This window comes from Streptomyces tyrfis, from assembly GCF_037034285.1.
Taxonomy (GTDB): Bacteria; Actinomycetota; Actinomycetes; order Streptomycetales; family Streptomycetaceae; genus Streptomyces.
Window position 1 is genome coordinate 1 of the sequence record NZ_JBAGJZ010000012.1, and the last position, 115071, is coordinate 115071.

A 115071-nucleotide genomic window follows, 5' to 3' on the forward strand; every position below is an offset into this window, starting at 1 on the left:
CCGGCCCCGGTCCGTGGACGGGGGCCGGCGCGTGGTTGCGTGCACAAAAACGCGGACAGCACCGCGGGTACGTACCCCTTGGAGCGCATTCGGCAGGGCACCATCGGCGTACCCAGCGACTTGACGATCTATAGGGGTTCCGGAGCCAAGCCGAGCCGGAACGGCTGAACTCGTCCGTGCGCAACCAGGGTGCATGCCGATGTCGGCGGGCATGTGCTCTGGCCGGCCGGGCATTGGCCGGGGGCGTGATGGCTGTTCGGGTGGTATCCGGCCGGGCGGGCGTCGGTGACCAGGTGTTCTGTCACCGTGTCATGCGGCTGGAGCGTGCCGCGCCCGGTGGGTTCCATGGACGTTCTACCGTGGCGGCACAGTGCCGTGTGCCGAGCCGGCGATCACTCTGCTCGCCTGAAGCGTTCGGCGCGACTCAGCAGTCGGCTCCGTGGGCGGCCCGCCCAAGACGTCGGTCGTTCGTCCGCGACGGCCAAGGTTCCGCGCGCCACGACACAGTGGTGCCTCATGGCAGCCACGACAGCCGGATCCGAACCGCTCTCCCCGCCACTCGTCGGTGCAGCAGTCTGACCGGAAGGCAGCAGTCCACCGTCGTCACGGCGCCGATTCCTGCCTGCGGCCCCGGGCAGGTGCTGGTCCGTATCCGTCGCGTCGGCGTGTGCGCCACCGAGTTGCCCATGTGGTGGGGAGGCCCCGCCGTTCGGCCCGTGGTCCTGGGGCGTGAGCCGGTGGGGGAAGTCGTGACGGTAGGAGCGGGAGTGACGGTCTGCGGAGTCGGAGGCACGGTTACCGGCCGGATCGCGCGCTCCTTCGCCCAATACGCCGTGGCGGACGCACTCGACACCGTCGTCGTACCGCCGGGTGTGTCCACCGACAGCGCGTTGGGCGAGCCTCCGGGCTGCGTTGTAGAGGCCCCACGGCGGACCCCTGTTGCCATCGGGGGAGTGGTTCATGTCTGCCGGCGCAGGTGGTGGATGCGGGTGAGTACGTCGTTCACGTGCGGGCGTACCTGGGTCTTCAACTCCTCGCTCCAGGCCTCGTTCTGATAGTGGCAGGTGAGGTACAAGTTCCTGGCATGCTCCAGGACGGGGCGGTGTTCCGGCGGAAGGCGGACCATGGCCCAGTCGGCGGCGGCGTCCTTGGTTTTGATCTCGCCCGTGGCGAGGGTGGTCCAGACGCGGGCGAGGGTCAGCAGGACGTTGCGGGTGTCGTCGTTCAGGTCGGCCATGAGCTCGGGGATTGCCTCGACGCTCGCCCGGACGAGGTCGGTGTGCGGCACCGGGGCCAGGAGTTCGGCGGGAGGCGGCCCGGTCAGGGGGTGGTCGCCCGCCAGGGTCACTGTGAGCGCCAGGGCCAGGTCCGGCATCGGGCCGGGCTGCGGAAGCCCGCCCGCCTGGAATTCGTCGCGCAGCCACTCACCGTAGAGGAAGTCTCCGATCGGCGGGAACCGCCAGGGACGGACCTCGGACTGGACGACTACAGTGAGTTCAACCGGCCGGACAGTGGGTGTGAGGCCGGAAATCTCCAGCAAGCCCTCGACGAGCGTCCGCCGCTCCCGCTCGTCGAGACTCCGCCGTGTGACGGCGAGGACGTCCAAGTCGCTGGCCGGGGCGAGACCCCCGAGCACGGCGGAGCCGTGGAGATACGTCCCCAGGAGGCCCGGCCCCATGACGCCGCGCACGAGGTCGACGGTCCGTTCGAGCTGATCCATCACACCAGTGTCGGACACGCCCGCCCACCGGCCCCCACAGGCCCCGCCCGCTCGACGACGCTCTCCCCGCCGAGGCCGGGCACGGCGGTGTGGTGCGCAAGGACTCTGTTCTCGCGCACCACCCGCGCCTTGCGTCACCTCATGGTGGTCAGGTCACGGCGTCCAGCCGGGACTCGGTGACCGCGAGGCCGGCGACGGCCGCGAGCAGGACCACGGTGCCCGTGACGGTGGCCGCGGTGAGCCGTTCGTCCAGGAACACAACGGCCAGAACGGCCGCGCTGACCGGTTCGAGGAGCATCACCACCGAAGCGGTGGCCGCTCGCAGGGCGGCGACCCCCGCGAAGTACAGCGGATAGGCGAGCGCCGTGGTGACCGCAGCGATGTACAGCATCAGCAGCGCCACCTCGGCCGGGCGAGCACTGTGCGGCACCAGGCCCTCGGCACGGGCGAGCGGCACCATCACGGCCGCACCGATCAGGAACGACCACACGGTGAGGGTGAAGGGATCCTCGCCGGCGCCGTGCCGCCCGGTCCACCGCCCCAGCACGTTGGAGACGGCGTAGCCACCGGCGGACAGCAGCGCCATCCCCACTCCCAAGGGGCGGACGACCCCCGGCTGGTTGCCCAGCACCAGAACGGTGAGTCCCACCAGCGCGCCCGCGACCGCCAGCAGCCCGCCGCGGCCGATGTGCTCGCCCAGGAACACGCGTCCCCCGGCGGCGGTGAACACCGGGGCGGCACCAAGTGTGACGATGGTGCCCACGGCCAGCCCCGTGTCCTGGACGGCAGCGAAATAGGCGGTCTGGAAGACCGCCAGCCCGACGCCGGTACCGGCAAGCAGCAGCACACGCCGACCGACCGGCCGTGGCGTCCGGCGAGTCCCGCGGGAGCGGCGCAGCGCCCAGACCGGCATCAGCAGCGCCGCGCCGGCCAGGAAGCGCCAGAACGAGATGGCCATGGGCCCCAGGTCACTGGATTGGTAGATGACATCGACGGCGGCCCCGGTCGTCCCCCAGGCGATTCCGGCGAAGCTCAGGAAGGCGAAACCGCGCCGTACTGAGCGTGGGGCGGTCAGGGCGGCAGAGGTCGTTGAAACAGCAGTTCTCGACACAGAAGATTCTCCAGACGGAGCGGATGATCGTGGTCTTCCGTGCGGGCACAACCCATCAGCGCGTCGCTGCCTGTGGCTGACGCGCTGATGTCGATGGCGACCCGCTCAGCGGGCCGGAGGCGCGAGAACTGCGATGCACATGCACCACACGCTACGCGACCCTCAGGCGGTCCCGGTGCCCTTCGCCGGAGGCCGTCCGTCACCGTGCGGACGGAGTGCGGCACGGTCGGCGCGGAGCTGGCACGGATGGCGGCTCGATCACGGCCGCCGGTGCTCACGGGCCGGACCGTGCAGCGCGGGCGGCCACTGGCGGACGAGACGGGCGCGGAGCTGCGCGCCTGGGACCTGGCGGACCCGGCGCCGTTCCGTTCGGGGGTCGGCGCGGTCGTCAGCGTGGTCAACGACCCGGACGACCGGGTCCTGCGCGCCGCGATTTACGGCGGGGTGCCGTTCGTGGACGTCACCCGCTGGACCACGCCCACGCAACGCGCCGCCACCATCGCGGCGCTGGCGCGCCCGACCGCACCGGTACTGCCGTCCTCCGCATGGATGGGCGGTTCGTGACCAGCCTCGTCGCAGCCTCTCCAGGTGACCGGCTCGGCGGCGCGGACACGGTCGACGTGGCCATCCGCTGGGACCTTGCCGACCGGGCGGTCGCGGACTCGGTGGAGTTCATGGACCGCCTCGGACTGGTCACCGTTGGGCGTCCGGGCGTGGCGGTCCCGGGAAGCGGACGTCAGGGGCCGTGGCGCCGACGGCGCAGGAGGACGAGGTTCTCGGCGGCTTCCGCATCGCCTGCCGCGGCGGCCCGGCCGTACCAGTGTTCCGCGCCGTCGAGGTCTCCCCGCTCGCGCAGAAGGTTCCCGAGGTTGAACATGGCATCCGAGTACTCTGCCCCGGCTGCCTTCCGGTACCAGGTCTCCGCTTCCTCCAGGTCACCGCGCCCGTAGGCGAGGAGGCCCAGGGAGAACGCTCCGCCGGGGTGTCCGGCCTCGGCGCTGGCCCGACTCCATCGTTCGTTCTCGGTCAGGTCGCCGCGTTCAGCCGCGAGGTGGGCGAGGTTGTACATGGCCGACGCGTCGCCTTCCTCGGCGGCGCGCAGCAGTTGCCGATGGCCGGCGTCGTCGCCTTGACCGATCAGGAACAGGGCGTAGTCGTTGGCAGCTCCGGGCACTCCGGCCTCGACGGCGCGCCGGAAATGGAGCGAGGCCTTCTCTGTGTCACCGAGTGCCTGGTGGAGATCGGCAAGGCGGTAGGCCGCCAGATCGTCGCCCGCCTCCAATGCCTTCGTCCACCATGACAGCGCCTGGGGCACGTCTCGCTCGAGCAGGCCCAGGTCGCCGAGTTCGAGCATGGCCCGTGCCTCCCCCCGTGCCGCTGCGGCGCGCAGCACCGGCTCCGGCCGCTCGGGTATGGGAACGGGCGGCTCAGCGGTCGCCACTCCCGTGAGCTGACGCACCTGTCGCCGCGTCAACCACTGGCGGCCTGCCCACAGGGCGATGACCAGAAGCAGCCCCAGGTACACCGGCCATCCCTGCATGTCGCGGCCCTTCCCCTCAGCAGTGGCTCCCGTGAGGCCACCCGTCGTCGCCCTCATGCTTCCCTGGTCCCGTGGACCGCATGTACCGGCGCGGCCGGTGACGTCGTCCGGGGGCGCCAGGACGACGTCATCGAGGGCGGGGGGTGTGAGGGGTTCGTGGCCGGCGACCCGCTTGACGCGGCTCGCGACCAGGTGAGTCCAGTCGGCACAGGTCGCCCCGAGGCGGGCGCTGGGTCGGCTGTCCGACGAGAGCCATCGGCTGCTTGGCGGTCGGGACCAGCGGCTCACCGTCGCCATCGGGCCGATCAGCAGAGGTGGAGCTGCCATGGGGGAAGCCGGAGGGTCCGTCGTGACCCCGGCCCGGTGGCTCGGACACTCCTCACCGACGATCACCCTCGGTTACTATGCTCACTTCATGCCGGAAGCCGGCAGCAAGGGGCGCGGCACCATCGACGGTCTGCTCCGGGAGCGGGGAGAACGGCTCGCCGGCCGAAGCTCCCCGGAATTCTCCCCGATACCGTCGACCGGTGATTCCTGCCGCTGCGCCCCGGAGAAGTCGTCCGTGGATTGCAAGGCTGAAGAGATGGGTGGCCTGGGAAAGTGTTGGAAGAGGTCGTAGCGACCCGCTATGTCACGCCTTTGCGTGAGGGCGGCTCGCTCCCCGGGATCGTCGAGGCCGATGACCTCGGCACGTATGTCATGAAATTCACCGGTGCCGGACAGGGCCGCAAGACACTTGTCGCCGAGGTCGTCTGCGGGCAGCTCGCCCGCAGGCTCGGGCTGCGCGTTCCCGAACTCGTGCGGATCCAGCTCGACCCCGTCATCGGACTCGCCGAGCCCGACCAGGAGGTGCAGGAACTCCTCAAGGCCAGCGGCGGACTGAACCTCGGGATGGACTTCCTGCCCGGGGCTATAGGCTTCGACGCCCTCGCCTACGAGGTGGACCCCGGGGAAGCCGGACGGGTCGTCTGGTTCGACGCGCTGATCAACAACGTCGACCGGTCCTGGCGGAACCCGAACATGCTGGTCTGGCACGGCGACCTGTGGCTCATCGATCACGGCGCCACCATGATCTGGCATCACAACTGGCCCGGCGCCCAGGCGTCCGCCGCCAAGCCGTACAACGCCTCGGACCACGCGCTGGCCCCGTTCGCCCCCGACATCGCGGCGGCCGCCGCCGAACTCGCGCCGCTGGTCACCGAGGAACTGCTCACCGAGGTCACGGCCGACGTCCCCGACGAGTGGCTGGTGGACGAACCGGGCTTCGGCTCCACGGACGAACTGCGCCGCGCCTATGTGGAGGCGCTCCTCCCGCGCGCCGCCACCATCCACGAGCGGATCACGATGGACGCGCCCGCACCGGTCAGGCCCTCCCAGGCGCCCGGCTGGCTGACCGGGGGCAACCCCTGGCCGCACCCCACCCAGAAGAACGACGAGGACGGCCACCGGTGAGCGAGCGCGATGTCTTCGAGTACGCCCTGCTGCGGGTGGTGCCACGGGTGCAGCGCGGCGAGTGCTTCAACGCCGGGGTGGTCGTCTACTGCCGGGCGCGGAGCTTCGTCGCCGCCCGTACGCACCTCGACGAGGCCAAGCTGAGGGCGCTGGACCCGGACGCCGACGTGGTCGGGGTGCGCGCCGCCCTGCACGCCGTCGAGGGCGTCTGCCTGGGCGGCGCGGACGCCGGGCAGGCGGCCGGCGACGACGCGGGCCGCCGCTTCCGCTGGCTGATCGCGCCGCGCTCCACCGTGATCCAGCCGGGGCCCGTGCACAGCGGTCTCACGGCCGACCCGGAGGCCGAGGTCGAGCGGCTGCTCGATCTGCTGGTGCGCTGAGCCTCCCGGGGGCCCGGCCGCGCGCCCCCTGCGCCCGGTGGATTCGGAGCCCCGGGGCGTGTGTCGTGTCCGCCGGGCCCGGGGGCCCCGGGGCCCGCCCGTCTCGTTCGCGCGGGGTCTCCGGATGTGACATGCGCTCCCGTGGCCGTGGGCCGTTGACACCGGGTGCCAGGGCTTCTAGCGTCTCGTCTGCTGAAGGTACTAAGCGGTCGCTCAGTCTGCGGGGTGTCCGGTGCGGCGCGAGGGTTCCGGGCCGGGCCGCCCCGACGTCCGCTGAGCGGCGATCCGAGGGCGAGGAGAACCAAGCATGTCCACCACCGAGCAGCGTGTCGCCATCGTGACCGGAGCGGCGCGGGGCATCGGCGCCGCCACCGCGGTCCGGCTGGCGGCCGAGGGCCGGGCCGTCGCCGTACTCGACCTGGACGAGGCCGCCTGCGGGGACACCGTCGAGAAGATCACCGCCGCCGGGGGCACCGCGCTCGCGGTCGGCTGCGACGTGTCGGACGGCGCCCAGGTGGAGGCCGCGGTCGCGCGGGTCGCCGCCGAACTCGGGGCTCCGACGATCCTCGTCAACAACGCGGGCGTGCTCCGCGACAACCTGCTCTTCAAGATGTCCGAATCCGACTGGGACACCGTGATGAACGTGCACCTCAAGGGCGCGTTCCTGATGGCCAAGGCCGTTCAGAAGCACATGGTGGACGCCGGGTTCGGCCGGATCGTCTCGCTGTCCTCCTCCTCGGCGCTCGGCAACCGGGGCCAGGCCAACTACGCAGCCGTCAAGGCCGGTCTGCAGGGCTTCACCAAGACGCTCGCCAAGGAACTCGGCAAGTTCGGCATCACCGCCAACGCCGTCGCGCCCGGATTCATCGTCACCGAGATGACCGCGCAGACCGCCGCCCGGATCGGCATGGGCTTCGAGGAGTTCCAGGCCGCGGCCGCCACCCAGATCCCGGTCCAGCGCGTCGGGCGCCCGGAGGACGTCGCGGGCGCCATCGCCTTCTTCGCCGGCGACGACGCCGGATTCATTTCCGGCCAGGTCCTGTACGTCGCCGGCGGACCCCTCAACTGACGCGGGAGACCGAGGACATCATGACGGTACGGGACAGCGGCAAGATCGCACTCATCACGGGCGGCAGCCGGGGGATCGGCTACGGCATCGCGGAGGCGTTCGTCGCCCGCGGCGACCGGGTGTGCATCACCGGGCGCGGCGAGGACGCGCTCCAGGAGGCCGTCGAGCGGCTCGGCGTCGACCGGGCCATCGGCGTGGCGGGCAAGGCGCACGACGCGGCCCATCGCACGGCGGCCGTCGAACGCGTGATGGACGCGTTCGGCCGGATCGACTACCTCGTCAACAACGCCGGGACCAACCCGGTTTTCGGCCCCATCGCGGACCTCGACCTCGACGTCGCCCGCAAGGTCTTCGAGACGAACGTGGTCTCGGCGCTGGGGTTCGCCCAGCTGACCTGGAAGGCGTGGCAGAAGGAGAACGGCGGGGCGATCGTCAACATCGCCTCGATCGCGGGGGTCTCGGCGTCGCCGTTCATCGGCGCGTACGGCATGAGCAAGGCCGCGATGGTCAACCTGACTCTCCAGCTGGCGCACGAGTTCGCGCCGGCCGTCCGGGTCAACGCGATCGCCCCCGCGGTCGTGAAGACGAAGTTCGCCCAGGCGCTCTACGAGGGCCGTGAGGCGGAGGCGGCGGCGGCCTATCCGCTCGGCCGGCTCGGGGTCCCCGAGGACATCGGCGGCGCGGCGGCCTTCCTCACGTCGGAGCAGTCCGGCTGGATCACGGGGCAGACCCTGGTCGTCGACGGCGGGATGTTCCTGAACGCCGGAGTGGGCTGAGGCCGGCCTGGGCGGATTTCGCCGCCCTTGGCTCAAGTGCCCTGCCGGGCCTGCGAATTGACCCGGCAGGGCGCTGCGGTAGGGTCTGCCGTCCCATGGCTGATCGAGGAGCGTTCACGTGTTCTACCGGGCCAGTAAACAGGCTGCTGCAGTTCTTGTCTCCCTTACCCTGCTGGCGGGCTGCGGCCTTCTGTCCGACAGCGGCTCGAAGGTGGAACAGAAGATAGTCGTCGGCACGACCAGTGAGCCCTCCACACTCGATCCTGCGGCCGCGTGGGACAACTCCTGGGAGCTGATGCGGAACGTCTTCCAGACCCTGGTCAGCTTTCCCACCGGCAGCACCCGGCCCGAGCCCGACGCCGCGGAATCGTGCAGATTCACCGACACCAGCAGCACGGCCTACCGGTGCAAACTCCGCAAGGGGCTGAAATTCTCCAACGGCGACGTGCTCGACGCCGAGGCGGTGAAGTACTCCATCGACCGGATATCGGCCATCAAGGTCAAGGGCGGCCCCGTCGGCATGCTCGGTTCCCTCGACCGGGTCGAGACCAAGGGCGACGACATCGTCGTCTTCCATCTCAACAAGCCGGACGCGACCTTCCCGTTCATTCTCGCCACGCCCGCCATGTCGCTGGTGGCGCCGAGCGACTATTCGAAGTACAAGATCCGGGACGACGGCAAGATCACCGGGTCGGGCCCCTATCTCCTGGACTCGTACAAGCCGGGAAACCGGGCCGAACTCGTGCGGAATCCGGATTACAAGGGTTTCGCCGACCGGAAGAACGACACCGTGACCATCCGGTACTACAAGGATTCCGCTCCGGTGGTCGCGGCGCTGAGGAAGAGCGAGATCGACGTGATCTACCGCGGTCTCACGGCCGACGACGTGGTCGGCATGGAGGACGGCAAGGGCGAGAACAGCAAGCTGAAGATCGTCGAGTCGGTCGGCGCCGACATCCGGTTCCTGGTGTTCAACCCGAAGGACCCCGACGCCGGGAACGTGGCCGTCCGGCGGGCCGTCGCCCAGCTCGTCGACCGCGACGCGCTCGTGGCCGAGGTCTACCGGGGCACCGCCGAACCGCTGTACTCCATGGTCCCCAAGGGCATCGCGGGCCACACCACCAGCTACTTCGACGCCTACGGCGACCCGGACCGGGCGAAGGCCGCGCAGATCCTGGCCAGGGCGGGCGTCACCAAGCCGGTCGAGCTGACCTTCTGGTACACCACCGACCGCTACGGCTCCTCCACGGCCGCCGAGTTCGCCGAGCTGAAGCGCCAGCTGGAAGCCTCCGGGCTGTTCCGCATCACGCTGAGGAGCAAGCCCTGGAAGGAGTTCCAGGAGGGCTTCACCAAGGGCGAGTACCCCGTCTTCGGCCGCGGCTGGTTCCCGGACTTCCCGGACCCGGACAACTTCATCGCCCCCTTCGTGGGCAAGGACAGCATCACCGGCATGCCCTACACGAAGAACGAGATCACCCAGCGGCTGCTGCCGGAGACCCGCAAGCAGAGCGACCGGGGCGCGGTCAGCAAGCAGTTCGAGCGGGCCCAGCGGATCCTGGTCGAGGACGTCCGGCTGCTGCCGCTGTGGCAGGGCAAGCTGTACGTCGCCTCCGGCGAGGACATCGGGGGCGGCGAGCGGGCCCTCGACCCGCAGGTGGTCATGCAGATGTGGGAGCTGTACCGCAAGGCCAGCTGGTAGTCCCGCGAGGGCTCGCGCGGCCCGTTGTCAGTGGTCCCCGGTAGGTTCTCGGGTGAAGAACGTATTACTTACCGGAGGGTTGTTGACGTGACCGACACCGACCTGCTGCCCGAGTCCTGGCGCGATGTCCTCGGCGAGGAGCTGGAGAAGCCCTACTTCAAGGAGCTCACCGAGTTCGTCGAGGAGGAACGGGCCAAGGGGCCGGTCTACCCGCCGCGCGAGCAGGTGTTCGCCGCGCTGGAGGCCACGCCGTACGACAAGGTGAAGGTCCTCGTCCTCGGCCAGGACCCGTACCACGGGGAGGGTCAGGGGCACGGGCTGTGCTTCTCCGTGCGGCCGGGAGTGAAGACGCCCCCGTCCCTGCGGAACATCTACAAGGAGATGAAGGAGGAGCTCGGCCTGCCGATCCCGGACAACGGCTATCTGATGCCGTGGGCCGAGCAGGGCGTGCTCCTGCTGAACGCGGTGCTGACGGTGCGCGCGGGCGAGGCCAACTCGCACAAGGGCAAGGGCTGGGAGAAGTTCACCGACGCGGTGATCCGCGCGGTCGCCTCCCGCCCCGACCCGGCGGTCTTCGTGCTCTGGGGCAACTACGCCCAGAAGAAGCTGCCGTTGATCGACGAGACGCGGCATGTGGTGGTGAAGGGCGCGCACCCGTCACCGCTGTCCGCCAAGAAGTTCTTCGGCTCCCGCCCGTTCACGCAGATCAACGAGGCGATCGCGGCCCAGGGACACGAGGCCGTCGACTGGCGCATCCCCGACCTGGGCTGACGCCCACGACCGGGCCGGGCCGGCCGGCCGCCGAAGGGCGTCCGCCCGGCGGGGCCCCGGCTCCGCCGCTCGCGTCGGACGGACCTGGACGCGCGGGCCCCGGCCCGGCTGCTGCCCGTCCCGGACCGGGGCCACGTGCTGTCCGGGCGCGGCCTCGGCCGGTACCGGGCCCGGGGCGTACGGGCCCGCCGTGTCGCCGGGGGAGTTCCGCGTACGGTCCGGGCGTGCGAAAACGCGTCGGCGCGCCACGCACCGCACCGGACGTCGCGCGCTGTTGTGCGAAGATCCGCCGACAGGGCCCAGCGTCGACCGGGAACGGGCGAACAGGACAAGGAGGCCGCGGTGACCGAGCAACGGGAGGCGTCGGCGGACGCCGTCATGACCAGGATCGGCCAGGCGATCATGCTGCTGCACGGCGGTGACCGGGAGGAGGCCCGCAACCGCTTCCGCGAACTCTGGTCGGAGATCGGGGAGCACGGCGACGCCCTGCACCGGTGCACCCTCGCCCACTACATGGCCGACACCCAGGACGACCCCGGTGACGAGCTCGCCTGGGACCTCAGGGCCCTGACGGCCGCCGACAGCCTGACCGACGAGCGGATGGCGCGCCATTCCGACTCCCTCGCGGTACAAGTCCTGTATCCGTCGCTCCACCTCAACCTGGCTGCCGACTACGTGAAGCTCCAGCGGCCCGACGAGGCCCGGACCCACCTCGACCGGGCACGCGCCGCCTCCGGGGTGCTCGCGCAGGACGGCGCGGACGACGGGTACGGGGGCGGCATCCGCGCCGCGATCGCCCGGCTGGAACGGAGACTGCGGGAGAAGTGAGCGGGGCGCCGGTCCGGACCGGCGCCCCGCCCGTCGTTCCCGGCCCGGTCAGCGGCCGTAGGTCTCGTCGCAGATGCGGGACTGCGGACTGCCGGCCGGCCACTGCCCGTACCCGCGCCCCAGCGAGCAGACGTCCCGCCCGGTGACCGGCTTCGGCAGGACCGGAACGGGCACGGACACCACGGGAGGGATGCGCCGGGTACGGGGGCGCTCCGCGCCGGAACGGCTCCACTGCCGGGGCGGGTGCGGCGCGGCACGGCGGGCGTCCGGCGACGAGCCGTGCGCCGGAGCGGACGAGGCGGCGGACGGACCGGCGCCGGGCTCGACGGCCAGGCTGTCGTGGACCGGCGGCCGCGCGATCTGCGGCGCCAGGTCCGGGGACGGTCTGGTGTGCCCGGATTGGGGAGGAACGCCCTGCTGGGGCGTCACGGACACACAGCCGGACAGCGTCGTGACCGCCACACCGACCAGCAGCTTCACGGTGGTTGTGATTCGTTGCACCCGATCAACTCTGCTGTGCCGAACCGCCGTCGAGTGAGCCGGGAAGCCGGGATTGGCCCGCACGAGTGACTCCGGTCGGCGCAACGCCCGCCTCCAGGCTGACGGATTCACCCGCGCCGGAGCCTCGTTCCGTCCGGTGGTTCGCCGGCCGTGCGGTCCGGCGTGCCGCCGTCCTCCTCCGAGGACGTCGCGGACCGGCGGCCGCCGTCGCACACGTATGCTGCCGGGACGAGGCACGGGCGCAGCCGGCCGGGGCGGGCGGGCCCATCGGCCGGAAGCCGCGCCGCCCGGCGCCGTACACGGACCGGCCGGCACCGAACGACGAAGAGGGAGACCCCGTGAAGGTCGGCTGCATCGGGCTCGGCGACATCGCGCAGAAGGCGTATCTGCCGGTGCTGACCACGCTTCCCGGAGTCGAACTGCATCTGCACACCCGCACCCCGGCCACCCTGGCCGCGGTCGCCGGGACCCACCGGATCCCGGCCCGGCAGTGCCACGCGGACCTCGGCTCCCTGCTCGCCGAGGGGCTGGACGCGGCGTTCGTGCACGCGCCCACCGCCGTGCACCCGGAGATCGTGAGCCGGCTGCTGGAGGCCGGCGTCGCCACGTATACCGACAAGCCGCTGGCCTATGAACTGGCCGACTCCGAAAGGCTGGTGGGTCTCGCCGAAGAACGCGGGACGAGCCTCGCGGTCGGCTTCAACCGCCGCCTCGCACCCGGCTACGCGCAGTGCGCCGAACACCCGCGTGAACTGATCCTCATGCAGAAGAACCGGGTCGGCCTGCCCGCGGACCCCCGCACCATCGTGCTCGACGACTTCATCCACGTCGTCGACACCCTGCGCTTCCTGGTCCCCGGGACGATCGACCGCACCGTCACGCACGCCAGGATCGTCGACGGGCTGATGCACCACGTCGTCCTCCAGCTGTCCGGCGAGGGATTCACCGCCGTCGGCACGATGAACCGGCTCAGCGGCTCGACCGAGGAACGGCTGGAGGTCTCGGGCCAGGACGCCAAGCGCGAGGTCGTCAACCTCGCGGAGGTGATCGACCACAAGGGGCAGCCGACCGTGCGGCGGCGGGGCGACTGGGTCCCGGTGGCCCGTCAGCGCGGCGTCGAGCAGAGCGTCCTGTCGTTCCTGGACGCGGTAAGGGCCGGGTCGGTGCTCAGCGCCCGGGACGCCCTGCGGACGCACGAACTGTGCGAACGCGTCCTGCGCGACCTGGACTGCGCCTGACCGCCCGCCGCCCACGACGCCTCTGCGGACTCACCGCCTCGCCTCGCCTCACCGCGCCTCGTCGCGTCGTGCCCGCGGTCCCTCCGGCTCCGGCCGCTCCAGCCGTTCCCGGCCGCTTCGGGCGCGCGCCCGTACGGCCCGGGCGCCCGCGACGGCGCAGAACCCGGCCGCCACCGCCACCGCTCCCTCCACCGGCCAGTCGCCCCACCGCGTGTAGAGCGTGCTCCCGGACGCCAGCGGTACCTCGAAGACCTCGGTGCCGCGGGTGTCCGTACCCAGCGGCGCTCCGATCCGCTCGCCCCGAGGGTCGTACGCCGCGCTGACGCCGGTGAGCGTGGCGTGCACCACCGGGCGGCCGTTCTCGGCGGCCCGCAGCGCCCCCAGCGCGGCATGCTGCTCGGGCGCCCAGCTGTGCTGGAACGTCGAGGTCGACGACTGGACGACCAGCAGTTGCGCACCGTCCCGGGTCAGCCGCCGGCTCATGTCGGGGAAGGCGGACTCGAAGCAGATCAGCGGCCCGAACCGCAGCCCCCGCCCGCCGACTGCGCCGGGCAGCCGCATCGTCACCGGGTGGGTGCCCCGCAGCCGGTCCTCACCCGCCGCACGGCCCACGGACGTGGCCCAGCCGAGCACCCGGCGGGCCGGGACGTACTCACCGAACGGCACCAGCCGCATCTTGTCGTAACGGTCCCCGGTCAGGCCGTGCGGGCCCACCAGCATCGCGGACTTGTAAATGCCCGTCCGGCCCGAACCGCCGGTCTGCCGGGCGTCCGCGTTGATCAGCACGTCCGCGCCCACCCGCCGCGACAGCGCCGCGATCCGGGCCGTGACGTCCGGACGAACGGCCGGGTCCACACCCACGCTGCTCTCGCCCCACACGACCAGATCGAGGTCGCGTCCCGCCAGTGACGCGGTCAGCCGTTCACCGGACGCGAGCCGCCGCTCGACACTGCGCGGACCCGTGAAGACGCCGGGCTGCACCACGGCGATCCGGGCCACACCCGCCGGATGCGGCCCCGGCGCCCACAGCGCCAGCGCCCCCGTCGACAGGGCGCACACCGCGAGCCCCGCGACACCGACCGCCCGCGCCGTGCCGGCCGCATGGCCCTCATCGACCCGCCGTCCCGCGCCGGCCGTGCGCCCGGCACGGGACACGCACAGCAGCGCCACGGCGGTGTTCACGGCGACCACCAGAAGGCTCACCAGCCACACACCGCCGACGGACGCCACGCGGAGCACCGGGGCCACCTGCCACTGGCTCGCCCCGAGCAGCCCCCACGGACCGCCGAGCCCCTGCCAGGAACGGACCGTCTCGATCAGCAGCCAGACGCACGGCACCACGACGACGGCGGCCGAGGCCGAGGCGGCGGACACCCTGCCGCGGAGCAGCCGGAACACCACCAGCCCCCAGGGCGCCCACAGCAGCCCGAGCAGGGCCGCCAGGATCACCAGGAACACGTGCAGGCTCGGCAGCAACCAGTGATGCACGGCGATCAGGAACCCCGTACCGCCGAGCCAGCCGTCGAGCGCGGCGCGGCGCCCCGTGCCGGCGGACCGGATGAGCAGCAGCCAGGGCACCAGGGCCGCATAGGCGAACCACCACAGGGAGGGGGCGGGGAACGCGAGCGCGGGCAGCGCGCCCGCCAGCAGCGCCAGACCCGCGCGCCACGGACCGGACCGCGGCACCATCCGCTCGTGCCGCCCGCGCCGACCGGCCGGAACCCGCATGCCGCGCCTCCTCGCCCCGCCTGGTCAGCAGTCTCGCCCTGGCCAACCCGTTCCGCAGTTCTTCCCCGGCGCGGGGACGGGAAAGCGCGTGGAGCGGCCCGGCTCCGGAAGGCCCGGGAATCGCGGGCGCCCCGGGCCGGGACGCCTGACCGGCGGGGCGCCGGGTCTGCCCGGCCGGGCCGGCCGACGGACGCCCCGGCCACCGCGGACACCGCGCCGGGGACGCGTGATCAGCAGGGCACCACGGCCACCGGGCCGAGCGCGTGGCTGAGCGTGGTCTGGGCGACGGGGGAGAGGCCGAGCCCGAGGGACTCGCCGCCCCTGCGCCGGCCGACCACGGTCAGCGCGGCGGTGGCCGAGGCCGTCACCAGCGCACGCGAGGCCGATCCGCCGATCGGTTCCCTGACGACCTCGACCTCCGGGTACTTCTCCCGCCGGCCCGCGGTGAGCTCGGCGAGGGTCCGCTCGGCCGCGGCCGCCGCCGCGTCCCGGTCGAAGACGGGGCCGCCGGAGATCATCGAGGAGAACATCGTCCAGCCGTGCACGATCCGCAGCCGCGCCCCCGGCCGGGAGGCGGCCGCGGCGAAGGCGAAGTCCAGCACCGCCCCGCTGCTCTCGTCGGCGGCCACGCCCGCGACGACGTCCTGGAAGGCCTCGCCCGGCTCCTCCTCGGGCGGCGCCCCGTGCACGACGACCACGGGACACTTGGCCATCGAGGCGACCGCCATGCTGTCGGAGCCGAGCAGCAGCGACCGGAAGCCGCCCAGCCCGCGCGACCCGACGACCACCAGCGACGCGTCACGGCTGAGCGAGGTGAGCGCCGCCGCGGGGAAGTCCATCGGAGTGAGCGTCGTCGGATGCAGCCCCGGAGCGATCTCGGAGACCCTCCGCACGCATTCGGTCAGCAGCTCCTCCGCCTCGCGCCGCCGCGTCTCCTGGACGGATTCCGGGGCGGGCGTGCGGGCATGCGCGACGACCAGGGGGAGCCCCCGGCGGACGGCCTCGCGGGCGGCCCAGTCCAGGGCCTCGCGGCTGTGCGTCGAGCCGTCGACGGCTGCGATCACGGGGGGCGCGGTGGTCATGATTCCCTCCAAGTTCCCTGTTACCTCCGATATGCGGGGGTATGGGGTCCAGGCTGGTACGCGTGATCGCCGCGCGGCAGGGACTTTCGGCCCCATCTGGCCCGCGGGGGCCGGGACCTTTCCCCGTCGCCGTACGGCACGGCCCCGTGCCGGGCGTCCCGCAGCGGGTCCGGGCCCCCGCGACGGCTCCGTTACCCATGCCGGATCCCATGACCACGCCCGTCCGAGCGCGTCCGACTTCGGCCGAACCCGAGCGAACCGGAACAAAACCGAAGGGGCCTGGCCGGGCCGGAACGGTCCGGAGCGAGTCGGAGCGACCCTGAGCGGAACCGTACAGGACGGAGCGGAAGCGACTTGTCGAGGTCAAATGCCGCGAATGGCTTGATACTGGGACCATGACACGGAAGACGTCCCCCTCGCACGCCCCGGCGACGCTCTCCGTCAAGGGCCGGGACATCCGGATCCGCACCCTCGGGATCGTGGCGCTGACGGCGGTCGCGATCTGGTTCATCGCCGTGAACACCGTGTCGGTGGCCGTCCGGCTGTGGATTCCGGTCGTCGTCCTGCCGCTCTGGGCGGTGCTGACCGTCACGCTGCTGGCCGGGCTGGCCCTGGGCGGGCTCGTCGTCCGTCGCCGCGCCAGGCGCTGACGTGCCCGACAGGGCTCGGCGGCTCGGGACGCCCCGGCGGTACGCGGCCCGGGCCGGAGACCGCGCCCCGGCCCCCGGCCCGGTCGAACGGCTCCGGGGCGGCCGGGCTATCCGGCGGACTCGCCCGCGTGCGGGCTGAGGACCCCCGCCGCGACCAGGGCGAACAGCACCACGCCGAGCAGCACCCGGTAGACGACGAACGGCATGAAGCTCTTGGTCGTGATGAACTTCATGAACCAGGCGATGACGGCGTACCCCACGCCGAACGCGATGACCGTCGCGAAGATCGTCGGACCCCAGGACACATGCCCCTCGCCCGCGTCCTTCAGCTCGAAGACGCCCGAGGCCAGCACCGCCGGAATCGCCAGCAGGAACGAGTAGCGGGCGGCGGCCTCGCGGGTGTAGCCCATCAGCAGACCGCCGCTGATGGTGGCGCCGGACCGGGAGACGCCCGGGACCAGTGCCATCGCCTGGCAGAAGCCGAAGATCAGGCCGTCCTTGATCCCCAGTTCCCGCAGCGTCTTGCGCTGCTTGCTGGCCCGGTGCCGTCCGCCCGCCTCGTCCCGGGCGGCCAGGCGGTCGGCGAAGCCGAGGACGATCCCCATCACGATCAGCGTGGTGGCGGTCAGCCGCAGATCGCGGAACGGGCCCTCGATCTGGTCCTTGAGCGTCACGCCGAGCACGCCGATGGGGATGGAGCCCACGATGACCAGCCAGCCCATCTGGGCGTCGTGGTCGCCGCGCATCGACCGGTCCACCAGCGAACGGGACCAGGCCGAGAGGATCCGGGCGATGTCCTTGCGGAAGTAGATGAGCACCGCCGCCTCCGTGCCGATCTGAGTGATGGCGGTGAACGCCGCACCGGGGTCGTGCCACCCGGCGAACGCCGCGGTCAGCCGCAGATGCGCGCTGGAGGAGATCGGCAGGAACTCGGTCAGTCCCTGAACGAGGCCCAGGACGAACGATTCGAACCAGCTCATGGGGCTTAGGCCATCCCGGAGGTGATCATGCATCGGCCGACGGGCATGGCTGCCGTCGGAAACATGCGGATTTGCGGTCAGATGAGGGCAAGGTCGTGCCAGGCCCGGATATCTTCGGTCGGTCGCGGGCAGGGTACCGTCCCCGGATGAACGGGAGGATGCGCACCCCCGCGGCGGGGGCTCCCCGGGAGCGCCCGGGGACGGCCCGGCCGGGCCGCTTTCCCGCGCCGCGGGTCAGTCTCCCCGGAGGCGGTGCCGCCTGCGCCAGGCCACCACGCCCGCGCCGACCGCGGTGAGCACGATGAAGGCCGACGCCGCGAGGAACGCGGGCGACGCCGGTGAGGCCGCCTCGCTGCCCGCGACGACGTACGCGGCGGTGTTCGGCACCGATCCCAGCCCGGTCGCCGCCAGGAACGCCGGACACCCCATGCGCGAGACCGCCGCGCAGTAGTTGGCCGCCGCGAACGGCACACCGGGGAACAGCCGCAGCGCCAGCATCGAGCGGAAGCCGTGCCGGCTGAGCTGACCGTCCGCCGCCGTCAGCCAGCGCCCCCGCAGCAGCGTGCGGAGCGCGTCCCGGCCGAGCAGCCTGCCCAGGACGAACGAGACGCCCGCTCCCAGCACCGTGCCCGCCAGCGCCGCGGCCAGCCCGGTCTGCGAGCCGAACAGCGCACCGGCCGCGAGATTGAGCAGCGGCCGCGGCGCGAAGGCCACCGTGCACGCCCCGTACGCGAAGGCGAACAGCACCACCGCGGCGCCCCCGCCGTGCCGGGCCGGCCATCCGGCGGTGAGCAGCCGCTGCGGTTCGAACAGCAGCATCGCCGCAGCCGCGGCCAGCAGTACCACCACCAGCAGGGAGAACCGGGACCAGGGCGAGAGCAGCGCCCTCGTGCAGCGCACGGCGAGGCCGTCGGCGGGCCGGGCGGCGGGGACGGGGTCGAGCATGCGGGGAGACTAGCCGACCCCCGGGCGAGGACCGCGCGACACGGACGGCGCCCGGCCGGCGGCCCCGGCCCGGACGGCCCAACTCCCGTGGACGGAGCGACCGTCGCGGCGGAAAACCATTCGACGCCGCCGCGGGTCCCCGGCCATCATCGGGTCCATGGTCCGGTACGCCTTCCCCGCAGCGCCGTCCGCAGTCGCGGACGCGCCGAAGGCTGCCGTGAACCCGGTCGTCGCGGCGGCAGCCGTCGCGGCGCCCGTCGCAGCCGCGGCTCCCTTCGACGGCGCCCGAAGCTGACCCTCCCCCGACAGACCGGCGGACCCCGCAAGGGGAGGGTCGGCAGGACCCAGGGGTCTTCTCCCAGCTTCGCATCCCGAGGAAAGAGCCATGTCCAAGACGGCGTACGTACGCACCAAGCCGCATCTCAACATCGGCACCATGGGTCACGTCGACCACGGCAAGACCACGCTCACCGCCGCCATCACCAAGGTCCTCAGCGACCGCGGAACCGGAACCTTCGTCCCGTTCGACCGGATCGACCGGGCGCCGGAGGAGAGCCGGCGCGGCATCACCATCAACATCGCGCACGTCGAGTACGAGACCGACACCCGCCACTACGCCCATGTCGACATGCCCGGGCACGCCGACTACGTCAAGAACATGGTCACCGGAGCCGCCCAGCTCGACGGCGCGATCCTCGTCGTCTCCGCGCTCGACGGAATCATGCCGCAGACCGCGGAGCACGTCCTGCTGGCCCGTCAGGTGGGCGTCGACCACATCGTCGTCGCCCTCAACAAGGCGGACGCGGGCGACCCCGAACTGACCGACCTGGTCGAGCTGGAGGTCCGCGAACTGCTCACCGCGCAGGGCTACGGCGGCGACTCCGTCCCCGTCGTACGCGTGTCGGGCCTGAAGGCGCTGGAGGGGGACCCGCGCTGGACCTCGGCGATCGAGGCGCTGCTGGACGCGGTGGACACCTATGTGCCGATGCCGGTGCGCTACACGGACGCGCCGTTCCTGCTGCCGGTGGAGAACGTCCTGACCATCACGGGGCGCGGCACGGTCGTCACCGGGGCCGTCGAGCGCGGCACGGTACGGGTCGGCGACCGGGTGGCGGTGCTGGGCCCGGACGCGGAGACGGTCGTCACGGGCCTGGAGACCTTCGGCAAGCCCATGGAGTCCGCCCAGGCGGGCGACAACGTGGCCCTGCTGCTGCGCGGGATGGAGCGCGACCGGGTGCGGCGCGGTCACATCGTCGCGGCGCCCGGCAGCGTGACGCCGAGCCGTCGCTTCACGGCCCAGGTGTACGTCCTGACGGCCCGTGAGGGCGGCCGGAGCACCCCGGTCGCCACCGGCTACCGGCCGCAGTTCTACATCCGCACCGCGGACGTCGTCGGCGACATCGACCTCGGCGCGGCGGCGGTCGCCCGCCCCGGGGACACGATCGACCTGACCGTCGAACTGGGCCGTGACGTACCGCTGGAGACCGGACTCGGCTTCGCGATCCGCGAGGGCGGCCGCACCGTCGGCGCGGGCACCGTCACCGCGGTCCTCTGAGCCCGCCGGGGCCCGTCCCCCTCACCCCGGGGGAGACGGGCCCCGTGCCGTGGGCGAGACTGACGGCATGACGGATACAGCACTGGTCCTCGGTGCGGGCGGTGTCACCGGCGGCGCCTGGGAGACCGGCATCCTGCACGGGCTCGCGGAGGCGGGCACGGACCTGAGCACCGCCGGTCCGATCATCGGGAGTTCGGCCGGCGCGGTGGTCGGCGCGCAACTGGCCTCCGGGGTGCTCGGCCTCCCGGAACTGTACGAGCTCCAGTTCGAAGACCCGCGGAGCACGGTCGGCGGGCGGCTGGGCGCGACGGCCCTGCTGCGCTACGCGGGGGCCATGCTGTCCGCCCGCACGCCCGAGGCGTACGGCCGCAAGCTGGCCGCGATCGCCCGGCGGACCCGGCTCGGCGTCACGGCCGGGGAGCGGCGGGCGGCGATCGCGGACCGTCTTCCGTCGTCCGACTGGCCCGGACGCCCCCTGCGCGTCACCGCGGTCGACGCGATCACCGGCGAACTCCACGTGTTCGACGCGGACGGCGGGGTGCCGCTGGTGGACGCCGTCGCCGCGAGCTGCGCCGTCCCGGCGGTCTGGCCCGTCGCCACCGCCGGCGGGCGTTCCTGGATCGACGGCGGGGTGCACTCGCCGGCCAACGCCCATCTCGCCGAGGGCTGCGGACGCGTCGTCGTCATCGCCCCGGTGGCGAGCGGCACCAAAATGATCGCCTCCCCCCACGCGCAGGCCGCCCGGCTCGCCGCGAAGGGCGCCCGCGTGGCGGTCATCACCCCGGACCGGGCGGCGAAGCGGGCCCTCGGGGGCAACCCGCTCGACCCGGCCCGCAGGGCCGCGGCGGCCCGTGCCGGACTGGCCCAGGCGGCGGCGCACGCCGACGCCGTCGCCGCGGTCGTGGGCAGCTGATCCGGCACCCCACAATGGGAGGGTGAACGAGCCGATACCCGTCATCCGCGACGTCGACCAGGGCACCGCCAGACTCCTCCCCGACGTGGACCGGGACCGGGCCTGGCTGCTCACCGTCGACGGCGCGCCCCAGTCGTACGTCGACCTCGACGCACCGGAGCACCTGGAGTTCGAGTACGTCCGGCGGCTCGCCCACGTCGTGGACCGGGCCGGGGCGCCGGGCGCGCCGCTGGACGTGCTCCACCTCGGCGGCGGGGCGCTCACCCTGCCCCGCTACGTCGCCGCGACCAGGCCCGGATCCCGGCAGGACGTCGCCGAGGCCGACCTCGGGCTCCTCGCCCTGGTCGCCGAACACCTCCCGGTGCCCGACGGCGCGGGGATCACCGTGCACGGCGCCGACGCCCGCGATCTGCTGGAACGCACCCGGCCCGGCTCCGTCGACGTACTGATCGGGGACGTCTTCGGCGGTTCCCGGGTGCCCGCGCACCTCACCACCGTCGAATACGCGCGGGCCGTGCGCCGCGCGCTGCGCGACGGCGGAGTCTACGCCGCCAACCTCGCCGACGGCGCGCCCTTCGACTTCCTCCGCCCCCAACTGGCCACTCTCGGGGCCGTTTTCGAGGAAGTCGTCCTGATCGCGGAGCCCGCGGTGCTGCGCGGCCGGCGCTTCGGCAACGCCGTGCTCGTGGCCTCCTCCCGGCCCGTCGACATCGCGGCGCTGACCCGCGACTGCGCCGCCGACGTCTTTCCCGCCCGGGTCGAACACGGTCCGGCCCTGGCCCGGTTCACGGGGGCGGCGCGGCCGGTCGGGGACGCCGAGGCGGTCGCCTCACCCGAGCCGCCCGACGGGGCCTTCGGCATCGGCTGAGACCGGGACCGGCGTCCCGCGTCCGCCGGTGGCGGTGGCACGGGTCAGCCGGCGTACCTCGGGCACCGTCAGCACGGCGGCCGTGACCAGCACGATCAGCGCCGCGCAGCCCCACAGCGCCCGGCTGCGCCCGACCAGCGACTCCACCGGACCGGCGAGCGCGGTGGCGACCGGCATCATCGCCACCGAGCCGAACCAGTCGTAGGCCGAGACCCGGGACAGCTTCTCCTCCGGGATCTCCTGGTGCATGGTCGTCATCCACGAGACTCCGAACACCTCGATGGCGGCGCCGCTGACGAACATCACCACACAGAGGCCGGCCGCCGGCAGCGGCACCGCGAGCGCCGCCGACGGCAGGGCCAGCGGGAAGACGCAGAGCGTGCCGGCCAGCAGCATCCGCCGGGGCTTCCAGCGGGTCATCAGCAGCGCCCCGCCCAGCGTGCCGGCCCCGAAGGCGGCGAGCGCGAACCCCCACGGCCGGGCGCCGCCCAGTTCGTCCCGGGCCACCAGCGGCCCGTACACCGATTCGGCGGCCCCCACCGCGGCGACCACCACGGAGAACTGCGCCACGATGCTCCACAGCCAGGGGCGGCCGGTGAACTCGCGCCAGCCGTCCCGCAGATCGGCCAGCAGACCGCCGCCCGGCTCGCGGGCGGGGATGTGGCCGACGTCCAGGAAGGCGCGCAGCGCCCCCGCCACCGCGAAGGCCGCGGCATCGACGGCCAGCACCCAGCCCGGGTCCATCGCCGCGATCATGGCACCGCCGAGGGCGGCTCCGCCGATCGTCGCCCCCTGCATGGCCATCCGGAAGAGGGCGAAGGCCCGGCTCGCCTGCTCCTGGTCGACGCTCGACATCAGCATGCCCTCGGCCGCCGGGTTGAAGAACGCCTGCCCGGTCCCGCACAGGGCCGTGAGCGCCATCATCTGCCACAGCTCCGGGTCACCGGCCAGGACCAGCCAGGCGAAGGCGGCCTGCGAGGCGCAGTTCAGGGCGTTCGCCGCCACCATCACCCGGTGGCGCGGCAGCCGGTCCGCGATCGCCCCGCCGACGAGCAGGAACAGCACCAGCGGCGCCACCCTGGCGGCGGCCACCAGACCGACGTCGCCGCCGTCGCCGCCGGCCTGGAGGACGGCGAACGCCGCCGCGATCAGCGCGCCGTGGTTGCCCAGGCCCGTGATGATCGCGGCCACGGTCAGCAGACGGTAGTTGCGGCCGGAACGGCGCGCGGGGAGTTCGGGGGCCTCGGGGGCGGAGACGGCGGTCACCACGGGACTATCGCCGCCGCGGCCGCGTCGCGCCAACCGATTATCCCGCTCGGCCTGTTCCGGCCGTCCCCGGTGACCAGGCCGGTCGTCAGGAGGACGGGGCGGTGTCCACCAGGCGCACGGTGCTGAGGATCTTCTCGATCGTGCTGTCCGGGAGCGCGCCGTCGACGTGATCGGCCCCGTACAGGACCCAGGACGCGAACTCGCCGTTCTTGTTCTTGAAGGTGAAGGCGATCGTCTTGCCGTCGCTGTCGCACTTCTTGCGCTTGGTGACGCCGGGGGCGGTTGCGGTGACGACCTGGCCGGTCAGCCCCGACTTGGTGGTGTACTGCCGGGCCGGGGTGAACTTGATGGTGCTCTGCGGCATGTGCTGCGCATACGCGGCCCATGCCCAGGTGCCGGCCTCGCTGTGGGCGTTCTTGGCGGCGTCGGTGGCGCCCTGGGCGCCCCGGGTGCCGGCGCTGGCCAGGCTGGAGGTCTCCTCGGTGCCGTCCTTGTCGGAGTCGTCCACGCACCACCGCTTCTGGAAGTGGGCCGGCGCGGAGAATCCGATCAGCGGCGATTTGTCGCCCTTCTTCTCGTCCTCGAAGTACGAGAACGTGCCGGGCGACGCGACCTCCCAGTCCCCGGGCACGTCGAACTGCGTGCCCCACTTGGGGTTGGTGACCACCTTCCAGCCCGCGATGAGGGGCTTGGCGTCCTCGCCGCCGCGCGGGTTCGCCTCCGGGGCGGCGTCGGACGCGGACGGGGCGGCGGGCGCCGTGGTCTTCTTGTCGTCGGCGACGTTCTCGCTCCTGTCGCCGTCCTTGTTCAGCACGACGACACCGGTGACCGCGGCCGCCACCACCACGGCCGAGGCCGCGACGATCGCCACGACGGTGGTCTTCTTCCTGTCGCCGTCCGGCTTCGGAGGCTCGGGCGGACCGGGCACCGCGTGCTGCGAAACGGTCGGCTGCTGGTACGGGTTCGGCTGCGGGTAGCCGGGCTGCTGCCGGCCCTGCTGCGGGTACCCCGGCTGCTGCCCGGGCTGCCCGTACTGGCCGGGCTGCTGATATCCCGGCTGCTGATAGGGATTCGGCTGCTGGTACCCCGGCTGCTGGTACGGGTTCTGGTTCTGGTCCTGCGGGTTCTGCTCGCCCCCGGGCGGCTGCTGTCCTGGCCACATGGCGAGTAACGATAGAGGGACACCGCCCGGCCGGGCACGCCCGCCCCCGTGAGCGGACGGTGGAGGAACGGGAGGGGCGGGGGAGGGGAATGGTCGCGGGGCGCGGGTCGGGGGATGGCGACAAGACTCTACCCGTGAGTAACATCTGGTCATGAGCACTGCAGACACGACCGTGGGCGAGATGCTCGCCGCGACGGTCCCCATGGCCCGCACCCTGCGTCTGGAATTCCTGGAGACGACCGCCGATCGCGCGGTGGTCCGGCTGCCGGACCAGGCCGAGTACCACAACCACATCGGAGGTCCGCACGCCGGAGCGATGTTCACGCTCGCGGAATCGGCCAGCGGCGCGATCGTCCTCGCCGCCTTCGGCGACCAGTTGTCCCGGGCCGTGCCGCTGGCGGTGCGGGCGGAGATCGGCTACAAGAAGCTGGCGATGGGCGAGGTCACGGCGACGGCGACCCTGGGCCGGCCGGCCTCCGACGTGGTCGCGGAACTCGACCGCGGGGAGCGGCCCGAGTTCCCCGTGACCGTCGAGATCCGGCGCGCGGACGGCGCGGTGACCGGCGAGATGACGGTGGTCTGGACGCTGCGCCCCAACGCCTGATCCCGGGCCGTCCGCACAGGGCTGCCGCACCTCCCCCGGGTGGGGTGCGGCAGCCACGCGAGCTGTGCCCGCGGTCGGCCGGACAGGTAGCATTCCCGCCGTGCGCCGAGGAGTTGACCTTCGGTCAACAGGACAACACGGGAGGAACAGGCGTTGCACATCCAGGAGTGGCTGGAGACCGTCCCGGCCGTCAGTGTGTACGTCCTGGTGGGCGTCGTCATCGGACTGGAGAGCCTCGGCATTCCGCTCCCGGGCGAGATCGTCCTGGTCAGCGCCGCACTCCTGGCGGCCGGACACGACGGCGTCAACCCGTGGGTCCTGGGGGCCTGCGCCTCGGCGGGCGCGGTGATCGGGGACTCGATCGGCTATGCCATCGGCCGCAAGGGAGGACGCCCGCTGCTGGCCCGGCTCGGCCGCAGGTTCCCCCGGCACTTCGGCGAGAGCCAGATCGCCGTCGCCGAGCGCTCGTTCCACAAGTGGGGCATGTGGGCGGTGTTCTTCGGCCGGTTCGTCGCACTGCTCCGGATCTTCGCCGGGCCGCTGGCCGGTGTGCTGCACATGGCGTACTGGAGGTTCCTGACCGCCAATGTGCTGGGCGGGATCGTCTGGGCCGGCGGCACCACGGCCGTCGTCTACTACGTGGGCGTCGTCGCGGAGGCGTGGCTCAAGCGGTTCTCCTACCTGGGCCTGGTGCTCGCGGTGCTGGTCGGCGTCACCTCGATGCTCGTACTGAAGAGCCGGGCCAAGAAGACCGCGGCCCGGGTGGCGGCCGCACCGGCGTCCGAGGCGGGCGCGGGGGCTGTGCCCGCCGCCGACTGAGCCGGCGCGGGAGGCAGCCCCCGCGGCCCGACGTCCCGCGCCCGCGCGCCGCGCCGGTCCCGTGCCCAGGTGCCGGATGCTCGGGTTCCAGGTTCTCAGTGCTCGGGGCTCGGCACTCGGTGCTCGGCGCTCAGTTCTCGGCGTCGCCGCGCTCCTCGTGGGCACGGCGGTGCGCCTTGGCCAGCTCGACGTATCCCGCCGCGTTGAACCGGATGCCCTCGCGCTCCTCCTCGGTCAGCTGCCGCCTGACCTTGGCGGGCACCCCGGCGACCAGGGAACCCGGCGGCACCTGCATGCCCTGCGGGACCAGGGCCTGCGCCGCGACCAGCGAACCGGCCCCGATGCGGGCGCCGTTGAGGACGGTGGCCCCCATGCCGACCAGCACGTCGTCCTCGACGGTGCAGCCGTGGAGCACCGCGTTGTGCCCGACCGAGACGCGCTCGCCGACCGTGACGGGGAACCCGGGGTCGGTGTGGACGCTGCAGTTGTCCTGGATGTTGCTCTCCGCCCCGACCACGATGGGACCGCAGTCGGCGCGCAGCACCGCGTGGTACCAGACACTGGAGCCCGCCTCCAGCGTGACCTCCCCGACCACCACGGAGGTCGGCGCGGTGAAGGCGTCCGCGTCCACCTCCGGCTCCCTGCCGCCGACTCCCGTGACCAACGCCTGCTCTGCCATCGCCCGTTCCTCCGTGCTCAGGTGGTGTGCGCTCGCGCGTGTCCGACCGCGTCGGGGGAACGGTATGCGACCGTCGGCGGGCCGCCGCCGAGTGGGGTGAACATCACAGGTGATCGCGGTGATGGGGGCGCGCGCGGCCGACTACCGTGTGCGAGTGCCGAAGAACAGGAACGCGTTCTCCCTCCTCGCCGCCTGGCGTCGGCGCGTCCTCTCGCGCGTCGTCCACAGCGGCCGGCGCCGGGTGCGGGAGTGGGGTGCGGTCACGGCGGAACACCCCGGCGGCCTGCGGTTCCGCCGGATCGGCCCCGGCACCCGGCTGGCCTTTCCGCAGGGCACCGTCTTCGGTGAGCCGTGGATCGAACTCGGCGCCCACTGCGTGATCGGGGAACAGGTCACGCTGACGGCCGGGCTCATGCCCGACCTGGACCTCGGCCCGGAACCGATCCTCACGATCGGGGACGGCGTGGTGCTCGGCCGGGGCAGCCATGTCGTCGCCGACACCACGGTCACCATCGGCCCGGACACGTACTGCGGGCCCTATGTGTACATCACCTCGACCAACCACAGCTACGACGACCCGCACCAGCCGATCGGCCGGCAGTGGCCGCGCATGGAACCGGTCGTCATCGGGCCGGGCTGCTGGATCGGCACCGGGTCGGTGATCCTGCCGGGGGCCACCCTGGGACGCAATGTGGTGGTGGCCGCGGGCGCGGTCGTACGCGGCGACGTGCCCGACCACGCGGTGGTGGCCGGAGCCCCGGCCAGGGTCGTGCGCAGCTGGGACCCGGAGCAGGGGTGGCAGCCGCCGATGCGCACCCCGGCGCCGGTGCCGATCCCGTCCGATGTCACCCCCGAGCAGCTGCTCGCGCTGGCGGAACACGGCGAGACGACGGGCCCGGCCGACGGCTGAGCGCCGACGGGGCAGTCGACGGGCGTTCTCCGGGAGGCCGTTCGCGCGTCGCCGCCGAGAGGACGGGATCCGTGCGACGGAGGCCGGCGGCACGGTTCCGCCACGGTGATCGCCTCGGCGGGGGACGGCGGGCCGGAGACGTCGTCGCTCAGCCGTCCGCGCGGCAGAGGGCTCGGTCGTGCACCCCGGCCGGGCTCGGGTCGGCGATCCCGTCCGGAGCGGCGGCCCGGCCGGGGGCGGCGGCCCGGGCCAGGCCGTCGGTCCGGTGCGCGGGCAGCCAACGGGACGCGAAGTCGACGGCGTCGGGCAGCCGGAAGAGCCGGCTCGTCGACGAACCGACCGGACCGGTCCGCACGGCCGCGCCGCCGTCCGACCCCGCGAAGTCGGCCCCCAGCGCCGCGAAGTCGCCGTCGTCCAGCGCGACGTCCTCGTACTCCCACCACCGGCGCCGCCCCCCGGTCCGCACCACGCAGCGGTAGCGGCGGCGGGGCGGCGACGGCATCCGGTACTCGCCCAGGTGGAACGCCGTGCACGTGGCGAAACCGGTGCCCAGCAGCAGCACTTGGGCGCGCAACTCGTGGAGGCGGGCCAACGGGGAGTCCTCGCCGAGATGGCAGTCCGGGAGGTGGCCGCCGACCACCTCGCGGGCCAGCGGGCCGAGCGCGGTGAAGGACGTCTGAGGATGCGCGCTGCGCAGCGCGCCCCCCGTGAGCCGCACGGCCTCCGAGAGCCGCCCCATGGACGGAGCCGGGGTCGTCGCGGGGTCGAAGGGGGGCATCCGCGCGCGCAGTTCCGCACGCTCCCGGTCCGTCAGTCCGCTTGCGCGTTCGAGGTACTGCGGCGAGGTGTCGGAGTTCTCCGGGGTGAAGGAGGGGACGACGAGCGTGCCGCGCCCGCCGAGGGCGTCCCGCAGCGCCCCCACCGCCGCCCGGACCCCGCCGCTCACCGGGCCCACCGCACGCATCGAGGCGTGCACCAGCAGGATCCCGCCGCGCTCCACACCCAGATCGGAGAGTTGCCCCGCGAGCCCGGCCCGGTCATGGCCGACCACGCGCGTCGTCGTAGTAGTCACGGTCCGTCATTGTCCCAGTCGCGCGGCGCGTATGACACCACGCACATTCGGCCGGAAGGCGGCGCACGGCACCGGATACCGTCCGCCGCATGCGCCCCGGCGGAGCCGCGCGGACCCACAGGCGCGCCCGCGCGGAGACGCCCGGCCTTGGCCCTGTCTTCAAACTGCCGTCGCACGGCAGGCAGCAGTTTGAAGACAGGGTCGAGCGCCGCCACGGGCCGACGGACCGAACCGCCCGGCGCCCGGCCGCCCGGCGACGCGCGCCGCCACGGCTCGGAGGACGGGCCCGCCCCGCCGGCTCAGTCCGGCCGGCCCAGCGCCGGGATCTCGATCGCGGGGCAGCGGTCCATGATCATGTCCAGCCCGGCCGCGCGCGTGCGCTCGTACGCCTCGGCGTCGATCACGCCGAGCTGGAACCAGACCGCCTTGGCACCCGCAGCCACGGCCTCGTCGGCCACCCCGCCCGCCAGCGCGCTGTTGACGAAGACATCGACCACGTCCACCGGGAACGGTATGTCGGCCAGCGAGGCGTATCCCTGCTCGCCGTGGACCCGCTCCGCCTTCGGGTGCACCGGCACCACCCGCTTGCCGAAGCGCTGCAGCACCTCCGCGACGCGATGCGCCGGGCGCGCCGGGTTGTCCGACAGGCCGACCACGGCCCAGGTGTCGCCCGTGTCCAGAAGGATCCTGCGGATCGTCTCCGAGTCTGCGTACATGATCCGGACAACGGACGGCGGTACCCGGGTGTTCCCGGCCGGGGCATAGGCTGGCCGGATGCAGGAGCAGTACCGGACCGTCGCCCGAGCGGGCGTGCACGAGACCGAGATCAACCGGTCTCGCTTCATCTGCGCGCTCGCGCCCGCCGCCACCGAGCAGGAGGCCCAGGACTTCGTCGCACGCGTCCGCGCCGACCACCCCGCCGCCACCCACAACTGCTACGCCTATGTGATCGGCGCCGACGCCTCCGTGCAGAAGGCCAGCGACGACGGGGAACCGGGAGGCACCGCCGGCGTCCCGATGCTGCAGATGCTCACCCGCCGGGAGATGCGCTACGTCGTGGCCGTCGTCACCCGTTACTACGGCGGCGTGAAGCTCGGCGCCGGAGGACTGATCCGGGCGTACGGGGGAGTGGTCGGTGAGGCCCTCGACGAACTCGGCACCCTCACCAGGCAGCGGTTCCGTCTGGCCACCGTCACCGTCGGCCACCAGCGTGCCGGGAAGCTGGAGAACGACCTGCGGGCCACCGGCCGGTCGGTGCGCGAGGTCCGATACGGGGAGGCCGTCGACATCGAGATCGGGCTGCCGGACTCCGACGTGGAGTCCTTCCGGGGCTGGCTCGCCGACGTCACCGCGGGCGAGGCCCGGCTGGAGCTCGGCGGCGAGGCGTACGGGGACGCCTGAGAGAGACCGCGCACGCGGCCGGACTTTCGACGCGGGGCGGCTTCCGGATCCGGGCCGGGCTCCGGCCGGCGCCCGGCGTACCGGACAATGGGGCGCGTGACCCGGCTCCTGACCCGCAGCGACCTCCTGACCGTTCTCGAACCGGAAGCCTGCCTGGAGGCCCTGCGCGATGGGTTCCGGCGGGCCGGTTCCTCGCCGGTCGCCGGACGGCGGATACGTACCGACCTGCCCTTCCCGGGCACGGCGACCGCCCTGATGCCCGGGCTGCTGCCGGGCGTCGACGCGTACACCGTCAAGGTCAACTCCAAGTTCCCGGGGGCCCGCCCCGCGCTGCGCGGGGTGATCTGCCTGCACAGCGGCCGGGACGGCGAACTCCTCGCCCTGCTCGACTCCGCCACCGTCACGGCCTGGCGGACCGGTCTGGCCGCAGCCCTCGGCACCCACGCCGTCGCCGCCCCAGATCCGGCGGGCGAGGCGGTGCTGGGCGTCGTCGGAGCGGGCGCGCAGGCCGAGATCACGGTGCGCGGAATGCGGAGCCTGCGCGACTTCCGGGAGCTGGTGGTGCACGACATCGACCCGGAGCGCGCGGCGGACTTCGCCGGCCGCCACCGGGGCCGGGGCCTCGGCTCCGCGTCAGAGGTCGCCGCGGCCGCGGACGTCGTGCTGCTCGCCACCTGGTCGCGCACCCCGCTGCTGGGCCTCGCCGACAGCCGTCCCGGACAGCACTTCACCACCCTCGGCGCCGACGAGCCCGGCAAGCAGGAGCTCTCCGTCGGCCTGCTCCGCTCCGCCCTCCTCGTCGTCGACGACCGCGAGCAGGCCGCGGACATGGGCGCCCTGGCCTCGGCGGGACTGCCGGCCGACGCCGCGCACGCCACCCTCGGGGAACTGCTCACCGGCGCCCGGCCCGGCCGCGCCCCGCACCAGGACCGCTCCGTCTACGCGCCCGTCGGGCTGCCCTGGCAGGACCTGGCCGTCGCCTGGACCGCGTACCGCCGGGCGGAACGCCTCTCCGCGGGGACCCTGATCGACCTCCTCGGCTGAACGGGCCGGGCGACGGCGTCGGACCGGAGCCACGGAGCCCTGAAGCCCGGAGCCCCTGGGGCAGGGCGGCGGCGGAGGCCGAGAAGCGTGGCGGAAAGGGCCGGAGCCGGCCCGCCCCGATGGGACACTGTGAGCGGTGAGAACACTGTGCCCACCGGGGCCGATGCGGTCGGCGCCGGGCGCCCGGCCGCGCCCGCATCGGCGCGGCCACGGCGCACGAAGGACCGGGACGGGGACACGGGGGCGGAGGACGACGATGACGCGGGGCGGAGCCGGAACGTGAGAATTCTGCACACATCGGACTGGCACCTGGGCCGGTCCTTCCACCGGGCCTCCCTCCTGGAGGCGCAGGCGGCCTACCTCGACCACCTGGTGGCCACGGTGCGCGAACGGGAGGTCGACGCGGTCGTCGTGGCGGGCGACGTGTACGACCGGGCCGTGCCCTCGCTGCCGGCCGTCGAACTCTTCGACGACGCCCTGCACCGGCTCGCCGCCGTCGGCGTGCCCACCGTGATGATCTCCGGGAACCACGACTCGGCACGCCGGCTGGGCGTCGGCGCCGGGCTGCTCGGACGGGCCGGCGTCCACCTGCGCACCGACCCCGATCACTGCGCAGTCCCCGTGGTGCTGCGCGACGCCCACGGCGACGTGGCGTTCTACGGACTGCCGTACCTGGAACCCGCCCTGGTCAAGGACGCCCTCGGGGCGGAACGCGCCGGGCACGAGGCGGTGCTGGGCGCCGCCATGGACCGGGTGCGGGCCGACCTCGCGAGCCGCCCCGGCGGCACCAGGTCCGTGGTGCTCGCCCACGCCTTCGTGGTGGGCGGCGAACCCAGCGACAGCGAACGCGACATCACCGTCGGCGGGGTGGCCGCCGTGCCCGCCGGGGTCTTCGACGGCGTCGACTACGTGGCGCTCGGGCATCTGCACGGCTGCCAGACGATCACCGGACGGATCCGATACTCGGGCTCCCCGCTCGCCTACTCCTTCTCCGAGGCCGCCCACCGCAAGACCATGTGGCTGATCGACCTGGACGCCTCCGGAGCCGTCACCGCCGAACGCGTCGACTGCCCGGCGCCCCGCCCGCTGGCCCGGCTCCGCGGCCGGCTCGACGACCTCCTCGACGACCCGGAGCTGGAACGCCACCGGGACTCCTGGGTCGAGGCCACGCTCACCGACCCGGTGCGCCCGACCGAGCCCATGGCCCGCCTCGCCGAGCGGTTCCCGCACACCCTCAGCCTCGTGTTCGAGCCCGACCGGGCCCCGGACGACCCGCTCGCCTCGTACGCCCAGCGCCTCAAGGGGCGCGACGACCAGCAGATCGCGGAGGACTTCGTGGCACATGTACGCGGCGGGGCGGCGGCGGACGAGCGGGAACGGACGGTGCTGCGCGACGCCCTCGACGACGTCCGGGTCGACGACACGGTGCGCGAGGTGAACCGGTGAGGCTGCACCGACTCACGCTCACCGCCTTCGGGCCGTTCGGCGGCACCCAGCACGTCGACTTCGACGCCCTCTCCTCGGCCGGGCTCTTCCTGCTGCACGGGCCGACCGGCGCGGGGAAGACCTCCGTGCTCGACGCCGTCTGCTACGCCCTGTACGGCTCGGTGCCCGGCGCCCGCCAGACCCCCGGCGCCTCCCTGCGCAGCGACCACGCCCCGGCGGACCTCCCCACGGAGGTCGCGCTCGAACTGACCGTCGGCGGCCGGCGCCTCGAACTCACCCGGCGGCCGGCCCAGCCCCGCCCCAAGAAGAAGGGCGACGGCTTCACGACGGAGAAGGCCCAGAGCCGGCTGCGCGTGTACGACCCCGAGCACGGCTGGCGGTCGCTGAGCCGCTCGCACCAGGAGATCGGGGAGGAGATCACCCAGCTCATCGGCATGAGCCGGGACCAGTTCTGCCAGGTGGTGCTCCTGCCGCAGGGCGACTTCGCGCGCTTTCTGCGCGCCGACGCCGAGGCGCGCGGCAGACTGCTCGGCAGGCTCTTCGACACCCGCCGCTTCGCCGCCGTCGAAGAACGGCTCGCGGAGCTCCGCCGTGCCGCGGAGGCTCAGGTCAGAGGCGGTGACGAGCGCGTCCTCGCCGTCGCCCAGCGCATCGCCCAGGCCGCCGGACCGGCCGCGCGCGAGGCGGCGCTCCCCGAGCTGCGGCCCGGCGACCCCGGACTCGCCGACGCCGTACTGGAATGGGCCGCGCAGGCCCGGGCCGGCGCCCGGGAACGCCTCGACATCGCCGCGTCCGCGCTGGCCCGGGCCGAGGGCCGGCAGTCGGCGGCCCGACTCGTCCTCGACGCCGAACGCGAACGCGCCGCGCTCCAGCAGCGGTACGCGGAGACCCTGCGGCGCGCCGCGGCGCTCGAAGCCGGCCGCCCCGACCACGACCGGCGCGCCGAACGGCTCGCACGCGCCCGCAAGGCCGAACAGGTCGCCCCCGCCCTGGACCTGCGCGAGGAGGCCGAGCACGCCTACCGCGCGGCCCGGGAGAACCGCGACCGTGCCCGCGCGCCGCTGCCCGCCACCCTCGCCGACGCCGGCGCCGAGCAGCTGGCCGAGCTGGAACGGCGGCTCCGGCAGGAACTCGGCGGACTGGAGGCCGCGAAGCGCGCCGAGCGGCGCAGCGCGGAGATCGACGCCGAACGGGCCGGACTGGAGCGCCAGGCCCGGGCGGACGACGAACTGATCCAGGACGCGAAGGGCTGGCTGGCGGGCTGGGAGACGGCCCGGCACGAGCTGCGGGCCCGGATCGAGGACGCCCAGGAGGCGGCGACCCGTGCCGAACAGCTCGCCGGGCTGCTGGAGCCCGCCCGGTCGAGGCTGGAGGCGGCCCGGCGGCGCGACGCCCTCGCCCTCAGGATCTCGGACGCCGCCGACCGGCTGACCCGGGCGCGCGAGGCGGCCGCCACCGCGCACGAGGCGTGGCTGGAGCTGCGCGAACGACGCCTGCGCGACATCGCCGCGGAACTGGCCGCCGAACTGGTGGACGGCGAGCGCTGCAAGGTCTGCGGATCGACCGACCACCCCGAGCCCGCGCGCGCCGGCGACGGCCATGTCGACCGGGCCGCCGAGGAGCGGGCCCTCGACGCCCACCGGCGGGCCGAGGAGGCGCGCACCCGGGCCGACCGGGAGCTGGAGATCCTGCGCGAGCAGCACCGGACGGCCCGGGCCGCCGCGCGGTCGGCCGTGCCCCGGCCCCGGGACGGCGCGGACGTCGCCGAACGGGCCGGCACCGGGGCCGGGCAGGCCGGGGCCACGGCGGGCGCCGGCACGGCGGACGGGGCCGCCGCGGGCCGTCCGCCGTACAGCATCGGCACAGGCACAGGCACAGGCTCCGGCGACGACCCGGCCGCCGAGCCCGCGGCCGATCCCACCGTCCCCGAACTCGCCCGCCTCGTCGACGACCTGACGCGGCGGCATGCCGAGGCGCACCGCACGGCCGCCGGGACGCACGCGGCCCGCGAGGCGCTCGCGGCCGCCGAGCGGGAACAGGCCGAGCGGCTGGAGGGGCTGCGGCAGGCCGAGCGCAGGGTCGCGGCCAGAACCTCCCTGCGGGAGGGCCTGGACCGGGAACAGGCGGCGCTGGAAGCCGAGCTGACCGCCGTTCGAAGCGGTGGCGTCGGCGTGGCGGATCACGCCCGGCTGCTGGAGCGCAGGGCCGGGCTGCTCGCTGAGGCCGCCGCCGCGGTGCGCGAGGAGGAGGAGGCCGCGCGACGCCGCAAGCAGGCCGACGGCCGGCTCGCGGACGCCGCGTTCCGGGCCGGGTTCGACACCCCTCAGGACGCCGTCGCGAGCCTGCTGACCGACGCGGAACAGCGCGAGCTCCAGCGCCTGACCGACGCCTGGCAGTCCGAGTCGGCCGCCGTCGCCGACCGGCTCGCGGAGACCGCGGCCCGCACCGCGGCCGAGGGGGAGCCGGCCGAGCCTGACGGTGCGCGGGCCGCGTACGACAGCGCCGAGCGGCTGGTGCGGGACGCCTCGGCGGCGCTCGCCGCGGCACGGGAGCGCTGCGCCGAAGTGGGCCGCCTCTCGCGCACCGCCACGAGAGAGGTGCGCGGGCTCGGACCGCTGCGCGAGGAGTACGACCGGGTGGCCCGGCTGGCCGGACTCACCGCGGGCACCTCCGCGGAGAACGAGCGCAAGATGCGGCTGGAGTCCTACGTCCTGGCCGCACGGCTCGAACAGGTCGCCGCCGCGGCCACCGCCCGCCTGGAACGCATGTCCTCCGGCCGCTACAGCCTCGTCCACTCCGACGCCCGGGCCGGCGGCCGCAGATCAGGCCTCGGCCTGCACGTGGTCGACGCCTGGACCGGACGCGAGCGCGACACGGCGACGCTCTCGGGCGGCGAGACGTTCTTCGCCTCGCTGGCCCTCGCGCTCGGCCTCGCCGACGTGGTCACCGACGAGGCGGGCGGCGTGCGGCTGGACACGCTCTTCATCGACGAGGGCTTCGGCAGCCTGGACGAGCAGACGCTCGACGAGGTGCTCGACGTGCTCGACTCCCTGCGCGAGCGCGACCGCAGCGTCGGCATCGTCAGCCATGTCGCCGATCTGCGCCGCCGGATCCCCGCACAGCTCGAAGTGGTGAAGGAACGCGACGGATCGGCGGTGCGCCACCGCACGCCGGGCGCGGCCGGCGGCTGACGGCGCGGCGCCGGAACCGGCTGCGCCGACCGGCTCCGGCGACCCGGACACCGGTCGGCGCGGCCGTGCCGCCGCCCCGCCCGTCCGGGCCCCGGCCCGGGGATCGGCCGCCGGCCCCCGGACGCCCCTTCGCGGGAGCGCCGGGGAACGCCGGAGCCGGGCTGACGAGGGGCGGCGGCCCGTCAGGTCAGAGCTTGGACAGCTCGTCCACCAGATCGTCGAGACCGAGCGGCCCCTGGGAGAGCGCGGCCATGTGCCACGCCTTGGCGTCGAAGGCGTCGCCGTGCGCCTTGCGCGCGTTCTCCCGGCCCAGCAGCCACGCGCGTTCCCCCAGCTTGTAGCCGATGGCCTGACCGGGCATCGAGAGGTAGCGGGTGAGCTCGCTCTCCACGAAGTCGGCCGGGCGGCCGCTGTGGTTGCCGAAGAACTCCTGGGCGAGGTCGGGCGTCCACCGCTCCCCGGGGTGGAACGGCGAGTCCGCGGGGATCTCCATCTCCGCGTGCATGCCGATGTCCACGATCACCCGGCAGGCCCGCATCATCTGCGCGTCCAGATAGCCGAGCCGGCGCTCGGCGTCCGGCAGGAAGCCCAGCTCGTCCATCAGCCGCTCCGCGTACAGCGCCCAGCCCTCGCAGTTGGCGCTGACCTGGCCGATCGACGCCTGGTAACGGGAGAGGCTGTCCGCGACGTGGGTCCACTGGGCGATCTGCAGATGGTGGCCCGGCACGCCCTCGTGGTACCAGGTCGACACCAGGTCGTACACCGGGAAGCGGGTCTCGCCCATGGTGGGCAGCCAGGTCCGGCCGGGACGGGAGAAGTCCTCCGACGGGCCCGTGTAGTACGGGGCCGCGGCGCCGCCGGGCGGAGCGATGTGCGACTCCACCTTCCGCACCCGCTCGGCGAGTTCGAAGTGCGTGCCGTCGAGCGCCTCGATGGCCTCGTCCATCAGGTCCTGCAGCCAGGCACGGACCTCGTCCACGCCCTCGATGTGCTTGCCGTGGACGTCGAGGTGGGCCAGCGCCTCCCACGGACCGGCGCCCGGCAGGATCTTCTCGGCCTCCGTCCGCATCTCGGCGAGCAGCCGGTGGTACTCGGACCAGCCGTACGCGTACGCCTCGTCGAGGTCGAGGTCCGTGCCGTTGAAGAAGCGCGACCACCGCGCGTACCGCTCGCGGCCCACGATGTCCGGCGCACCCTCGACCGCGGGGGCGTACACCTCGCGCATCCAGTCGCGCAGCTCCGCGACCGACTTGGTGGCTCGCCCGGCGGCCTCGTCCAGCTCGGCGCGCAGGGACGCGGGGCCGGCGGCGGCGAACTCCTCGAAGAAGCCCGTCCCGCCCTCGCCGGCCCACTCGTCGAGCTGGCCGATGAACGTCGCGGTGGCGCGCGGGCCCCCGTACAGCCGGCGCTCCAGGCCCAGCGCCAGCGACTCGCGGTACCCCTCCAGCGAGGCGGGGACTGCGGCCAGCCGCTCCACGACCGCCGCCCAGTCCTCGTCGGTCTCGGTCGGCGTCACCGTGAACACGTCACGGATGCTATGCGCCGGGGAGTGGATGTTGGAGACCGTGCGCAGCTCCTCGTCGGCCTCGTGGACGGCGAGTTCCGCCATGAGGCGCTCACGGAGCAGGCGGGCGCAGCGGCGCTCGGCGTCGCTGTCGGCGCCGGGAAGCCGCTCGGCGGCGTCGAGCCGCGCGAGGGTGGTGCGGGCGAGTTCGGCGCGGGCCGCCTGCCCGGCGGGGGAGAAGTCGGGGAGGCGCCGCGAGCTCTCCGCGACACCCAGGTACGTGCCGGAGACCGGGTCGAGTTCGATGAATGCGTCGACGTAGGCGTCGGCGACCTGGCGGGGCAGTGCGCTGCCGGGGATATCTGACATGTGGACATCCTCGTACGGCGGGGGCCTCCGCGTCATCATCATTCGGGCTCAGGGGCCGGTACCAGGATCCGCGGGGGCGGGCGGCAGCAGCGGTCCGCACTCCCACTGCTGGAAGATCAGCCGGGTCTCCACCCGGGCCACCTCGCGCCGTGACGTGAACTCGTCCAGCACCAGACGCTGGAGATCCGCGGTGTCGGCGACGGCGACATGGACCAGGTAGTCGTCGGGTCCGGTGAGGTGGAAGAGCGCCCGCGACTCCGGCAGCGCCCTGATCCGCTCGACGAACGGTCCGATCAGCTCCCTGCGGTGCGGGCGGACCTGTACGGAGAGCAGCGCCTCCAGGCCGCGGCCGATCCGTGCCGGGTCCAGGCGCAGCCGGTGACCGAGGATCACTCCGGAACGGCGGAGCCTGGCCACCCGGTCCAGGCACGTCGACGGGGCGACGCCGACCTCGGCGGCCAGCTCGCGGTAGGTGGTCCGGGCATCGTTCTGCAGCAGCCGCAGAATGTGCAGGTCCACCGGGTCCAGAACGACAGATTCGGACATCTGCCGAACGTAGCACGGCGAATTCGCCCGAGCGGCCGGTTCCTGTTCAGAGTGCTGTCATGGACACCGAACCCTTCATGGCGCCCGGGACCAACCCCCCGTCCAGGGCGCTGGCCACCGAGGCCGTGCACGCGGGCCGCGAGGACCTCACGGCCCTCGGCCTGCACACCCCGCCGATCGACCTGTCCACCACCTACCCCTCGTACGACTCCAGGGCCGAGGCCGAGCGGATCGACGCCTTCGCCGCGACGGGGGCCAGGCTCGACGGCCCGCCCGTGTACGCGCGGCTGGACAATCCGACGACGGCCCGCTTCGAGGCCGCGCTCGCCCGGCTGGAGGGAGCGGAGAGCGCCGTGGCGTTCGCCAGCGGCATGGCGGCGCTCACCGCCGTCCTGCTGGCCCGGGCCGGCGCCGGGCTGCGCCATGTGGTCGCCGTCCGTCCGCTCTACGGCTGCAGCGACCACCTCCTCGGCGCCGGTCTGCTGGGCACCGAGGTCACCTGGACCGACCCCGCGGGCATCGCGGAGGCGATCCGCCCGGACACCGGCCTGGTGATGGTGGAGACCCCCGCCAATCCGACGCTCGCCGAGGTCGACGTCCGGGCGATCGCCCACTCCTGCGGGTCGGTGCCGCTCCTCGTCGACAACACCTTCGCCACTCCCGTGCTCCAGCGGCCGGTCGAGCAGGGCGCCCGGATCGTGCTGCACAGCGCCACCAAGTACCTGGGCGGGCACGGCGACGTGATGGGCGGGGTCGTGGCGTGCGACGAGGAGTTCGCGGCCCGGCTGCGCCAGGTGCGCTTCGCCACCGGCGGCGTGCTGCATCCGATGGCCGGGTACCTGCTGCTGCGCGGCCTCGCCACGCTCCCGGTACGGGTGCGGGCGGCCTCCGCGAGCGCGGCGGAGCTGGCCCGCAGGCTGGCGGCCGACCCGCGTGTCGCCCGGGTCCACTACCCGCGGCTGGGCGGGGCGATGGTCTCGTTCGAGGTGCACGGGGACCCGCACCGGGTGATCTCGGCCGTACGGCTCATCACCCCGGCGGTCAGCCTCGGCAGCGTCGACACCCTGATCCAGCATCCGGCGTCCATCAGCCACCGGATCGTGGACGAGGGGGACCGTTGGGCGTCCGGGGTCGGGGACCGGCTGCTGCGCATGTCCGTCGGGCTGGAGGACGTCGACGACCTGTGGGCCGACCTCCGCCGGGCGCTGGACGTGTCCGGGACGGGCCGGGAGCCGGAGGCGGGCCTGAGCCACGCGACGGAACCGGCCTCCGTCGCCGGTCGCGTCTCATAACACCCGGGGGCCGCGCGGACCGGCGTCCGCGCGGCCCCCGGCGCCGTGACCTCAGTGACCGGCCTGCTCGTACGGCGGCAGCGAGTGGACCGGGGCCGCGTCCAGCCGAGCCGTCACGACCAGCGTGCCCTCCTCCACCTGGTAGTCCAGCGGCAGGCCCAGCGCCCGCATGGCCTTCACCATCCCGGTGTCGGAGGCCCGGGTGACCGCGTAGACGTGCGCGCAGCCCGCCTCGGCGGCGAGCGCCACCAGACGGCGCAGCAGCTCCGAACCGATCCCGCGCCGCTGCCACTCGTCCTCGACGAGCAGGGCGACCTCGGTCTCGTCGCCGTCCCAGAGCAGATGGCCCAGGGCGACCAGCCGTCCCGAGCCGGTCCACGCGGCCAGGGTGCGGCCGAAGCGGGGGCTCAGCAGATGGTCCAGATAGCGGTCGGCGTCGCGCACCGGCCCGTGGTAACGCCGGCTCAGCGTCCGCTCGGAGCAGCGGGCGTGCATCGCCCGGGCCGCGTCGAGGGCGCCCCGGTCCGCACGGCGCACGGTGATCTCGTCCCCCTCGGGGAGGGTGAGCACGTGCTTGCCGCGCGGCAGGCGGGGGCCGAGCCGGGCGTCGAGTTCCACCAGCGCCCGCGCCCGGGCGAACTCGGTCGGCGTGAACGGGAGGCGGGGCCGCTCGACGGTGAGGGTGCCACCGGACGGATCGCGCAGCCGCATCACCGTCTCCTCCAGCACGCCCTCGGCCGGGACGCTGTCCTCGGCGGCCCCACCGGTCGCCGGGACCGGGGGCAGCGAGCGGATCGTGCACCGGCCCAGCAACTGGCGCAGCGCGAGGGGAAGCTCGGCCGCGTCCAGCGCGGTGCGCGTCGCGAGACCGAGCACGCGCGTCGGCGCGTCCACCAGGTCGTGGGCGTCGGCCCGCTCGATCCAGACGGACCCGCCCCCGGCCGCGGAGACGGACCGGGTCAGCTGCTGGGCCCGCAGCGAGCCGGGGGCCCGCAACAGGAACTCGTCGACCGTGCCCCGCGCCAGCGGATGCGTCTGCAGCGTGAGGATGTCGACCCGCTGCCGGGCCAGGGCCAGGCACAGCGCGGCCAGGCTTCCGGGGGCGTCCCGCACGGTGGCGCGCATTCGCCACAGCACCGTGTCCTCGGCGGGCGGGACCGGCCTCGACGCCATGTCCGTCCCGGACGCCGATTCGTCCGCCGGTTCGTATGCCAGGCCGGACGGCGGCCCGGGCACGACGGTACCGGCGTCGCCACCGGTGCCGGGAGCCGCCACCTGCTGGGGCGGCGGCACGCCGATGCCGGCGGGGACCGGCACCGTCCCGCTCGGCACCGTCGTGTCCGGCTCCGTTCCGCCCGGCGGTGGGGCGTGGCCGTGCCGCCGGGCCCACCAGGTGTGGAACCCGGCCGTCACCGCCAGCGCGCCGGCCGAGGCGATCAGCAGATAGGGCCCGTCGGGCTGGTGCCCGATCAGATTGGCGACCGCGTCGGCCACCGCGACCGCGGTGAACAGCGCGGCCAGCTCGATCAGGTCCCGCCGCCAGTGGTGGGGGCGGCGGGAGCGGGAGGGCTTGGCGGGTGTCATATCGGTCATGGCTTCACTGTGGCCGAACGGTGTTGCCCAGTCGCGAACGCCTTGTGACCGATTGGTTAAGTGAGCATTTGGGTGTCTGTCGTCATATTTGGCGCAATATGTTCTTGATCGATGGGGTGGGCTGCCGTAACGCGGGTGGCCTCGCCCTGTGGGTGGAGGGCCATGCGGGCTGTCAGGCTGCTCGGGCCGTGCTGGGCGGCACTTCTCCGCCCAGCACGTCGCGCCCGCCGGGACGCCCGCGCTTCACGCCGCGACGCCCCGGGGCCGGGATGCCGTCATCGGCCCGCTGTCATCGGCCCGCTGTCATCGGGGCGCCGTCGCCAGGTCAGCCGTCCGGTCCCAGGCGGTCCGCAGACGTATCGCCTGGCGCACCAGCTGGGAGGAGCCGCCCCGGGCCGCCGTCGCGGCGAGCCCGGGTATGGGCTCGGCCCGTACCGCGCCGCAGCGCTCCGCGCATTCGGCGCCCACGGCGAGCAGATCGCTCAGCCCGCGAGGAGCCTTGTCGAGGGCCAGCAGCCCCGGCAGGACTTCGACCAGCACCGAGAGCACCGTCCGGCAGGCGCCCGTCTCGGCGGCGGTGCGGACGGACTCCGCGAGACGGCTCGGCTTCGCCAGGCCGCTGTCGAGAAGGGCCGTGAGTCCCCGGCCCAGCAGCGCCGGGTCCAGCCGCCCGCGAGCCGCGAGCGTCAGCAGCGCGTCCACCGAGGAGAGACGGTCCTCGGAGTGCCGGGACGCCAGCCCGTACGCGACCGTCAGGTGGACGGCCTCGCCCGCGGGAGCGTCGAGCTCGGCGAGCGGCGGCAGCGGCAGGGCGGTGCCGCGTATCTCCTCGGTGGTGCCGACCGAGAGGGCCGGCAGCAGCCAGGCGGCCAGTGTCTCGGCGTCGTGCGGCAGGGAGGCGGTCCAGAACTCCGCCTGGTCGTTCCAGTGATAGCAGATGCGGTGATCCGGAGTATGCGGCCTGCTCAGAAAGCGGAAGTGGTTCGAGAAATCCCGCCGCCGGACGAGGGTGTGTTCGTCGCTGGCCATCAGAACGCGGTGGGTCCAGGGGGCCGGCGCCGTCCCTCTGCGGTTCTCCGGCTCCAGATCGAAGCGGTGCACTCGGGCGAGCGGTTCGTCGGCCCGCAGCCACGCCGCCAGACGGTCCCCCTCCGGGGTGCCGAGCGCCGAGGCCGCCGCCACGGCCCGCTGCTGTCCGCCGCGCCGCACGCGGAGGAGAGCCTGGCCGAAATCGACCTCGCCCGGCCGCACCCCCAGCCGCTGATACGCGCGCAGCCGGTCCACCAGCACGTCGGCGTCGAGGGCGCCGGTGTGCCAGCTCGGAGTGGCCAGCAGGAACGGCATGCCGCGACCCTCGACGAGGGCGTCCGCCGCTTCCCAGAGCCGGGCGGTCCGCACCACCTCCAGCGCGGTGTGGACGCATTTCGCCTTGGAGGACTTCGAGGCGCGTCCGGCCTTCACGGCCTCCTTCGAGATCCGGTCGAGCAGCACGGCCACGACGAGCTCGACGCCCGCGCGGGAGACGAACCACCGTTCGCGGTGGGGGTTGCGTTCGCCGCCGAACCACCACCGGTCGGACAACACCCCGCGCAGCGCGTCGAGCAGCGCCGAGCGGTCGGCGTGGGCGTGCCGCACCAGTCCGTCCAGCATCCGCTCGAAGGCCGGGGCGTCGAAGCGGCGGCGACCGTTCCACGACCCGTCCGACATGGACCCCACCACCTCCTCGACGAGTTCGGGCAGCGTCGCCGGAGCCGGTTCCAGAGGCTGCGGGGCGGGCGGAGGCGGCAGGAGCTCCTCGTACGGTTCCGTCGCCGGAGGCCCGCCCAGGGCCTCGCCGAACGACTCCTCCGCCGTCGTGCGGAGCATCGGGCTCAACTGTTCGGCGGCCAGTGCCAGTTCCTCACGCGCCCGGGCGCCGACCGCGGGGAGGTGCCGTGCCACCAGCTTCAGGGCCCGTTCCTGAATTCCGGTGTCCGGGTGTCCGAATGCCACGGCCACGACGGGCAACAGCTCGTCGACCGTCGACCGATCGCGCCGCAACGCCTTTCCCATCAGCATGAGTTGGGCGCGGACCAGCTTCTTCTCGGTGCGGAACAGCACCGAACCCGAGACGTCGGCCAGTGATCGCACCGGCAGTTCGCCGCGTTCGTCGAGCCGGGCCAGCACCTCCTGGGCGTGCCCGGCCACGGTGGAGACCCCGTCGGCGGCCATGCCGATCCAGTCCGCGAGGTGTTCGGTCTCCTCCCGCTCCGTCACCGCGAGCCGGCGCAGCAGGGCCAGAACGAAGCGCAGGTCCCCGGGCCGTCCGCCCCGGAGCAGCCGGGCCACGCAGATGTCGACGAGCTCGGACCGCTCCAGCCGCCCCTCGTCCACCAGGGTGGTGAGCGCCGCGAGCCAGTGACACGGATTCTTCGTCTCCTCCTCGAACCAGGTCACCTGGGGCGGCAGTTCCGGCAGCTCGAAGAGACGCGGCAGCAGAACGGGCAGGAACGGGTCGTCGCGGAGCGCTTCGACCAGCGGGCGCGTCCTCTGCGTCAGCCACGGCGTGGCCGAGGCCGTCGTCGCCCAGCCGCGCACGAACGGATCCGAGGTGGGGACGGGGCACCCCGCGAGCCGCACCAGGCCGACGATCAGCTCGTACGCCGCCTCCGCGACCGTGGGTCGCGCCGCGAGCCGGTACGCGACATCGGTGAGCCACGCGGGGTCGCGGTCGGACAGGACCTTCAGCGCAGAACGGTAGGGAGCCCCCGTCCAGTCCAGCAGATCCCGGCCGCCGAGCCAGACGGCGCAGCCCGCCGCCCCCGTCTGACACCCGGCCCCGGCCACGTACAGGGCCCCCCGGGTCTGCCGCCGCTCGTTCCAGGGCCAGTCGCGCGCCTCCTTGCGGAGCGCCTTCAACTCCACCAGCGCCGACCGGCGTTCGGCCGGGTTCAGCCGGGCCAGCAGCGCCGGCACGTCCTGTCGGCGTCCTTCCCGTACGGCGGTGAGCAGCTCCTTCATCGCACACCTCCGGCGACCGGCGCGCCGCGGCGGACCATCCGGACGGCCAGGGCGTGCTTGCACGGGCCCCGGCGGCCCCGGTGGTCGGCCCACCACCGGCAGGTGCAGCCGAGCGTTCCGTCCTTCCCCCGGACCTGGTAGCGGTGTTCTCCCGAGGTCACGACGGCCATGTCCCCGTCGAGCGCGACGGCTCCCGAACCGGCCAGCTCCCGGGCCGCCACCAGCCGGGGGTTGTGGCGTTCGGCGCGGTCCGCGTCATAGGGCAGCTCGCGATGGAAATAGGCCGCGTCCGCGAGGTCGTAGCCGACCCGGCCCGCCGTCCCCAGCCGGGTGAGCGCGGCCCGGACCCGCTCCACCGTCAGTCCCGACTGGGCGGCGAGATCCGCGGGTTCGATCCGCGGCTCCCAGGCCAGCAGCACGGACACCAGCTCGGCGTCGGCCGCGGCGTCGTCGGTGGCCAGCGCCTCCAGCACCCCGCCCTCACCGGAGAAACCGCGCGAGGCGTCCGGCGACAGCGTCAGGGTGAGCCGCATGCCCGGCAGCACCGCCTCCCAGGCGCCGGCGGTCGCCGCCCCGTCGGACACCGGACCGTACACCCGCAACGACGTCGCATGACGCAGCACCCGCTGGAGCGCCGCCAGTCGCTCGGGACCGGGCAGGCACACCGCCCCCGCCACCGGCCGGGTCGTCGGCCGCAGGGTCCTCCCGGCCGGAACCACCCAGCGCGCGCCACGCGAGGCGTTGCCCGAGGTGCGCGGCAGCGACCGCAGGAACCGCACGGCCTCGGCGGCGGGGAGCTCGGCCCGCAGATCGAAACCGGCCGACACCACCTGCGCCTCCGCGAAACCGCGCAGCCATCGATCGGGCAGCGGCACCTTCTTCTCCACCACCGGCCCGTCGAGCGTGGTGACGGCCATCTCGTCCGGCCCCACCCGCAGGTGCAGTGGATCGTCCCCGGTCATCCGCGAGAGTGCTTCCCGCAGCGGATTGTTGACATCGACGTTCGTCGTGCCGTGCCCCGTCTCCGCGCCGTCCAGGCCCTCCCGCAGCACGTCGAGGCGCGCGTACACCCCACAGCAGCCGGAGAACGACTCGAAACGCAGCCGGTCGCCGTTGCCCGTCACCACGGGATCGAGCGACGCGGACAGCGTCCGCTGGTAGTAGCGCGCGGACGCCACGTCCGCCACGGCCAGCAGGCCGCGGGCGGCGACGTCCGGCGACGTCAGGAAGCCGGAGAAGAAACGGGGATGGGACTCGGTTCCCCGAGGGGTGAGACCACCGGAGGTCTCCAGGCCCAGGAGCCGTCCGGCCTGCGAGGACTCCAGGGCGGACGGACGTGCGTAGGCCAATGCCTGAACGGATCGGGTCATGGGCCAAACCGTAGGACCCACCACTGACAACGGCCCCGGGCCGAGGCCCGGGGCCGGTCGGTTCACTGCCCCACGCGCCCCGGCTGCAACACCTTGCTGAACAGCACCGAGCCGCCCTGCGCCCGCAGCCGCACCGTCAGTTCACCGCTGTCGCCGTCGATGTCGACCTGGCCGAAGAGCTGCGGGGACTCCATCGGCGAGACGTTGGCCCGCTCGGGCGCCTGCACGAAGACCTGGTCGGGGCCGAACGTCCCGTCGAGCGCGTTGGCCGGGAACTGGCCGGCGGCCAGCGGCCCCGAGACGAACTCCCAGAACGGGGCGAAGTCCTTGAACGCCGCCCGCTCGGGCGCGTAGTGCTGGGCCGACGTGTAGTGGACGTCGGCCGTCAGCCAGACCGTGCCGGTGATCCGCCGGTGCTTGATGAACCGGAGCAGTTCCGCGATCTGGAGCTCCCGGCCCAACGGCGCGCCGGGGTCGCCCTGGGCGACCGCCTCGAAGTCGGTCGCCCCGTCGGCGACCACCAGTCCCAGGGGCATGTCCGCGGCGATCACCTTCCACACCGCGCGGGACCGCGACAGCTCCCGCTCGAGCCAGCGCAACTGCGCGGCGCCGAGAATGCCGGTGGTGTCGTCCGGCTGCCGGCCGGGGGAGTTGGCGTTGCGGAAGGAGCGCATGTCGAGGACGAACACGTCCAGCAGGGGGCCGTGCCGCACCACGCGGTGGATGCGGCCCTCGCCCGAGGAGGAGTGCGGCGTGGCGACCGGGAAGTACTCGCGGAACGCCCGCATCGAACGGGCCGCCAGCACGTCGATGTTCTTCTCGGTGTAGCGGGAGTCGTCCAGGATCTGTCCGGGATACCAGTTGTTGCGCACCTCGTGGTCGTCCCACTGGATGATCGACGGCACCTGCGCGTTGAACCGGCGCAGATGGGAGTCCAGGAGGTTGTAGCGGAAGTTGCCCCGGTACTCGGCCAGGGTCTCCGCCACCTTCGACTTCTCCTCGGTGGTGACATTCCGCCAGACGCGCCCGTCGGGCAGTGTCAGCCTGGGCTCGATGACTCCGTCCGCGTAGATGTTGTCACCGCTGCACAGGAAGAAGTCCGGGTCGAGGCGGCGCATCTCCTCGTACACGGTGTAGCCGCCGATGTCCGGATTGATGCCCCAGCCCTGGCCCGCGATGTCACCGGACCACAGGAAACGCACGCCCTCCCGGCGTCGCGCGGGCGCGGTCCGGAACGTCCCGTACACCGGCTCGCCGGTGCGGCGCGGGTCCATCGGGTCGGCCAGCGTCACCCGGTAGTGCACCTGTTCGCCCGCCGGCAGCCCGTGGAGGGGAGTGGTCCCGGTGAAGTCGGTCCCGGATCCGAGCAGCGGACCGTGCCATGTGCGGGTCCGCCGGAAGGACTCCGTGGCCGACGTCTCCACGGTCATCCTGGCCGGACGGTCGGAACGGACCCAGACCAGCGCCGACGAGGCGGTGACGTCGCCCACCTGCACACCCCAGGCGGCGCGCGGCCGGCCGGAGAGCGCGAACGCGGGGGCCGCGGCGCCCAGGGCGGGCAGCGACAGCGCGGCCGACACGACGAGTGAGCCGCGCAGCACGCCGCGGCGGTCGAGGGACGGGACACGGGGACGGTTCGGCATCGGGGCGCCTCCAGGGGCGGTGCGTCGGGGGACGGCCGGTCGGCCGAGCCCACCCTGCTGTCCCTCGGCGGCGCGCACACCAACCGCGGATGAACACCCGGCTGTGGCCGCCGTCGCCGGGCAATCCGTCGCCGTCGCCCCGGCCCCGCGGCCGGCAGGACGGCCGGTCGCGGCGCCGTCCTGCGCGGAGCCCGGTGCCCGGTCGCGGAGCCGCCCTGCCCCCGGGCCCGGTGCTCGGTGGCGGCACCGCCCTACCCCGAGCCGGTCGGCCGACCGTGCGGCCGTCCCTCGTCGGCCTCCCGGGCCCGGGCCAGCAGTCGCACACCCCGGATGATCTCGTGCGGCGTCAGATGCGCGTAGCCCAGCAGCAGGTCCACCGTCCGGTTCCCGGCGGGCACGGCCGTGCAGTCGCTCAGCGGGCGCAGCGCCACCCCGGCCGCGCTCGCCCGGCTCAGGAACTCCGCCTCGGGCCCGTACCGGCGCGGGAGCCGCGCGATGACGTGCAGGCCGGCGGCGATCCCGCTGACCGCCGTTCCGGGGAAGCACTCCGCCAGCGCCGCGGTCAGGGTGTCGCGGCGCTCACGGTAGGCGCGCTGGCAGCGGCGCAGCTGCCGGTCGTAACCGCCCCCGACGACGAAGTCCGCGAGGACCGCCTGGTCGACGGCCGGATTGCCGAGGTCCATCGTGCGCTTCCGCGCCACGATCTCGTCGGTCAGCGCCGCCGGTGCGATCAGCCAGCCCAGCCGCAGCCCCGGGGCCAGCGACTTGCTGACCGAACCGGTGTACGCGACGTGGTCGGGGTCGAGCCCCTGCAAGGAGCCGACGGGCGCGCGGTCATAGCGGAAGTCCCCGTCGTAGTCGTCCTCCACGATCAGACCGTCGGTGGCGCGGGCCCAGTCCAGCAGCCTCGCCCGACCAGTGGCGGAGTAGGCGATTCCGGTGGGGAACTGGTGGGCCGGGGTGGTGACCACGGCGCCCGCCCCCGAGCGCATGAGCGGACCGGGGGCCAGTCCGTCGTCGTCGAGCGGCAGCGGGGTGGCCGCGAGGCCGGCGGCGGCGAACAGCATGGCGTGCTCGGGGCTCCCCGGATCCTCGACCCCGACGCTCCGCACGCCCCGGGCGCGCAGCACGAATCCGAGCAGGGTCATCGCCTGGGCCACGCCGGAGCACACCACCACGCGCTCAGGGTCCACGACCACTCCGCGACGCCTGGTGAGCAGGGCCGCCAGCGCCTCCCTGAGCGCGGGCAGCCCGCGGGGATCGGGGTAGCCCAGCGCGCTGTGCGGCAGCCTCCCGAGCACCGAGCGATGGGCGGCGGCCCACGCGCCACGCGGGAACAGCGACAGATCCGGAGTGCCCGGACGGAAGTCCACCCGTGCCCCCGGCGCACGCGGGGCCAGGTCGCGCGCCCCCGGGGTTGCGGCACGGACGGAACCGCTCACCCAGGTGCCCGCACCGACGCCGCTGCGCAGGTATCCCTCCGCCGTCAGCTGTTCGTACGCCTCGGTGACCAACCCCCGCGACACCTGGAGATCGGCGGCGAGCGCCCGGCTGGACGGCAGCCTGGTGCCCGGGGCGAGACGGCCGGAGCGGACGGCCTCGCGCAAGGCCGCCTGCAGGGCGTGACCGCGTCGGCGCGCCGGTTCGGCGGCGGCCGGCAGCAGCAGCTCCCAGGCGGCGGAACCGGGCTCTCCGGGCTCTCCGGCCTTCGCGGAGTCCCCGCGCCTCGCGATCTCCTCGCACCCCGCCGGCGGATTGGTCCCCGATGACGTCATGAGAGTGGACCTTAAGACAGGCCGCCCGCGCTCCTAGCGTCGAGTCCATGAACGCCGCTTCCCTGCGCGGGGCGCTGCTCGCAGCCCTCGCCTGCGTCCTTGTGGGCGCCTCCTTCACCGCGAACAGCCTGCTCGGCGACTATCCGCACGCGGGCGGCCAGGCCGTGCGCTACGGTCTCGCGACACTCCTGCTCCTGCCCCTGATCGCCCGCGACCGCCGGACGGATACCGCCCGCGACCGCCGGACCGATCCGATCGTCGTACTCTGTGGGCTCGGCCCCGGACAGTGGGCACGACTCGCACTGCTGGCGGCCGTCGGCATGGTCGGCTTCAACCTGACCGTCCTCCAGGCGGAACGCTCGGCGGAACCCGCCGTTCCGGGAGTGTTCGTCGGTTGCGCCCCGATCCTCGTCGCCGTCCTCGTGCCGCTGCTGGACAACCGTCGGCCGGCCCCCGCGGTCCTCCGCGCCGCCGTCCTCGTCGCCGCCGGCGCCTTCACCGTCCAGGGGTGGGGCCGCACCGATCCGGCGGGCATCCTCTGGTCCGCCGGGGCGCTGGCCGGCGAGGCGGGGTTCGCCGTCATCGCGGTGCCCGTGCTGCGGCCACTGGGGCCGCGGCTGCTGTCGGCCGCGGTGTGCGCCGTCGCCGCGGTGGAATCCCTGCTGCTGGGCCTGGTGCTCGACGGTGGCGGTGGCGTCGTCCGGACACCCACGCCCGGCGAGGCCCTCGCCCTGCTCTGGCAGGCCGCCGTGGTCACCGTCGTCGGCTTCGTCTGCTGGTACATGGGCATGCAGCGGATCGGCGCCGAGCGCGCCACGCTCTTCTCCGGGCTGATTCCGGTCTCCGCCGCCCTCACCGCGCCCCTGGTGGGCACCGGCTCGTACGGGATCCCCCAGGCCGTCGGCAGTGTGCTGGTCGGGCTGGGCGTGGCGCTCGGCTCCGGGGTGCTGTCCCGGCGCCGAGGTGATCCGGACGCCGGTCCGGCGGCCGACGGCGGGAACGACGGCCACCGGCGCCGCCCGGCCGTCCGCCGGGACGTCATCGCGACCGGACCGGCCGAGCCCGGAGGACGGCGCGACGGGCGCTGACTTCCCGACGGCGGGCACGGGCACCGGCGGTCGCGCTCGCCCGGCCGACCACCGCAGCCGGGGACCGGATGCCGCCGCTGGACAGGGAGCGGCGTGTCGGCTGGGATGGGCGGGTGACAGTCGACAGCGCCACCGATGTCTTCGAGGGCCACCGCTCCCTGCTCACCGGGGTCGCCTACCGCATGCTGGGCCGGGTCGCGGACGCCGAGGACGTGGTGCAGGAGGCGTGGCTGCGCTGGTCGGCCGCCGCGCGCGACGACGTACGAGAACCGGGCGCCTACCTGGTGACGATCACGACCCGCCTCGCCCTCGACCGGTTGCGCAAGGCGCGTGCGCAGCGCGAGGCGTACGTCGGGCCGTGGCTGCCGGAACCCCTGGTCACCGATTACGGGCCGTCCGTACCCGACACCTCGGAACGCGCGGTTCTCGCGGAGTCGGTGTCGCTCGCCGTGCTCGTCGTCCTCGAATCGCTGTCGCCGCTGGAACGCGCGGTGTTCGTGCTGCGCGAGGCGTTCGGCTTCCCGTACACCGAGATCGCCGACGTCCTGGACCGGACCGAGACCGCCGTGCGACAGCTCGCGGGACGCGCGCGGCGCCACGTCGACGAGCGCAGGCCGCGCTACGACGTCGACCCGGCCCGCCGACGTGAGCTCACGGAACGGTTCCTCGACGCGGCGGCGGGCGGCGACATGGAGGAGCTGCTGGCCATGCTCGCCGACGACGTGAGGCTCGTCGGCGACAGCGGCGGAAAGGCCAAGGCGCCTCTGCGTGTCATCGAGGGCGCGGACAAGGTCGCCCGCTTCCTGGCCGCCGTCCTCCCCGGCCGGGTACAGGACTGCGAGACCCGGTTCGTCGAGACCAACGGCGGTCCGGCCCTGCTCGTATTCGTGGGCGGGAAGCCGGACTCCCTCTTCCAGGTGGACATCCGCGACGGGCTCATCCAGCGCGTCTACATCGTGCGCAACCCTGACAAACTCATCGGCCTGGCCGGCGAGTAGCCGGAGCGCCCGCCTCCTCGGCATCCGGTCTTCGGCATCCGGCCGCCTGGGCGCGACCTCGTCCCCGGCCCGACCCGACCCGACCCGGACCGGCGGCCGGATGCCGCCGTGTCCTCCCCTCCCGAGATTCGCCGGGCCCTTCCGTGCCCTTCCACGCCCTCTGCCTCCGGGGATCTCCGTCGCTCCCGCTGCGTGCGGGGCCTCCGGGGCCTCCGGGGTTCCTGATTCTCCCTGTGCCCCCTGCCGAGGCGGCGTGACCTCCTCGTGACGGGGGTTCTTCCGTCGTAGGCGGTTCACGGCATCGCGAACGTCCTGTGAACGCTCTGCGGCAGAGGACCATTTCACTGCGTGACGGCGGGAGGATTGGTCTTGACCAAGGTGGTATCCCGTCCTATCGTCTGACCGTTAAGACAGGAACCTTTAATAAATAACGTCGCGGAATAGCCGCTGGGTGATTGCGGAGGACAGGGTGGGGACCACGCAGCTGGAATCGGTGCAGGAGCCGAAGTACTGGCACCTCAAGACCGTGCTCAGTGAGGCACTCGACTCGGACTTTGCGGTGGGCGAGATCCTGCCCAACGAGCGTGAGCTCGCCGCCCGGTTCGGAGTCGCCCGTGCCACGCTCCGGCAGGCTCTGGAGCAGCTCGAACTGGAAGGCAGGCTGCAGCGCCGCCGCGGTGTCGGGACGACGGTCGCTCCGCCGCGCGTCGGAGTCGCGGTCTCCACGGCGCAGCGCGACTGGTCCGGAAACGGCACCGCCGAGGCATGGCAGCCCGTGGGCTGCACGACCGCGGCCGCTCCGGCGCCGGTGTCCGCCGTGCTCGACGTGGACAGGGACGAACTGGTCCACATCGTGCGTCGGATCCGTGTCGCCCAGGGGCAGGCGATCGCAGCGGAACTGCTCTACGTCCCGACGTCGTCCGTCCCCGGACTCCCCGCGATCGACGCGTCGTCCGGTCCCGCCCGGGCCCGTGCCGTCCTGCGCGAGCTGCACCGCCTGGGGCTCGACGGACAGGACCGGTCCGTGGAGCTCGGTTCGGCCCGGGCGGACGACGCCAGGGAACTCGACCGTCTCCCGGGCTCTCCCGTGCTTGTCGTCACCACCCGCTACCTGGCGGGGAGCGGCACCGCGGCGCTCTCCGTGGCCACTTACCGGGCCGACACCTGCCGGCTCACCTTCGGCGACTCGGGCGCCCTGGAGATCAGCCACCACGGGCAGGAGCGGCAGGCGTCCTGAACACGGCTCGACGACGCCGACCCGGCCGGACTCCCGACCGGCCTCCGGCGCGGCGTCCGGGAACGGTCCGGTCGTGTCGCCGCCCGACCTCACTTCCACGAGGCCTGTGAACGCTCCGGCGCTGCACACGCGAGCTGCTCGACGCACGCCGGCCGTCCGCCGCGAGCCACACGAACCGCTCGACGCGTCGCTGCCCCACACGGCGGTGCACAGGGGCAGCGCGCTGCGCGCCACCCGCCAGCCGCGGCCCACGAGCACAGAGTGACGCGCGCACACCAGTCACCGTGACGCGGGCGAACGCGCTGTCGTCGGCGGCCGTCCGAAACGGCGCGTCCGGGGCACGGCCCGGCGCACTCAGCGGCGGGCCGTCACCGTTCCCTCCACCGCGAACAACTGCTCCTCGACGTGATCGAGAGCCAGCCGCAGGGCTCCCGTGGCCACCGCTGCCTCACCGAGCAGCGACAGCGCCACACGCGGCGGCCGGAGGCAGTAGCGGGCCAGCTCACGGCGGAGCGGGTCCAGCACGCCGTCCAGGCCCGCGGCCCAGCCACCGATCACCACCAACTCCGGGTCCAGAGCCAGCACCAGCGCGGCGACGTCGTGCACCAGCCGCCGGATGAACCGTTCGACAGCCGCCTGCGCCCGGGCGTCGCCGTGCCGCGCCTCGGCGAACACGGCGGCGACCGCATGCTCGTCCAACGGGTCCAGCGGTGTGTCCGTCGTCGAGAGGAGCTTCTCCGGGGTGGCCTCGCGGCCCAGGAGGTGCAGGGCGCCGATCTCACCGGCCGCCCCGCCGTAGCCGCGGTGCAGCCGCCCGCCGATCAACGAGCCGGCGCCGGGACTCAGACCGGCCAGGACGAACACGATGTCGTCCGACTCGGCGGCCGCCCCCTTCCAGTGCTCCGCGACCGCTGCCGCATTGGCGTCGTTCTCCACGAGGACCGGACAGCGGAACGAACGCTTCAGCCGCTCGCCGAGCGCCAGCCCCGTCCAGTCCGGCAGCGCCGTGCCCAGCCGAACGGTGCCGTCGGCCTCCACGATGCCCGGACTGCCGACGCCCACGGCCCGCAGACTGCTCCGGGCCACCCCCGTCCGGCGCAGGACGTCGGCCACCACCGCGCGGAGCTTTTCGAGCCGTTCGTCGGCGCAGGCGGTCTCCGACACCTCGCGTGAACCCGCCCCGATGATCCGGCCGTCCAGTCCGGAGAGCAGGGCCGAGACCCGGTGCGGGCCGATCTCGACGCCGAGCAGGTAACCGGCCTCGGCGCGGAACCTGAACCTCCGGGCGGGACGCCCCTGGCGCCGGGCCCCGCCCTCCTCGGGCACCGACTCGACCACGAGTCCCGCCTCGAAGAGCCCCTCCATGACGCCCTCGACCGTGGGCCTGGACAACCCCGTGATCCGGGTCAGGTCCGTGAGCGTGGGCGAGTCGGCGCCCCGGAGAGCATGCAGTACCACTGCGGAATTGATCCGTCGCAACAGTGACGGATCACCACCGGTCAGCCGCCCCACGGTGTGTCCTCCCTGCTCGTGCGCATGTCAGGCGGATGGTACTCGTTGCCCGGGAATGGGGCGACCGTGGATCACGACGGGCACCGGCGGCCGCGGCGTTCATCTCGGGGCCACGAAGCCGGACTCGTACGCCGCGATCACCGCCTGGGTGCGGTCTCTGGCCCCCAACTTGGCGAGCACGGCACTGACGTGGGACTTCACCGTCTCCACGCCCACCACGAGCTTGGCCGCGATCTCCGCGTTCGACAGGCCCCGGGCCATCAACCGGAGGACCGCGGATTCCCGCTCGGTGAGCGACGCCCGTTCCAGGACGGCCCGCGCCCTGTTCGTGCCGTACTCCGAGGCGAGCTGCCGGACCGCGGCCGGAAACAGCAGCGACTCGCCCTCCGCGACCAGGCGCACCGCATGGACGATCTCGGTCGGCCGCGCGCGCTTGAGGAGGAAGCCGTCCGCCCCGGCCCGCAACGCCTCGTACACGTACTCGTCGTTCTCGAACGTGGTGATCACCAGGATCTTCGGCGGGTCCGGCACAGTGCGCAGCACCAGCCGCGTCGCCTCTATGCCGTCCATGAGCGGCATCCGGACGTCCATGGCCACCACGTCGGGACGCAGTTGACGCAGCAGCGGGATCACGGCCGCCCCGTCGTCCGCCTCACCCACCACCTCGATGTCGGGCTGGGCGTCGAGCACCGCGCGCAGCCCCGCGCGGACGAGGGGTTCGTCGTCGACCAGAAGAACAGTGACCGCCATTCGCTCACCCTAAGTGCCGTTCCGTCATTCCTGGCAGGCGCCCGACAAACGCCGCCGCGCCCTGCCGTGCCGCCCGAACGCTCGCAAGCCCCCGGTCCGCGGCCGATTCTCCGCCTCGCGACGCGCTACGGCCGACGCCGCGCGTCGATCCGCCACGCCCTACGGGACGGCCTTCAGACCTTGCAGCGGAAGGCTCGCGTACACCCTCCACTCGCCCTTGTGCGGACCGGCCCTGGCCTTTCCTCCCAGCAGCGCGGCCCGCTCACGGATGCCGCGCAGCCCGCTCCCGCCACCCGTCGGCCCCGTCGCATCACCCAGCGGATTGGTCACGTCCAGCTCCAGCCGACCGCGCGCGACACTGATCCGCACACGGACGGGAACGGCCCCGGAGTGCCGAAGCACATTGGTGAGCGATTCCTGCAGGATGCGATAGCCCTCACGGGACACCGCGACAGGCACCCGTTCCAGAGGACCGGAGACGTGGGCGTCGATTTTCGCCCCCGACCGGCGCGCGGATTCCAGAAGCCGCTCCGCCTCCACGAGCGTCGGCTGCCGGCCTGTCGGCGTCCCCGCTTCCCGCAGCACCCGCAGGACCCGCTCCAGGTCCTCGAGCGCGTCCCGGCCGGTCTCCTCGATCGCGGCGAGAGCCCGCCTCGTGAACTCCGGATCGTCGGCCGCCCGGGCCGCCCCCGCCTGCAGGACCGCCACGGTCAACGCGTGCCCGATGGAATCGTGCAACTCCCGTGCGATGCGATTGCGTTCCAGCAGTTGTTCGGTGCGTTCCTCCAGGGCGGTGAGCCGCTGCGCCGGTGACGGGCCGAGGAGAGCGCGGGCCGCCGAGGCGATGAGCTCACCACTCGCCACGACCACGCCCAGCAGCGCCAGAATGGGCAGCGGAGCGAGCAGGAGATGCCACCAGTGGGGCTCCAACCCGACTGTCAGCGAGTCGTGATCCCCGCTGCCGCCGCGAGCGCTGACGACGAGGTCCACCGTGGCCATCGGCAGCCACACGGTGGCGCAACCCACTATGAGGCCGAACACGAGCCGTGTCTCCAGCCAGAGGACGGTGCGCCAACGGTCCGCCCAGCCGGCCGCCGCCGCGGCCGATATCGCGGCGTGGGGTTTGCCGTGCTCCTTGGGCGTGAGCAGCAGTTGGGCCTGCACCCCCTCCGCCAGGCGCATTCCCGGCACCAGTCCCACCGGTATGGCCAGGACCACGGGCACCCATGGAGTGTCCATGGAGATGAACATCCACACGCTGTAGACGGGCAGCGGGATGAGGAGGTGCAGCCACCGTGTGTAGGTGGCGGGTGTGACCAACGAACGTAGACAGCGGGACATGAGTTCATCGTGCCAGCCCGCTCTTGGACGTCGACTCCCCCGAGCGAGGGAGAAGATCCCCTCCCAGGGGGGAGGCCCGTGCCCGGGCGGGACGGCCAGGCTGAGGACATGACCAGCATCGACATCCACGAACTCACCAAGGAATACGGCACGTCCCGTGCCGTGGACCGACTCACGTTCAGCGTGCACCCCGGCAGGGTCACCGGTTTCCTCGGCCCGAACGGCGCCGGCAAGTCCACCACCATGCGACTCGTGCTCGGCCTTGATCGGCCGACCGGAGGCACGGCGACGATCGGCGGGCAGCCCTACCCGGCCCTCGCGAATCCGCTGCGCCGGGTGGGCGCACTCCTGGACGCCCAGGCCGCCCATGGCTCGCGCACCGCGCGGAACCACCTGCTCGCTCTCGCGGTGAGCAACGGCATGGGCGCTCGACGCGTCGACGAGGTGCTGGACGAGGCGGGGCTCGGGCAGGTCGCCGAGGCTCGCATCAAGACGTTCTCCCTGGGCATGCGTCAGCGACTGGGCATAGCCGCCGCCCTCCTCGGCGACCCGGAAGTCGTGATGCTCGACGAACCGTCCAACGGGCTGGATCCGGAGGGCATCATCTGGATTCGCGAGCTGATGAAACGGCTCGCCCGGGAAGGCCGGACGGTTCTGGTGTCCAGCCATCTGATGAACGAGACGTCCTCGTTCGCGGATCACCTGGTGGTGCTCGGCCAGGGCCGTCTCCTCGCGGATCTGCCGATGAAGGAAGTCCTGGAGTCCCGCAGCCGCCGCAGGGCGCGTGTGCGCACGAGCGATTCCGTGCGGCTGCGACAGGCCCTGGTCGGCAGGGGGTACGAGCCCGTCCAGAGCGGCGACGGGATCCTGACCGTTGAAGGCGCGCTGGCAGGCAAGATCGGAGCGATAGCCGCCGCGGAGGGCGTAGCGGTGCTCGAGCTCACCGACGAGCGGCCGACTCTGGAGCAGGCCTACCTCGCCCTCACCTCCGACGCCATGGACTTCGCGTCCGCGTCGTCCCCGTCCACCGACCACCAGGAGAACTGACCATGTCGACCACAGCCGTGCTCCACTCCGAGTGGATCAAGATCAGATCAGTGCGGTCCGTCGTCGGATCCCTGATAGCGGTGCTGCTCGTGACCCTCGCCATCACGGTGCTCGTGTACGCCACCGTCGGCCAGGCGGAGGCCGACGGCGCGGACGATCCGGTGTTCGGCGCCTTCTATGCCCTGAACTTCGCCCAGATCGCGGCCGTCAGCTTCGGCGCGACCGCGGTCTCGTCCGAGTACGTCAACGGCGCAGTGCGGATCTCCCTCACCGCTGTTCCGCGCCGCGGGCTCCTGTTCGCTGCGAAGATGGCGCTCATCGGGGTGCTGGCGCTGGCCTTCGGCCTTGCTGCCAGCTTCAGCGCCTTCCTGGTGGGGCAGATGTTCCTGGGCGAGTACGCCATCGGCCTGGGGGAACCGGGGGCCCTGCGGGCGTCCTTCGGCGGAGGGATCTATCTGGCCCTCATGGCTTTGTTCGCCGCGGGCCTGACAGCACTTCTGCGGAGCGCCGTGGCCGTGCTCAGCCTGCTCATACCGTTCATTCTCATCGTCTCCTTCGTCGTCGGTGACATAGCGAAGGGCGTGGCTCAGTATCTGCCCGACCGGGCAGGGCAGTTGGTGCTGCAGCAGAGCCCTGCGGGCGACCTCGGGCCATGGGGCGGTCTCGCCGTGACCGCCGCGTGGGCGTTGGCCGCACTGCTGGCGGGGTGGTGGGCGCTCCGGAGCAGAGACGCATAGACCGACGGCCGCCCCCGTGCACAACGGCGTTCGCCCTGAGCCGGGGCCCTGGCTCCTGTCGGCGCAGGGGCCACGTCGAGCCCCGGAACCGGGTTCCCGGCCGCCTGGGAGCGGCGGGAGCACGGAGCGGAGGCCGCTGAAGGCTCCTCAGACCCGGGGCAGCGGCTTGTCAGTGCGGGGCGGTTTACTGGCAGCATGACCACCGCACATCACCTTCGCCTCATCGACGGGATGCGTACCCGGGCCTTCCCCATGGAGCGCGTTCAGGCAGGTTCGGGAGTCAGCGGCCCCGGCTATCACACGGCGGCCTTGCACGCGGACATCGACCACTGGGACGACGACGAGGTGGTGCGGCTGGAGCACCGCACCCAGTGCCTCGCGGAGCACGACGCACTGCTGGTACTGCTCACCGACCGGTGGGGCGAACCGCAGACGATCAGTCTGTGGAGCGCGCAGGAGCGGTTGATGGCGGGTGAGGAGATTCCAGAGGCGTGGGCCGGGACGGTCGCGGGCTGCGAATACCTTCAGCTGTGGCGGATCGGGGACCGTTGGATTGCGTTGGGCCTCTGCCTGGAGGAGGACGGCGCCGGCTGCGAGCTGAACGTCCTGGTGACGGAGATCGATCCGCCGTGATCGCCGACGGATCCGCCGGCGATCGGCGGCGGACTGCTGCGACCAGGGAAGGATTCGACGGACCCTGGCCGACGATCGTGTGTCATGGCAGCGCACACCGGGCTCCCGAACGGGTTCGGGTCGGTATGCGATCGCCCGGCATGAGGGCCGGGCGGAGCCGCCCCTGAGGGGCTGGGCAAGCCAGGGCTGCGTTCGCAGAGCCGGGGCGGGTGAGGCCGGTCGGTTCTCCTCGGCCGCTGTCCGGTCCGGACGGGACGAGACCTGCGGAGCGAGGGCGCGATTCCAGCGGGGCGGTGGCCCGGAGCGGCGGGGAGCCGGAGGAGGCAGGAACGAACGAGGAGGACGGGCGCGTGGGGCGAGGTCGTCGTGATCAGCGGCCGAGAGAAAGGGGGCGGAGGAGAGAAGGCAGCGGGCGCGGGTCCCCGTGGCCCCGGCGTGCGGGAGCACAGGACCATGGGGAGACGCGGATGGTCACGCGGTGGCGGGGTCGGCATTCTCCACGGAGGCGCGCAGGCGTCCGTACTCCTCCGCCATCGTCTGGGCCGTCCAGTGGGCGTTGAGGCCGCTGGGGTTGGGGAGAGCCCAGACCCGGGCTCCGCCGACCAGGTGGTCCTGCGGGCCAATCCGGGCGGTGCGCCTGCCGAAGGCGGTGCGGTACGCCGTGACGCCCACAACCGCCAGCCACTGCGGCCGCAGGTGTTCCACCTTGGCCGCCAGGATGCGCCCGCCCTCGCGGAACTCCTCGGCGGACAGCTCGTCGGCCCGTGCGGTGGCCCGGGCGACCACGTTGGTGATGCCCAGGCCGTACCGCAGCAGTTCGGTCTGTTCCGCAGGTTTCAGGAGGCGGGGAGTGAATCCCGACCGATGGAGCACCGGCCAGAAGCGATTGCCGGGGTGGGCGAAGTGATGGCCTGTCGCCCCGGTCGTCAGGCTCGGGTTGATCCCGCAGAACAGGACGCGCAGGCCGCCCGCGACCACGTCGGGAACGATGCGGTCGCGGGCGGCCAGGAGCTCGTCGGGCGTCATCGGTGGGAGCGGCCGTCCGTCAGAGGATGGAGCCGGGCGTGTAGCCGGCCGCCTCGGGGTGCTGCTCGACGATCTCCTGGATACGGGAGACGAGGGAGGTGACCTGGTCGCCCGCCGCGCCCGTGAAGGAGAGCCTGTCCGCCATCAGGGCGTCCAGCTGCGTCCGGTCCAGCGGGATGCGGTCGTCGGCGGCCAGCTTGTCGAGCAGCTCGTTGCGCTCGGCGCCCTGTTCGCGCATGGCCAGGGCCGAGGCGACCGCGTTCTCCTTGATCGCCTCGTGTGCGACCTCCCGGCCGACGCCGGCACGAACCGCGCCCATCAGGACCTTGGTGGTGGCGAGGAACGGCAGGTAGCGGTCGAGTTCACGGGCGACGACGGCCGGGAACGCCCCGAACTCGTCGAGCACCGTCAGGAAGGTCTCCAGCAGCCCGTCGAACGCGAAGAACGCGTCAGGGAGGGCCACCCTGCGGACCACGGAGCAGGACACATCGCCCTCGTTCCACTGGTCGCCGGCCAGTTCGCCCGTCATCGACGCGTAGCCGCGCAGGATGACCATCAGGCCGTTGACACGCTCGCAGGAGCGGGTGTTCATCTTATGCGGCATCGCGGACGAGCCGACCTGTCCGGGCTTGAAGCCCTCGGTCACCAGCTCGTGCCCCGCCATCAGGCGGATCGTCTTGGCGAGGGACGAGGGCGCCGCGGCCAGCTGCACCAGGGTGGTCACCACGTCGTAGTCGAGCGACCGCGGGTAGACCTGCCCGACCGAGGTGAAGGCATGGGCGAAGCCGAGGTGCTCCGCGATCCGCTGCTCGAGGCCGGTGAGCTTCGCGGAGTCGCCGCCCAGCAGGTCGAGCATGTCCTGGGCCGTGCCCACGGGGCCCTTGATGCCGCGCAGCGGGTAGCGGCCCAGCAGGTTCTCGAGGCGTTCGTAGGCCACCAGCAGCTCGTCCGCGGCGGTCGCGAACCGCTTGCCGAGCGTGGTCGCCTGCGCGGCGACGTTGTGGGAGCGGCCCGCCATGACCAGCTCGCGGTACTCGGCCGCCAGCTTGCCGAGCCGGGCCAGCACCGCCACCGTGCGGTCGCGCATCAGCTCCAGGGAGAGGCGGATCTGAAGCTGCTCGACGTTCTCGGTGAGGTCCCGGGAGGTCATGCCCTTGTGGACCTGCTCGTGGCCCGCGAGGGCGTTGAACTCCTCGATCCGGGCCTTGACGTCATGCCGGGTGATCTTCTCGCGCTCGGCGATCGAGGCCAGGTCGACCTGGTCGAGCACGCGCTCGTAGTCGGCGAGGGCGGCGTCCGGCACCTCGATCCCGAGGTCCTTCTGCGCACGCAGCACCGCCAGCCACAGCCGGCGCTCCAGCTTCACCTTCTGCTCGGGGGACCAGAGGACGGCCAGCTCCGTGGAGGCGTAGCGGCCGGCCAGGACATTGGGGATGCGAGGCTTCGCAGACACAGCAGTCACATGACCGGATTCTACTGGCGGTTTGTGCAGGCCAGCGCCGTGGCGGCGTTTGTGCGTTGCTACGAGAGCGGGGTCACGTCCACCCGGCGCCACGTCGCGACCGGACCGGGGGCGCCCGTGTTCCCGGGGGTGACCCAGAACGCCCGTCCCAGTTCGGCGCTGTACTGGGCGCCCGTGCGCCCGTCCCCGGACGAGCGGCCGGTCAGCCGGCGGCCTATCCACGGCAGTAGATGCCGCCGGGCGAAGCGGAGGTCCGCGACGCGCCGCACCGCCCAGCTAGGCGGCACGGCGGCCGGAAGACGCGCCCGCCAGTCGCTCTCCGGCGGCAGCCCCAGCGTCTGCCAGACCGCCTCTGCCACCCGGCGGTGCCCGTCGGCCGTCAGATGCAGCCGGTCGACGTCCCACAGTCGCGGGTCGCCCAGGGCAGGCGCCCCGTACAGGTCGACGACGGCCGCGTCGTGACGGGCCGCCAACTCGTCCACCAGGGAGAACAGCTCCTCCATGCGTGGCCGGAAACGCTCCATCACCGGACCCTGCCGACCAGGGCTGCGCATCAGCACGAGCTTCCCGCACGAGGGCGCGAGACGCTCGACGGCCTCTTCGAGCCGGGCCCGGACCAGGCCCATGTCGCATGAGGGGCGCAGCGTGTCGTTGAGGCCGCCGACGAGCGTCACCACGTCCGCCCGCATGGCGGCGGCCGCGCCGACCTGTTCGTCGACGATCTGGCCTATCAGCTTGCCCCGCACCGCGAGGTTCGCGTAACGGAAGCCCGGCGAGCGGGCCGCGAGCCGACCGGCGAGAACATCGGCCCAGCCCCGGTACGAGCCGTCGGGCAGCAGGTCCGACATGCCTTCGGTGAACGAGTCGCCGACCGCGACCAGGCTGGTGTACGAGGCATTCATCTCCATGGCGGTGCGATCGTATCGCGCGGGGACCCGGCGCCTTCCGGCCAGCCATGCCCCGCCTCGCGCGGCATCGGCCACCGGCCGTCCGGCCTGCCGTGCTCCCGGGACGGCGGGTGGTCGCGGGGAGCACGGGAGGTGGCCCCGCCCGCCCGCCCGTCCGGACGGGCCGGGCCGCGGGCGGGCGCCCGCGGCCCGGCGTCGCCGGTCAGCGCTCCTGCGGCCTTCCCACCAGCCCGCGCAGCACGTCCTCCATCGTGACCATGCCGGCGGGCCGCCCGGCGTCGTCCAGCACCGCCGCCAGGTGCGTGCGGCTGCGCCTCAGTGCGGTCAGGGCGTCGTCGAGCGGTGTACCGGCACGCACCCGGGCGATCGGCCGCATCGCCGTCACGGGGAACGGCAGATCGCGCGGGGTGGCGTCCAGGGCGTCCTTCACATGGAGATACCCCAGGATCCGGCCCTCGCTGTCCATCACCGGGAAGCGGGAGAAGCCCGTTTCGTGGGAGAGCTGCTCCAGCTGCTCCGGAGTCGTCCCGACCTCGGCGTAGGTCACCCGGTCCACCGGCATCGCCACCTCCCGCACCGGGCGGCGGCCCAGTTCGAGTGCGTGCCGCAACCGCTCGGCCGCACGGTCGTCGACGAGCCCGGCGTCCCCGGCGTCCTTCACCAGCCGGGCCAGTTCGTCGTCGGAGAACGCGGCGGCCACCTCGTCCCTGGTCTCGACCCGCAGAAGTCTCAGCAGACCGTTGGCGAAGGCGTTCACCGAGAAGATGACCGGGCGCAGCGCCCTGGCGAGCGCCACCAGCGGCGGCCCGAGCAGCAGCGCGGCCCGCACGGGCTCGGCCAGCGCGATGTTCTTCGGCACCATCTCGCCGAGCAGCATGTGCAGATAGGTCGCGAGGGCCAGTGCGATCACGAACGAGATCGGATGGATCAGCCCGTCCGGCACGCCCACCACGTCGAAGACCGGCTCCAGCAGATGCGCGATGGCCGGTTCGGCGACGACGCCGAGGACCAGCGTGCAGAGCGTGATGCCCAGCTGCGCCGCCGCGAGCAGCGCCGACACGTGCTGCAGGCCCCACAGGACACTGCGCGCCCGCCGGTTCCCGGCCTCGGCCTCCGGCTCGATCTGGCTGCGGCGCACGGAGATCAGCGCGAACTCCCCGCCGACGAAGAAGGCGTTGACGACCAGGGTCATCAGTCCGATGAAGAGCTGGACGACGGTCATCGGGCGTCCTCCGTCCGTGCGTCGTCGTCCTCGCCGGGCAGCGGCGCGTGCAGCAGGGCCCGCGCGGCGCGGTGCCCGGAGGCGTCCACGACGTCGATCCGCCAGCCCGCCGTCAGTTCGATGGAGTCGCCCACGACGGGGATGCGGCCGACCTCGGTGGCGACGAGCCCGGCGAGGGTCTCGTACGGACCGTCCGGCACGCGCAGCCCGATCCGCTCCAGCTGGTCGAGGCGGGCGGCGCCATCGGCCGACCACAGCGACCGTCCGTCGGCGTCCTCGCCCGCCCGCGCCAGGTCCGGCGTCTCGTGCGGGTCGTGCTCGTCGCGCACCTCGCCGACGACCTCCTCGACGATGTCCTCCAGGGTCACGACACCGGCCGTGCCCCCGTACTCGTCGATCACGACGGCCATGGCGAGCTTGCCCGAGAGCCGGTCGAGGAGTCGGTCCACGGTGAGGGTCTCCGGGACGAGCACGGGTTCGCGCAGCATCTGCGAGACGCGGGTACGGGGCCGCTGCGCGGCCGGGATGGCCAGTACGTCCTTGATGTGCGCCACGCCGATCACGGTGTCCAGGCTGCCCCGGTACACGGGGAAGCGGGACAGTCCGGTCGCGCGGGTGGCGTTCGCGACGTCCTCGGCGGTCGCCCGCGCCTCCAGGGCGGTGACCTGGACCCGTGGCGTCATGACGTTCTGCGCCGTGAGCTCCGCGAGCCCGATGGTGCGGACGAAGAGTTCGGCGGTGTCCGCCTCCAGCGCGCCCTCCTTCGCGGAGTGCCGGGCCAGCGCCACCAGCTCCTGCGGCCCGCGTGCGGAGGCCAGCTCCTCGGCGGGTTCCAGGCCGAAGCGGCGCACGATCCGGTTCGCCGTGTTGTTGAGGTGGCTGATGAACGGCCGGAACACGGCGGTGAAGGCACGCTGCGGAGTGGCCACGGCCTTCGCCATGGCGAGCGGCGAGGAGATCGCCCAGTTCTTCGGGACGAGTTCGCCGACGACCATCAGGAACACCGTGGACAGGGCCGTGCCGAGGACCAGGGCCACGGACGACGCCGCGCCCGGCGGCAGGCCCGTAGCCTTCACCGGGCCGCGGATGAGCTTCGCGATGGACGGCTCGGAGAGCATGCCGACCACCAGGTTGGTGACGGTGATGCCGAGCTGGGCGCCGGACAACTGGAAGGTGAGACCGCGGACGGCCTTCAGCGCGCTCGCCGCACCGCGCTCGCCCCGCTCGGCGGCGCGTTCGAGCTGACCGCGCTCGACCGTCGTCAGCGAGAACTCGGCGGCGACGAACGCGCCGCACGCCAGGGAGAGCAGCACCGCGACGAACAGCAGGAGCACTTCGGTCATCGGGTCACCTCCGTCCCATGATCGGGCAGGGACGGGCGGACCGCTCGATGTCGGTCGTGTCCGCTTCGATTACGTCTGCAACTGGGAGGTTCGCCCATGGAGGGACGTACACACCTTTCGTAGGGAATCGGTCAGGAGGCATCCATGGTAAAGGATCGGCAAAGTCGCTCGCTCTCCTGGCGGATCGCCGTCTTTTCCGCCCGGGCCGCAGTCCCGCCGCGGTACGACGCCGCGTGGGGCTGCTCCCGGGTATCCGCGGACCCTGGCGCAGGGCTCAGTGGTCCCGGGCCTCGTCGGCGGACCCTGCCGCCGGTCGGAGCGGCTTGACCCAGCGCCGCCAGTGGTCCTCGCGGTGGTAGCCGGCGGAGGCCCAGGTGTGGTGAGCCCGCTCGTTGGCCTCCAGGACCATGGCGTCGACCCGTCGGCCGCCCAGGCCGGTGAATCGTCGCTCCGCCGCCGCCATCAGGGCGGTGGCGACGCCTCGGCGACGGCAGTCGGGGTGCACGGCCAGCCGGTAGGCGGAGCACCGCCAGCCGTCGAAACCGGCTATCACGGTTCCCACGAGGGCGTCGGCGCGCTCCGCGAGGAGCAGGGCTTCGGGGTCCCGGGCGATGAGCCGGGCCACGCCGTCGTGGTCGTCGCTGATGCTCGTGCCCTCGGCGGCGTCGTGCCAGAACCGGAGTACGCGGTCGATGTCCGAGGGGGTGGCACAGCGGATGCGCAGATCGTTCATGCGGGCGAGCCAAGCAGAGCGGGGACCCGCCCGGCCAGCGGCTTTTCGACGCTTCGGCCTGCCGGCGTTCCAGCGGTGCGGAGCCCGCGGACCATGAAGTCCCGCACATTCCCGTGCGCCCGCGCGATCCGCCGTGCCTGTTGCGGACCGTGACGGATGCCCCGCCTGCTTCGGTCCGGCGTGGGTATGCCGCGCCCGTTCCGGGCGGTGGGGCGCGGCCCTGTCCGCCGTCCGGGGCGCGGCCCGGACGGAACCGGAGCATCGCGTTCCGTGGCCGTTGGGTACCCGCATCGCCGCCCGGGAACGCGGCGGAGGGGCCGGCGGAGCGCCCCTGTGGACCGGGAACGGCGAAGACGCAGGGGCCGACGGTCGCGCCGACGGTGAAACCGGTGCATTCCATGGGTGAAGCCGTTGCGTTGCACCAGGGAGGCCGACGCGCGGTTTCCGGTCTCCACCTCGGTGACGCTCTCCCGCGCACCGGCGGAGACCGGCGCGATGGGGCGCGGCGGCGGCCAGGGAGCGGCCCGTGTACGGCCTGCCCCCGGTATCGAACGCCTGGTGGCCTGGGGCGAGCCCCCGGAACGCGCGCGATCTTGGTCGGCCGGACGCGCGCTCCGCTCTCCGATGGCCACTGGCGTGGGCCGGCCCGTCGCTGCTCTCGGTCCGGTGGCGCTCCGCCACCGGATCCGTCCCGTGGTCGCGTGGCGGCGGAAACCGTGCCCGCCGGGCATGTCATGTCCACCATTGTTCGAACGGTCCGCGTGCATACGCAACTCGGAGACGCTGCGTGTCCGCGCGGGAGTCCGCACACTCCGCGCCCGCGCGCGAGCCGTGACACCGCGCGTGCGCCGTCCGCGCGCATCGGGGAGCGCACACCGGGGCGCGGCCGCACCCGGGGCGGTCGGGCGTGTCGCGGTGCGCTTCCGGCCCCGGGGCCGTTCGCTTGCCGGTGCTAGCGCGGCGGCGCTAGCGTGTTTTCGTGCCCAAGACACAGCTGAACGTGAGAGTGGACGAGGCCACCGCCGCCACGGCGCGGCAGCGGGCGCTGCAACGGGGGATGAGCGTCAACCGCTACATAGAGGAACTCGTGCGGCAGGACGCCGGCGCGGTGGGCCATACGTTCGTCGAGGCGGCTGCCGACTTCATGAAGCAGTACCAGTCGGTGTTCGCCGAGGAGTTCGGCCCGGAGGGCGAAGGCACGCGTTGAACCTCCGGATCGACCTCTCCTGGCTGCTGATGGTGGCCGAGCACAAGACCCCCGGCGACCCGCAGGTCGTCGACTGGGGCGCGCTCGTGGCGGCCGTGGCGCGCCACGAGGCCGAGATCTTCGGCAGCCCCGTCTACAGCGATCCCTGCACGAGGGCGGCGGCCCTGCTCCAGCTGCTGCTGCACGTCCCCGCGCTGGAACACTCCAACGCGATGTTCTCGTCGGCTGTCGCGTACGGATATCTCGTCGCGTCCGGGCTGAAGGTGGTCACCTCCCCGGAGCAGGTGCGCGATCTGGCGCGACTGGTGAAGGAGGGCAAGGCGGACGTCCGGGCCATCGCCGACGAGCTGCGCCAGTGGAGCCTGTGACCCGCCCTCCCCGGAGCCCGGCCCGCCGCGCCCTCTCTCCCTGAGCCCGCGCTCGCCCCGCCCACGAAGCCCGGCCCGCCCGCCCCGCCCCGAGCCCGGTTTCCGCCGCCCGGCCCGGAGTGCGCGCGGCGCGGGCGCCACACGTCAGCAGGGGGCGGCCGGCCGGGTCCCGCCCAGTTCCGGCGCCAGCCAACTCCTGGCCGCGGAACGGAAGTCGGCCGGTTCCCACGCTCCCGCCCCGGCTGGCACCGCCCCCAGCAGCGGGGCGCCCGCCGCCACCGGGAGGTCCGCCAGATTGCAGCGTGCCGCGAGGTCCGGGACGCCGGGCATGCTGCCCACCACCACGCCGGAGCACTCCAGCCTCCGGGCACGCAGCGCCTCCGCGGTCAACGCGGTCGCGTTGAGCGTGCCCAGCCCGGCCCGCGCCACGACCAGCACGGGAGCGGACAGCAGCCGCGCCGCGTCCGCGAGCGTCGAGCCCTCCTCGTCGAACCGCACGAGCAGGCCGCCCGCGCCCTCGATCAGCACCACGTCGTGCTCGGTCGCCAACTTCTCGGCGGCCTCGGCGATCTCGTACGGGCGCACCGGCGGCAGACCGGCCCTCCGCGCCGCCGTGGCGGGCGCCAACGGCTCGGGGAACCGGGCCAGTTCGACCGCGGTCACATGGCTGCCCGCCAGCCGTCTCACCTCCGCCGCGTCACCCGGCTCACCGGGCTCCAGACCCGTCTGCGCGGGCTTGAGCACCGCGACACGCCGGTCCCGCCACGCCGCCGCCACCGCGGCGGTCACGACGGTCTTGCCGATCTCGGTGTCCGTGCCCGTCACCACCAGGACGCTCATCTCAGCCCTCCCTCGCGGCCGCGCACACGGCACGGCAGATCCGCGCCACGTCGTCGTCCTCCGTCACATACGGCGGCATGGTGTAGACGAGGTCGCGGAACGGCCGCAGCCATACGCCCTCCCGCACCGCCGCCCGGGTCGCGGCCGCCATGTCCACCTCGTGGTCGAGCTGCACGACACCGATCGCGCCCAGTGTGCGCACGTCCCGCACCCCGGGCAGCTCCGCCGCCTGCGCGAGGCCGTCCCGCAGCCCCGCGCCGATCCGTTCGACGTCCCGTTCCCAGTCGCCGTCCAGCAGCAGGTCGACGGAGGCGCAGGCCACGGCGGAGGCCAGCGGATTGCCCATGAACGTCGGGCCGTGAGCCAGCACCGGCACCTCGCCGCGGGAGATCCCGTCCGCGACGCGGGCGGTGCACAGGGTCGCCGCCATCGTCAGATAGCCGCCGGTCAGCGCCTTGCCCACGCACATGACGTCCGGCGCGACCCCGGCGTGGGAGGCCGCGAACAGCTTTCCCGTACGGCCGAAACCCGTGGCTATCTCGTCGAACACCAGCAGGACGTCATGCGCGTCGCACGCCTCGCGCAACACCCTCAGATAGGCGGGGGAGTGGAACCGCATCCCGCCCGCGCCCTGCACCACCGGCTCCACGATCACCGCCGCCAGCCGGTCGGCGTGCCGCGCGACCAGTTCCCGCAGGCGGCGCACGTAGTCAGGGTCCGGCTCCGCGTCGAAACCCGACGGCGGCGCGTCCGCGAAGACCTGTTCGGGCAGCACGCCGCGCCACAGCTCGTGCATGCCGCCCTCGGGGTCGCACACGGACATCGGCTGCCAGGTGTCCCCGTGATAGCCGCCGCGCCAGGTCAGCAGCCGCTGCTTGGCGGGCCGTCCGGCCGAACGCCAGTACTGCAGGCACATCTTGACCGCGACCTCGACCGACACCGAGCCCGAGTCCGCGAGGAAGACATGCCGCAGCGGCTCCGGGGTGATCCCGACCAGCCTCGTGGCCAGACGCACGGCGGGCTCATGGGTGAGACCCCCGAACATCACATGGCTCATCCGGTCCAGCTGACCGCGGGCCGCCGCGTTGAGCACCGGGTGGTTGTAGCCGTGCACCGCCGACCACCACGACGACATGCCGTCGACCAGTTCACGCCGTCCGTGGGCCGGTTCGGCCAGCCGGAGCCGCACCCCGGACGCGGACTCCACGACCAGCGGTTCCTGGCGCCCGGGCATCGGGCCGTACGGATGCCAGACATGGGCGCGGTCCAGGGAGCGCAGCTCGGCGGGGGAGAGCGGCTCAGGCATTGGGGGCGAGATCCGTGCCCGCGCCGCGCCGGCGCACCGCCACCAGATCCGGGCGCGCCGCCGGACCCTCCCCGGCGTCGTCCGCCCCGGGCGCGTCGGCGCACGGCGCGCACCCGCCGCCGCCCCCCGACTCGCAGCCGTCCCCACCGGGGGCGCGGTGCGCCGGCAGCGTCGTCGTGTCCGCGCCCTCCACCTCGAAACCGGCGTCCGTGATCATGTCCAGGTCCGCCTGCCCGGCCTGCCCCTCGCTGGTGAGGTAGTCGCCCAGGAAGATCGAGTTGACCAGGTGCAGCGCCAGCGGCTGCATCGACCGCAGATGCACCTCCCGCCCGCCCGCGAGCCGCACCTCCACGTCCGGGCAGACGAACCGGACCATCGCCAGGATCCGCAGGCACCGCTGCGGGGTGAGGTTCCACTCCTTCGCCAGCGGGGTTCCCTCGAACGGGATCAGGAAGTTGACGGGCACCGAGTCCGGATCGAGCTCGCGCAGCGAGAAGACCACGTCGACCAGGTCGGCGTCGGTCTCGCCCATCCCGGCGATCAGCCCGGAACACGCGGAGAGCCCGGCCGCCTGTGCCTGCCGCACGGTCTCCACCCGGTCCGCGTAGGTGTGGGTGGTGGTGATGTCCCCGTACGTCCCCTCGGACGTGTTGAGGTTGTGGTTGTACGCGTCGGCGCCCGCCGCGCGCAGCCGCTCGGCCTGCCCGTCGGAGAGCAGCCCGAGGCAGGCGCACACCTCGACGCCCTCGTGCCGCTCCCTGATCGCCGCGATGGTCTCCGACACCCGGTCGACGTCGCGGTCCGTCGGGCCGCGGCCGCTCGCCACCAGGCACACCCGCTTCGCGCCCCCCGCCACACCCGCGGCGGCGGCCTTCGACGCGTCCTCCGGCTTCAGCCAGGTGTACTTGAGGATCCCGGCCTTCGAACCGAGCCGCTGGGAGCAGTACGAGCAGTCCTCGGGGCAGAGACCGGACTTGAGGTTGACCAGATAGTTCAGCTTCACCCGCCGCCCGAACCACTGACGGCGCACCTTCCCGGCCGCGGCCACCACGTCGAGCAGGTCGTCGTCCGAGGTCGCCAGTACGGCGAGCGCTTCTTCACGGGTCGGCGGCTCGCGCCGCAGCCCCTTGTCCACCAGCGTGTTCAGGAGGTCCATGGCGTTGATCCTGGCCCATGGCGCACCCCGCAGCCAAGGAGGAACCGGACAACAGACCCTGTGAATGGTGTGTGTATTGCCACACCATGCCCTGCTGCGCCCGCGGTTAGGGTCTGTGAACTGCCTACAAAAGGACCGCCCATGTCCTACGCCCCGTTCGACTGGATCGACGACGCGGCACGCCGCCGCGCGGACGCCGGACTCGTCCGGACGCTCCGCCCCCGCCCCGCCGCGGCCGAGCTGCTGGACCTCGCGAGCAACGACTATCTGGGGCTGACCCGGCACCCCGAGGTCACCGCGGCGGCGGCCGACGCCGCGCGCCGCTGGGGCGGCGGTGCGACCGGCTCGCGGCTCGTCACCGGCACCACCGCCCTGCACGCCGAACTCGAACACGAACTGGCCGCGTTCTGCGGGTTCGAGGCAGCGCTGGTGCTGTCGTCGGGGTACGCCGCGAACCTGGCCGCCCTCACCGCGCTCACCGGCCGGGGCTCGCTGATCGTGTCCGACGCGGGCAACCACGCGTCGATCATCGACGGCTGCCGGTTGTCCCGGGCCGAGACCCTCGTCGTCCCGCACGCCGATCCCGACGCCGTGCGCAAGGCCCTGCGGACCCGCGAAGGGCGGGCCCTCGTGGTCACCGACTCGGTCTTCTCGGTCGACGGCGACGCCGCACCGCTGACCCCCCTGGCCCGAGTGTGCCGGGCGGAGGGGGCGGCGCTGCTCGTCGACGACGCACACGGCCTGGGTGTGCTGGGGGAGGGCGGCCGGGGCTCGCTCGCCGTCGCGGGGCTCGCCGGCGACGAGGGCGTGGTCGCCACGCTCACCCTCTCCAAGTCCCTGGGAAGCCAGGGCGGGGTGGTCCTCGGCCCCGCCCGGGTGATCGAGCACCTCGTCAACACGGCCCGGACGTTCATCTTCGACACCGGCCTGGCCCCGGCCGCCGTCGGCGCGGCCCTCGCCGCCCTGCGCGTGCTCGCCCGGGAGCCGGGGCGCGCCGCCCGGGTCCGCGCGGTCGCCGCCGGGCTCTTCGAGCGGCTCACCGCGGCCGGTCTGACGGCGGTGCGCCCGGACTCGGCGGTGGTCTCGGTACGGGCCCCTTCGGCGGACGCGGCGGCCCGCTGGGCGGCCGACTGCCGTGAAGCGGGGATCGCCGTAGGGTGCTTCCGTCCGCCGTCGGTGCCCGACGGAGTCTCCCGGCTGCGGCTGACCGCGCGCGCCGATCTGACGGACGAGCAGGTCGACGCGGCGGTGGAGACCGTGCGGCGGACCGCTCCGGTCAGCTGACCGGAGCGCGGCACGGACCGGAGACGAACGAGGCCCGGTCCGCCGCCGCGGCGAACCGCGGCGGCGGACCGGACACGCACCTGGAGTCCGGGGCGGACAGCCGGCCGGCACCGGACGGGCCGGTCTCCACGCACTCGTTCAGCCCCGTGCTGCGGCTGCTCCGCCGCCGGCGCGGTTCGTGCCGAGCGGAGAAGTCCGACGTGACGACCTCCTCGGGCGGACCGGCCAGGAGCGTGCGCGGCCCCGCGCCGGCCACGCCGTACGTGTCCAGCAGCCGGTTCACCTCGGTCGGCCGCATCCCGCCGCCCGGCCCTGACGCGGTTGATCGCCGACTGGTGTCGGCCGACTGTCCGCGCGGTCTTCCGGCGGGTCGGTCCCGAGGCGTGACGCGGGCTCCGGACCTTCTCCCCGGGCTCGCGGCGTCGTACCACGGGTCCGCGCCGGATGCGCGGGCTCCCTCCCTCTCGCGCCGGGCGGTCGGTGCGGCGCGCGCGTGCGGTTTCGCGCGGCCGCGTTCACCGCATCGAGCGACAGATATATGCATATCTTGTGGGATCGGCGTCACAGCGGGTGCGATCAGTGGCAATCTGACGCGAAGCGGAACCAGGACCGGGAACGTGCCGGTCCGGGTGGGAAAGGGGTGGCTCGCCGTGGCAGACCATCAGGAAGCAAGCATCACTCTGCCGAGCGAGCCGGTCTCGGTCCCGGCGGCCCGCAGACACACGTTCCGAGTGCTCACCGAATGGGGCCTGACCGCGGACGACGGCCTCGCCGACGCCGTCCGGCTGATCGTCTCGGAGCTCGCGACCAACGCCGTCCAGCACACCCTCGGCCAGTCGCCCACCTTCACCGTGGAGCTGAGGCTGGAACGGGAGGAGCTGCTGCGCCTCGGAGTGACGGACAGCCACCCGCGCCTGCCCCGACGGCTGCCCGTGGCCGTCCAGCAGGACAACGGGCGAGGCATGGTGATCATCCGGAAGCTGGCCGAGGAGCGCGGCGGCCGACTCCACGTCACCCCCACCGCCGACGGCGGCAAGACGGTGTGGATCGACCTGCCGTGCGGCGGCTCCGCGCGGAGCTGAACGTTTCGCCCGGCCGGCCAGGTCTTACCGGACGGGCCGCCTCCCCGGTGCCGGTGCGGCGCCGTGCGGGGCCCTCCGGCGTGCCGGAGGAGGCCGGAGGACCCGGCCGCCGGAGGGCGAGGCGTCAGCGGACGCGGCCGTAGTAGACGCTCTTCGACCAGATCTTCTCCAGGCGGACGACCGCGCCGGTCCTCGGCGAGTGCCAGATCTTGTTGTGCCCGGCGTAGATCCCCACGTGGTAGACGCTGCGACCGTAGTGGAAGAAGACCAGGTCACCGCGCTGCCGGTGCCGGGCCGAGACATGGCGGGTCTTGTTGTACTGCTGCTGGGCGGTGCGGGGGAGCTTCTTGCCGGCCTTCTTGAACGAATAGACCGTCAGGCCGGAGCAGTCGAACCGGTAGGGGCCGCTCGCCCCCCACCGGTACGGCGCCCCCTTCTTCGACGCCGCGATGTTGAGCGCCTTCAGCGATGGAGCGGCCGCCTGGGCCTCCGTGGCGGCGCCCGGGGCGAGCATGGTGCCCCCGACGGCGGCCAGAGTCAGAACCGAGGCCGTACCGGCCCGGGCGAGCAGAGACGGGACATGAACCTGCGCAGTCATGCGCAACCCTTCGTCAGCCGCCTGTGAAGGATGACCTGTCGGGTTCGGGCTGGCGAAGTTGCCCGGCCGCGCTCGGCGGCTTCACCCCGAGGGCCGACCGTGAACCGGTCGACCCGTTGTGCTCGGGTCCTCCACTCCTGCCGATCCACTTCCGTCGACCAGTCATCCGGGCGGCGGCAGGACTCGGCGTCCGCCCGGACCGCCCCGCCGCGGTGGCGGGGGCTTGTCGTCCCAGGGATCTTGACTCACCGACAGTCGTATTTCCGAGCTGAAACGACGATATGTGAGAGTCCTCACGACTGACCTGTTCGAGTGGAGCTGACGTTTTCGAGCACCCGGTTGCGCGTGTGCGCCCGGTGTGCATCAGGCACGTAAGGGCGTATCTCGTGCACCTATCATCCGAAAACCGCAAGTTGGAATTTTGCCTGCAAACGGTGTTTTCTACGCTGAAAGAGTAGGAAAATCGGTTTGATCGTCGGGCGTGTCGTGTGGGGAGGCGGCCGGTTCTCCGGCGGCGGCGACGGCGACCGGACGCGTGCTCAACTCCCCGGAACGGGCGGCAGGGCGATCCGCCCGCACCGCCGCTCCCCGTCCAGCACGCGCAGCGCCCGGGCGAGGGTGCCGGCGTGGAGCCGCGCCTCGCCGCGCTCGTGCATGAGCGTCAGGGCGTCCCGCAGCGCGCCCGCATGCGCGGCCAGTGCCTGCGCGGCGCGCAGCGCGCCGTAGGTGTCGCCGCCGTGCACCGGATTGATCCGGCCCAGCTGATCGACGACTTCGAGGTAGCGGTCGATGAACTCGCCCTCGGCGCGGGTCAGAGCCGGAAGCGGAGGCGTCTCGGGCGTGCGCATCAGTCGCTCACTTCGGACCGGACGGCCGGAGCGACGTCTTCCGGCTCGCCAGGACGTGGTCCGCCAGGCCGTACGCCAGCGCGCCCGGCGCATCGAGGACGAGATCGCGCTCGATGTCACCGGCGACACGCGCGCCGTCGCGGCCCGTGTGACGGGCCAGCAGCGCGACGAGCGTCCGGCGGACCCGTTCCAGCTCCGCCGCCTCGTTCTCCAGATCCGACGGGCGTCCTCGTACCGGCTCGGCGAGGGCGGGCTGACGCAGGATCACCCGGGCCCCGGGCAGCATATGCCGCCGGCCCGGGGCGCCCGCGGCCAGCAGGACGGCGGCGCAGGCCCCTGCCTGGCCCAGGCAGTACGTCTCCACCTCGCAGGCGAGGAACTCCATCGTGTCGTGGACGGCGGTCATGGCCGCGAACGAACCCCCGGGGGAGTTGATGTAGAGCGAGACCGGCAGGTCCGGTGCGGCGTATTCCAGATGGATGAGCTGCGCGATCAGGTCACCGGCCGCGGTGTCGTCGAGTTCGGTGCCGAGGAGGACGATTCGCTCGGACAGCAGCTTGGAGTACGGGTCGAAGGTGCGGGTTCCATGAGCCGTGCGCTCGGTGAACTCGGGCAGTGCGTATCGGGCGGCGGGGCGGAACGACATGGGCTGCCTCTCGTCGAGGGCCTGCGCGGGCCCGTGTCGGGACCGCGTCAGCGCCTGTAAGAAATGTACAGGACGTACAGAAGATCATGATGGGGGTACGTCCTGGTGATCCGCTGAAACGCCCAGGTCGGAGAGTTTTGCCGTTCGCTGAGGGCGGATGTCTCACAGTCCGTCACGATGGCTTGAGCATCAGGCTGCTTCGCCCTCGCTGAAGCCGAGTGGAGCAGTCGGGTGGTCCGAGGCGACGCGGAGGTCACCGGGGCGCGGGCGGACGTGCACCCCGCTCGGTGACGTCGGCGTCGGCATGCCCGGATCATGCGGCGAGGGCGACGCCCGGCGCGCCGTTGGCGGCGGGAAGCGTGGGGTGCGCGTCGTAGAGCCGGACCTTCCACGGCTCCAGCTCCCGGCTTCCGCCGCGGCGAGCGGGCGGGCTCACGCAGTTGGCGAGTCGTGGGCGACTGGCCGAGGCGGTCGACGAAGGTGTGGCCGGAGGGCGCGGTGACGAGGCGGGTCGAGCGGGCAGTCCTGGGCGCCCGGCACGGGAACTCACCCGACGAACCAGCGCGCGGCCCTTCGCCCGCGGAGATCCCAACGCGTTCGACGCGTCCGTGACGCTTCCCGTTCCGTCCCGCGTGGGTCGCACGCGTGCGGGGTCGTACTGCGATTCCGGCAGCTCGGGGGTTCTGTGCGCAGTCGGATTCCCCGGGTCGTCTCGGGTCCGTGCTCAACGCGTCCGGCCGTCCCGACGCGACCGGCGCGTCGGCAGGAAGTGCCGCCCGAAGAAGAATCTGACGAGCCGTCACCAGTACTGCCCGGGCTGGCCATACGTGGTGGAGCGTTGTTACACAACGATCATTGAGTGCCTCCGAGCGCCCCCGGAATACTTCAAGCCCCGGGGGTCGCACGAGACTTCGAGAGCACCCCGTCCGGGCCGGGCCCTCGCCCGCCCGATTCACTCCTGAGCAGGGGCAATCTTGCGTAAACGATCAAAACAGGCGTATGCCGTCGTGGCTGCGGCCGCCGTCGTCCTGACGGCGGGCATGACCGGCCCGGCATCGGCGGGGACCAGCGGCCCGGACCCGGCGGTCCCGAGCGCCGTCAAGGGCACGGGGGCGGTCGGCAAGGCCGTGCGCACCGTCACCCTGATAACCGGTGACCAGGTTCTCGTGGACTCCCGCGGCCGGGTCGGCGGTATCCAGCGGGCGAAGGGCAGACAGGACATGCCCTTCTTCACCTGGACCTACGACGGCCGCACCTATGCGGTGCCGCGTGATGCCCGGCGGCTGATCGCCGACGGCACGCTGGACCAGCGGCTGTTCGACGTCACCGGACTCGCCGAACCGGAGAGCCTCAAGGCCAACCGGGCCGGCCTCAAGGTGATCGTCGGCTACCGGGGGTCGGCGGCCGGTTCCGCCCGCGCCGAGGTGCGTTCCTCCGACGGCACCACCGTCCGCCGGACCCTGTCGGCCCTCGACGCCGACGCCGTCACCAGCACCACCGACAGCGCGGGTTCCCTGTGGGACGCGCTGACCCGTCGGCGGAGCGACGGTTCGGCGGCCAAGGCCTCCGGCATCGCGCGAATCTGGCTGGACGGCGTACGGAAGGCGTCGCTCGACCACAGCACCGGCCAGATCGGCGCTCCGGCGGCCTGGGCCCGCTCCTACGACGGCACCGGTGTGAAGATCGCCGTCGTGGACACCGGAATCGACGCCACCCACCCGGACCTGGCGGGCCGGGTGGTGGCGGAACGGAACTTCAGCGGCTCCCCGGACGCCCGGGACCGGGTCGGGCACGGCACGCACGTGGCCTCCGTCGCCGCCGGTACGGGGGCCAAGGACGCCCGGTTCAAGGGCGTGGCGCCCGGGGCCCGGTTGATCAGCGCCAAGGTGCTGGACGATCAGGGCAACGGTGACGACTCCAGCATCCTGGCGGGGGTCGACTGGGCCGTCGCCCAGGGGGCCGACATCGTCAACATGAGCCTGGGCAGCCCCGACACCCCGGGGATCGACCCTCTGGAGGCCCAGGTCGACAAGCTCTCCGCGGAGAAGGGCGTCCTGTTCGCGGTGGCCGCGGGCAACAGCGGGCCGGGCCGGGGCACGGTCGCGTCCCCCGGCAGCGCCGACGCGGCGCTGACGGTCGGCGCCGTCGACGACGACGACCTGATCGCCGACTTCTCCAGCGTCGGGCCCCGCACCGGGGACGGCGCCGTCAAGCCCGACATCACCGCACCGGGCGTGGAGATCACGGCGGCGGCGGCGAGCGGCATCCCGGACCAGAACCCTCCCGGATACGTCGGCATGAGCGGCACGTCGATGGCGACCCCGCACGTCGCGGGCGCCGCGGCGATCCTCAAGCAGAAGAACCCCACCTGGACGGGCGCACAGATCAAGGCGGTCCTGACGGGCTCGGCCAAGGGCGGCTCCCACTCGGTCTTCCAGCAGGGGGCGGGCCGGCTCGCCGTCGACAAGGCGATCGACCAGACGCTCGTCTCCGAACCGGCCTCGGTCGCCCTGGGCACCCAGCAGTGGCCCCACACCGACGACACACCCGTCGGCAAGCAGGTCAAGTACCGGAACAGCGGCACCACCGACGTGACGCTGGACCTGTCGCTGGAGGCACCCACCGGCGGGGACGAGAAGCCCGCCCCGGCCGGGTTCTTCACCCTCGGGGCACAGCGGATCACGGTCCCGGCGGGCGGCACCGCCGCCGTGGACCTGACGGCCGACACCCGGCTCGGCGGCACGGTCGACGGCTCGTACTCGGTCACGGTCGTCGCGACCGGAGGCGGCCGGAGCGTGCGCACCGCGGCATCGGTGGAGCGCGAGGCCGAGTCGTACGAGGTCACCTTCAACACCCTCGGACGGGACGGTGCGGCCAGTGCCAACTGGCAGGCCGACCTGAAGGGCTACAGCGGGTCCGCCGCGGGCCGTCGGTTCTTCCCGGACCTGTCGTCGGGCTCCGCCACGGTCCGACTGCCGCGAGGCACCTACAGTCTCGCCGCCGACATGCTGGTCGACCCCGCTGCCCCGGCCAAGGGCATCGACCTGATCAACAACCCGCAGTTCTCGGTGACCGGTCCCACCACGGTCACCCTCGACGCCCGGACCACCCGGCCCGTCGCCTTCGCGGTGCCGGACGCGGCCGCACGCTACACGCGCGCCGGAATGATGTACACCGTGAGCACACCCGAGACCTTCATCATCGAGGGGGGCGAGTTCGGCAGCTTCGACCATCTGCGCACCGCGTACCAGGGGCCCGAGATGGAGGACGGCGTCCTCGCCCAGCAGTGGTCCGCGCACTGGCAGCGGGGCGGCGACGAGTACAACGTCCTCACCGGCGGCCCGGTCAAGGAACTGGCCACCGGTTACAGCAAGACCTACAAGCCCGGGGACATGGCCCTGGTGAAGGCGAAGGTCGGATCGTCCGTACCCGGCCTCGACGGCGCCCTCGCGGCGAACGGCGTACTGGACTACGGAGGCGGCGTCGAGGCCCCCTACACCGTGCAGCCGGCGCCGGGAACGCGCAACGTGTATCTGTCCACGGCCGACGGGGCCGCCTGGAACATCGTCGCGGGTGTGCTGGGCGGGGCGGATCCCTCGGGCCGGCGGAGCTTCGACGCGCTCTACGGTCTCGACGAGCCGCGGCGGTACAAGGCGGGGGAGACGTACACCGAGACCTACAACGTCGGTGCACCGGGGCCGCGGATGAACGCGAACGAGGGGATCGTGCGCGACGGCGACACCATCTTCGGTGCGCTGCCGCTGGTCAGTGACGGGGCGGGCCATTTCGGGATCGCCCGGTACTCGGGCGCGAGCACCACCGTGCACCGCAACGGCGAGCTGTACGTGAAGAAGGACGTCGCCGTCGACCAGGGGCCCTTCGAGCTGCCGTCGGAACCCGCCAGGTACACGGTGTCGACCACGATCCACCGGAACCCGGAGTTCAACCGCACCGGGACCCGGATCGACGCCTCGTGGACCTTCGACTCGGCCCGCACCGAGAGCCCGACCATGCTCCCGGTCTCCATGGTCCGCTTCCTGCCGGATCTCGCGCTGGACTCCACCGTTCCGGCAGGCGGCAAGCAGACCTTCCCCGTCGAGGTGCAGGGCGCGGCGGCCGGCGCCGCTCTGAAGACCCTGCGGGTCCTGGTGTCGTACGACGACACGACGTGGCTGCCCGTCCCGGTCACCGGGGGCAGGATCACGGTGAAGGCCCCCGCGAAGGGCAAGGCGATCTCGCTGAAGGCCGTCGTCACCGACAAGGACGACAACGAGTCGACGGTCACGATCCACAACGCCTTCTTCGGCAAGTGAGGCGAGACCGGACCGACGAGCACGGGCGCCGCGCGATCGGATGAGACTCCGACGCGCGGAGCGCGGCCCCGGGTGAACCGGGAGGAGCGGCCCGCCGGAACATCGGTTCCGGCGGGCCGCTCCTTCCCGTGCCGCCGCCACCCGGGGCCGGTGCGGGAACGACGCCGAATCGTCCGCACGATACGCAGGGCGACTCCTCGACCGGCGCCGGGCGCTCGCCGCCACGGCTCAGCGCGTCGGCATCCGGACCGGTCGGACGGGGCAGTCGGCCGGGGCGAGGCGCCCGTCCTGCCCGACCAGGGTCACGGACACGGCCCCCTGCGCATGCGCCGCGAACGCGGCCGTGCAGACGATCTGGTCGCGGGCGGCGGCGGTCAGCCCGCTCACCCGCAGACGCAGCATGACCTCGACGCTGCGGTCGCCCACGGCGATCCGGTCCGCGGCGGACGCCGCCCGGGACAGCGCAGCGGCATTGTGGAGGCCGGCCCGCCGTTCGGCCTTGTCCGGTCCGGCGAGCAGGGCGGCGACGGCCGTGAGCGGCGAGGGGGACTCGCTCGTCCCCGCGCCCGGTGGGGACGAACCGCCGAGGCCGTCCCGTCCGGGCGACTCGTCCGGGTGGGGCGACGCGTCACCCGACCCGACGGAACCCGCGGTTCCGTTCTCCCGCGGTGCTTCGACGATCCGCGGCACGGGCAGCAGTTCGTCGTCGGGGGAGAGGAAGAACAACAGCAACCGATCCTCGCGCGGGGGAAGCAGGTCGGCGACGACGGGCCTGCCGGCCTCGACCACGGCCGTCTCCTGGATGCCGCAGCCCACGAGCGGGCCCCCGGCGAGCATCAGCAGCGCGGCGACTCGGACCGTCCGGCGCCTGCGGAACGGCGACTTCTTCACGCGATGGTCTCCGTCCGGTCACGGCTCTCCGCCGGCCCCGTGCCGCCGTGCGCGGGCGACGGCCCGTCCGGCGTACCGCTCCCGGACGCCGGCCCGTCGAAGGGCAGCTCCACGGTGAACAGGGCGCCGCCGCCGGCCGCGTTCCGCGCGTGGATCGTGCCGCCGTGCAGCTGCACGTTCTCCTTGGTGATCGCGAGCCCGAGGCCGCTGCCCGTCGAGCGGGAACGGGCGGCGTCCGCCTTGTAGAAGCGGTCGAAGATGTGCGGCAGTGCGTCCGGTGGGATTCCGGGGCCGCTGTCGTGCACCTCGGTGATCAGCACGTTCCCGTGTGCCGACAGCCGCACGGTGACCGGTTCGGCGCCATGGCGCAGGGCGTTGCCGACCAGGTTGGCCACGATGACGTCGAAGCGGCGCGTGTCGAGGCGGATGCGCAGGCCGTCGGGGAGCTCGACGCGGACCCGGCCGAGCCACTGCCTGCCGGACAGGGTGTTGCGCACGGCCTCCGCCGCGTCCACCTCATCGGTGTTGAGTTCCGCCGCGCGGGCGTCGAATCGGGAGATCTCCATCAGATCCTCCACCAGCACGGCGAGTTTGCCGGTCTCGGCGCTGATCAGGCGCACCGCCCGAGCGGCGTGCGGGGCGAGCGTCCCGGCCTCCTCGTCCACCACGTCCGTGACGGCGAGCATGCCCGCGAGCGGGGTGCGCAACTCGTGCGAGACGTCCGAGGCGAAGCGCCGGGCCCGTGCCCCGGCTTCCCGCAACTCCTCCACGGAGCGTTCGAGACGGGCCGCCGACTCGTTGAACGTCCTGGCCAGGTCGGCCATCTCGTCCCGGCCGCGCACGGCGATGCGTGTGTCGAGCTGCCCGCCGCCCATGGAGTGTGCGGCACGCCGCAGTTCGCGGACGGGGCGCAGCACGCTGCGCGCCGCGAGCAGTGCGGGCACCAGGGCCACGGCCAGCCCCGGCAGGGCGCCGTCCCGGGCAGCGGTCACCAGGGAGTCGATGTCCACGTCCTCGTTCGTCATGGGCATCACGGCGAAGAGAACCAGGCCGCTCGGCATCGCGGGGCCACCGGCGACGACCCGGGTCATCACCGGCATCCCGATGGTCAGATACGCTCTCCCGTCCTTGACGACCCGCTGGAAGCTGCCGTGTGCCGAGGTGAGCGCGGTGCGGCGCAGCTTTGGGGTCAGCACACCGGAGGCGGGCCGGTCGCTCGATGAGACGCGCACCGAACCGTACTCGGCGAAGACGATCCAGGGATGTGGTTTGGCGCGCGCCGCGATGTCGTAGAGGTCCCACCGCAGCGCATCCGGATCCAGGGGCAGGCTGGGGACGAACTGCTCGACCTCCTCGCGGAAGGAGGTGACGGCCGTGTCCTGCGCACGCACGAGGACCGCGTTGCGCGCCTGCCGATAGGTCAGCGCGGCGGTCGTGACGGCGCTGACAGCGGCCACCAGCAGGAACGCGATCACCAGCCGGGTGCGCAGCCCGAACGCGGCGGCCACGCCGGGCATCCTCACAGCGGACCGAAGCGGTAGCCGTAGCCCCGCAGGGTCTGGATGTAGCGAGGATCGCCGGACGGATCCTCGATCTTGGCGCGCAGTCGGCGCACACAGGCGTCCACCAGGCGGATGTCGCTGTGGAAACTGTGATCCCAGACCTCCTTCAGGAGCCGCTGCCGGCTGAAGACCTGTTCCGGTACCGCGGACAGGTGCAGCAACAGCTTCAGTTCGGAGGGCGCGAGGGCGACCGGGTGGCCCGACCTGAGGACGGTGTGACCGGCGCGGTCGATGTCGAGTTCACCGTGGCGCTCGACGGCGTGCCTCCTGCCGATCGGGCTCTCGGCGCGGCGCAGCACGGCACGTATGCGGGCCTCGATGACCTCGGTGCGGGCGGGCTTGACGATGTAGTCGTCCGCACCCGCCTCCAGGCCGACGACGATGTCGACGTCGTCGCCGCGCGCGGTCAGCATGATGATCGGTAACTGGCTGGTCTCGCGTACCCGGGAGCACACCTGGACGCCGCTCATCGCGGGGAGCATCAGGTCGAGCAGCAGGATGTCGGGGCGAAAGGCGCCCAGCGCCGCAAGGCCCTCCTCGCCGGTCACGGCGGCGTGGACCTCGTGCCCGCGCTGGCGCAGCCCGATCTCGACGCCCTCACGCACGGAGGGGTCGTCTTCGACGAGGAGGACGCGTGACATGGCGGTGTCTCCGGGATCGTGGGGAGTGGTGGGTCGTTCGGCGGTACGGCGACCGGGGGCGGGGCGGGAACCGGCGAGCGGATGACCGCGTGCGCGACGGCCCGCGTGCTGCGGGTCGTCCGACATCCCGTGTCAGCGGTCCGGGTGCGGGCCCGTCCGGAGCGGCAGCGCGTCCGGCCCGGTCGGCCGCGGAAGCCGTGCCGGCCGGGCGCACGCGTCGGCGGTCCCGGCGAACGGCCCTCCCGGCTCCGCCCCGACCGGCGCGCGGGAGACCAGGAGCATGAGATCGCGACGGGGCAAGTCGTACTCCAGGAGGTGCGGCAGCGGTGGCTCCCCATACTCTCAGGCGTGCGCGGGGCGATGACGGGCGGTCAGTCGTCCCGGAAGTGACCGGTTTCGTCATGAACCGGGGGGAACAGGGCGCACCGGAGACCCGCCAGGAGTCGGGGCGACCAGAAGGCCCATCGTCTCGCCTCGGCTCGCACATCTCTCGCAGACGAGAGCGCACAGGAGCACGCGAGAGGCTCTGACCTGGATATTCGCTGTCGCCGCGGACCACGGCGGACCAGGTGGACAATTGCATAGGCTGGGGGCATGGCCTACGAGATTCCGGTGACGCAAGCCCGAGCTGAACTCGCCGAACTGATCAACCGTGTCGTCTACGGCGGTGAGCGCGTGGTCGTGACGCGGCACGGAAAGCCGCTCGTGGCGCTGGTATCCGCCGCTGACCTGGAACGACTGGAGAACGGCGCGGAGGCCGCCGAGGAGCGGGTGATCAGCTCGGTGTCCTCGATCGGGTCCTCGGCGTCCGCTCCCGGCGAACGGCGGCGTTTCGGCATCGCGGCGGAGCACACGGGGCGGGCCGAGCGCGCGGGGGGCGAGGATCCGGGGCGCTGAGCGCCCCGAGGACGGAGCGCCGTCCCGGGTGCGTCGCGCGCCCGTGAACGCGGGGTGCCGCACGGCGACGCGCCGGACGCCCTTTTCGTGCCCGCCAGGATCTGCCGCGCCGGACGGCCCGCCCTGTCCGCCGCGCCCGCCGCGCATGCCGGGCCCCGTCGCGCGACGCGCCCTCGAACCGAGCACCGCTCAGCGGGACACGGGCGTCCGGTTATCGATTCGGTAAAGAAGTCTGTGCGTGGCCTGTCCCCGGGAGCCCCTCTGCCGACAAGATCCGCGCAAGGTCCTGGACGAATCACGCCGCCACCGGCGGCACTCCAGGAGTGGGGGAGGTTCCACTTGAGACGTTCAACAGCTGTCGGCTCGGCCGGCGCCCTGATGGCGAGCATGCTCATATCGGGCGCGGTGACCGCGCCGACGGCCACCGCCGAGGGCCGTCACACCGGTTCCGAGGCGCGTGGCGTCGAACTGGCCGCGGCCAGGGCAGCCAGGGCGGGCATCGACTGGAAGGACTGCCCGGCCGACTGGGCCCTGGCCAAGCCGATCCAGTGCGGCTGGGTGACCGTGCCGGTGGACTACGCCAAGCCCGACGGCAAGCAGATCCGGATAGCCGTCGACCGGCATGTCAGCACCGGCACCGGGAGCGAACGACAGGGCGCCCTGATCTACAACCCGGGCGGACCCGGCGGTTCGGGCCTGCGCTTCCCGACCCGGATCACCAACAAGAACCCGCTCTGGGCGAACACGGCGAAGGCGTACGACTTCGTGGGCTTCGACCCGCGGGGCGTCGGCCACTCCGCGCCGATCTCCTGCGTGGACCCGCAGGAGTACGTCAAGGCGCCCAAGGCCGACCCGGTGCCCGACTCCGAAGCCGACAAGCGCGTCCAGCGCAAGCTCGCCGCCGAGTACGCGGACGGCTGCGCCGCGCGCAGCGGCGACATGCTGCCGCACATGACCACGCCGAACACCGCACGCGACCTCGACGTCATCCGTGCCGCCCTCGGCGAGAAGAAGCTCAACTACCTGGGCGTCTCCTACGGCACCTACCTGGGCGCCGTCTACGGCACGCTCTTCCCGGACCACGTCCGTCGCATGGTCGTCGACAGCGTCGTCAACCCGGAGCGGGACAACATCTGGTACCAGGCCAACCTCAACCAGGACATCGCCTTCCAGAAGCGGTGGGACGACTGGAAGGCGTGGGTCGCGAAGAACGACTCCTCCTTCCACATCGGAGACACCCCCGAGAAGGTCGAGCAGGCGTGGCTGAAGCTCCGCGCCGCCGCCAAGAAGAGCCCGCTCGGCGGCGTCGTCGGCCCCGCCGAACTCATCGGCTTCTTCCAGAGCGCCCCCTACTACGACTCCTCCTGGGCGCCCGTCGCCCGGATCTGGAGCGACTACCTGAAGGGCGACACCCAGGCCCTGATCGACGCGGCCGCCCCCGACATGTCGGACATCGCGGGGAACATCGCCTCGGAGAACGGCAACGCCGTCTACACCGCGGTCGAGTGCGCGGACGCCAAGTGGCCCGTGAACTGGCGGAAGTGGGACCGGGACAACACCCGGCTGCACGAGAAGTACCCGTTCATGACCTGGGCCAACGCCTGGATGAACCTGCCTTGCGCGACCTGGTCGGCCAAGCAGGGGACCCCGCTGAACGTGAAAACCGGCAAGGGCCTTCCGCCCGTGCTGATCGTGCAGTCCACCCGAGACGCCGCCACCCCGTACGAGGGCGCCGTCGCACTGCACAAGCGCTTCAAGGGTTCGCGGCTCATCACCGAGCGGGACGCCGGTTCGCACGGGGTGACCGGCCTGGTCAACCCCTGCGTCAACGAGCGGGTGGACGCCTACCTGCTCACCGGAAGGACCGACCGGGCCGACGTGACCTGCGCCCCGCACGCCACGCCGAAGCCCTGACGGCACGAACCCGGCCGCCACGGACGTGAGCGGCGGGCACGGGCGGCCGGTGGACCCACCACCGGCCGCCCGCGCCGTTCACCGGGGCGGCCCCGACTCATGCCCGCCGGTCGTACGCCTCCAGCCAGGCGTCCTCCGCCGCGTAGTCGAACAGCTGCTGCCCGTACGACCGCAGCAGCACCGGGAACGCCTCCGTCCAGTCCCTGCCCTCCAGCCGGCCGGCGAGCCACTCGACGGTCTCCGGAAGGGACTCCGCGTACTCCGTCAACGCCCGGTAACCGAGCTCGCGTTCGGCGGCGGCCATGTCGAGCACGACGGGCAGGGCGATGGTCCACGGCGTGGCGCCGACGCCGTCCTCCCCGGGCGCGCCCGCCATCAGCACGGTCTCGGTCCGCCGGCCGAGAACCGCGTCGACGGCCTCGCCGATCTCCGCGACCGTCGGCACGTGCGGATCCCCGGCGTTGAGCACCCGGGAGCCGGGCCGGCGGGCGGACAGCCTGATCAGCTCGGCCAGGTTCGCGACATGGACCGGATGGAAGCGGGACGTGCCCTCGAAGGAGAGCACCCGCCGGTTCCGGCCGTCCAGGAGCCGTTTCACGAAGTACAGCTCGCGGGGCGAGCGGCAGTGCGGCCCGTGGATCGCACCCGCCCGCAGCAGCGTCGTCGGCAGCGCCTCGCCCGCCGCCAGCAGGCCCTGCTCCAGCTGCACCTTCCGTGTCGCGTATGTGGCGTCGCCCGCCGGCACCGTGCGCTGCGTCTCGGGGATCGGCACGGGGTAGCGCGGAGTCCCGTCCGGCCGGTCCTGCGTGTCGAAGCCGCGACCCCGCTCATCCGCGTACACCGCGGCGCTGGAGACGACCACGGCCGAACCGATCCGGTCCGCGAGACCGGTCAGCTGCCGGGCGTGGTCCGCCCCGTACGCCACCATGTCGACCAGCACGTCGCAGCCGTCGCCCAGCGCCGCCGCGAGCGCCCCGTCCTCGTTCCTGTCGAGCGCCACCGTGCGCACCGAGGCGTCCCACCGCTCGTCCCCGCCGCCGCCCCGCGAGGCGGCCGTCACCTCCCAGCCGTCCTCGACGAGCGCCCGTACGGCCGCCCGTCCGATCTGTCCCGTCGCTCCCAGCACCCATGCGCGTCCCATACTCATGAGGCGACGTTAGGCCGGGAGGGACGCCATCCGCGGCGGAGTTCACCGAGCGCGGATTCGCCGTCGGCGTGACGGATCCGGGAACTTTTCCCGCCCGCACGGCGCGCCATCCGCGGCGGTCGCGGCACGCGGGGGAGCGGCGTCCGCGCCGGACCCGCGGGGCGTCCGTCCCCCGTCAGCCCTTGAGCCCGCCCGCGAATCCCCTGACCACATAGCGCTGGAGGAGGGCGAACACCACCAGGACCGGCAGCGCGGCCAGCACCAGCCCGGCGAAGACGAGCCCCTGGTCCGAGACGTACTGGCCGACGAAGGCGAACACGCCCACGGGCACGGTCTCCCTGCCGGAACCGCCCAGGTACAGCAGCGGGGTGAAGAAGTCGTTCCAGACGAACACGGCGTTCAGAATGACCACGGTGCCGGTGACGGGGCGCAGCAGCGGGAAGACGACCCGGGTGAACGCCTGGCGGTGGCCGCAGCCGTCGATGAGCGCGGCGTGCGCGTAGTCCGGCGGCAGGGCCCGGACGAATCCGGTGTACAGGAAGACGGTGAACGGGAGCTGGACGCCCGTGTAGAAGAGCACCATGCCCTGGTACGTGCCGAGCAGGCCCAGGCCGTCGACCAGTTCGAAGAGCGGGATCATGCCGAGCTGGAACGGCAGCACGATGCCGAGCAGGAACAGGACGTACAGGCCGTAGCCGAGACCGCGGGCGCGGCGTGCGAGGAACCAGGCCGTGGTGGAGCCCAGCACGACGAGGAGCACCAGGGCGAAGGCGGTGATGACCGCGCTGCTGACCAGGGCCGGTCCGAGCTTCGCGGCGGACCAGGCGTCGCGGAAGTTGGCGAGGGTGGGCGGCGCGGGCGGCGCGAGGGGCGAACCGGCGATCTGCCGGGGGTCCTTCAGGGCGAGCGTGACCAGCGCGTACACGGGGAACAGGAACACGACGGCGGCCGCCGCCATGGCGAGCTCCAGAAGATACGGCCCGTATCCCCTGGGCAGTCCGCGCCGGGGCGCCCTCCGGGACCCGTTCGCGGCCCCGGGCCGGCGTACGCGCCGCTCGCGCGGCGGACGCTCCCGCGCCGGCGGACGGCTCGTCGCGGCGCTCACGCGGCGGACTCGCGGGCGCGCAGCGCGTGCAGCTGGAGCAGCGAGACCGCGGCGACGAACAGGGCGAGGACCAGGGCCACGGCGGTGCTGTAGCCGAACTTCCCGTAGACGAAGGCCTCCTTGTACAGCACGGTCGACAGGGTCTCGCTGGCCGTGCCGGGACCGCCGTAGGTGGCGGCGTAGACCTGGTCGAAGAGTTTCAGGCCGCCGATCGTCGAGAGCATGACGTTGACCGTCAGCGCCGGCGCCAGCAGGGGCCAGGTGACATGGCGGAAGCGCTGCCAGGAGCCGGCGCCGTCGATGCGCGCGGCCTCGTGGAGCTCTGCGGGCACCCCCTGGAGCCCGGCGAGGAAGACGACCATCGAGTAGCCGGCGTACTGCCACACCACCATGGCCGCCACCGACCACAGCGCGAGCGAGGGGTCGCCCAGCCAGTCCCGGCGCAGCGCACCGAGCCCCACCGCGCCCAGGAGGCCGTTGAGCCCGGCGCCGTCCTGCGGGTTGTAGACGTACTTCCACAGGACCGCGACCATGACCGGGCTGACCACGGCCGGGGCGAAGAAGACCAGCCGCAGCACGGACCGCGACCCGACGCCGCCGTGGACCCCCAGCGCCAGCAGCAGCCCGATGCCGTTCTGCACCACGACCACGGCGGCGGTGAGCAGCAGGGTGTTGGTGACGGACTCCAGCGCGCGCCCGTCGTGGAGCAGGGCGCGGAAGTTGTCCAGGCCGACGAAGGAGAAGCCGCCCACGCCGGACCAGTCGGTGAAGGCGTACACGGCCCCGGCCGCGCTCGGGTACAGCACGACGACGCCGTACACCACGAGCGCCGGGACCACGAACGGCCACGGCGGGGCGGTGCGGTCGCGGCGCCGGACCGGGCGGGCGGCCGACCGGCGCGCGCCCGCGCCGCCGGGGGCGGGCCGCACCCGTACGCCGGTCACGACGACCTCCCGTACGCCTCGTCCATCTGCCGCAGGGCGCCGTCGACGTCCGTCTTCCCCGCGAGCAGGTCCTGGACGGCGGCGAAGTGGGCGGGCTGCACCTCGGGGTTGGGCCAGCTCTGGTCCATGAACGGGACGGCCCGGCCCGCGTCGACGACCGGCAGGAAGCCCGCGAGCGCGGGATCGACACGGGTGGCCGCGCCCCGCCGGAACGGGACCGCGGCCACGGACCGCGCCCAGCGGTCGACGTTCTCCCGCCGCCCCAGAAACTCGACGAACGCCCGGGCCGCCGCCGCTCTCCGGGAGCGCACGGAGACGCCGAGCCCGACCACGACGCCCGCCGCGATCCACTGCTTCGCCGCGTCGTCGCCGCCCGGGAACGGGAACATGCCGAGGTCGTCCGGCCGCTCGGCGGCCCGGCGGAAGGCGGCGAGCACGGAGGAGACCTGCACGGCCATCGCCGCCCTCCCGCCCGCGACCATCGCGGTCTGCTGCTCGTACGTCGTCCCGTTGGGGTCGGGGTTGAAGAAGCCGCGGCGCTGCAACTCCTGGTACCGGCCCAGTGCGTCGGCCCACCCCGAGCCCCGGAAGCGCGCCCGGCCCGCGGCCATGTCGGCGTCGAAGCGCGGATTCCTCGCGTACACGGCCTCGGGCACCAGGGCGTAGCTGATCAGCTGGGTGACCCAGGGGGTCTGCGCGCCCAGCGCGATCGGCACCACGCCCCGGGCCTTCAACCGGGCGCAGACGTCGAGAAGTCCGCTCCAGGTCCGGGGCGGCTCCACGCCCGCGTCCGCGAAGACCCGTCTGTTGTGGACGACGCCGATGACGCTGCTGCCCGGCGAGTACAGATACGTCTTTCCCCCGCGCCGGTACGCGGCGGCGAGACGCGCCGGTACCTCCTCGGTCCACGCCTGGTCGCCGAGGTCGGCGAGCAGCCCCGTCCGGGCCAGCTCGGCCATCGCCATGGCGCTCCCGCTGCCGGGATAGACCACGTGCACATCGGGGGCGTTGCCGCCGGCGAGCCGGGTGCGCACCAGCGTCTGCACCTGGTCCGTGGGCGCGTAGGAGGTCGCGAACCGGGCCTTCGGACGCGACGCGCGGTACAGGCGGATCAGTTCCTCCAGGGGCTTCTGCTGGTCGGCGACCCCGACGACGCGCAGTGCCCCGGCGCCGCCGTCCGCCGCGGAGCAGGCCGTGAGCGGTCCCGGAAGCGCCGCGAGCGCCGCGGCGGAGCCGCCGGCCCGGAGCAGCCCCCGGCGGTTCGGCGCGCCCCGGCCCGGCAGTTGCCCGCCGCGCGCCGTCATGGCGCGTCCTCCCCCTGCGCACGCGCGGGCCGGGACGCCGTCGGCCCCGGCGTCCGGCCGTCCGGGGCGGGGAACGGCCCGGCCCGGCCCGGGCCCGGCGGGTCCTCGCACGGATCCGGCGGCGGGAAGTCGGCGGTGAAGCGGTAGCAGCCCGACGCCACCCGGTACCGCACATGGTCCGCGGCCGAGGCCAGCAGGGCGAGGTGGGGGTCGTCGGCGGCCGGCGCCGCCCCCGACTCGCGGACCGAGCGGGGGTCCGTGGTGGGCACGTACACCTCTGCGGTCGCGCCCGGCGGCACCAGCACGCACAGGGTGATCCGGCCGCCCTCCCGCTCCCAGGCCACCTCGACCGCGCCCCGGACGGACTCGTACCGGGCCCGCGCGCGGCGCAGCCCGCCGGGCCGGGGCCTGATCCGCAGCCGCCGGTATCCGGTGGAGTCCGGTGCCTGGTCGAGCCCGGCGACGCCGCGGTACAGCCATTCGCCGATCGAGCCCAGCGCGTAGTGGTTGAAGGAGTTCATCGACGGCGCCCGGAAGCCCGCCTCGGGGGTCCACCCGTCCCAGCGCTCCCAGACGGTGGTGGCGCCGTGCCGCAGCGGGAACCGCCACGAAGGGACGTCCTCGCGGCGCAGCAGCGCGTGGGCGAGGTCGGCCCGCCCGTGGGCGTCGAGGACGGGCGCGGCGAGCGCCACCCCGAGGAAACCGGTCAGGAGCGCGGGACCGGCGGCCTCGACGAGCTCCGCGAGACGGCGGGCGGCGCCGTCGACGAGCTCGGGCGGCAGCAGGTCGAAGGCCAGCGCGAGCAGACAGCCGGTCTGGGTGTCCCCGGCGACCCGCACCTCGGGCCGGCCGTCGGCGGAGCGCCCCGCGGTGACGAAGTGCCCGGTGAACGCGGACCGGATGCGGTCGGCCAGCCGGTGATGGTGTGCCGCGACGTCCGCGCGGCACAGGACGCCGGCGGCCCGGGCGGTGAGCCGGGCGCTGTGCGCGAAGTACGCCGTGGCGACGACCTCGCGCGGGGTCGGGGCGGGCGCCAGCCAGTCCGAGAAGTGCGGACCCACCCTGTCGCGCCAGATCAGGTCGGGATTGTGACGGTGGATCAGCTCCACCCAGGCGCACATGCCGTCCAGCGCGCGGGCGAGGAAGCGCTCGTCGTCGTAGACGCGGTGAAGATGCCACGGGACGATCACCCCGGCGTCGCCCCAGCCGGGCGCCCCCTCGTCCGAGACCCCCACGAGACGCGGAGCCACGTTGCCGAACCCGCCGTCGGGGGTGCGGGCGTCGTCGACGTCCCGCAGCCACTTGGTGAAGAACGCGGCCACGTCCGCGTTGAGCGCGGCCGTGGGCAGGAACACCTGGGCGTCGGCCAGCCAGCCCAGCCGCTCGTCGCGCTGCGGACAGTCCGTGGGCACGCTCACGAAGTTGGACCGCTGGCCCCACGCCACGCAGTCGTGGAGCCGGCGCAGCCCGGGGTCCGAGCAGTCGAACTCCCCGGCCCAGGGCGTGTCGCTGTGCAGCGCCACGGCGACGACGTCGGAGGCGGCGAGCTCCGGCACACCTCGGATCTCGGCGTAACGGAACCCGTGGTACGTGAAACGCGGTTCGAACACGACGTCCCGGCGTCCGTCCCCGACGAGCACGTCGGTCGCGGCGGCGGTGCGCAGATTCGCCGTGTACAGCCGGCCCGCCGCGTCCAGCGCCTCGCCGTGCCGGATCACCACCCGCTCGCCGGAGGCCAGTTCGCCGACCCGCAGCCGCACCCGGCCGGCGAGGTTCTGCCCGAAGTCCACGAGATGGCAGTCGAGGGAGAGGCGGGTGACCGACCGGGGGCGCAGCCGGGCCGTCGCCCGGACCGGCTCGTCCACCGAGGCCACGAGCAGCCCGTGGTCGGAGCCGGTCACCAAAGCCGGCGCCCAGCCGGAGTCGTCGAATCCGGGCAGCTCCCAGCCCTCGGCCGCGTACCGCAGGTCGTGGCACTCGCCCTTGAGCAGATCCGCGTGCCGGACGGCGCCCGTGCCGGTGCGCCAGGACCCGTCGGTGACGACCGTGTCGCTCCGGCCGGCCGGCCCGGTGAGACGCAGCTCGGCCAGGAACTCGGGGAACGCGCCGTAGTGCGCCCCGGCCCTGCGCGGCTCGAAGCCGACGAACCCGCTCCACCAGCCGTCCGCGAGGGTCGCGGCGAGCACGTTCTCGCCGTCCCGCAGCAGCGCCGTGACGTCATAGGTCTGGTACTGGACGCGGCGGTGGTAGTCGGTCCAGCCGGGGGCGAGTTCGGCGTCCCCGACCCGTACGCCGTTGAGCCGGACCTCGTACAGCCCGCGGGCGGTCACATGGAGCCGGGCGCGCGTCCCGGCCGAAGCGGTGAAGGCGCGCCGCAGCAGCGGGCAGGGCGCGAGCCCGTGGTCCTCCAGGGCGAAGTCGCCCTCGGTGGGCGCGTCCATCACACCGACCGGACACGGGCCGCGGGCGATCCAGGAGGCGCGCCACGCCGCAGCGCCGACGAAGGCCGTCTCGAACCAGGACGCGGCGTCGACGGGCCGCTCCGCGCCGGCCGTCCAGACGGAGACCCGCCAGTGGTAGCGGGTGTGCTCCCGGAGCGGCGGCCCCGCGTACACCACCGCGATCGCCCGGCCGTCCGTCACCCGGCCCGTGTCCCACCGCGCCCGGCCCTCCCCGTCCAGGTCCGCGGGGTGTTCGGCGACCCTGACTCGGTAGGCCACGGGGTCGTCGCCCCGCAGTCCGGACGCCGACCGCCAGGAGAGGCGCGGCGAGGGCTCGTCGATCCCCAGCGGCGTGGTGCGGTGCTCGCAGCGCAGGCCCAGCAGCCGCAGCGGCCGTGCGTCGGGGAGGCCTCCGGGGCCTTCTCCGGCGGTGCCGGAGGCGGGCGCGTCCACTGCCGAGGAACCGGACACGAGCACGTCCTTCCGTCGCCCCGAGGCCCCCGATGTGAAATCTAACGGCCGATCTGTGGCGTGGAGACTAGAAGTCCGTCACAGGGGTGTCAAGGCCATGGCCCGGCCCTGTCCCCGATGCCCCGTCACCTGACCGAACTCCATCCAACTGCCCCTTTACGCACGGAATTGGACCCTCGGCGCGCAGCCTTGTGACGGGTGATGCCGTGTGATATCCAGCCTGTGATCACCACATGGGTGGACGTGAAATCACGCGCCGATCCCACCTCGTACCGGACGGGATCCCGCCCGACGAAGGGACGAGCTTCATGCGGACGAACAGCGGGACGGGCGGCACCGGGGGACTCGGCAGAAGGGCGATGCTCGGCGGAACGGCCGGCCTGGCGCTCGCCGCCGCCGGACTGACCGCCGCCGACGCATGGGGCAACACCCGCTTCCGGGACGACCCGTTCGCGCTGGGGGTGGCCTCCGGCGACCCCTGGCCGGACGGGGTCGTGCTCTGGACGCGCCTCGCGCCCCAGCCCCTGGCCCCCGACGGGACCGGCGGGATGCCCCCGTCCTCCGTCGACGTCCAGTGGGAGGTCGCCGAGGACGAACGCTTCCGCTCCGTCGTGCGCCGGGGCCAGACCCGCGCGGTGCCGGAACTCGCCCACTCCGTCCACGCGGAGGTGTCCGGACTGCGGCCGGGGCGGCACTACTACTACCGCTTCCGCGCCGGCGAGGTGCTGAGCCCGGTCGGCCGCACCCGCACCGCGCCCGCGCCGGACAGCAGCCCCGGGGAGCTCGGCTTCGCCTTCGTCTCCTGCCAGGCGTGGTTCGAGGGCTTCTACACCGCCTACCGCCACCTCGCCGCCGAGGACGTCGACCTCGTCCTGCACCTCGGCGACTACATCTACGAGAACCCCATCGACGCCATGGGCGGGGTGCGCAGCGTCCCCGTCGCCGCCGAGCTGCGCCCCGAGCCGATGAACCTCGTGCAGTACCGCAACCGCCACGCCCTGCACCGCTTCGACCCCGACCTCATGGCCGCCCACCGGGTCCATCCGTTCGCCGTCGTCTGGGACGACCACGAGGTCGAGGACAACTGGGCGGGCGACCACTCCAAGGCCGACAACGAACCCGACCAGGATCCGGCGGTCTTCCGGCAGCGCGCGGCGGCGGCCTTCCAGGCGTATTACGAACACCTGCCGCTGCGGCTGCCGAACAAGCCCGACGGTTTCAGGGCCCGGATGTACCGCAGACTGCGCTACGGCCGGCTGGCCACGTTCCACATCCTCGATACCCGGCTCTTCCGCGACGACCAGCCCTGCGGCGACGGCACGAAGAGCGGCTGCGACGAACGGCTCGCGCCCGGCCGGACCATCCTCGGCCCGGAGCAGGAGCAGTGGCTGTACCAGGGGCTCGGCCGTTCCGGCACCACCTGGAACATGATCTCCCAGCAGGTCCCGGTGAACCAGGTCGACACCGACCCCGGTCCCGGCCAGTCGTTCGTGATGGACTTCTGGGACGGCTACGTCGACGCCCGCAAGCGGCTCTTCAAGGAGATCACCGACCGCTCCGTGAGCAACCCCGTCGTCCTCACCGGCGACATGCACCGCCATCTCGCCGCCGACCTGAGAAAGGACTTCGGCGACCCGGGGTCCCCCACGCTCGGCGTCGAGTTCGTCGGCTCGTCCGTCTCCACCGCCAAGGACGGCATGGACCTCGACCCCTCCGGCGAGCGGCTCCTCGCCGCGAACGACCACATCAAGTTCACGAACTTCCAGCGGGGATACGTGCGCTGCTCGCTCACCGAGGAGCGGTGCCGGGCCGACTTCAGGGTGCTGCCGTTCGTCACCACGCCCGGCGCCCCCGTCTCGACCCGCCTCTCCCTCGCCACCGAGGCCGGGCACCCGGGGATCCAGCCGGCCTGAGGAACGACGGGCTCCCGCCGGGGGAGCGGTGAACCGGCGCCGGACGGCGGGCGGGACGCGGCGGGCGGGGCGGGCGGTTCCGTGGAGTCCCCGCCGCCCGGTACTCCGGACGGGCGACGACGGCGCGGTCGGACACGCCGGCCCCGAGCCGGACGCCGCCGGACGCCGGGGCGCGCCGTCCCGTTCCGGACCTCAGGACCGGCGCGTCGCGGCCATCCCCAGGGTGATCAGCCCGAGCACCACCCAGCCGAACCAGAGCCAGCCGCTGCTCCCCAGCGCCACCGTGTACGCGGTGACCACCACCAGGGCGACCAAGGTGATGACACCCATGGACTTCGTGGATCCGGACATGCCCGCACCCTCCTCACCGGCCGCACGGCCGTGGGTGCCATCGTCACCCCGGAGCCGGGCCCGCCGCTACCGTCCGCGCGCCTGCAAGGAGGCGAGATAGGCGTTGTACGCGTGGAGCTCCTGGTCGCCGTTGCGGTCCGCCGCGCGGTCGGCACGCTTCGCCGTCCGCTGCTCGGACCGGTACCACTGGAAGATCAGCGCGATCAGCACCAGCACCGACGGGATCTCGCTGAACGCCCAGGCGATGCCGCCCGCCGCGCCCTGGTCGCTGAGCGCGTCGATGCCGAGCGAGGCCGGCGGGTTCTGGTAGGTGCCGATCATCGGAGTCGAGGCCATCATCAGCGCGATGCCGAAGAACGCGTGGAACGGCATCCCCGCGAACAGCTCCAGCATCCGCATCACGTACCCCGGCCGGTGCGGCCCCGGGTCGACGCCCATGATCGGCCAGAAGAAGACCAGGCCGACCGCGAGGAAGTGCACCATCATCGCGATGTGCCCGGTCTTCGACTCCATCAGGAAGTCGAACAGCGGGGTGAAGTACAGCGCGTAGAGGCTGGCGATGAACATCGGGATCGTGAAGACCGGGTGCGTGATGACCCGCATGTACCGGCTGTGCAGCAGCATCAGCAGCAGCTCGCGCGGCCCGGTGCGGCCCCGGCCGGCGACCGGGAGCGCGCGTAGCGCCAGGGTCACCGGTGCGCCCAGCAGCACCAGGATCGGCGACAGCATGCTGATCACCATGTGCTGCACCATGTGCACGCTGAACATGACCATGCCGTAGTCGTTGAGCTTGGTGCACATCACCAGGGCGACGGTCAGCACCCCGACGACGAAGAAGACGGTCCGGCCGACCGGCCAGGAGTCCCCGCGCCTGCGCAGCCGCAGCACCCCGTACCCGTACAGACCGAGGGCGAGGACGCTGCCGATGAGGAAGAACGGGTCCGCCGAGAACTGGAGCCCCCGTTCCAGCGTGAACGGCGGCAGATCCATGTTCATGCCGTGCCCGCTGTGATCCATCTGTTCACTCCCGCTGGGGACGTCCCCGATTCGCGCCGGTTGTCCCGACCAGACTAGAACCGCCCCCGGCCGAGACCACGACCGGGGGCGGTTCTACGCGGAGGGAGCCGTCAGAGCACGCATTCGGCCTCGGCGTACCGCTCCGCCGGGACCGTCTTCAGCGTCTCCACGGCCCGGGCCAGCGGCACCATGGCGATGTCCGTGCCGCGCAGCGCGGTCATCATGCCGAACTCGCCGCGGTGCGCCGCCTCCACCGCGTGCCAGCCGAAACGGGTGGCGAGCACCCGGTCGTACGCCGTCGGGGTGCCGCCGCGCTGTACATGGCCGAGGATCACCGGGCGGGCCTCCTTGCCGAGGCGCTGCTCCAGCTCGGTGGAGAGCTGCGTCGCCACTCCGGCGAACCGCTCGTGCCCGTAGATGTCCGTCGCGCCCCGCTCGAACTGCATGGAGCCCTCGCGCGGCTTGGCGCCCTCCGCGACGACGACGATCGCGAACTTCTTGCCGGCCGAGAAACGCTTGCCGACCAGCTCGGTCAGCTCGTCGATGTCGAACGGCCGCTCCGGCACGACGATGGCGTGCGCCCCGGCGGCCATGCCCGAGTGCAGGGCGATCCAGCCGGTGTGGCGGCCCATGACCTCGACGATCAGCACCCGCTGGTGCGATTCCGCGGTGGTCTTGAGCCGGTCGAGCGCCTCGGTGGCGACACCGACGGCGGTGTCGAAGCCGAAGGTCACGTCCGTGGCCGCGATGTCGTTGTCGATGGTCTTCGGCACCCCGACGATCGGCAGGCCCGCCTCGGAGAGCAGATGGGCCGCCTTCAGCGTGCCCTCGCCGCCGATCGGGATGATCACGTCGAGACCGAGGTCGGCGACGTGGCCCCGGGCCTGCTCGACGCCGCCGCGCAGATGGGCGGGCTGGACCCGGGAGGAGCCGAGGATCGTGCCGCCACGGGCGAGGATGCCGGCGACCGCGTCGAGATCGAGCTTGCGGTAGTCGCACTCCAGGAGGCCCTTCCACCCGTCGTGGAAGCCGATGACCTCGTCGCCGTGGTCGACCACCGCGCGGTGCACGACGGAACGGATGACGGCGTTCAGGCCGGGGCAGTCGCCGCCGGAGGTGAGCACACCAATTCGCATTGCCGGGGAACCCTTTGCAACGTGGGCCGACGACCGGACCCCGTCGTCCGGTTGGTTCCCCGCCACCCTACCGGCGTGCGGCGGCGGGGAACCAACCCGGCGTCCGCCTGTCGGACGCCGCTCAGCTGAGCGGAACGGGCCTCGGATCAGGCGGCCTGCGTCGCGGCGGCGATGCGCTCGGAGCGCAGCGCCTCGTACCAGCGGTCGTCCGTCGGCGGCAGGGCGTTGACGTCCAGCGCCAGCTTCAGCAGCAGGTCCGCGATGAGCGGGTTGCGCGCCATCACGGGCCCGTGCATGTACGTGCCGAAGACGGTGTCGTTGTACGCGCCCTCGGTGCCGTCCCCGGTGCCGTTGCCACGGCCGAGCTGCACCCGGGCGAACGGTCGCGCCGTCGGACCGAGGTGGGTGACCCCCTGGTGGTTCTCGAACCCGGTCAGCGGCGGCAGGCCGAGCCGCGGGTCGATGTCGGCGAGCACGTCGCCGACGCACCGCGCGCCCTCGCCCCGGGTGGAGACCACGTCGAGCAGCCCGAGACCGGGCTCGCGCTCGCCGAGGTCGTTGATGAACTCATGGCCCAGGATCTGGTACCCGGCGCAGACCGAGAAGATGATCGCGCCGTTGGAGGCGGCCCGGTTCAGCCCGCCGTCGCGGCGCAGCCGCTCCGCCGCGAGCCGCTGCGGCCGGTCCTCGCCGCCGCCGACCAGGTAGATGTCGCCGGACGTCGGGATCGGCTGGTCGCTGCGGACGTCGACGCGCTGCACATCGAGGCCGCGCTGCCGGGCCCGCCGCTCGACCACCAGCACGTTGCCCTGGTCGCCGTAGGTGCTGAGGAGGTCGGGGTAGACCCAGACGACTCGCAGACCGTTGTTGCTCATGCTTCGTCCTCTCCGGAGATGGCCGGGGCCGGGGTCAGTTGCCGACACGACGGCGCAGATCCTGGAAGGCGGTGTAGTTGGCGATGACCTCGATACGGCCGGGCGGGGCCTGGTGCACGGCCTCGTCGAGGCTCTCGCAGACCCGGAAGTCGAGACCGGCCACCTCCAGGCGGACCGCGAGGTCCAGCTTGCGGTCGCCGAGCACGAAGATCGGGTGACCGGCGAGCTGGGTGTAGTCCACGTCCCACAGCCAGGAGGTGTCCGTGCCGTCCGCCCCGCGGGCGTTGACGGAGAGGACCACCGGCGTGGGCGGCGGGTCGATCAGCGAGAACGTCTCCAGCCAGCCCGCCGGGTTCTTCGCCAGCAGCAGCCGCAGCTCCCGCTCCAGGAACGTCACCACGTCGTAGCGGCCCGCGACGGCCTGCACCTGGTACATCCGCTCCAGCGCGACCTGCGGCGGCACGCCGAAGACGGCGGCCACGGCGGCGGAGGTGGCGGCGTTGGCCTTGTTGGCGCGGCCGGGCAGCTGGAGGTGGATCGGCCACGCCGAACCGTGCGGGTCCAGGACGTAGTCGCCGTGCAGCACCCAGCTGGGGGCGGGGCGGCGGAAACCGCACTCGCCGCAGAACCAGTCGTCGCCGGGGCGCTGCATCACGCCGCCGCACGCCGGGCACGACCAGGCGTCGTCCTTCCACGCCTGGCCGGCCGCCACCCACACCACGTTGGGGGAGGAGGACGCCGCCCAGACGATCAGCGGGTCGTCGGCGTTCGCCACGATCACGGCCTTCGAGCCGGACAGGCCCTCGCGCCACTTCTCCGCCAGCATCCGGGTCTCCGCGGCGCGGTCCAGCTGGTCGCGGGAGAGGTTGAGCAGCGCGATCACCTTGGGCGTCGTGTCGCGGGCGACCCCGGCGAGGTACTTCTCGTCGACCTCTATCACGCCGTACTGGGCGTCGGAACCGCCCGCCAGGGCCGAGGTGATCCCCGCCGGCATGTTCGCGCCGAGCGCGTTGGAGACGACCGGGCCCGCGGCCCGCAGCGCCTCGGCGATCAGCCGGGTCGTCGTCGTCTTGCCGTTCGTCGCCGACACGAGGATCACGTCCAGGTGCTGCGCCAGCCGCCCCAGCAGGTCGGGGTCGAGCTTGAGCGCCACCCGGCCGCCGATCACCGATCCGCTGCCGCGCCCCGCGGCGCGCGACACCGCCGCCGCGGCCTTGCCCGCCGTCACGGCCAGTTTGGCCCGCGGCGACAGCGGCTCCGTGTTGCCTGCCATCGTCCTAGATCCTCCTTGCATCGGTCCACGCCCAGCCTATCGATGTCCGGCGCGAAGACCGCACCGCGGCACCGCGGCGGCGGCGCCCGGCGTGCGGAACGTACGATGACCGCCATGCGAAACCGCCCGATCCCCGGCAGTTCCGGACTGATTCGCGCCATGAGTCTGCTCGGAGATCCGGTGCTGCACAGCGCCTGCGAACCCGTCACGGACTTCGGCCCCCCGCTCGCCCGCCTCGTCGAGGACATGTTCGCCACCATGTACGCGGCCGGCGGCGTGGGCCTAGCGGCCAATCAGATCGGCGTCCCGCTGCGGGTGTTCGTCTACGACTGCCCGGACGACGAGGACGTACGGCACCTGGGCCACCTCGTCAACCCGAGGCTGGTCGAGGCGGACGGCGTCACCGTGCGCGGCCCGGAGGGCTGCCTCTCGCTCCCCGGCATCGAGGCGGGCACCCCGCGCTTCGACCGGGCCGTCGTCGAGGGCGTGACCCTGGGCGGCGAGCCGGTCCGGGTCACCGGGACCGGCTTCTTCGCCCGCTGCCTCCAGCACGAGTGCGACCACCTGGAGGGCCGGGTCTACACGGACCGGCTCACCGGGCTGCGCCGGGCGGTGGCGCTGCGCGCGGCCCGCCGGGCGCCCTGGGCGAGAGGCGACTGACCGGCCGGCCGGGCCCGGCGGGTCCCGCCGACGGAACGGGCGCCGCGCCCGGTGGCGGCACGCCGCGCCACGACCTTCCGGCCGCGCGGCGAGAGGCCGCCGACCGCCGTCGCCCGCCCGAGGCGGCCCGGCGGCCCCTCAGAACCCCGGACCGCCGGGCCGGTCGCCCACCGCGGCCAGCCTGCCCCACAGCAGATCCGCCAGGCTGCGCACCAACTGCTCGCGGGGGCAGGGGCGTTCGCCCAGCCACCAGTCTCCCGCCGCGTGCATCATCCCGACGATGCCATGACCCCAGATCCGGGCCGTCTCCCCGCCGTCCGGCCCCAGGTCCACCCGCTCGGCGATCACCTCGGCGAGCTCCTCGCCGAGTCTGCGCAGCAGCGGGGCGGAGTGCCGTCCGACGTCGAAGCCCGACTCGGCGGAGGTGGCCGGGTCGTCGGCGGGGTGCATCAGGAAGCGGTAGACCTGCGGCCGGGCCTCGATCGCCGCGAGGTAGGTGTCGAGCGTCGACTCCACGCGCCGTCGGCGCTCGGCCGGCGCGTCCAGCGCCGCCCGCAGCGCGCTCAGCAGGGCGTCGGTATGGCGCTTGGCGAGGGCCCGGTAGAGGCCGCCCTTGTCGCCGAAGTGCCGGTAGAGGATGGGCTTGGTGATCCCGGCCTCCGCCGCGATGGCGTTCATCGAGGCGCCCGGTCCGTCCCTGAGCACCACGCGGTCGGCGGCCTCCAGCAGCTCGCGGCGGCGGTCCTCGGCCGTTGTCCGTTGCCGCTCGGCCTGTCGTGTGGTCTCCATGTCGCCCTCTCCCCACCCCTGGCCTTGCGATTGCGTCGTGCCTGCGCAACGTAACACCCCGCCCGCCGGGGCGCGGATCGGCACCCGGGCGGTTGACATGGGCTACTTGTCGGTAACAGACTGGTGTTACCGCAAGTAACAAGAGTTTTCCACGGCAGTGCCCGGAGGGGAAGATGGCCGATTTCACGCTCGAACTCAATGAGGACCAGAAGCAGGTCCGCGACTGGCTCCACGGCTTCGCCGCCGATGTGATCCGTCCGGCGGCCTCGGAGTGGGACGAGCGTGAGGAGACGCCCTGGCCGGTCATCCAGGAAGCCGCCAAGGTCGGCATCTACTCCCTCGACTTCTACGCCCAGCAGTTCTTCGACCCGACCGGCCTCGGCATCCCGATGGCGATGGAGGAGCTGTTCTGGGGGGACGCGGGCATCGCCCTGTCGATCGTCGGCACGGGCCTGGCGGCCGTGGGCGTCCTCGCCAACGGCACCGAGGAGCAGATCGGCACCTGGATCCCGCAGATGTACGGCACGCCCGACGACGTCAAGGTCGCCGCCTTCTGCTCCTCCGAGCCGGACGCCGGCTCCGACGTCGCCTCGATGCGCACCCGTGCCGTGTACGACCAGGCGAAGGACGAGTGGGTGCTGAACGGCACCAAGACCTGGGCGACCAACGGGGGCATAGCCGACGTCCACGTCGTCGTCGCCGTGGTCGACCCCGAGCTGGGCTCCAAGGGGCACGCCTCCTTCATCGTGCCGCCCGGCGCCCCCGGTCTCTCCCAGGGGCAGAAATTCAAGAAGCACGGCATCCGCGCCTCGCACACCGCCGAGGTCGTCCTGGAGGACGTGCGGGTTCCCGGCCACTGCCTGCTCGGCGGCAAGGAGAAGCTCGACCAGCGGCTGGCCCGGGCCCGGGAGCGCGCCGCGGCCGGCGGCGAGCGGGTGAAGAACGCGGCGATGGCCACCTTCGAGGCGTCCCGTCCGGCCGTCGGCGCCATGGCGGTCGGCACGGCCCGCGCCGCGTACGAGGTGGCGCTGGACTACGCGAAGACCCGCACCCAGTTCGGCCGGCCCATCATCGACAACCAGGGCGTCGCCTTCCAGCTGGCGGACATGCGCACACAGATCGACGCGGCCCGGCTGCTGGTCTGGCGGGCGTCCTGGATGGCCGTTGCCGGCAAGCCCTTCACCTCGGCCGAGGGCTCCATGTCCAAGCTCTTCGCGAGCGAGACGGCGAAGAAGGTCACCGCGCAGGCCGTGCAGATCCTCGGCGGCAACGGCTTCACCCGCGAATACCCGGTGGAGCGGATGCACCGGGACGCGGCGATCTACACCATCTTCGAGGGCACCAGCGAGATCCAGCGCCTGGTGATCGCCCGCACCCTCTCGGGCATGCAGATCCGCTGACCGGGCCGGGCGTCCGCCGACGCGGAGAGCGGGCCCGTGTGCGTCTCCGCTCGGTCCCGCAGGAGTCGTGCGTCCGCCCACGCGGCGCGCGGACCCGTGGGGCGCGGGCCCGGGCGCCGCGCCGGCCGTGACCGGCGGCGGGGCGGCCCGGGCACGCGCCCCACGGGGAGCCGCCGGGGCCGGCGCGGGCCCGGCCGTCAGGCGGGCAGCTGGGCCTCGATGGCGGCGACGAGCTCCGGGGCCTCCGGGTCGGTGCCCGGACGCAGCCGCGCGACGGCTTCGCCCGCCGGCGAGACGAGGAACTTCTCGAAGTTCCACTGAATGTCCCCGGCCTCGCCGTCCGCGTCGGCCAGTGCGGTCAGCTCGGCGTAGAGCGGGTGCCGGTTCTCGCCGTTCACCTCGGTCTTCTCCAGCAGCGGGAAGGTGACCCCGTACGTCGTCGAGCAGAACGCGCGGATCTCCTCCGCGCTCCCCGGCTCCTGGCCGGCGAACTGGTTGCACGGCACGCCCAGCACCGTGAACCCGCGGTCCCCGTACGCCTTCTGGAGCCGTTCCAGGCCCGCGTACTGCGGGGTGAGGCCGCACTGGGACGCGACGTTCACCACGAGGACCGCCCGGCCCCGGTAGTCGGCCAGGGAGGTGGGCTCGCCGTCGAGGGTGCGCAGCGGGATGTCGTACAGCGCCATGAGGTGCTCCTTGTGAGGGTGGCTTCCAACAGCCATTGTCCTGCCCGCGAGTTGATCGACACGAACTCGAACGCCGGGCCGTCCGCAGCCGTGCGGCCCCGAAGTCCGCGCGTACGGCGAACGGTGTGCCGCGCCCGGCGGCCCCTGCCGGTCCCGGCCGGACCGGGTGCCACCGGCCGCCGAGGACTCCCATACGCGTCCGGCGGCCCGGCCGGCCCCGCCCCGTCCGTGGACGGGGCCGAGATGCGCTCCGGTCCGCCCGCTGCTGCAATGGCGAAAGCCGTGGCCTCCGGCGGAGCCGGAGCGGTCGAGATGCTGAGGAGCCGGCGTGAGCGGAGAGAGCGAAGAGCACGACGCGACGGGACCGGTCCACCGCCTGGTGATGGAGTTCCCGGCCGGAAGCCGGCCGGACGAAGGACTGCTTCCGCTGGCCGGACTGGTCGACCGGGGCGTCATCCGGATCCTGGACCTGGCCTTCGTCAGGAAGCACCGCGACGGCGCCGTCGAGGACGTGGAACCCTTCGGCCCGGCCGGGGACGGCGGCGCGGGGCTCGCCCCGCTCGAACGGACGCGGCCCGGCCTGCTCGGCCGGGAGGACGCCGACGAGGCGGCCGCCGCCCTCGCACCCGGCGGCATGGCGGGCGTCCTCGTCTACGAGAACCTGTGGGCGGGCCCGTTCGCCGCCGCCCTGCGGCGCTCCGGCGGCCGGGTCGTCGTCGACGGGCGGGCCCCCGCCGGGAAGGTCCGCCGCCGGGACCGGCAGGACGCCGGACCGGCGCGTTCCGGACCCGCTCCCGAGGACGGCCCGCCGCCCGTCACCCTCCCGGCGGACGAGGAGATGAGGAACAAGATCGCGCACCTCAAGGAGCTCGGTGACCTCAGGAGCCGCGGAGTCCTCTCCGACCACGAGTTCCAGGCCCAGAAGGCCAGGCTCCTCACCCCCTGACGGGTCCCGCCCCCGGTCCGCCCCGGGCGGGCCAGCCGGAGCCGGCCGGCCCGCCCGGAACCCGTCGGGACGGCGCGGCGCGAGCCGACGAGTCGCGGAGCCGGGGGGGCGGCCTGGGACGATCGTGCCGTGGACCCCGCGGAATCCCTCTTCGAACCGGACCCCGAGCCCTCGCCGGAGGACGGCCCGGCCGACCGGACGACCCATCGGCGGGTGGTGCGCTGCCGCCTGTGCGGCCGGCCCCTCACCGGGACGGAGTCGCGCCGCACCGGCCTCGGCCCGGCCTGCGACGCCAAACTGCATCCGGCGCCCCCGGACATCCGCACCCGGCGCCACGAGGTGGAACAGGACCCGCTGCCCGGGATCTGACCCCGCCGGGCCGACCCGCGCCCCCGCGCCCCCGCGGGTGCGCGGGGGCCGCTCAGCCCTCCAGGGCGCGGAACAGCCCCTCCTGCACCACGGACACCAGCAGATTGCCGTCGCGGTCGTAGATCCGGCCGCGCGCCAGCCCCCGCCCGCCGGTCGCGACCGGCGACTCCTGGTCGTAGAGGAACCACTCGTCGGCCCGGAACGGCCGGTGGAACCACATCGCGTGGTCGAGCGAGGCGAGGTCGAAGCCGCGCCGGCCCCACAGCGGCTCCACCGGGAGGCGGACCGCGTCCAGCAGCGTCATGTCACTCGCGTACGTCAACGCGCAGGTGTGCACCAGCGGATCGTCGCCCAGCGGCCCGACCGCGCGCATCCAGACCGCGCTGCGCGGCTCGGCCCGCGCCACCTCCTCCCGCGTCCAGCGCAGCCGGTCGACGTACCGGATGTCGAACGGCTGCCGCCGGGCCATCCGCTCCAGCGACTCGGGCAGCGTCCCGAGGTGCGCGCGCACCTCATCGGCGACGGTCGGCAGCTCCTCGGGGCCGGGGACCTCCCGGGCGGGCGGCAGCTGATGCTCGAACGCGGCCTCCTCCGGACGGTGGAACGACGCCGTCAGGCTGAAGATCGTCCGGCCCTGCTGAACGGCCGTGACCCTCCGGGTGGTGAACGACCGGCCGTCCCGGATGCGTTCCACCTGGTAGACGATCGGCACCCCCGGCCGCCCCGGGCGCAGGAAGTACGCGTGCAGCGAATGCACCGGCCGGTCCCCGTCCGTGGTCCGGCCGGCCGCCACCAGCGCCTGCCCGGCGACCTGGCCGCCGAACACCCGCTGCAACGACTCCTGGGGACTGCGCCCCCGGAAGATGTCGACCTCGATCCGTTCCAGGTCGAGCAGGTCGACCAGGCGCTCGGCAGGGTTCGTCATACGGTATGTCTCCACTCTCGCAGCGGCGCGGCCCCCACGGCGTACGCCCTCACAGCTGTCCGACGGAGGTGACCCGGACGACGGCCCGGCCCTCCTCGTCGGAGGCGGCCAGATCGATCTCCGCGGAGATGCCCCAGTCGTGGTCGCCGTTCGGGTCCGCGAACGTCTGCCGGACCCGCCACAGGCCGTGCGCGGGGTCCTCCTCGATCTTCAGCAGCTTCGGGCCCCGCGCGTCCGGACCGGTGCCCAGGTCCTCGTACTCGTCCCAGTAGGCGTCCATCGCCTCGCCCCAGGCGTCCTCGTCCCAGCCGGACTCGCCGTCCAGCTCGCCCAGCTCGCCGACCTTGTCCAGGGCGGCCAGCTCGACCCGGCGGAACATCGCGTTGCGCACCAGCACCCGGAAGGCGCGGGCGTTGGCCGTGACCGGCTTCACCTCGTCGGCCTTCTCCTGCGCCTCCTCGGCGGTCTCCACCTCCGGGTTGGCGAGCTGCTCCCACTCGTCGAGCAGGCTGGAGTCCACCTGGCGCACCATCTCGCCGAGCCAGGCGGTCAGGTCCTGGAGATCCTCGGACTTGAGGTCGTCCGGGACGGTGTGCTCCAGCGCCTTGTACGCGCTCGCGAGATAGCGCAGCACGATGCCCTCGGTGCGGGCCAGCTCGTAGTGCGAGGTGAACTCCGTGAACGTCATGGCGCGTTCGTACATGTCGCGGATCACGGACTTCGGCGACACCGGGTGGTCGCCCACCCACGGATGGCTCCTGCGGTACACGTCGTACGCGTGCCACAGCAGCTCGCTCAGCGGCTTCGGGTACGTGACCTCCTGGAGCAGCTCCATCCGCTCCTCGTACTCGACGCCGTCCGCCTTCATCTGCCCGACCGCCTCGCCGCGCGCCTTGTTCTGCTGCGCGGCCAGGATCTGCCGGGGGTCGTCGAGCGTCGACTCGACGACGGAGACCATGTCCAGGGCGTACGAGGGGGAGTCGGGGTCCAGCAGGTCGAACGCGGCGAGCGCGAAGGTGGACAGCGGCTGGTTGAGCGCGAAGTCCTGCTGGAGGTCGACGGTGAGCCGCACGATCCGGCCCTCCGCGTCCGGCTCGTCGAGCCGCTCCACCACGCCGCCGTCCAGCAGCGAACGGTAGATCGCGATGGCCCGGCGGATGTGCCGCAGCTGCGCCCTGCGCGGCTCGTGGTTGTCCTCCAGCAGCCGCCGCATCGCCTCGAAGGCGTTGCCCGGGCGGGCGATCACGGACAGCAGCATGGTGTGCGTGACCCGGAAACGGGAGGTCAGCGGCTCCGGATCGGACTGGATCAGCTTGTCGAAGGTGGTCTCCGACCAGGCGACGAAGCCCTCGGGGGCCTTCTTGCGGACCACCTTGCGCTTCTTCTTCGGGTCGTCGCCCGCCTTCCTGACCGCCTTCTCGTTCTCGATGACGTGCTCGGGCGCCTGCGCCACGACGAAGCCCGCCGTGTCGAAACCGGCCCGCCCGGCGCGCCCCGCGATCTGGTGGAACTCGCGGGCGCGCAGAGTGCGCACCCGGGTGCCGTCGTACTTGGTGAGCGCCGTGAACAGCACCGTGCGGATGGGGACGTTGACGCCGACGCCGAGGGTGTCCGTACCGCAGATCACCTTCAGCAGACCGGCCTGGGCGAGCTTCTCCACCAGCCGTCGGTACTTCGGCAGCATGCCCGCGTGGTGCACCCCGATGCCGTGCCGCACGTAGCGGGAGAGATTGCGGCCGAACTTGGTGGTGAAGCGGAAGTTGCCGATCAGATCGGCGATCTTCTCCTTCTCCTCCTTGGTGCACATGTTGATGCTCATCAGGGACTGCGCCCGCTCGACGGCCGCCGCCTGGGTGAAGTGCACGATGTAGACGGGCGCCTGCCGGGTGTCCAGCAGCTCGGTGAGGGTCTCGGTGATCGGGGTCAGCCGGTACTCGTAGCTGAGCGGGACCGGCCGGGTCGCCGAGCGGATCACGGAGGTGGGCCGGCCGGTGCGCCGGGTCAGGTCCTCCTCGAACATCCGGACGTCGCCGAGGGTGGCCGACATCAGGACGAACTGGGCCTGCGGCAGCTCCAGCAGCGGGATCTGCCAGGCCCAGCCGCGGTCCGGCTCGGCGTAGAAGTGGAACTCGTCCATCACGACCTGGCCGATGTCCGCGTACTTTCCGTCGCGCAGCGCGATGGAGGCCAGCACCTCTGCCGTGCAGCAGATCACCGGGGCGTCGGCGTTGACGGAGGCGTCGCCGGTGAGCATCCCGACGTTCTCCGTGCCGAACAGCTTGCACAGGTCGAAGAACTTCTCCGAGACCAGGGCCTTGATCGGGGCGGTGTAGAAGGTGACCTTGTCCTGGGCCAGCGCGGTGAAGTGCGCACCCGCCGCGACCAGGCTCTTCCCGGAACCGGTCGGGGTGGAGAGGATCACGTTCGCACCGGAGACCACCTCGATCAGCGCCTCCTCCTGAGCGGGATAGAGGGTGATGCCCCGGGTCTCGGTCCATGACGAGAAAGCCTCGAAGAGGGCGTCGGGGTCGTCGGTCGGGGGCAGCTGATCGATAAGGGTCACGCCCCCATCTTGCCTGCCTTCCGCCCGGATGAGGGAACCGGACGACTGTATGAAGATCACGGACGGTACGCTGCCCACTCAACTCGGCCGTGCCACAGAGGCCATGGCGGCAGAACGATTTTGGGGGCGGGAAGCACCATGATGGGACCGGCACACTCACTGTCCGGGGCGGCGGCCTGGCTGGGGGTGGGCGCGGCGGCCTCGGCGGCGGGCCACCCGATGCCATGGCCGGTTCTCGTCGTCGGGGCGCTGATCACCGCCGGAGCCGCTCTCGCCCCGGACCTCGATCACAAGTCCGCGACCATCTCGCGCTCCTTCGGCGCCGTCTCCCGATGGCTCTGCGAGGTCGTCGACACGCTCTCGCACGCCGTCTACAAGGCGACCCGGGGCTCCGGAGACCCGCGCAGGAACGGCGGCCACCGCACCCTGACGCACACCTGGCTGTGGGCGGTCCTGGTCGGCGCCGGGGCCTCCGTCGCGGCGATCACCGGTGGCCGGTGGGCTGTCCTGGGCATCCTCTTCGTCCACCTCGTGCTGGCCGTCGAGGGGCTGCTGTGGCGGGCCGCCCGGGTGTCCAGCGACGTGCTGGTGTGGCTGCTGGGCGCGACCAGCGCCTGGATCCTGGCGGGCGTCCTGGACCAGCCGGGGAACGGGTCGGACTGGCTGTTCACCGACCCCGGGCAGGAATACCTGTGGCTCGGGCTGCCGATCGTGCTCGGCGCCCTCGTCCACGACATCGGCGACGCCCTGACCGTCTCCGGCTGCCCGATCCTGTGGCCGATCCCGGTGGGCCGCAAGCGCTGGTACCCGGTCGGCCCCCCGAAGGGCATGCGGTTCCGGGCCGGCAGCTGGGTGGAGCTGAAGGTGCTGATGCCGGCGTTCATGGTGCTGGGCGGACTGGGCGGGGCGGCCGCGCTCGGCGTGATCTGACCACGGCCCCGGACGCACTCCGTCCGGGGCGTCCGGCCCGCGCCGCCTCCCGACCGCGGGCGGGACGCGGCCCGCGGACAGGGCGCGGGGCCGCCGGAGCGGCCGGCCCCACGGCCTCGCCCGGCCCGGAGGAGGGGCCGGAGCCGGCCGCTCAGCCGTGCCAGGAGCGCCACAGGGCCGCGTACGCCCCGTCCGCCGTCACCAGTTCGTCGTGGCTGCCCAGTTCGCTGATCCGGCCCTCCTCCACCACCGCGATCACGTCCGCGTCGTGCGCGGTGTGCAGCCGGTGGGCGATCGCCACGACCGTACGCCCTTCCAGCACCCGGGCCAGCGACCGCTCCAGATGCCGGGCGGCGCGCGGGTCCAGCAGGGACGTGGCCTCGTCCAGCACCAGTGTGTGCGGGTCCGCCAGGACCAGCCGGGCCAGGGCGATCTGCTGGGCCTGGGCCGGGGTCAGCGCCAGACCGCCGGAACCGACCTCGGTGTCCAGCCCCTCCTCCAGGCCCCTCGCCCAGACATCCGCGTCGACCGCCGCGAGCGACGCCCACAACTCGGCGTCCGCGGCGCCAGTGCGCGCCAGCAGGAGGTTGTCCCGCAGCGAACCCACGAACACATGGTGCTCCTGGTTGACCAGCGCCACATGCGTCCGCACGTCCTCCGCCGTCATCCGCGACAACTCCGCGCCGCCGAGCGTGACCTCACCCGTGCGCGGGGCGTAGATCCCGGCCAGCAGCCGGCCCAGCGTGGACTTGCCGGCCCCGGACGGGCCGACCAGGGCCAGGCGCGTTCCCGGCGCGACGTCCAGCGACACCCGGTGCAGCACGTCCAGCCCGGCGCGATAGCCGAAACGCACCTCGTCCGCCCGCACGTCCCGGCCGTCCGGGACGACCGAGGCGTCGCCCGCGTCCGGCTCCACGTCCCGCACCCCGACCAGCCGGGCCAGCGACACCTGCGCCATCTGCAACTCGTCGTACCAGCGCAGGATCAGCCCGATCGGCTCGACCAGCATCTGCGCCAGCAGCGCCCCCGTCGTCAGCTGACCGACCGTCAGCCAGCCCGCCATGACGAACCAGCCGCCGAGCAGCAGCACCGCGCCGAGGATCAGCGCGTAGGTGATGTTGACGGCCGGGAAGAGCACGGACCGCAGATAGAGCGTGTACCGCTCCCACGCGGTCCACTGCCGGATGCGGGTGTCCGACAGCGCCACCCGGCGCGCGCCGAGACGGTGCGCCTCCACGGTCCGCCCGGCGTCCACGGTCTCCGCGAGCGCCGCCGCGACCGCCGCGTACCCGGCGGCCTCCGAGCGGTACGCGGCCGGCGCCCGGCGGAAGTACCAGCGGCAGCCCAGGATCAGGAACGGCAGGGCGATCAGCGCCGCGAGCGCCAGCGGCGGGGCCGTCGCCGTGAGCGCCGCCAGCAGCAGACCGGCCCACACCACGCCGATCGCCAGCTGCGGAACGGCCTCGCGCATCGCCTCGGCCAGCCGGTCGATGTCCGTGGTGATCCGGGAGAGCAGATCCCCCGTACCGGCCCGCTCCAGCACACCCGGCGGCAGTGCCACCGACCGGACGAGGAAGTCCTCGCGCAGATCGGCCAGCATCCGTTCCCCGAGCATCGAGCCGCGCAGGCGCACCATCCGGGTGAACACGGTCTGCACGGCCAGCGCCAGCGTGAACAGCGCGGCGGTCTGTCCCAGCCGCAGATCCTCGACGCCGTCGGACAGGTCCTCGACCAGCCCGCCCAGAAGATACGGGCCGACGACCGAGGCGGTCACCGCGACGGCGTTGAACACCACCAGTGCCGTGAACGGTCCGCGGTGGCGCCTCAGCAGCTCCCGCACATAGCCGCGCACGGTGTCGGGGCTGCCCACCGGAAGGGTGGTCGCCGACTCCGGCGCCGCCGGGTCGTACGCGGGTCTCGCGACGCCGATCATGCCCGTTCCTCGACTTCCTCGTATGTCCCGGTCGCGCCGAGCACCGCTCGGGCGGCCCGGTCCGCGATCTCGTCCTCCGTCTCACGGGTCACCACCGCCCGGTAGCGCGGCTCGGCGCGCAGCAGTTCACGATGGGTCCCGACCGCGACGACCGCACCCCGGTGCATCAGCGCCACCCGGTCCGCCAGGTCGAGCAGCAGCGGCGACGAGGCGAACACCACGGTGGTGCGGCCGCGGCGCAAGGCCTTGATCCCGGCGGCGACCCGGGCCTCCGTGTGCGAGTCGACGGCCGAGGTCGGCTCGTCGAGCACCAGCGCCTCCGGGTCCGTCAGCAGTGAACGCGCCAGGGCGAGGCGCTGGCGCTGCCCGCCCGAGAGCGAGCGCCCGCGCTCGGTGATACGCGTCGTCATCGGGTCGCCGTCCGCGAGGCCCGACGCCCGTGCCAGCGCCTCCAGCACATCACCGCACTGGGCGGCCGACAGCGCCTCCTCGGCGGTCACCCGGCCGGACGAGGGGACGTCCAGCAGCTCGCGCAGGGTGCCGGAGAGCAGCACCGGGTCCTTGTCCTGGACCAGCACGGCGGTTCGGGCGGCCTCCAGCGGGAGCCCGTCCAGGGCCACGTCCCCGAGAAGGACGGACGGCGGCCGCGGCGCGAGGACGCCGGCGGTCCGATGCGGCGGCACGTCCAGCGGTGCGTCGGGCACGACGGCGGGCGGCGTCGTGCCGTGCGTCTCCGTGCCGGCCGTCGCCGCGGGTGTCTCCGTGCCGGCCGTCGGTGTGCTGTCCGCCGGTGTGCTGTCCTCGGCCGGGCTGCGTGCCGGGGGCGCTCCGGCGGCATCCGCGCGGTCGGGGACGGTGTCCGCCTCCGCCTCGCAGGCCGTTTCGGTGGCGAGGCGCGCCTCCGGGCCGGTCCCGGTGGCCTTGCTCGTGCCCGCGCGGGCGCCCGCGTCCGTTTCGGGGTGCGCGTGTCCGCCGAGCCGCTCGGCCAGCCGGCCCGCCTCGTCCGGGTCGCCGCAGACCACCGCGGTGAGCTTGCCGGCCGGCGCGGTCAGCCCGGTCACCGGGTCGTACAGATCGCCGGCCGGCGTGCCGGGGTGCGCGGCTGCGGCCGCGGGCCGGTCCGTGCGGCGCAGCGCCAGCACCCGTACCGCGCGCCGGGCGGAGGGACGAGAGAAGGAGTACGCCATCGCGATCTCCTCGACGTTGCGGAGCGGGTACAGCATCAGCGTCGCCGCGCTGTACACCGTCACCAGTTGCCCGACCTCGATCCGGCCCTCGCGGGCCAGCGTCGCCCCGTACACGACCAGTGAGATCAGCAGCGCACCCGGCAGCAGCACCTGGAGCGCCGAGATCAGCGACCACATCCGCGCACTGCGCACCGCGGCCCGGCGGACTTCCTGAGAGGCGCGGCGGTAGCGGCCGAGGAAGAGATCCTCCCCGCCGATCCCGCGCAGCACGCGCAGCCCGGCGACGGTGTCCGAGGCCAGCTCGGTCGCCCTCCCCGCCTTCTCGCGCTGGAGATCGGCACGCCGGGTGGCCCGGGGGAGCAGCGGCAGTACGGCCAGGGCCAGCAACGGCACGGCGAGCGTCACCAGGAGGCCCAGCGAGGGCATGTACAGGATGAGCGCCGTGCAGATCAGCACGAGCGCGGCGGCGGCCGCGGCGAAACGGGAGAGCGCCTCGACGAACCAGCCGATCTTCTCGACGTCGCCGGTGGACACCGCGACGACCTCGCCTGCGGCGACCCGGCGGGTCAGCGCCGAACCGAGCTCCGCGGTCTTGCGCGCCAGCAACTGCTGAACGCGCGCGGCGGCGGTGATCCAGTTGGTGATGGCGGCCCGGTGGAGCATGGTGTCGCTCACTGCCATCAGCATGCCGAGGAGGACGACCGCACCTCCCGCCCACACGAGCCGGGTGCCCGAGCGGTCCACGACCGCCTGCACGGCGAACCCCACGGCGGGCGAGAACCCGGCCAGGGCGCAGTGGTGCAACAGGCCCCAGGACATCGCCTTGAGCTGGCCGCCGAGTTGACCGCGGCCCAGCCAGAGCAGGAAGCGCGGGCCCGAGCGGACATCGGGATCGCCGGGATCCGGGTACGGAAGGTCGCGAATCTGCATGACGTCCCAGGGTCGGTGTGCCGGAAACACGGGACGCCGGTTCGTCCGACTGATCCCGCAAACCGCACAATGGTCACCTCGCCCCTCCGCCGCGGCAATCGATTTTCTCCGCGAACGGTGCCGATCACGCCACGGCGACGCACGCGGGGCCTGGTCGGAGGCGGGGCCCGGCCGCCGGAAACGGCCCGACGACCGGACCCGGGGCCTGCGCCCCGAAGCCCCGCGTCCGAACTCCTGCGCGTCGAATTCCTTGCCCGCACCCCTGTGCCCGCGCTCCTGTGCCCGCTCCCCTCAGCCTCGAAGTCCTGCATGCCGAAGTGCCGGGCACCGAAGTCCTGTGGGCGGAACTCCTGCGGGCTGAATCCCCGTACGCCGAACGGTCAGGCCTTCTCCGGTCTCTCCGAATCCATGCCGGGGCGGGCCTTCTTCCACTCGCCGCGCGTGAAGTCCGGGATCTGCTGCGGCGCGCCCTTCGCCCTGATGGAGAGATGGCTGAGCGGCACCGGCGCCGTCCAGGTCGCCGCGTCGTACACGTCGAAGTCCGGGACGAGGCCGAGCCGCATGCACTGCGTCAGCCGGAACACCAGCATGTAGTCCATTCCGCCGTGTCCCCCCGGCGGGTTGGCGTGTTCCTTCCAGAGCCAGTGGTCCCATCGGGCGTACGCCGAGAAGTCGCCCCACTGGTCGTTCGTGTGGTCGGGCTCCAGATAGATCCGTTCGGGGTAGTCCTCGAAGACGCCCTTCGTGCCGCCGAGGCTGTTGACGCGTGAGTACGGGTGAGGGGTCGACACGTCGTGTTCCAGTCGGATGACCCGCCCCTTGGCGGTCTGGACGAGACTGATCGTCCGATCGGACTCGATGTAGGTCTCCTTCCAGCTCGGGTCGCCTGCGGGCATGTTGTTCCTGCGGTACTCGGCGAGCCCGAGCGCGGGGGAGCCGACGCTGGTGATGCTGACCGCGCGGTCGCCGCGGTTGACGTCCATGTAGTTGGCCACCGGGCCGAAGCCGTGGTTGGGGTAGAGGTCCCCGCGCAGCCTGGTGTGCCACAGCCTGCGCCAGGGGCCCTCGTAGTACTCCGGATCGAACATCAGCCCGCGCAGGTCGTGGTTGTACGCGCCCGCCCCGTGCAGCAGATCGCCGAAGAGGCCGGCGTGCGCCATGCGCAGCACCCGCATCTCGTTCCGTCCGTAGCAGCAGTTCTCCAGCTGCATGCAGTGACGTCTGGTGCGTTCGGACAGGTCGACCAGTTCCCAGAGCTGGTCCAGTCGGAGGGCGATCGGGCATTCTACGCCGACGTGCTTGCCGTTCAGCAGGGCGGTCTTCGCCATCTCGAAGTGGAAGTCCCAGGGCGTCGCCACGTAGACGAGGTCGATGTCCCCGCGTCGGCAGAGGTTCTCGTAGTCGTTCTCGCCCTTGGTGTAGACGGCGGGCGACGGCTGCCCCGCGGCCGTCACCTTCGCCGCCGCCCGTTCGGCCTTGGCCCGGACCGGGTCGCAGACGGCGACCACCCGCACGCCCTCCATGGCGAGGAAGAGGTCGATCATGCCGCCGCCCCGGTTGCCGAGGCCGACCAGGCCGACCCGGACGGTGGAGCGCCGGTCGAACGGCACTCCGACCATGGTGCGTCCCTGGCGCCTCGGCGCGGACGCCTGGTCCGCGCCGGCCGTCTCCGGGCTCCGTGCGGGGGCGGCGGAAGCGGTCCCGGCGCCGTAACCGCCGAGTCCGAGACCCGCGCCGGCCACCGAGGCGGTCGTCCACAGGACCGAGCGGCGGCTGGGCGTGCCCGGTCCGCCGCTCTCCGTTCCGTCATGCCGCGGCCCCTCGGGCCGAGTTCCGTCCTGGTGCGTTCCGCCGTCCTGCTGTGCTGCGTCGTTCATCGATCCTCCGGAAGGGGGGTCTGACGTGCGCGGCCGGTGAATGAACCTTCTGGAGGACCTTGGTGGCCGATGCGGCCGGTGCGCAAGGGGCGCGATTGGACTCCCGTTCCGAAACCATGGACTTTCGCGCCCGGGCGACGCCGGGCGGGTTCACAGGCCGGCCGAACCCACCCGGCGTTCGAGGACGTCAGCGGGGCCGCCGGTGGACGGGCTACGAGCCGGTCGCCGGGCGGCGTCCTGCGGTCACCGCGTCACGGCCCCCGGCCGCGTCGCCCGCTCCAGCTCCATCAGGACGGAGTAGTAGGAGTGGCCCGTGGCCCGGTCCATGCCGATCTCGCACATGCGGTTGGCGGAGAGATAGGCGTCGTACTCGCGTTCGTTCACCTCCGCCGCCTCCTTGGCCGTCGCGGAGGCCGTCAACTCCTTGTGCAGCATGCCGCGGTCGCCCGCGAAGGCGCAGCAACCGGCGTCGTCGGGGATCACGACCTCCTCCGCGCACGCCTCCGCGACGGCGCGCAACTGCTCGACATCGCCCAGGTGCTGCATCGAGCACGTCGGGTGCAGCACGGCGGAATCGACCTTCCGGAGCACCGTCAGCTCCGGAAGCAGTTCGTCGGCCGCCCAGACCAGGGAGTCGACGATCGTCAGCTCCCGGTGCAACTCGCGGTTGTCGTCGGTGAGATAGGGCACCACCTCATGGGCGATGCCCAGCGTGCACGACGAGGCGTCGACGACCAGGGGCAGTCTTCCGCCCGCCGTCCAGCCCCAGGCCGCCTCCACGATGCGGTTGGCCATCACGGCGTTGCCCTCGTCGTACCCCTTCGAGTGCCAGATCGTCGCGCAGCAGGTGCCCGCGACGTCGTCCGGGATCCACACCGGCTTTCCGGCCCGGGCGGACACGGCGACGACGGCCTGCGGCAGCGACGGGCCGCGATGGCCCTCGGGCCCGCCGAAGATGCGGTTCACGCACGCCGGGTAGTAGACGGCCTTCGCCCCGCCGCGCGAGGTGCGGGGCAGCGAGCGGGCGGCTGCGCCGGGGATCTCCGGCAGCCACTCCGGCACCAGGTCGGGGCGCACGGCCTTGCGGGCGAGCCCGGTGATGGTCTCCAGCGGTCCGTCGCCCAGCCGGTCACCGATCCGGCCGGCCGCGGCGACCGCGAGCCGCGCCGCCGCCTCCACCGCCTTGAAGTTCTTGGCGGTGAGCGCCGCGATCCGTTCCTCGCGCGGCGAGTGCCGCTGGTGGCGGAACTCCTTCATCATGGCGCCGGTGTCGATGCCGACCGGGCAGGCGAGCTTGCAGGTCGAGTCGCCCGCGCAGGTGTCGACGGCGTCGTAGCCGTACGCGTCGAGCAGCCGCGACTCCACCGGGGAGCCGTCCGGCTGCCGCATCATCTCCCGGCGCAGCACGATGCGCTGACGCGGCGACGTCGTCAGGTCGTGGCTGGGGCAGGTGGGCTCGCAGAAGCCGCATTCGATGCAGGGGTCCGCGATCGCCTCCACCGCGGGGATGGTCTTCAGTCCGCGCAGATGCGCCTTCGGGTCGCGATCGAGGACGATGCGCGGGGCGAGCACCCCGTCCGGATCGATGATCTGCTTCGTGCGCCACATCAGCTCGGTCGCCTTCGGCCCCCACTCCAGCTCCAGGAACGGGGCGATGTTGCGTCCGGTGGCGTGCTCCGCCTTCAGGGAGCCGTCGAAACGCTCCACCGTCAGCCGACAGAAGTCGTCCATGAACGCGGCGTAGCGGTCGACGTCGGATGGCTTCGACGCGTCGAAGGCGAGCAGGAAGTGGAGGTTGCCGTGCGCCGCGTGGC

General features: G+C 73.1%; 99 protein-coding genes and 1 riboswitch (1 of these 100 only partly in view). Of the genes, 41 read left to right on the forward strand and 58 right to left on the reverse strand.

Annotated elements, in window-relative coordinates:
• The first annotated feature begins 311 nt into the window (after window positions 1-311).
• On the forward strand, window positions 312-1055 hold the full coding sequence (locus tag WA762_RS35685; protein WP_443080570.1) for an alcohol dehydrogenase catalytic domain-containing protein: 744 nt from the start codon (window positions 312-314) through the stop codon (window positions 1053-1055).
• Here WA762_RS35685 and WA762_RS11565 read toward each other — a convergent pair.
• Together WA762_RS11565 and WA762_RS11570 are read right to left on the reverse strand one after the other, a co-directional pair.
• Complete coding sequence (locus tag WA762_RS11565; RefSeq protein ID WP_335935427.1) at window positions 959-1720, reverse strand: aminoglycoside adenylyltransferase family protein; 762 nt, start codon at window positions 1718-1720, stop codon at window positions 959-961. The two genes, WA762_RS35685 and WA762_RS11565, sit on opposite strands and share 97 nt — an antisense overlap.
• Before the next feature lie 148 nt (window positions 1721-1868).
• Window positions 1869-2795, reverse strand: a complete 927-nt coding sequence (locus WA762_RS11570) for a DMT family transporter (RefSeq protein ID WP_335935570.1) — start codon at window positions 2793-2795, stop codon at window positions 1869-1871.
• A gap of 282 nt (window positions 2796-3077) precedes the next feature.
• On the opposite strand from WA762_RS11570, the gene WA762_RS11575 reads away from it, so the two are divergent.
• Window positions 3078-3395 (forward strand): saccharopine dehydrogenase family protein, encoded by a 318-nt coding sequence (locus tag WA762_RS11575; RefSeq protein WP_335935428.1) that lies wholly within the window; start codon window positions 3078-3080, stop codon window positions 3393-3395.
• Between the two features lie 172 nt (window positions 3396-3567).
• Here WA762_RS11575 and WA762_RS11580 read toward each other — a convergent pair whose 3' ends face one another.
• Window positions 3568-4356 (reverse strand): tetratricopeptide repeat protein, encoded by a 789-nt coding sequence (locus tag WA762_RS11580; protein WP_335935429.1) that lies wholly within the window; start codon window positions 4354-4356, stop codon window positions 3568-3570.
• 615 nt (window positions 4357-4971) lie between these two features.
• On the opposite strand from WA762_RS11580, the gene WA762_RS11590 reads away from it, so the two are divergent.
• From WA762_RS11590 to WA762_RS11620, 7 genes are all read left to right on the forward strand, one after another.
• The gene (locus WA762_RS11590) at window positions 4972-5823 is read left to right on the forward strand and encodes a HipA family kinase (protein ID WP_335935430.1); all 852 of its coding nucleotides are present in this window, start codon (window positions 4972-4974) and stop codon (window positions 5821-5823) included.
• A complete protein-coding gene (locus tag WA762_RS11595) occupies window positions 5820-6203 on the forward strand; it encodes a DUF3037 domain-containing protein (protein WP_335935431.1) in 384 nt (127 codons plus the stop codon). Before WA762_RS11590 ends, WA762_RS11595 begins: the two co-directional genes overlap by 4 nt.
• 307 nt (window positions 6204-6510) lie before the next feature.
• Entirely contained in the window at window positions 6511-7272 is a 762-nt protein-coding gene (gene fabG, locus WA762_RS11600; RefSeq protein WP_335935432.1) for a 3-oxoacyl-ACP reductase FabG, read from the forward strand.
• A 20-nt stretch (window positions 7273-7292) separates the two neighbouring features.
• Complete coding sequence (locus WA762_RS11605; RefSeq protein WP_335935433.1) at window positions 7293-8048, forward strand: SDR family oxidoreductase; 756 nt, start codon at window positions 7293-7295, stop codon at window positions 8046-8048.
• Between the two features lie 118 nt (window positions 8049-8166).
• Window positions 8167-9747, forward strand: a complete 1581-nt coding sequence (locus WA762_RS11610; protein ID WP_335935434.1) for an ABC transporter substrate-binding protein — start codon at window positions 8167-8169, stop codon at window positions 9745-9747.
• Between the two features lie 87 nt (window positions 9748-9834).
• Entirely contained in the window at window positions 9835-10518 is a 684-nt protein-coding gene (locus tag WA762_RS11615) for a uracil-DNA glycosylase (protein ID WP_335935435.1), read from the forward strand.
• Between the two features lie 342 nt (window positions 10519-10860).
• Window positions 10861-11346, forward strand: coding sequence for a hypothetical protein (locus WA762_RS11620; protein ID WP_335935436.1), 486 nt, complete (start codon window positions 10861-10863; stop codon window positions 11344-11346).
• A gap of 48 nt (window positions 11347-11394) precedes the next feature.
• On the opposite strand, the gene WA762_RS11625 is transcribed toward WA762_RS11620, so the two are convergent.
• Window positions 11395-11847: a hypothetical protein gene (locus tag WA762_RS11625; protein ID WP_335935437.1), complete on the reverse strand. Its 453-nt coding sequence runs from the start codon at window positions 11845-11847 to the stop codon at window positions 11395-11397.
• 338 nt (window positions 11848-12185) lie between these two features.
• Between WA762_RS11625 and WA762_RS11630 the strand changes: the two genes are divergently transcribed.
• On the forward strand, window positions 12186-13085 hold the full coding sequence (locus tag WA762_RS11630) for a Gfo/Idh/MocA family protein (protein WP_335935438.1): 900 nt from the start codon (window positions 12186-12188) through the stop codon (window positions 13083-13085).
• Window positions 13086-13133: 48 nt separating this feature from the next.
• Here WA762_RS11630 and lnt read toward each other — a convergent pair whose 3' ends face one another.
• Window positions 13134-14813, reverse strand: coding sequence for an apolipoprotein N-acyltransferase (gene lnt, locus WA762_RS11635; protein ID WP_335935439.1), 1680 nt, complete (start codon window positions 14811-14813; stop codon window positions 13134-13136).
• A 230-nt stretch (window positions 14814-15043) separates the two neighbouring features.
• Window positions 15044-15895: a universal stress protein gene (locus WA762_RS11640; RefSeq protein WP_335935440.1), complete on the reverse strand. Its 852-nt coding sequence runs from the start codon at window positions 15893-15895 to the stop codon at window positions 15044-15046.
• Window positions 15896-16290: 395 nt separating this feature from the next.
• Here WA762_RS11640 and WA762_RS11645 point away from each other — a divergent pair, with 395 nt between their 5' ends.
• Window positions 16291-16545 (forward strand): DUF1049 domain-containing protein, encoded by a 255-nt coding sequence (locus WA762_RS11645; RefSeq protein WP_335935441.1) that lies wholly within the window; start codon window positions 16291-16293, stop codon window positions 16543-16545.
• Between the two features lie 107 nt (window positions 16546-16652).
• Here WA762_RS11645 and WA762_RS11650 read toward each other — a convergent pair whose 3' ends face one another.
• Both WA762_RS11650 and WA762_RS11655 read right to left on the reverse strand, forming a co-directional pair.
• A complete protein-coding gene (locus tag WA762_RS11650; protein ID WP_335935442.1) occupies window positions 16653-17525 on the reverse strand; it encodes an undecaprenyl-diphosphate phosphatase in 873 nt (290 codons plus the stop codon).
• Window positions 17526-17759: 234 nt separating this feature from the next.
• The gene (locus WA762_RS11655; protein ID WP_335935443.1) at window positions 17760-18470 is read right to left on the reverse strand and encodes a TVP38/TMEM64 family protein; all 711 of its coding nucleotides are present in this window, start codon (window positions 18468-18470) and stop codon (window positions 17760-17762) included.
• 385 nt (window positions 18471-18855) lie between these two features.
• Between WA762_RS11655 and tuf the strand changes: the two genes are divergently transcribed.
• The 3 genes from tuf (at window position 18856) to WA762_RS11670 (ending at window position 21806) form a co-directional block, all read left to right on the forward strand.
• Window positions 18856-20025: an elongation factor Tu gene (tuf, locus tag WA762_RS11660; RefSeq protein ID WP_335935444.1), complete on the forward strand. Its 1170-nt coding sequence runs from the start codon at window positions 18856-18858 to the stop codon at window positions 20023-20025.
• Between the two features lie 67 nt (window positions 20026-20092).
• Entirely contained in the window at window positions 20093-20938 is an 846-nt protein-coding gene (locus WA762_RS11665) for a patatin-like phospholipase family protein (RefSeq protein ID WP_335935445.1), read from the forward strand.
• A 22-nt stretch (window positions 20939-20960) separates the two neighbouring features.
• Window positions 20961-21806 carry a spermidine synthase gene (locus WA762_RS11670; RefSeq protein WP_335935446.1) on the forward strand — a complete coding sequence of 282 codons (846 nt, stop codon included), beginning with the start codon at window positions 20961-20963 and terminating at the stop codon, window positions 21804-21806.
• Here WA762_RS11670 and WA762_RS11675 read toward each other — a convergent pair.
• Together WA762_RS11675 and WA762_RS11680 are read right to left on the reverse strand one after the other, a co-directional pair.
• Window positions 21768-23072, reverse strand: coding sequence for an MFS transporter (locus WA762_RS11675; RefSeq protein WP_335935447.1), 1305 nt, complete (start codon window positions 23070-23072; stop codon window positions 21768-21770). The genes WA762_RS11670 and WA762_RS11675 overlap by 39 nt on opposite strands.
• Before the next feature lie 88 nt (window positions 23073-23160).
• Window positions 23161-24237, reverse strand: coding sequence for a DUF8017 domain-containing protein (locus tag WA762_RS11680; protein ID WP_335935448.1), 1077 nt, complete (start codon window positions 24235-24237; stop codon window positions 23161-23163).
• A 151-nt stretch (window positions 24238-24388) separates the two neighbouring features.
• On the opposite strand from WA762_RS11680, the gene WA762_RS11685 reads away from it, so the two are divergent.
• Together WA762_RS11685 and WA762_RS11690 are read left to right on the forward strand one after the other, a co-directional pair.
• Window positions 24389-24841 carry a DUF4442 domain-containing protein gene (locus tag WA762_RS11685; RefSeq protein WP_335935449.1) on the forward strand — a complete coding sequence of 151 codons (453 nt, stop codon included), beginning with the start codon at window positions 24389-24391 and terminating at the stop codon, window positions 24839-24841.
• A 153-nt stretch (window positions 24842-24994) separates the two neighbouring features.
• Window positions 24995-25660: a DedA family protein gene (locus WA762_RS11690; RefSeq protein ID WP_335935450.1), complete on the forward strand. Its 666-nt coding sequence runs from the start codon at window positions 24995-24997 to the stop codon at window positions 25658-25660.
• 130 nt (window positions 25661-25790) lie between these two features.
• On the opposite strand, the gene WA762_RS11695 is transcribed toward WA762_RS11690, so the two are convergent.
• Window positions 25791-26339, reverse strand: a complete 549-nt coding sequence (locus WA762_RS11695) for a gamma carbonic anhydrase family protein (RefSeq protein ID WP_335935451.1) — start codon at window positions 26337-26339, stop codon at window positions 25791-25793.
• A gap of 154 nt (window positions 26340-26493) precedes the next feature.
• On the opposite strand from WA762_RS11695, the gene WA762_RS11700 reads away from it, so the two are divergent.
• Window positions 26494-27249: an acyltransferase gene (locus WA762_RS11700; protein ID WP_335935452.1), complete on the forward strand. Its 756-nt coding sequence runs from the start codon at window positions 26494-26496 to the stop codon at window positions 27247-27249.
• 148 nt (window positions 27250-27397) lie between these two features.
• Here WA762_RS11700 and WA762_RS11705 read toward each other — a convergent pair whose 3' ends face one another.
• On the reverse strand, window positions 27398-28321 hold the full coding sequence (locus tag WA762_RS11705) for an AAC(3) family N-acetyltransferase (protein WP_335935453.1): 924 nt from the start codon (window positions 28319-28321) through the stop codon (window positions 27398-27400).
• 299 nt (window positions 28322-28620) lie between these two features.
• Window positions 28621-29037 (reverse strand): CoA-binding protein, encoded by a 417-nt coding sequence (locus WA762_RS11710; RefSeq protein ID WP_335935454.1) that lies wholly within the window; start codon window positions 29035-29037, stop codon window positions 28621-28623.
• A gap of 58 nt (window positions 29038-29095) precedes the next feature.
• Here WA762_RS11710 and WA762_RS11715 point away from each other — a divergent pair, with 58 nt between their 5' ends.
• From WA762_RS11715 to WA762_RS11730, 4 genes are all read left to right on the forward strand, one after another.
• On the forward strand, window positions 29096-29722 hold the full coding sequence (locus WA762_RS11715) for a YigZ family protein (RefSeq protein WP_335935455.1): 627 nt from the start codon (window positions 29096-29098) through the stop codon (window positions 29720-29722).
• A 96-nt stretch (window positions 29723-29818) separates the two neighbouring features.
• Entirely contained in the window at window positions 29819-30766 is a 948-nt protein-coding gene (locus WA762_RS11720; RefSeq protein WP_335935456.1) for an ornithine cyclodeaminase family protein, read from the forward strand.
• A 279-nt stretch (window positions 30767-31045) separates the two neighbouring features.
• A complete protein-coding gene (locus WA762_RS11725) occupies window positions 31046-32212 on the forward strand; it encodes an exonuclease SbcCD subunit D (RefSeq protein WP_335935457.1) in 1167 nt (388 codons plus the stop codon).
• A complete protein-coding gene (locus WA762_RS11730) occupies window positions 32209-35403 on the forward strand; it encodes an SMC family ATPase (RefSeq protein WP_335935458.1) in 3195 nt (1064 codons plus the stop codon). The genes WA762_RS11725 and WA762_RS11730 overlap by 4 nt, the downstream gene beginning before the upstream one ends.
• 187 nt (window positions 35404-35590) lie before the next feature.
• Here WA762_RS11730 and WA762_RS11735 read toward each other — a convergent pair whose 3' ends face one another.
• Window positions 35591-37276, reverse strand: a complete 1686-nt coding sequence (locus WA762_RS11735; RefSeq protein WP_335935459.1) for a DUF885 domain-containing protein — start codon at window positions 37274-37276, stop codon at window positions 35591-35593.
• Between the two features lie 48 nt (window positions 37277-37324).
• Entirely contained in the window at window positions 37325-37822 is a 498-nt protein-coding gene (locus tag WA762_RS11740) for an Lrp/AsnC family transcriptional regulator (RefSeq protein ID WP_335935460.1), read from the reverse strand.
• 59 nt (window positions 37823-37881) lie between these two features.
• Between WA762_RS11740 and WA762_RS11745 the strand changes: the two genes are divergently transcribed.
• Window positions 37882-39114, forward strand: coding sequence for a trans-sulfuration enzyme family protein (locus tag WA762_RS11745; protein WP_335935461.1), 1233 nt, complete (start codon window positions 37882-37884; stop codon window positions 39112-39114).
• 51 nt (window positions 39115-39165) lie between these two features.
• Here the strand turns inward: WA762_RS11745 and WA762_RS11750 are convergent, their stop codons facing one another.
• From WA762_RS11750 to pdxR, 5 genes are all read right to left on the reverse strand, one after another.
• On the reverse strand, window positions 39166-40698 hold the full coding sequence (locus WA762_RS11750; protein ID WP_335935571.1) for a GNAT family N-acetyltransferase: 1533 nt from the start codon (window positions 40696-40698) through the stop codon (window positions 39166-39168).
• A 312-nt stretch (window positions 40699-41010) separates the two neighbouring features.
• Window positions 41011-43707, reverse strand: coding sequence for a DUF7824 domain-containing protein (locus WA762_RS11755; protein ID WP_335935462.1), 2697 nt, complete (start codon window positions 43705-43707; stop codon window positions 41011-41013).
• A complete protein-coding gene (locus tag WA762_RS11760) occupies window positions 43704-45077 on the reverse strand; it encodes an SWIM zinc finger family protein (protein ID WP_335935463.1) in 1374 nt (457 codons plus the stop codon). The genes WA762_RS11755 and WA762_RS11760 overlap by 4 nt, the downstream gene beginning before the upstream one ends.
• Window positions 45078-45139: 62 nt before the next feature.
• A complete protein-coding gene (locus WA762_RS11765) occupies window positions 45140-46720 on the reverse strand; it encodes an alkaline phosphatase D family protein (RefSeq protein ID WP_335935464.1) in 1581 nt (526 codons plus the stop codon).
• A gap of 251 nt (window positions 46721-46971) precedes the next feature.
• Window positions 46972-48495: a MocR-like pyridoxine biosynthesis transcription factor PdxR gene (pdxR, locus tag WA762_RS11770; RefSeq protein WP_443080568.1), complete on the reverse strand. Its 1524-nt coding sequence runs from the start codon at window positions 48493-48495 to the stop codon at window positions 46972-46974.
• Window positions 48496-48542: 47 nt separating this feature from the next.
• Between pdxR and WA762_RS11775 the strand changes: the two genes are divergently transcribed.
• The 3 genes from WA762_RS11775 (at window position 48543) to WA762_RS11785 (ending at window position 51818) form a co-directional block, all read left to right on the forward strand.
• Window positions 48543-49583, forward strand: a complete 1041-nt coding sequence (locus WA762_RS11775) for a DMT family transporter (RefSeq protein WP_335935465.1) — start codon at window positions 48543-48545, stop codon at window positions 49581-49583.
• A 113-nt stretch (window positions 49584-49696) separates the two neighbouring features.
• The gene (locus WA762_RS11780) at window positions 49697-50581 is read left to right on the forward strand and encodes an RNA polymerase sigma-70 factor (protein WP_335935466.1); all 885 of its coding nucleotides are present in this window, start codon (window positions 49697-49699) and stop codon (window positions 50579-50581) included.
• Between the two features lie 469 nt (window positions 50582-51050).
• Window positions 51051-51818, forward strand: a complete 768-nt coding sequence (locus tag WA762_RS11785; protein ID WP_335935467.1) for a GntR family transcriptional regulator — start codon at window positions 51051-51053, stop codon at window positions 51816-51818.
• Window positions 51819-52172: 354 nt separating this feature from the next.
• Here WA762_RS11785 and WA762_RS11790 read toward each other — a convergent pair whose 3' ends face one another.
• From WA762_RS11790 to WA762_RS11800, 3 genes are all read right to left on the reverse strand, one after another.
• Window positions 52173-53330, reverse strand: a complete 1158-nt coding sequence (locus WA762_RS11790; protein ID WP_335935468.1) for an ROK family protein — start codon at window positions 53328-53330, stop codon at window positions 52173-52175.
• A gap of 99 nt (window positions 53331-53429) precedes the next feature.
• Window positions 53430-54080 (reverse strand): response regulator transcription factor, encoded by a 651-nt coding sequence (locus WA762_RS11795; protein WP_335935469.1) that lies wholly within the window; start codon window positions 54078-54080, stop codon window positions 53430-53432.
• Between the two features lie 159 nt (window positions 54081-54239).
• Entirely contained in the window at window positions 54240-55421 is a 1182-nt protein-coding gene (locus WA762_RS11800) for a sensor histidine kinase (protein ID WP_335935470.1), read from the reverse strand.
• Between the two features lie 108 nt (window positions 55422-55529).
• On the opposite strand from WA762_RS11800, the gene WA762_RS11805 reads away from it, so the two are divergent.
• The 3 genes from WA762_RS11805 to WA762_RS11815 all read left to right on the forward strand — a co-directional run bounded on the left by WA762_RS11805 (window position 55530) and on the right by WA762_RS11815 (window position 57838).
• A complete protein-coding gene (locus WA762_RS11805) occupies window positions 55530-56468 on the forward strand; it encodes an ABC transporter ATP-binding protein (protein WP_335935471.1) in 939 nt (312 codons plus the stop codon).
• 2 nt (window positions 56469-56470) lie between these two features.
• The gene (locus WA762_RS11810) at window positions 56471-57205 is read left to right on the forward strand and encodes an ABC transporter permease (protein ID WP_335935472.1); all 735 of its coding nucleotides are present in this window, start codon (window positions 56471-56473) and stop codon (window positions 57203-57205) included.
• Between the two features lie 195 nt (window positions 57206-57400).
• Window positions 57401-57838 (forward strand): hypothetical protein, encoded by a 438-nt coding sequence (locus tag WA762_RS11815; protein WP_335935473.1) that lies wholly within the window; start codon window positions 57401-57403, stop codon window positions 57836-57838.
• A gap of 471 nt (window positions 57839-58309) precedes the next feature.
• On the opposite strand, the gene mug is transcribed toward WA762_RS11815, so the two are convergent.
• The 6 genes from mug to WA762_RS11845 form a co-directional block, all read right to left on the reverse strand.
• Entirely contained in the window at window positions 58310-58864 is a 555-nt protein-coding gene (gene mug, locus WA762_RS11820; protein WP_335935474.1) for a G/U mismatch-specific DNA glycosylase, read from the reverse strand.
• A gap of 19 nt (window positions 58865-58883) precedes the next feature.
• The gene (gene purB, locus WA762_RS11825) at window positions 58884-60326 is read right to left on the reverse strand and encodes an adenylosuccinate lyase (protein WP_335935475.1); all 1443 of its coding nucleotides are present in this window, start codon (window positions 60324-60326) and stop codon (window positions 58884-58886) included.
• A gap of 59 nt (window positions 60327-60385) precedes the next feature.
• Window positions 60386-61234 carry an SGNH/GDSL hydrolase family protein gene (locus tag WA762_RS11830; RefSeq protein WP_335935476.1) on the reverse strand — a complete coding sequence of 283 codons (849 nt, stop codon included), beginning with the start codon at window positions 61232-61234 and terminating at the stop codon, window positions 60386-60388.
• 202 nt (window positions 61235-61436) lie between these two features.
• Window positions 61437-62456 carry a hemolysin family protein gene (locus WA762_RS11835; protein ID WP_335935477.1) on the reverse strand — a complete coding sequence of 340 codons (1020 nt, stop codon included), beginning with the start codon at window positions 62454-62456 and terminating at the stop codon, window positions 61437-61439.
• Entirely contained in the window at window positions 62453-63799 is a 1347-nt protein-coding gene (locus WA762_RS11840) for a hemolysin family protein (protein WP_335935478.1), read from the reverse strand. The genes WA762_RS11835 and WA762_RS11840 overlap by 4 nt, the downstream gene beginning before the upstream one ends.
• 274 nt (window positions 63800-64073) lie before the next feature.
• Window positions 64074-64532, reverse strand: coding sequence for a GNAT family N-acetyltransferase (locus WA762_RS11845; protein WP_335935479.1), 459 nt, complete (start codon window positions 64530-64532; stop codon window positions 64074-64076).
• Window positions 64533-65511: 979 nt separating this feature from the next.
• Between WA762_RS11845 and WA762_RS11850 the strand changes: the two genes are divergently transcribed.
• Complete coding sequence (locus WA762_RS11850) at window positions 65512-65739, forward strand: antitoxin (RefSeq protein ID WP_335935480.1); 228 nt, start codon at window positions 65512-65514, stop codon at window positions 65737-65739.
• Complete coding sequence (locus WA762_RS11855) at window positions 65736-66107, forward strand: fic family toxin-antitoxin system, toxin component (protein ID WP_335935481.1); 372 nt, start codon at window positions 65736-65738, stop codon at window positions 66105-66107. Before WA762_RS11850 ends, WA762_RS11855 begins: the two co-directional genes overlap by 4 nt.
• Window positions 66108-66251: 144 nt before the next feature.
• Here the strand turns inward: WA762_RS11855 and bioD are convergent, their stop codons facing one another.
• From bioD to bioB, 3 genes are read right to left on the reverse strand one after another with little or no spacing between them, the layout of a single operon-like run.
• The gene (gene bioD, locus WA762_RS11860) at window positions 66252-66947 is read right to left on the reverse strand and encodes a dethiobiotin synthase (RefSeq protein WP_335935482.1); all 696 of its coding nucleotides are present in this window, start codon (window positions 66945-66947) and stop codon (window positions 66252-66254) included.
• A gap of 1 nt (window position 66948) precedes the next feature.
• On the reverse strand, window positions 66949-68253 hold the full coding sequence (locus tag WA762_RS11865; RefSeq protein ID WP_335935483.1) for an adenosylmethionine--8-amino-7-oxononanoate transaminase: 1305 nt from the start codon (window positions 68251-68253) through the stop codon (window positions 66949-66951).
• Entirely contained in the window at window positions 68246-69409 is a 1164-nt protein-coding gene (gene bioB / locus WA762_RS11870; RefSeq protein ID WP_335935484.1) for a biotin synthase BioB, read from the reverse strand. The genes WA762_RS11865 and bioB overlap by 8 nt, the downstream gene beginning before the upstream one ends.
• A 141-nt stretch (window positions 69410-69550) precedes the next feature.
• Here bioB and WA762_RS11875 point away from each other — a divergent pair, with 141 nt between their 5' ends.
• Window positions 69551-70693 (forward strand): 8-amino-7-oxononanoate synthase, encoded by a 1143-nt coding sequence (locus WA762_RS11875; RefSeq protein ID WP_335935485.1) that lies wholly within the window; start codon window positions 69551-69553, stop codon window positions 70691-70693.
• Here the strand turns inward: WA762_RS11875 and WA762_RS11880 are convergent.
• Entirely contained in the window at window positions 70686-70991 is a 306-nt protein-coding gene (locus WA762_RS11880) for a hypothetical protein (protein WP_335935486.1), read from the reverse strand. The two genes, WA762_RS11875 and WA762_RS11880, sit on opposite strands and share 8 nt — an antisense overlap.
• Window positions 70992-71343: 352 nt before the next feature.
• Here WA762_RS11880 and WA762_RS11885 point away from each other — a divergent pair, with 352 nt between their 5' ends.
• Window positions 71344-71775 carry an ATP-binding protein gene (locus tag WA762_RS11885; protein WP_335935487.1) on the forward strand — a complete coding sequence of 144 codons (432 nt, stop codon included), beginning with the start codon at window positions 71344-71346 and terminating at the stop codon, window positions 71773-71775.
• Window positions 71776-71899: 124 nt separating this feature from the next.
• Here the strand turns inward: WA762_RS11885 and WA762_RS11890 are convergent, their stop codons facing one another.
• The 4 genes from WA762_RS11890 to WA762_RS11905 form a co-directional block, all read right to left on the reverse strand.
• Window positions 71900-72373, reverse strand: coding sequence for a C40 family peptidase (locus WA762_RS11890; RefSeq protein ID WP_335935488.1), 474 nt, complete (start codon window positions 72371-72373; stop codon window positions 71900-71902).
• 3 nt (window positions 72374-72376) lie between these two features.
• A riboswitch (cyclic di-AMP (ydaO/yuaA leader) is annotated at window positions 72377-72540 on the reverse strand.
• Window positions 72541-72912: 372 nt separating this feature from the next.
• The gene (locus tag WA762_RS11895) at window positions 72913-73221 is read right to left on the reverse strand and encodes a hypothetical protein (protein ID WP_335935489.1); all 309 of its coding nucleotides are present in this window, start codon (window positions 73219-73221) and stop codon (window positions 72913-72915) included.
• 7 nt (window positions 73222-73228) lie between these two features.
• Entirely contained in the window at window positions 73229-73867 is a 639-nt protein-coding gene (locus WA762_RS11900; RefSeq protein WP_335935490.1) for an ATP-dependent Clp protease proteolytic subunit, read from the reverse strand.
• Between the two features lie 313 nt (window positions 73868-74180).
• A complete protein-coding gene (locus WA762_RS11905; protein WP_335935491.1) occupies window positions 74181-74303 on the reverse strand; it encodes a hypothetical protein in 123 nt (40 codons plus the stop codon).
• Window positions 74304-74841: 538 nt separating this feature from the next.
• Here WA762_RS11905 and WA762_RS11910 point away from each other — a divergent pair.
• Window positions 74842-78180: a S8 family peptidase gene (locus WA762_RS11910; RefSeq protein ID WP_335935492.1), complete on the forward strand. Its 3339-nt coding sequence runs from the start codon at window positions 74842-74844 to the stop codon at window positions 78178-78180.
• 228 nt (window positions 78181-78408) lie between these two features.
• Here the strand turns inward: WA762_RS11910 and WA762_RS11915 are convergent, their stop codons facing one another.
• The 3 genes from WA762_RS11915 to WA762_RS11925 are packed head-to-tail and all read right to left on the reverse strand — an operon-like array spanning window position 78409 to window position 81274.
• Window positions 78409-79071 (reverse strand): hypothetical protein, encoded by a 663-nt coding sequence (locus WA762_RS11915; protein ID WP_335935493.1) that lies wholly within the window; start codon window positions 79069-79071, stop codon window positions 78409-78411.
• Window positions 79068-80588 (reverse strand): sensor histidine kinase, encoded by a 1521-nt coding sequence (locus WA762_RS11920; RefSeq protein ID WP_335935494.1) that lies wholly within the window; start codon window positions 80586-80588, stop codon window positions 79068-79070. Before WA762_RS11920 ends, WA762_RS11915 begins: the two co-directional genes overlap by 4 nt.
• 2 nt (window positions 80589-80590) lie before the next feature.
• Window positions 80591-81274, reverse strand: coding sequence for a response regulator transcription factor (locus tag WA762_RS11925; RefSeq protein ID WP_335935495.1), 684 nt, complete (start codon window positions 81272-81274; stop codon window positions 80591-80593).
• 594 nt (window positions 81275-81868) lie between these two features.
• On the opposite strand from WA762_RS11925, the gene WA762_RS11930 reads away from it, so the two are divergent.
• Window positions 81869-82171 (forward strand): type II toxin-antitoxin system Phd/YefM family antitoxin, encoded by a 303-nt coding sequence (locus WA762_RS11930; protein ID WP_335935496.1) that lies wholly within the window; start codon window positions 81869-81871, stop codon window positions 82169-82171.
• A 378-nt stretch (window positions 82172-82549) separates the two neighbouring features.
• Complete coding sequence (locus WA762_RS11935) at window positions 82550-84085, forward strand: alpha/beta hydrolase (RefSeq protein WP_443080571.1); 1536 nt, start codon at window positions 82550-82552, stop codon at window positions 84083-84085.
• Window positions 84086-84182: 97 nt separating this feature from the next.
• Here WA762_RS11935 and WA762_RS11940 read toward each other — a convergent pair whose 3' ends face one another.
• From WA762_RS11940 to WA762_RS11960, 5 genes are all read right to left on the reverse strand, one after another.
• The gene (locus WA762_RS11940; RefSeq protein ID WP_335935497.1) at window positions 84183-85232 is read right to left on the reverse strand and encodes an NAD-dependent epimerase/dehydratase family protein; all 1050 of its coding nucleotides are present in this window, start codon (window positions 85230-85232) and stop codon (window positions 84183-84185) included.
• 175 nt (window positions 85233-85407) lie between these two features.
• Entirely contained in the window at window positions 85408-86190 is a 783-nt protein-coding gene (locus tag WA762_RS11945) for a carbohydrate ABC transporter permease (RefSeq protein ID WP_335935498.1), read from the reverse strand.
• 143 nt (window positions 86191-86333) lie between these two features.
• Window positions 86334-87281, reverse strand: coding sequence for a carbohydrate ABC transporter permease (locus WA762_RS11950; RefSeq protein WP_335935499.1), 948 nt, complete (start codon window positions 87279-87281; stop codon window positions 86334-86336).
• A complete protein-coding gene (locus tag WA762_RS11955) occupies window positions 87278-88585 on the reverse strand; it encodes an extracellular solute-binding protein (protein WP_335935500.1) in 1308 nt (435 codons plus the stop codon). Before WA762_RS11955 ends, WA762_RS11950 begins: the two co-directional genes overlap by 4 nt.
• Window positions 88582-91497, reverse strand: coding sequence for an alpha-L-rhamnosidase (locus tag WA762_RS11960; RefSeq protein WP_335935501.1), 2916 nt, complete (start codon window positions 91495-91497; stop codon window positions 88582-88584). The genes WA762_RS11955 and WA762_RS11960 overlap by 4 nt, the downstream gene beginning before the upstream one ends.
• A 308-nt stretch (window positions 91498-91805) precedes the next feature.
• Here WA762_RS11960 and WA762_RS11965 point away from each other — a divergent pair, with 308 nt between their 5' ends.
• Window positions 91806-93410: an alkaline phosphatase D family protein gene (locus WA762_RS11965; protein ID WP_335935502.1), complete on the forward strand. Its 1605-nt coding sequence runs from the start codon at window positions 91806-91808 to the stop codon at window positions 93408-93410.
• A gap of 192 nt (window positions 93411-93602) precedes the next feature.
• Here WA762_RS11965 and WA762_RS11970 read toward each other — a convergent pair whose 3' ends face one another.
• From WA762_RS11970 to WA762_RS11990, 5 genes are all read right to left on the reverse strand, one after another.
• Window positions 93603-93761: a hypothetical protein gene (locus WA762_RS11970; protein ID WP_107430486.1), complete on the reverse strand. Its 159-nt coding sequence runs from the start codon at window positions 93759-93761 to the stop codon at window positions 93603-93605.
• A gap of 66 nt (window positions 93762-93827) precedes the next feature.
• A complete protein-coding gene (locus tag WA762_RS11975) occupies window positions 93828-94778 on the reverse strand; it encodes a cytochrome c oxidase assembly protein (protein WP_335935503.1) in 951 nt (316 codons plus the stop codon).
• A 110-nt stretch (window positions 94779-94888) separates the two neighbouring features.
• Entirely contained in the window at window positions 94889-95914 is a 1026-nt protein-coding gene (locus WA762_RS11980) for a 6-phosphofructokinase (protein ID WP_335935504.1), read from the reverse strand.
• Between the two features lie 146 nt (window positions 95915-96060).
• On the reverse strand, window positions 96061-96789 hold the full coding sequence (locus WA762_RS11985) for a type 1 glutamine amidotransferase (RefSeq protein WP_335935505.1): 729 nt from the start codon (window positions 96787-96789) through the stop codon (window positions 96061-96063).
• 34 nt (window positions 96790-96823) lie between these two features.
• Window positions 96824-98062: a Mur ligase family protein gene (locus WA762_RS11990; RefSeq protein WP_335935506.1), complete on the reverse strand. Its 1239-nt coding sequence runs from the start codon at window positions 98060-98062 to the stop codon at window positions 96824-96826.
• Window positions 98063-98167: 105 nt separating this feature from the next.
• Between WA762_RS11990 and def the strand changes: the two genes are divergently transcribed.
• The gene (gene def, locus WA762_RS11995; protein WP_335935507.1) at window positions 98168-98722 is read left to right on the forward strand and encodes a peptide deformylase; all 555 of its coding nucleotides are present in this window, start codon (window positions 98168-98170) and stop codon (window positions 98720-98722) included.
• 138 nt (window positions 98723-98860) lie between these two features.
• Here the strand turns inward: def and WA762_RS12000 are convergent, their stop codons facing one another.
• Window positions 98861-99511: a TetR/AcrR family transcriptional regulator gene (locus tag WA762_RS12000; RefSeq protein WP_335935508.1), complete on the reverse strand. Its 651-nt coding sequence runs from the start codon at window positions 99509-99511 to the stop codon at window positions 98861-98863.
• 173 nt (window positions 99512-99684) lie between these two features.
• Between WA762_RS12000 and WA762_RS12005 the strand changes: the two genes are divergently transcribed.
• Window positions 99685-100911, forward strand: coding sequence for an acyl-CoA dehydrogenase family protein (locus WA762_RS12005; protein ID WP_335935509.1), 1227 nt, complete (start codon window positions 99685-99687; stop codon window positions 100909-100911).
• A 197-nt stretch (window positions 100912-101108) separates the two neighbouring features.
• On the opposite strand, the gene WA762_RS12010 is transcribed toward WA762_RS12005, so the two are convergent.
• Window positions 101109-101597 (reverse strand): glutathione peroxidase, encoded by a 489-nt coding sequence (locus tag WA762_RS12010; protein WP_335935510.1) that lies wholly within the window; start codon window positions 101595-101597, stop codon window positions 101109-101111.
• A 328-nt stretch (window positions 101598-101925) separates the two neighbouring features.
• Here WA762_RS12010 and WA762_RS12015 point away from each other — a divergent pair, with 328 nt between their 5' ends.
• Together WA762_RS12015 and WA762_RS12020 are read left to right on the forward strand one after the other, a co-directional pair.
• Complete coding sequence (locus tag WA762_RS12015) at window positions 101926-102543, forward strand: SHOCT domain-containing protein (RefSeq protein WP_335935511.1); 618 nt, start codon at window positions 101926-101928, stop codon at window positions 102541-102543.
• A gap of 129 nt (window positions 102544-102672) precedes the next feature.
• Window positions 102673-102912, forward strand: coding sequence for a DUF6011 domain-containing protein (locus WA762_RS12020; protein WP_335935512.1), 240 nt, complete (start codon window positions 102673-102675; stop codon window positions 102910-102912).
• A gap of 52 nt (window positions 102913-102964) precedes the next feature.
• Here WA762_RS12020 and WA762_RS12025 read toward each other — a convergent pair whose 3' ends face one another.
• Complete coding sequence (locus tag WA762_RS12025; protein WP_335935513.1) at window positions 102965-103837, reverse strand: acyl-CoA thioesterase; 873 nt, start codon at window positions 103835-103837, stop codon at window positions 102965-102967.
• Between the two features lie 49 nt (window positions 103838-103886).
• Window positions 103887-106400 carry a DEAD/DEAH box helicase gene (locus tag WA762_RS12030; protein ID WP_335935514.1) on the reverse strand — a complete coding sequence of 838 codons (2514 nt, stop codon included), beginning with the start codon at window positions 106398-106400 and terminating at the stop codon, window positions 103887-103889.
• Window positions 106401-106538: 138 nt separating this feature from the next.
• Here WA762_RS12030 and WA762_RS12035 point away from each other — a divergent pair, with 138 nt between their 5' ends.
• Complete coding sequence (locus tag WA762_RS12035) at window positions 106539-107330, forward strand: metal-dependent hydrolase (RefSeq protein ID WP_335935515.1); 792 nt, start codon at window positions 106539-106541, stop codon at window positions 107328-107330.
• A 151-nt stretch (window positions 107331-107481) separates the two neighbouring features.
• On the opposite strand, the gene WA762_RS12040 is transcribed toward WA762_RS12035, so the two are convergent.
• The 4 genes from WA762_RS12040 to WA762_RS12055 all read right to left on the reverse strand — a co-directional run.
• Window positions 107482-109263 carry an ABC transporter ATP-binding protein gene (locus tag WA762_RS12040; protein WP_335935516.1) on the reverse strand — a complete coding sequence of 594 codons (1782 nt, stop codon included), beginning with the start codon at window positions 109261-109263 and terminating at the stop codon, window positions 107482-107484.
• Window positions 109260-111380: an ABC transporter transmembrane domain-containing protein gene (locus WA762_RS12045; RefSeq protein WP_335935517.1), complete on the reverse strand. Its 2121-nt coding sequence runs from the start codon at window positions 111378-111380 to the stop codon at window positions 109260-109262. Before WA762_RS12045 ends, WA762_RS12040 begins: the two co-directional genes overlap by 4 nt.
• A 380-nt stretch (window positions 111381-111760) precedes the next feature.
• On the reverse strand, window positions 111761-113257 hold the full coding sequence (locus tag WA762_RS12050) for a Gfo/Idh/MocA family protein (RefSeq protein ID WP_335935518.1): 1497 nt from the start codon (window positions 113255-113257) through the stop codon (window positions 111761-111763).
• Window positions 113258-113500: 243 nt separating this feature from the next.
• Window positions 113501-115071 carry the 3' portion of an FAD-binding and (Fe-S)-binding domain-containing protein gene (locus WA762_RS12055; RefSeq protein ID WP_335935519.1) on the reverse strand. 1381 nt of this gene lie beyond the right edge of the window, so 1571 of the gene's 2952 nt are visible here — the last part of the coding sequence; the start codon falls outside the window, past its right edge; the stop codon is at window positions 113501-113503.

Bases quoted from the DNA above. Each gene is read 5' to 3' on its own strand.
- WA762_RS35685 (WP_443080570.1), top strand. From the start codon at position 312: ATGCGGCTGGAGCGTGCCGCGCCCGGTGGGTTCCATGGACGTTCTACC.
- WA762_RS11565 (WP_335935427.1), bottom strand. From the start codon at position 1,720: ATGGATCAGCTCGAACGGACCGTCGACCTCGTGCGCGGCGTCATGGGG.
- WA762_RS11575 (WP_335935428.1), top strand. From the start codon at position 3,078: ATGGCGGCTCGATCACGGCCGCCGGTGCTCACGGGCCGGACCGTGCAG.
- fabG (WP_335935432.1), top strand. From the start codon at position 6,511: ATGTCCACCACCGAGCAGCGTGTCGCCATCGTGACCGGAGCGGCGCGG.
- WA762_RS11605 (WP_335935433.1), top strand. From the start codon at position 7,293: ATGACGGTACGGGACAGCGGCAAGATCGCACTCATCACGGGCGGCAGC.
- lnt (WP_335935439.1), bottom strand. From the start codon at position 14,813: ATGCGGGTTCCGGCCGGTCGGCGCGGGCGGCACGAGCGGATGGTGCCG.
- WA762_RS11640 (WP_335935440.1), bottom strand. From the start codon at position 15,895: ATGACCACCGCGCCCCCCGTGATCGCAGCCGTCGACGGCTCGACGCAC.
- WA762_RS11645 (WP_335935441.1), top strand. From the start codon at position 16,291: ATGACACGGAAGACGTCCCCCTCGCACGCCCCGGCGACGCTCTCCGTC.
- WA762_RS11650 (WP_335935442.1), bottom strand. From the start codon at position 17,525: ATGAGCTGGTTCGAATCGTTCGTCCTGGGCCTCGTTCAGGGACTGACC.
- WA762_RS11655 (WP_335935443.1), bottom strand. From the start codon at position 18,470: ATGCTCGACCCCGTCCCCGCCGCCCGGCCCGCCGACGGCCTCGCCGTG.
- tuf (WP_335935444.1), top strand. From the start codon at position 18,856: ATGTCCAAGACGGCGTACGTACGCACCAAGCCGCATCTCAACATCGGC.
- WA762_RS11665 (WP_335935445.1), top strand. From the start codon at position 20,093: ATGACGGATACAGCACTGGTCCTCGGTGCGGGCGGTGTCACCGGCGGC.
- WA762_RS11680 (WP_335935448.1), bottom strand. From the start codon at position 24,237: ATGTGGCCAGGACAGCAGCCGCCCGGGGGCGAGCAGAACCCGCAGGAC.
- WA762_RS11685 (WP_335935449.1), top strand. From the start codon at position 24,389: ATGAGCACTGCAGACACGACCGTGGGCGAGATGCTCGCCGCGACGGTC.
- WA762_RS11695 (WP_335935451.1), bottom strand. From the start codon at position 26,339: ATGGCAGAGCAGGCGTTGGTCACGGGAGTCGGCGGCAGGGAGCCGGAG.
- WA762_RS11710 (WP_335935454.1), bottom strand. From the start codon at position 29,037: ATGTACGCAGACTCGGAGACGATCCGCAGGATCCTTCTGGACACGGGC.
- WA762_RS11715 (WP_335935455.1), top strand. From the start codon at position 29,096: ATGCAGGAGCAGTACCGGACCGTCGCCCGAGCGGGCGTGCACGAGACC.
- WA762_RS11735 (WP_335935459.1), bottom strand. From the start codon at position 37,276: ATGTCAGATATCCCCGGCAGCGCACTGCCCCGCCAGGTCGCCGACGCC.
- WA762_RS11740 (WP_335935460.1), bottom strand. From the start codon at position 37,822: ATGTCCGAATCTGTCGTTCTGGACCCGGTGGACCTGCACATTCTGCGG.
- WA762_RS11745 (WP_335935461.1), top strand. From the start codon at position 37,882: ATGGACACCGAACCCTTCATGGCGCCCGGGACCAACCCCCCGTCCAGG.
- WA762_RS11750 (WP_335935571.1), bottom strand. From the start codon at position 40,698: ATGACACCCGCCAAGCCCTCCCGCTCCCGCCGCCCCCACCACTGGCGG.
- WA762_RS11755 (WP_335935462.1), bottom strand. From the start codon at position 43,707: ATGAAGGAGCTGCTCACCGCCGTACGGGAAGGACGCCGACAGGACGTG.
- WA762_RS11760 (WP_335935463.1), bottom strand. From the start codon at position 45,077: ATGACCCGATCCGTTCAGGCATTGGCCTACGCACGTCCGTCCGCCCTG.
- WA762_RS11765 (WP_335935464.1), bottom strand. From the start codon at position 46,720: ATGCCGAACCGTCCCCGTGTCCCGTCCCTCGACCGCCGCGGCGTGCTG.
- pdxR (WP_443080568.1), bottom strand. From the start codon at position 48,495: ATGACGTCATCGGGGACCAATCCGCCGGCGGGGTGCGAGGAGATCGCG.
- WA762_RS11775 (WP_335935465.1), top strand. From the start codon at position 48,543: ATGAACGCCGCTTCCCTGCGCGGGGCGCTGCTCGCAGCCCTCGCCTGC.
- WA762_RS11795 (WP_335935469.1), bottom strand. From the start codon at position 54,080: ATGGCGGTCACTGTTCTTCTGGTCGACGACGAACCCCTCGTCCGCGCG.
- WA762_RS11800 (WP_335935470.1), bottom strand. From the start codon at position 55,421: ATGTCCCGCTGTCTACGTTCGTTGGTCACACCCGCCACCTACACACGG.
- WA762_RS11805 (WP_335935471.1), top strand. From the start codon at position 55,530: ATGACCAGCATCGACATCCACGAACTCACCAAGGAATACGGCACGTCC.
- WA762_RS11810 (WP_335935472.1), top strand. From the start codon at position 56,471: ATGTCGACCACAGCCGTGCTCCACTCCGAGTGGATCAAGATCAGATCA.
- WA762_RS11815 (WP_335935473.1), top strand. From the start codon at position 57,401: ATGACCACCGCACATCACCTTCGCCTCATCGACGGGATGCGTACCCGG.
- mug (WP_335935474.1), bottom strand. From the start codon at position 58,864: ATGACGCCCGACGAGCTCCTGGCCGCCCGCGACCGCATCGTTCCCGAC.
- WA762_RS11830 (WP_335935476.1), bottom strand. From the start codon at position 61,234: ATGGAGATGAATGCCTCGTACACCAGCCTGGTCGCGGTCGGCGACTCG.
- WA762_RS11835 (WP_335935477.1), bottom strand. From the start codon at position 62,456: ATGACCGTCGTCCAGCTCTTCATCGGACTGATGACCCTGGTCGTCAAC.
- WA762_RS11840 (WP_335935478.1), bottom strand. From the start codon at position 63,799: ATGACCGAAGTGCTCCTGCTGTTCGTCGCGGTGCTGCTCTCCCTGGCG.
- WA762_RS11845 (WP_335935479.1), bottom strand. From the start codon at position 64,532: ATGAACGATCTGCGCATCCGCTGTGCCACCCCCTCGGACATCGACCGC.
- bioD (WP_335935482.1), bottom strand. From the start codon at position 66,947: ATGAGCGTCCTGGTGGTGACGGGCACGGACACCGAGATCGGCAAGACC.
- WA762_RS11865 (WP_335935483.1), bottom strand. From the start codon at position 68,253: ATGCCTGAGCCGCTCTCCCCCGCCGAGCTGCGCTCCCTGGACCGCGCC.
- bioB (WP_335935484.1), bottom strand. From the start codon at position 69,409: ATGGACCTCCTGAACACGCTGGTGGACAAGGGGCTGCGGCGCGAGCCG.
- WA762_RS11875 (WP_335935485.1), top strand. From the start codon at position 69,551: ATGTCCTACGCCCCGTTCGACTGGATCGACGACGCGGCACGCCGCCGC.
- WA762_RS11880 (WP_335935486.1), bottom strand. From the start codon at position 70,991: ATGCGGCCGACCGAGGTGAACCGGCTGCTGGACACGTACGGCGTGGCC.
- WA762_RS11890 (WP_335935488.1), bottom strand. From the start codon at position 72,373: ATGACTGCGCAGGTTCATGTCCCGTCTCTGCTCGCCCGGGCCGGTACG.
- WA762_RS11895 (WP_335935489.1), bottom strand. From the start codon at position 73,221: ATGCGCACGCCCGAGACGCCTCCGCTTCCGGCTCTGACCCGCGCCGAG.
- WA762_RS11900 (WP_335935490.1), bottom strand. From the start codon at position 73,867: ATGTCGTTCCGCCCCGCCGCCCGATACGCACTGCCCGAGTTCACCGAG.
- WA762_RS11920 (WP_335935494.1), bottom strand. From the start codon at position 80,588: ATGCCCGGCGTGGCCGCCGCGTTCGGGCTGCGCACCCGGCTGGTGATC.
- WA762_RS11925 (WP_335935495.1), bottom strand. From the start codon at position 81,274: ATGTCACGCGTCCTCCTCGTCGAAGACGACCCCTCCGTGCGTGAGGGC.
- WA762_RS11930 (WP_335935496.1), top strand. From the start codon at position 81,869: ATGGCCTACGAGATTCCGGTGACGCAAGCCCGAGCTGAACTCGCCGAA.
- WA762_RS11935 (WP_443080571.1), top strand. From the start codon at position 82,550: ATGGCGAGCATGCTCATATCGGGCGCGGTGACCGCGCCGACGGCCACC.
- WA762_RS11940 (WP_335935497.1), bottom strand. From the start codon at position 85,232: ATGAGTATGGGACGCGCATGGGTGCTGGGAGCGACGGGACAGATCGGA.
- WA762_RS11945 (WP_335935498.1), bottom strand. From the start codon at position 86,190: ATGGCGGCGGCCGCCGTCGTGTTCCTGTTCCCCGTGTACGCGCTGGTC.
- WA762_RS11955 (WP_335935500.1), bottom strand. From the start codon at position 88,585: ATGACGGCGCGCGGCGGGCAACTGCCGGGCCGGGGCGCGCCGAACCGC.
- WA762_RS11965 (WP_335935502.1), top strand. From the start codon at position 91,806: ATGCGGACGAACAGCGGGACGGGCGGCACCGGGGGACTCGGCAGAAGG.
- WA762_RS11970 (WP_107430486.1), bottom strand. From the start codon at position 93,761: ATGTCCGGATCCACGAAGTCCATGGGTGTCATCACCTTGGTCGCCCTG.
- WA762_RS11975 (WP_335935503.1), bottom strand. From the start codon at position 94,778: ATGGATCACAGCGGGCACGGCATGAACATGGATCTGCCGCCGTTCACG.
- WA762_RS11980 (WP_335935504.1), bottom strand. From the start codon at position 95,914: ATGCGAATTGGTGTGCTCACCTCCGGCGGCGACTGCCCCGGCCTGAAC.
- WA762_RS11985 (WP_335935505.1), bottom strand. From the start codon at position 96,789: ATGAGCAACAACGGTCTGCGAGTCGTCTGGGTCTACCCCGACCTCCTC.
- WA762_RS11990 (WP_335935506.1), bottom strand. From the start codon at position 98,062: ATGGCAGGCAACACGGAGCCGCTGTCGCCGCGGGCCAAACTGGCCGTG.
- def (WP_335935507.1), top strand. From the start codon at position 98,168: ATGACCGCCATGCGAAACCGCCCGATCCCCGGCAGTTCCGGACTGATT.
- WA762_RS12000 (WP_335935508.1), bottom strand. From the start codon at position 99,511: ATGGAGACCACACGACAGGCCGAGCGGCAACGGACAACGGCCGAGGAC.
- WA762_RS12005 (WP_335935509.1), top strand. From the start codon at position 99,685: ATGGCCGATTTCACGCTCGAACTCAATGAGGACCAGAAGCAGGTCCGC.
- WA762_RS12010 (WP_335935510.1), bottom strand. From the start codon at position 101,597: ATGGCGCTGTACGACATCCCGCTGCGCACCCTCGACGGCGAGCCCACC.
- WA762_RS12025 (WP_335935513.1), bottom strand. From the start codon at position 103,837: ATGACGAACCCTGCCGAGCGCCTGGTCGACCTGCTCGACCTGGAACGG.
- WA762_RS12035 (WP_335935515.1), top strand. From the start codon at position 106,539: ATGATGGGACCGGCACACTCACTGTCCGGGGCGGCGGCCTGGCTGGGG.
- WA762_RS12040 (WP_335935516.1), bottom strand. From the start codon at position 109,263: ATGATCGGCGTCGCGAGACCCGCGTACGACCCGGCGGCGCCGGAGTCG.
- WA762_RS12045 (WP_335935517.1), bottom strand. From the start codon at position 111,380: ATGCAGATTCGCGACCTTCCGTACCCGGATCCCGGCGATCCCGATGTC.
- WA762_RS12050 (WP_335935518.1), bottom strand. From the start codon at position 113,257: ATGAACGACGCAGCACAGCAGGACGGCGGAACGCACCAGGACGGAACT.